General features: G+C 72.2%; 92 protein-coding genes, 2 tRNA genes and 1 riboswitch (2 of these 95 only partly in view). Of the genes, 34 read left to right on the forward strand and 60 right to left on the reverse strand.

Annotated features, from left to right (window positions below):
• From OG711_RS13070 to OG711_RS13085, 4 genes are all read right to left on the reverse strand, one after another.
• Positions 1-582: the beginning of a glycoside hydrolase family 3 protein gene (locus OG711_RS13070; protein ID WP_329559318.1), read on the reverse strand. The gene continues 900 nt to the left of window position 1, outside the view; the window shows 582 of its 1,482 coding nt (coding positions 1-582); its start codon is at positions 580-582; its stop codon lies beyond the left edge, outside the window.
• Positions 583-589: 7 nt separating this feature from the next.
• Complete coding sequence (locus OG711_RS13075) at positions 590-1,420, reverse strand: carbohydrate ABC transporter permease (RefSeq protein ID WP_073784800.1); 831 nt, start codon at positions 1,418-1,420, stop codon at positions 590-592.
• Positions 1,417-2,430, reverse strand: a complete 1,014-nt coding sequence (locus OG711_RS13080; RefSeq protein ID WP_073784798.1) for a carbohydrate ABC transporter permease — start codon at positions 2,428-2,430, stop codon at positions 1,417-1,419. The genes OG711_RS13075 and OG711_RS13080 overlap by 4 nt, the downstream gene beginning before the upstream one ends.
• A gap of 168 nt (positions 2,431-2,598) precedes the next feature.
• Positions 2,599-3,879 (reverse strand): extracellular solute-binding protein, encoded by a 1,281-nt coding sequence (locus OG711_RS13085; RefSeq protein ID WP_073784796.1) that lies wholly within the window; start codon positions 3,877-3,879, stop codon positions 2,599-2,601.
• Between the two features lie 286 nt (positions 3,880-4,165).
• Here OG711_RS13085 and OG711_RS13090 point away from each other — a divergent pair, with 286 nt between their 5' ends.
• The 3 genes from OG711_RS13090 (at position 4,166) to OG711_RS13100 (ending at position 9,213) form a co-directional block, all read left to right on the forward strand.
• Positions 4,166-4,942, forward strand: a complete 777-nt coding sequence (locus tag OG711_RS13090; RefSeq protein WP_073784794.1) for a GntR family transcriptional regulator — start codon at positions 4,166-4,168, stop codon at positions 4,940-4,942.
• A gap of 562 nt (positions 4,943-5,504) precedes the next feature.
• Positions 5,505-5,582, forward strand: a riboswitch (cobalamin riboswitch).
• A gap of 158 nt (positions 5,583-5,740) precedes the next feature.
• A complete protein-coding gene (locus OG711_RS13095; protein WP_073784792.1) occupies positions 5,741-8,170 on the forward strand; it encodes a ribonucleoside-diphosphate reductase subunit alpha in 2,430 nt (809 codons plus the stop codon).
• A complete protein-coding gene (locus OG711_RS13100; RefSeq protein ID WP_073784790.1) occupies positions 8,161-9,213 on the forward strand; it encodes a ribonucleotide-diphosphate reductase subunit beta in 1,053 nt (350 codons plus the stop codon). The genes OG711_RS13095 and OG711_RS13100 overlap by 10 nt, the downstream gene beginning before the upstream one ends.
• 21 nt (positions 9,214-9,234) lie before the next feature.
• On the opposite strand, the gene OG711_RS13105 is transcribed toward OG711_RS13100, so the two are convergent.
• On the reverse strand, positions 9,235-9,411 hold the full coding sequence (locus OG711_RS13105) for a hypothetical protein (protein WP_178390948.1): 177 nt from the start codon (positions 9,409-9,411) through the stop codon (positions 9,235-9,237).
• Between the two features lie 93 nt (positions 9,412-9,504).
• On the opposite strand from OG711_RS13105, the gene OG711_RS13110 reads away from it, so the two are divergent.
• Positions 9,505-10,479: a helix-turn-helix domain-containing protein gene (locus OG711_RS13110; RefSeq protein WP_073784788.1), complete on the forward strand. Its 975-nt coding sequence runs from the start codon at positions 9,505-9,507 to the stop codon at positions 10,477-10,479.
• Positions 10,480-10,542: 63 nt separating this feature from the next.
• Here the strand turns inward: OG711_RS13110 and OG711_RS13115 are convergent, their stop codons facing one another.
• The 10 genes from OG711_RS13115 to OG711_RS13160 form a co-directional block, all read right to left on the reverse strand.
• Entirely contained in the window at positions 10,543-11,916 is a 1,374-nt protein-coding gene (locus OG711_RS13115) for a bifunctional albaflavenone monooxygenase/terpene synthase (RefSeq protein ID WP_329559319.1), read from the reverse strand.
• A complete protein-coding gene (gene cyc1, locus OG711_RS13120; RefSeq protein ID WP_329559320.1) occupies positions 11,913-13,007 on the reverse strand; it encodes an epi-isozizaene synthase in 1,095 nt (364 codons plus the stop codon). Before cyc1 ends, OG711_RS13115 begins: the two co-directional genes overlap by 4 nt.
• Positions 13,008-13,448: 441 nt before the next feature.
• Positions 13,449-14,099: a peptide deformylase gene (gene def / locus OG711_RS13125; RefSeq protein WP_073784782.1), complete on the reverse strand. Its 651-nt coding sequence runs from the start codon at positions 14,097-14,099 to the stop codon at positions 13,449-13,451.
• A gap of 227 nt (positions 14,100-14,326) precedes the next feature.
• Positions 14,327-15,316 carry a tetratricopeptide repeat protein gene (locus OG711_RS13130; protein ID WP_073784780.1) on the reverse strand — a complete coding sequence of 330 codons (990 nt, stop codon included), beginning with the start codon at positions 15,314-15,316 and terminating at the stop codon, positions 14,327-14,329.
• A gap of 199 nt (positions 15,317-15,515) precedes the next feature.
• Entirely contained in the window at positions 15,516-16,790 is a 1,275-nt protein-coding gene (locus OG711_RS13135; RefSeq protein ID WP_405674850.1) for an HD-GYP domain-containing protein, read from the reverse strand.
• Positions 16,791-17,061: 271 nt separating this feature from the next.
• Positions 17,062-18,432: an HD-GYP domain-containing protein gene (locus OG711_RS13140; protein ID WP_329559321.1), complete on the reverse strand. Its 1,371-nt coding sequence runs from the start codon at positions 18,430-18,432 to the stop codon at positions 17,062-17,064.
• Between the two features lie 246 nt (positions 18,433-18,678).
• Positions 18,679-19,023, reverse strand: coding sequence for a mycothiol system anti-sigma-R factor (rsrA, locus tag OG711_RS13145; RefSeq protein WP_073784775.1), 345 nt, complete (start codon positions 19,021-19,023; stop codon positions 18,679-18,681).
• Complete coding sequence (gene sigR, locus OG711_RS13150) at positions 19,020-19,685, reverse strand: RNA polymerase sigma factor SigR (RefSeq protein ID WP_178390947.1); 666 nt, start codon at positions 19,683-19,685, stop codon at positions 19,020-19,022. The genes rsrA and sigR overlap by 4 nt, the downstream gene beginning before the upstream one ends.
• 374 nt (positions 19,686-20,059) lie before the next feature.
• Positions 20,060-20,734 carry an alpha/beta hydrolase family protein gene (locus OG711_RS13155; RefSeq protein ID WP_329559322.1) on the reverse strand — a complete coding sequence of 225 codons (675 nt, stop codon included), beginning with the start codon at positions 20,732-20,734 and terminating at the stop codon, positions 20,060-20,062.
• A 625-nt stretch (positions 20,735-21,359) separates the two neighbouring features.
• Entirely contained in the window at positions 21,360-22,082 is a 723-nt protein-coding gene (locus OG711_RS13160) for a M50 family metallopeptidase (protein WP_073784770.1), read from the reverse strand.
• Positions 22,083-22,131: 49 nt separating this feature from the next.
• Here OG711_RS13160 and OG711_RS13165 point away from each other — a divergent pair, with 49 nt between their 5' ends.
• The 4 genes from OG711_RS13165 to OG711_RS13180 all read left to right on the forward strand — a co-directional run bounded on the left by OG711_RS13165 (position 22,132) and on the right by OG711_RS13180 (position 25,947).
• On the forward strand, positions 22,132-22,953 hold the full coding sequence (locus OG711_RS13165) for an SOS response-associated peptidase (protein WP_329559323.1): 822 nt from the start codon (positions 22,132-22,134) through the stop codon (positions 22,951-22,953).
• 153 nt (positions 22,954-23,106) lie between these two features.
• Positions 23,107-24,447, forward strand: a complete 1,341-nt coding sequence (gene aroA, locus OG711_RS13170; protein WP_329559324.1) for a 3-phosphoshikimate 1-carboxyvinyltransferase — start codon at positions 23,107-23,109, stop codon at positions 24,445-24,447.
• 12 nt (positions 24,448-24,459) lie between these two features.
• Positions 24,460-25,473, forward strand: coding sequence for a ribosome small subunit-dependent GTPase A (rsgA, locus tag OG711_RS13175; protein WP_266508049.1), 1,014 nt, complete (start codon positions 24,460-24,462; stop codon positions 25,471-25,473).
• Between the two features lie 150 nt (positions 25,474-25,623).
• The gene (locus OG711_RS13180; protein ID WP_329559325.1) at positions 25,624-25,947 is read left to right on the forward strand and encodes a DMT family transporter; all 324 of its coding nucleotides are present in this window, start codon (positions 25,624-25,626) and stop codon (positions 25,945-25,947) included.
• Here the strand turns inward: OG711_RS13180 and OG711_RS13185 are convergent.
• Complete coding sequence (locus tag OG711_RS13185) at positions 25,904-26,539, reverse strand: TetR/AcrR family transcriptional regulator (RefSeq protein ID WP_329559326.1); 636 nt, start codon at positions 26,537-26,539, stop codon at positions 25,904-25,906. The genes OG711_RS13180 and OG711_RS13185 overlap by 44 nt on opposite strands.
• A 219-nt stretch (positions 26,540-26,758) precedes the next feature.
• Between OG711_RS13185 and hisN the strand changes: the two genes are divergently transcribed.
• Both hisN and OG711_RS13195 read left to right on the forward strand, forming a co-directional pair.
• The gene (hisN, locus tag OG711_RS13190) at positions 26,759-27,559 is read left to right on the forward strand and encodes a histidinol-phosphatase (RefSeq protein WP_073784758.1); all 801 of its coding nucleotides are present in this window, start codon (positions 26,759-26,761) and stop codon (positions 27,557-27,559) included.
• A gap of 252 nt (positions 27,560-27,811) precedes the next feature.
• The gene (locus OG711_RS13195) at positions 27,812-28,213 is read left to right on the forward strand and encodes a CBS domain-containing protein (protein WP_073784756.1); all 402 of its coding nucleotides are present in this window, start codon (positions 27,812-27,814) and stop codon (positions 28,211-28,213) included.
• Between the two features lie 183 nt (positions 28,214-28,396).
• Here OG711_RS13195 and OG711_RS13200 read toward each other — a convergent pair whose 3' ends face one another.
• Entirely contained in the window at positions 28,397-29,869 is a 1,473-nt protein-coding gene (locus OG711_RS13200) for a catalase (RefSeq protein WP_073784754.1), read from the reverse strand.
• A gap of 127 nt (positions 29,870-29,996) precedes the next feature.
• On the opposite strand from OG711_RS13200, the gene OG711_RS13205 reads away from it, so the two are divergent.
• Positions 29,997-30,413: a Fur family transcriptional regulator gene (locus tag OG711_RS13205; RefSeq protein WP_073784752.1), complete on the forward strand. Its 417-nt coding sequence runs from the start codon at positions 29,997-29,999 to the stop codon at positions 30,411-30,413.
• Between the two features lie 137 nt (positions 30,414-30,550).
• On the opposite strand, the gene OG711_RS13210 is transcribed toward OG711_RS13205, so the two are convergent.
• From OG711_RS13210 to OG711_RS13230, 5 genes are all read right to left on the reverse strand, one after another.
• Positions 30,551-30,624, reverse strand: a tRNA-Met gene (locus OG711_RS13210).
• A 123-nt stretch (positions 30,625-30,747) separates the two neighbouring features.
• Positions 30,748-31,533, reverse strand: coding sequence for an SAM-dependent methyltransferase (locus OG711_RS13215; protein ID WP_245876632.1), 786 nt, complete (start codon positions 31,531-31,533; stop codon positions 30,748-30,750).
• A 416-nt stretch (positions 31,534-31,949) separates the two neighbouring features.
• Positions 31,950-33,878: a tetratricopeptide repeat protein gene (locus OG711_RS13220; RefSeq protein WP_329559327.1), complete on the reverse strand. Its 1,929-nt coding sequence runs from the start codon at positions 33,876-33,878 to the stop codon at positions 31,950-31,952.
• Between the two features lie 228 nt (positions 33,879-34,106).
• A tRNA-Met gene (locus OG711_RS13225) sits at positions 34,107-34,180 on the reverse strand.
• Positions 34,181-34,295: 115 nt separating this feature from the next.
• On the reverse strand, positions 34,296-37,295 hold the full coding sequence (locus tag OG711_RS13230; RefSeq protein ID WP_266510381.1) for a UPF0182 family membrane protein: 3,000 nt from the start codon (positions 37,293-37,295) through the stop codon (positions 34,296-34,298).
• A 138-nt stretch (positions 37,296-37,433) separates the two neighbouring features.
• Here OG711_RS13230 and OG711_RS13235 point away from each other — a divergent pair, with 138 nt between their 5' ends.
• Complete coding sequence (locus OG711_RS13235) at positions 37,434-38,000, forward strand: PPA1309 family protein (RefSeq protein ID WP_073784744.1); 567 nt, start codon at positions 37,434-37,436, stop codon at positions 37,998-38,000.
• A 53-nt stretch (positions 38,001-38,053) separates the two neighbouring features.
• Here the strand turns inward: OG711_RS13235 and OG711_RS13240 are convergent, their stop codons facing one another.
• The 4 genes from OG711_RS13240 to OG711_RS13255 form a co-directional block, all read right to left on the reverse strand.
• A complete protein-coding gene (locus tag OG711_RS13240) occupies positions 38,054-39,142 on the reverse strand; it encodes a YlbL family protein (RefSeq protein WP_073784742.1) in 1,089 nt (362 codons plus the stop codon).
• A gap of 74 nt (positions 39,143-39,216) precedes the next feature.
• Positions 39,217-39,381, reverse strand: coding sequence for a hypothetical protein (locus tag OG711_RS13245; RefSeq protein WP_178390946.1), 165 nt, complete (start codon positions 39,379-39,381; stop codon positions 39,217-39,219).
• Between the two features lie 126 nt (positions 39,382-39,507).
• Positions 39,508-39,954: a molybdenum cofactor biosynthesis protein MoaE gene (locus OG711_RS13250; RefSeq protein ID WP_073784740.1), complete on the reverse strand. Its 447-nt coding sequence runs from the start codon at positions 39,952-39,954 to the stop codon at positions 39,508-39,510.
• Between the two features lie 801 nt (positions 39,955-40,755).
• Positions 40,756-41,868, reverse strand: a complete 1,113-nt coding sequence (locus OG711_RS13255) for an SDR family oxidoreductase (protein WP_073784738.1) — start codon at positions 41,866-41,868, stop codon at positions 40,756-40,758.
• A gap of 193 nt (positions 41,869-42,061) precedes the next feature.
• Between OG711_RS13255 and OG711_RS13260 the strand changes: the two genes are divergently transcribed.
• Together OG711_RS13260 and OG711_RS13265 are read left to right on the forward strand one after the other, a co-directional pair.
• Positions 42,062-43,561: a zinc-dependent metalloprotease gene (locus tag OG711_RS13260; RefSeq protein WP_266508062.1), complete on the forward strand. Its 1,500-nt coding sequence runs from the start codon at positions 42,062-42,064 to the stop codon at positions 43,559-43,561.
• Entirely contained in the window at positions 43,558-44,073 is a 516-nt protein-coding gene (locus tag OG711_RS13265; RefSeq protein WP_266508063.1) for an NUDIX hydrolase, read from the forward strand. The genes OG711_RS13260 and OG711_RS13265 overlap by 4 nt, the downstream gene beginning before the upstream one ends.
• 268 nt (positions 44,074-44,341) lie before the next feature.
• Here the strand turns inward: OG711_RS13265 and OG711_RS13270 are convergent, their stop codons facing one another.
• The 9 genes from OG711_RS13270 to OG711_RS13310 all read right to left on the reverse strand — a co-directional run bounded on the left by OG711_RS13270 (position 44,342) and on the right by OG711_RS13310 (position 55,343).
• Positions 44,342-45,109, reverse strand: coding sequence for a hypothetical protein (locus OG711_RS13270; RefSeq protein ID WP_266508064.1), 768 nt, complete (start codon positions 45,107-45,109; stop codon positions 44,342-44,344).
• Positions 45,106-46,752, reverse strand: coding sequence for an ATP-binding protein (locus OG711_RS13275; protein WP_405673387.1), 1,647 nt, complete (start codon positions 46,750-46,752; stop codon positions 45,106-45,108). Before OG711_RS13275 ends, OG711_RS13270 begins: the two co-directional genes overlap by 4 nt.
• 287 nt (positions 46,753-47,039) lie before the next feature.
• Positions 47,040-47,723: a response regulator transcription factor gene (locus OG711_RS13280; protein WP_073784729.1), complete on the reverse strand. Its 684-nt coding sequence runs from the start codon at positions 47,721-47,723 to the stop codon at positions 47,040-47,042.
• Positions 47,724-47,730: 7 nt separating this feature from the next.
• Entirely contained in the window at positions 47,731-49,536 is a 1,806-nt protein-coding gene (gene murJ / locus OG711_RS13285; protein ID WP_329563790.1) for a murein biosynthesis integral membrane protein MurJ, read from the reverse strand.
• A 317-nt stretch (positions 49,537-49,853) separates the two neighbouring features.
• A complete protein-coding gene (locus tag OG711_RS13290) occupies positions 49,854-51,095 on the reverse strand; it encodes a lipid II:glycine glycyltransferase FemX (protein WP_329559328.1) in 1,242 nt (413 codons plus the stop codon).
• Positions 51,096-51,364: 269 nt separating this feature from the next.
• Complete coding sequence (locus OG711_RS13295; RefSeq protein WP_329559329.1) at positions 51,365-52,123, reverse strand: AIM24 family protein; 759 nt, start codon at positions 52,121-52,123, stop codon at positions 51,365-51,367.
• A 17-nt stretch (positions 52,124-52,140) separates the two neighbouring features.
• Complete coding sequence (locus OG711_RS13300; protein WP_073785602.1) at positions 52,141-52,824, reverse strand: AIM24 family protein; 684 nt, start codon at positions 52,822-52,824, stop codon at positions 52,141-52,143.
• Between the two features lie 14 nt (positions 52,825-52,838).
• A complete protein-coding gene (locus tag OG711_RS13305; RefSeq protein WP_329559330.1) occupies positions 52,839-54,530 on the reverse strand; it encodes a TerD family protein in 1,692 nt (563 codons plus the stop codon).
• A gap of 222 nt (positions 54,531-54,752) precedes the next feature.
• Positions 54,753-55,343, reverse strand: a complete 591-nt coding sequence (locus tag OG711_RS13310) for a M48 metallopeptidase family protein (protein ID WP_073784723.1) — start codon at positions 55,341-55,343, stop codon at positions 54,753-54,755.
• Between the two features lie 252 nt (positions 55,344-55,595).
• Between OG711_RS13310 and OG711_RS13315 the strand changes: the two genes are divergently transcribed.
• Positions 55,596-56,774 carry a ThiF family adenylyltransferase gene (locus OG711_RS13315; protein WP_329559331.1) on the forward strand — a complete coding sequence of 393 codons (1,179 nt, stop codon included), beginning with the start codon at positions 55,596-55,598 and terminating at the stop codon, positions 56,772-56,774.
• 41 nt (positions 56,775-56,815) lie between these two features.
• A complete protein-coding gene (locus tag OG711_RS13320) occupies positions 56,816-58,273 on the forward strand; it encodes an ABC1 kinase family protein (RefSeq protein ID WP_073784719.1) in 1,458 nt (485 codons plus the stop codon).
• A gap of 72 nt (positions 58,274-58,345) precedes the next feature.
• Here the strand turns inward: OG711_RS13320 and OG711_RS13325 are convergent, their stop codons facing one another.
• The 5 genes from OG711_RS13325 to OG711_RS13345 form a co-directional block, all read right to left on the reverse strand.
• The gene (locus OG711_RS13325) at positions 58,346-58,624 is read right to left on the reverse strand and encodes a hypothetical protein (protein WP_245876631.1); all 279 of its coding nucleotides are present in this window, start codon (positions 58,622-58,624) and stop codon (positions 58,346-58,348) included.
• A 251-nt stretch (positions 58,625-58,875) separates the two neighbouring features.
• Positions 58,876-59,199 (reverse strand): hypothetical protein, encoded by a 324-nt coding sequence (locus tag OG711_RS13330; protein ID WP_073784717.1) that lies wholly within the window; start codon positions 59,197-59,199, stop codon positions 58,876-58,878.
• Positions 59,196-59,564 carry a WhiB family transcriptional regulator gene (locus OG711_RS13335; protein WP_073784715.1) on the reverse strand — a complete coding sequence of 123 codons (369 nt, stop codon included), beginning with the start codon at positions 59,562-59,564 and terminating at the stop codon, positions 59,196-59,198. The genes OG711_RS13330 and OG711_RS13335 overlap by 4 nt, the downstream gene beginning before the upstream one ends.
• A 187-nt stretch (positions 59,565-59,751) precedes the next feature.
• Entirely contained in the window at positions 59,752-60,084 is a 333-nt protein-coding gene (locus tag OG711_RS13340; protein WP_073784713.1) for a hypothetical protein, read from the reverse strand.
• 165 nt (positions 60,085-60,249) lie between these two features.
• Positions 60,250-62,481 carry an ATP-dependent DNA helicase UvrD2 gene (locus tag OG711_RS13345; RefSeq protein WP_073784711.1) on the reverse strand — a complete coding sequence of 744 codons (2,232 nt, stop codon included), beginning with the start codon at positions 62,479-62,481 and terminating at the stop codon, positions 60,250-60,252.
• A gap of 550 nt (positions 62,482-63,031) precedes the next feature.
• On the opposite strand from OG711_RS13345, the gene OG711_RS13350 reads away from it, so the two are divergent.
• The gene (locus OG711_RS13350; protein ID WP_073784709.1) at positions 63,032-63,289 is read left to right on the forward strand and encodes a glutaredoxin family protein; all 258 of its coding nucleotides are present in this window, start codon (positions 63,032-63,034) and stop codon (positions 63,287-63,289) included.
• A 257-nt stretch (positions 63,290-63,546) separates the two neighbouring features.
• On the opposite strand, the gene OG711_RS13355 is transcribed toward OG711_RS13350, so the two are convergent.
• A complete protein-coding gene (locus OG711_RS13355; RefSeq protein ID WP_073784707.1) occupies positions 63,547-66,480 on the reverse strand; it encodes an FAD-binding and (Fe-S)-binding domain-containing protein in 2,934 nt (977 codons plus the stop codon).
• 361 nt (positions 66,481-66,841) lie between these two features.
• The gene (locus OG711_RS13360) at positions 66,842-68,008 is read right to left on the reverse strand and encodes a pyridoxal-phosphate-dependent aminotransferase family protein (RefSeq protein ID WP_329559332.1); all 1,167 of its coding nucleotides are present in this window, start codon (positions 68,006-68,008) and stop codon (positions 66,842-66,844) included.
• Between the two features lie 97 nt (positions 68,009-68,105).
• Here OG711_RS13360 and OG711_RS13365 point away from each other — a divergent pair, with 97 nt between their 5' ends.
• Positions 68,106-68,858 (forward strand): IclR family transcriptional regulator, encoded by a 753-nt coding sequence (locus OG711_RS13365; RefSeq protein ID WP_329559333.1) that lies wholly within the window; start codon positions 68,106-68,108, stop codon positions 68,856-68,858.
• Between the two features lie 246 nt (positions 68,859-69,104).
• Positions 69,105-70,517 (forward strand): SLC13 family permease, encoded by a 1,413-nt coding sequence (locus tag OG711_RS13370; RefSeq protein ID WP_329559334.1) that lies wholly within the window; start codon positions 69,105-69,107, stop codon positions 70,515-70,517.
• 346 nt (positions 70,518-70,863) lie between these two features.
• On the opposite strand, the gene nudC is transcribed toward OG711_RS13370, so the two are convergent.
• The 5 genes from nudC to OG711_RS13395 form a co-directional block, all read right to left on the reverse strand.
• Positions 70,864-71,823, reverse strand: coding sequence for an NAD(+) diphosphatase (gene nudC / locus OG711_RS13375; RefSeq protein ID WP_178390945.1), 960 nt, complete (start codon positions 71,821-71,823; stop codon positions 70,864-70,866).
• A gap of 167 nt (positions 71,824-71,990) precedes the next feature.
• Entirely contained in the window at positions 71,991-73,403 is a 1,413-nt protein-coding gene (locus OG711_RS13380) for a dipeptidase (RefSeq protein WP_073784697.1), read from the reverse strand.
• Positions 73,404-73,413: 10 nt separating this feature from the next.
• Positions 73,414-77,166 (reverse strand): UvrD-helicase domain-containing protein, encoded by a 3,753-nt coding sequence (locus tag OG711_RS13385; protein ID WP_329559335.1) that lies wholly within the window; start codon positions 77,164-77,166, stop codon positions 73,414-73,416.
• A gap of 201 nt (positions 77,167-77,367) precedes the next feature.
• Complete coding sequence (locus OG711_RS13390; protein ID WP_329559336.1) at positions 77,368-80,952, reverse strand: ATP-dependent helicase; 3,585 nt, start codon at positions 80,950-80,952, stop codon at positions 77,368-77,370.
• Positions 80,953-81,299: 347 nt separating this feature from the next.
• Entirely contained in the window at positions 81,300-81,662 is a 363-nt protein-coding gene (locus tag OG711_RS13395; RefSeq protein WP_073784691.1) for an MGMT family protein, read from the reverse strand.
• Positions 81,663-82,111: 449 nt separating this feature from the next.
• Between OG711_RS13395 and OG711_RS13400 the strand changes: the two genes are divergently transcribed.
• The 3 genes from OG711_RS13400 to OG711_RS13410 all read left to right on the forward strand — a co-directional run bounded on the left by OG711_RS13400 (position 82,112) and on the right by OG711_RS13410 (position 88,281).
• Positions 82,112-84,904 carry a lysylphosphatidylglycerol synthase transmembrane domain-containing protein gene (locus tag OG711_RS13400; RefSeq protein ID WP_405674854.1) on the forward strand — a complete coding sequence of 931 codons (2,793 nt, stop codon included), beginning with the start codon at positions 82,112-82,114 and terminating at the stop codon, positions 84,902-84,904.
• A gap of 107 nt (positions 84,905-85,011) precedes the next feature.
• On the forward strand, positions 85,012-86,577 hold the full coding sequence (locus OG711_RS13405) for an alpha/beta hydrolase (protein ID WP_073784687.1): 1,566 nt from the start codon (positions 85,012-85,014) through the stop codon (positions 86,575-86,577).
• A gap of 150 nt (positions 86,578-86,727) precedes the next feature.
• Entirely contained in the window at positions 86,728-88,281 is a 1,554-nt protein-coding gene (locus OG711_RS13410) for an alpha/beta hydrolase (protein WP_329559337.1), read from the forward strand.
• Positions 88,282-88,428: 147 nt separating this feature from the next.
• Here the strand turns inward: OG711_RS13410 and moeZ are convergent, their stop codons facing one another.
• The 6 genes from moeZ to OG711_RS13440 form a co-directional block, all read right to left on the reverse strand.
• A complete protein-coding gene (gene moeZ / locus OG711_RS13415; protein WP_073784683.1) occupies positions 88,429-89,607 on the reverse strand; it encodes an adenylyltransferase/sulfurtransferase MoeZ in 1,179 nt (392 codons plus the stop codon).
• 62 nt (positions 89,608-89,669) lie between these two features.
• Positions 89,670-90,422 carry a spherulation-specific family 4 protein gene (locus OG711_RS13420; RefSeq protein WP_073784681.1) on the reverse strand — a complete coding sequence of 251 codons (753 nt, stop codon included), beginning with the start codon at positions 90,420-90,422 and terminating at the stop codon, positions 89,670-89,672.
• Complete coding sequence (locus OG711_RS13425) at positions 90,410-91,378, reverse strand: NAD-dependent epimerase/dehydratase family protein (protein ID WP_073784679.1); 969 nt, start codon at positions 91,376-91,378, stop codon at positions 90,410-90,412. Before OG711_RS13425 ends, OG711_RS13420 begins: the two co-directional genes overlap by 13 nt.
• 369 nt (positions 91,379-91,747) lie before the next feature.
• Positions 91,748-92,227 (reverse strand): hypothetical protein, encoded by a 480-nt coding sequence (locus OG711_RS39115; RefSeq protein WP_405673403.1) that lies wholly within the window; start codon positions 92,225-92,227, stop codon positions 91,748-91,750.
• Positions 92,228-92,921: 694 nt separating this feature from the next.
• On the reverse strand, positions 92,922-94,481 hold the full coding sequence (locus OG711_RS13435; protein ID WP_329559338.1) for a DUF3152 domain-containing protein: 1,560 nt from the start codon (positions 94,479-94,481) through the stop codon (positions 92,922-92,924).
• Between the two features lie 8 nt (positions 94,482-94,489).
• Positions 94,490-95,554 carry an alpha/beta fold hydrolase gene (locus OG711_RS13440; RefSeq protein WP_073784673.1) on the reverse strand — a complete coding sequence of 355 codons (1,065 nt, stop codon included), beginning with the start codon at positions 95,552-95,554 and terminating at the stop codon, positions 94,490-94,492.
• Between the two features lie 131 nt (positions 95,555-95,685).
• Here OG711_RS13440 and OG711_RS13445 point away from each other — a divergent pair, with 131 nt between their 5' ends.
• The 4 genes from OG711_RS13445 (at position 95,686) to OG711_RS13460 (ending at position 97,683) form a co-directional block, all read left to right on the forward strand.
• Positions 95,686-95,916 carry a hypothetical protein gene (locus OG711_RS13445; protein WP_329559339.1) on the forward strand — a complete coding sequence of 77 codons (231 nt, stop codon included), beginning with the start codon at positions 95,686-95,688 and terminating at the stop codon, positions 95,914-95,916.
• Between the two features lie 197 nt (positions 95,917-96,113).
• Complete coding sequence (locus tag OG711_RS13450) at positions 96,114-96,752, forward strand: TetR/AcrR family transcriptional regulator (RefSeq protein ID WP_073784669.1); 639 nt, start codon at positions 96,114-96,116, stop codon at positions 96,750-96,752.
• 196 nt (positions 96,753-96,948) lie between these two features.
• Positions 96,949-97,176, forward strand: coding sequence for a DUF3107 domain-containing protein (locus OG711_RS13455; protein WP_178390944.1), 228 nt, complete (start codon positions 96,949-96,951; stop codon positions 97,174-97,176).
• 219 nt (positions 97,177-97,395) lie between these two features.
• Positions 97,396-97,683, forward strand: coding sequence for a hypothetical protein (locus OG711_RS13460; RefSeq protein WP_073785598.1), 288 nt, complete (start codon positions 97,396-97,398; stop codon positions 97,681-97,683).
• A gap of 734 nt (positions 97,684-98,417) precedes the next feature.
• Here the strand turns inward: OG711_RS13460 and OG711_RS13465 are convergent.
• On the reverse strand, positions 98,418-99,155 hold the full coding sequence (locus tag OG711_RS13465) for a ferritin-like fold-containing protein (protein ID WP_385923455.1): 738 nt from the start codon (positions 99,153-99,155) through the stop codon (positions 98,418-98,420).
• A gap of 479 nt (positions 99,156-99,634) precedes the next feature.
• Between OG711_RS13465 and OG711_RS13470 the strand changes: the two genes are divergently transcribed.
• Positions 99,635-102,052, forward strand: coding sequence for a DEAD/DEAH box helicase (locus tag OG711_RS13470; protein ID WP_329559340.1), 2,418 nt, complete (start codon positions 99,635-99,637; stop codon positions 102,050-102,052).
• 122 nt (positions 102,053-102,174) lie between these two features.
• Positions 102,175-103,071, forward strand: a complete 897-nt coding sequence (locus OG711_RS13475) for an alpha/beta fold hydrolase (protein WP_329559341.1) — start codon at positions 102,175-102,177, stop codon at positions 103,069-103,071.
• A 137-nt stretch (positions 103,072-103,208) separates the two neighbouring features.
• On the opposite strand, the gene OG711_RS13480 is transcribed toward OG711_RS13475, so the two are convergent.
• Entirely contained in the window at positions 103,209-104,189 is a 981-nt protein-coding gene (locus OG711_RS13480; RefSeq protein ID WP_079184420.1) for an NYN domain-containing protein, read from the reverse strand.
• A gap of 268 nt (positions 104,190-104,457) precedes the next feature.
• On the opposite strand from OG711_RS13480, the gene OG711_RS13485 reads away from it, so the two are divergent.
• Positions 104,458-104,610, forward strand: a complete 153-nt coding sequence (locus OG711_RS13485) for a hypothetical protein (RefSeq protein ID WP_099284740.1) — start codon at positions 104,458-104,460, stop codon at positions 104,608-104,610.
• A 107-nt stretch (positions 104,611-104,717) separates the two neighbouring features.
• On the opposite strand, the gene OG711_RS13490 is transcribed toward OG711_RS13485, so the two are convergent.
• The 4 genes from OG711_RS13490 to OG711_RS13505 all read right to left on the reverse strand — a co-directional run bounded on the left by OG711_RS13490 (position 104,718) and on the right by OG711_RS13505 (position 108,649).
• Positions 104,718-105,323: a MarC family protein gene (locus OG711_RS13490; RefSeq protein WP_073785594.1), complete on the reverse strand. Its 606-nt coding sequence runs from the start codon at positions 105,321-105,323 to the stop codon at positions 104,718-104,720.
• 303 nt (positions 105,324-105,626) lie between these two features.
• Positions 105,627-106,511, reverse strand: a complete 885-nt coding sequence (locus OG711_RS13495) for a PHP domain-containing protein (protein ID WP_073784658.1) — start codon at positions 106,509-106,511, stop codon at positions 105,627-105,629.
• Between the two features lie 788 nt (positions 106,512-107,299).
• On the reverse strand, positions 107,300-107,941 hold the full coding sequence (locus OG711_RS13500; RefSeq protein ID WP_073784656.1) for a DUF6758 family protein: 642 nt from the start codon (positions 107,939-107,941) through the stop codon (positions 107,300-107,302).
• An 81-nt stretch (positions 107,942-108,022) separates the two neighbouring features.
• Positions 108,023-108,649, reverse strand: a complete 627-nt coding sequence (locus OG711_RS13505; protein WP_329559342.1) for a suppressor of fused domain protein — start codon at positions 108,647-108,649, stop codon at positions 108,023-108,025.
• Between the two features lie 844 nt (positions 108,650-109,493).
• Between OG711_RS13505 and OG711_RS13510 the strand changes: the two genes are divergently transcribed.
• Together OG711_RS13510 and OG711_RS13515 are read left to right on the forward strand one after the other, a co-directional pair.
• A complete protein-coding gene (locus OG711_RS13510) occupies positions 109,494-110,600 on the forward strand; it encodes a magnesium and cobalt transport protein CorA (protein ID WP_073784654.1) in 1,107 nt (368 codons plus the stop codon).
• 45 nt (positions 110,601-110,645) lie between these two features.
• A complete protein-coding gene (locus OG711_RS13515) occupies positions 110,646-111,164 on the forward strand; it encodes a hypothetical protein (protein ID WP_073784652.1) in 519 nt (172 codons plus the stop codon).
• A gap of 109 nt (positions 111,165-111,273) precedes the next feature.
• Here OG711_RS13515 and OG711_RS13520 read toward each other — a convergent pair whose 3' ends face one another.
• Positions 111,274-112,002 (reverse strand): hypothetical protein, encoded by a 729-nt coding sequence (locus OG711_RS13520; protein ID WP_073784650.1) that lies wholly within the window; start codon positions 112,000-112,002, stop codon positions 111,274-111,276.
• Between the two features lie 292 nt (positions 112,003-112,294).
• Between OG711_RS13520 and OG711_RS13525 the strand changes: the two genes are divergently transcribed.
• The 3 genes from OG711_RS13525 to OG711_RS13535 all read left to right on the forward strand — a co-directional run.
• The gene (locus tag OG711_RS13525; protein WP_073785590.1) at positions 112,295-113,608 is read left to right on the forward strand and encodes a magnesium transporter MgtE N-terminal domain-containing protein; all 1,314 of its coding nucleotides are present in this window, start codon (positions 112,295-112,297) and stop codon (positions 113,606-113,608) included.
• Positions 113,598-114,107: a DUF1003 domain-containing protein gene (locus OG711_RS13530; protein WP_073784648.1), complete on the forward strand. Its 510-nt coding sequence runs from the start codon at positions 113,598-113,600 to the stop codon at positions 114,105-114,107. The genes OG711_RS13525 and OG711_RS13530 overlap by 11 nt, the downstream gene beginning before the upstream one ends.
• A 524-nt stretch (positions 114,108-114,631) precedes the next feature.
• Positions 114,632-115,343: the 5' portion of an Mrp/NBP35 family ATP-binding protein gene (locus OG711_RS13535; protein ID WP_073785588.1), read on the forward strand. The gene runs 422 nt beyond the window's last position; 712 of the gene's 1,134 nt are visible here — the first part of the coding sequence; the start codon lies at positions 114,632-114,634; its stop codon lies beyond the right edge, outside the window.

Here is a 115,343-nt window from a genome sequence, read left to right on the forward strand (position 1 = left end):
GTCGATGCGCGGCAGCGCGTGGTGCGAGTCGACCGCGGTGTCCCCGTGACCGGGGAAGTGCTTGGTGCACGCGGCGACCCCGGCGGCCTGGAGCCCCTCGACGTACGCGGCGGTGTGCCGCGAGACCAGGTCGGTGCCGGACCCGAAGGCCCGTACCCCGATGACCGGGTTGTCGGGGTTGGAGTTGACGTCGGCCGACGGCGCCCAGTTGAGGTTGACCCCGCACTCGGCGAGCCGGCGGCCCAGCTCATGGGCGACCGCGCGGGTCAACTCGGTGTCGTCGACCGAGCCGAGCGCGAGGTTGCCCGGGAAGGAGGAGCCCTCGACCACTTCGAGGCGGGTGACGTCCCCGCCCTCCTCGTCGATGGCGACCAGGACGTCGTCCCGCTCGGCGCGCAGTTGCGCGGTGAGCGCGGCGAGCTGTCCCGGCGTCTGGATGTTGCGGCCGAACAGGCCGACGGAGGCGAGTCCTTCGCCCAGTCGGCGCAGCAGCCAGTCGGGTGCGCTGGTGCCGGTGAACCCTGGCTGGAGGACGGTCAGTGCGTCCTTGGTGAGGGTGTCGGTGGTGGCGAGCGTGGTCATCTGTCGGCTATCCCTTCACTGCGCCTTCGGTGAGGCCGCTGACGGCCCTGCGCTGGAGGAAGACAAAGAGGACGAGGACCGGGATGGCGAAGATGCTGGATGCCGCCATGGTGGCGCCCCAGTCGTCCCCGAAGACGGTCCGGAAGCTGGAGAGCCAGATCGGGAGCGTCTGCGATTCGAGGTCCTTGTTCAGGATCAGGACCATCGAGAACTCGTTCCAGGCGGTGATGAACCCGAACAGCGAGGTGGCCATCAGACCCGGCGCCAGCAGCGGGAAGATGACCTTCACGAACGCCTGCGGGCGGGTGCAGCCGTCCACCATCGCGGACTCCTCCAGTTCCTTCGGCACGGCGGCGACGTAGCCGCGCAGCGTCAGGATCGTGAAGGGCAGCACCATGACCATGTAGAAGACGGTCAGCGGAACGAGACTGTTCAGCATCTCCGCGTCACGCACGATCATGTAGACCGCGATGACCATGACCTCCCAGGGCGCCATCTGCGCGATCATGACCGCGACGATGAAGCTGCGCCGCCCCTTGAACCGCATCCGGGCCAGGGCGAAGGAGGCGAAGAGCGCGATGAGCAGGGAGAGCGTGACCGCGAGCACGGTGACCGTGAGGGAGTTGCGGACCAGTGTCCAGAACCCCTCGGCGTTCGAGGCGGTCGTGAAGTGCTCGAACGTCGGGCTGGTCGGGAACCAGACCGGCGTGTCGACGACGATGTCACTGGGCTGCTTGAACGCCGTGGCGAACATCCAGTAGACGGGGAAGACGAAGACGACGAAGAGGAAGATCGACGTCGCGTTGGGCCAGAGCTTGCCCAGGAAGGAGCGCTTCACAGCTCGTCCTCCTCTTGCTTGATCACTGTGCGCAGGTAATAGGCGGTCAACAGGAGCAGGATCAGGATCGTCAGGATCGAGATCGCCGCGCCCATACCGAAGTGCTGGTTGCCGAAGCCCTCGATGTACGCGTACACCGGCAGGGTCTCGGTCAGCCGGTCGGGCTTGCCCTGGTTGATCGCGAAGACCTGGGCGAAGGACTTGAAGACCCAGATGACTTCGAGGAAGAGCGTGGCCCACAGGAAGGGCTTCAGGAACGGGAAGGTCACCGTCCGGAAGATCTTCCAGGAGTCGGCACCGTCCAGCGCCGCGGCTTCGTACAGCTCGCGGGGGATGGTGGTGCTGGCCGCGTAGAGGTTGATGGCCACGAACGGGATCGACTGCCAGACGATCACCAGGGTCACCACCGCGAAGGTGGAGAACTGGGTGCCGAGCCAGTTGTGGTCGGCCATGCCCTCGAAGCCCAGCTGGACGAAGAGGTAGTTGACGACGCCGAACCGCTGGGCGAACAGCCACTGGAAGACCGTGGTGGCCGCGATGATCGGCATGGCCCAGGCGAGCACGAGGCCGATCAGCAGGGTGACCCGCATCCGCTGGCCGAGGCGCGCGAGCAGCAGACCGATCAGGGTGCCGAGCACCATGATCAGGACGACGTTGACCGTGGTGAAGAGGAACGAGCGGAGTACGACCCGCCAGAAGTCCTCGTTGGTCAGCGTCTCCTTGTAGTTCTCGACCCCGTTCCACTCGGTGAGGTGGAGGATCAGCTGCTTGGGGTTCAGGTTCTGGAACGACAGCATGCCGTTCTTCACCAGGGGCCAGCCGAGCAGCACGATGGTGACGATCGTCGCCGGCAGCAGCAGTGCGTACGGGGCGAACGAGCCACGGGCCCGTGGCGATCTGCGACCGCCTCCGCCGTTCTTGGTGGCGCTCCCCGCGCCGCGAGGCGGTGGCGCCTCGCCCTTCCGGACGGACACCCCGTCCGCATCCGCTTGTTCGGTCTGCACTGACATCGTCGCCGTCTCTTCCGTGGCCGTACGTTTCGATGCGCGGGTGGGCGCCCCCGAGGCGCACACCGGTGCGCCCCGGGGGCGGCGGACCGGTCTTTCCTCAGGTCACCCCGGCTGGGGTGCCTGTGTGAAGGTCCGGCCCGCCGCCCCCCGGGCGCGGGGGTACTCGGGTCAGCTGCCCTGTGCGAGGCGCTTGTTGATCTCCGCGTCCGCGTCCTTGGCCGCGTCGGCGTGCGACTTACCGTTCAGGACCGCCGTCATGTAGTCCTTGATCGGGTTCGGGACGTTCTCGACCGCGGCCCACTCGGGGATCAGCGGGGTGGTGCCACCGAACGCGGCGGCCGGGGCGGCGGCGTCGAGGCCGGCGTTGCTGCCCGCGACCTTGGGCAGGAGCGACGCCTTGTTCGGGGTGAAGCCCATCAGCTTGGAGAACTCGATCTGGTGCTCGTCGGCGAGCGCGATCTTCAGGAACTCCTTGGCGAGCTCCTGGTTCTTGCTGCGCAGCGGCACGGCGAGGTTGGAGCCGCCCAGGAAGACGCTCTCGGGCTTCTCGGCCGACTCACCCGGGATGGTGAAGTAGCCGATGTCCTTCTCGATCTTGGCGTTGGCCTTGACCGCGATGGTGGCCTCGGAAGCGTTGCCGATGAACATGGCGGTCTTGCCGTTCGCGAAGACGTCGGCCTGCTGCGGGGTGGCCTCGTCCTTGTCCTTGGGGGCCGAGGAGTAGGAGGCGTACTTCTTGTACAGCTCCATCGCCTCGCCGACCTTCGGGTCGGACAGGTTGGAGACGTACTTGTCGCCTTCCTTCTTCACCAGGTCGGCGCCCTTGCCGATGATCAGGCCATCGAGGAAGTACCAGTTCTGACCGGCCATGTACAGCGGCTCGGCCTTGGTCTTCTCCTTGATGGTGTCGAGCGCCTTGAAGAAGTCGTCACGCGTCTTGGGCGTGTCCTTCAGACCGGCCTCGGCCCAGATCTTCTTGTTGTAAAGGACGACACGGTTGGCGAAGTACCACGGCACCGCGTACTGCTTGTCGTTGTAGATCGAGGACTTGTTCAGCGCCTCGGTCCACTCGCCGCCGATCTCGGTCTTGAGGTCGCCGAGCTCCGCGAGACCCTCGGTCGCCGCGTAGGCGGGGGTCTGGGTGTTGCCGATCTCGATGACGTCCGGCGGGCTGGACTCGGAGAGAGCGGTGGTGATCTTCTGCTGGATACCGTTCCAGACCTGGGACTCCCACTTGATCTTCGAGCCGGTCTTCTTCTCGAAGTCGGCCGCCACGGCCTTCTTCCAGGGGTCCGGCGTGGAGCCGTCCATGGACCAGACGACCAGGGTCTTCCCCTTGGTGTCCGTACCCTTGGACTCCTTCTTGTCCCCGCTGTCGCTGTCGCCGCACGCAGCGACAGAGAACAACATGCCCGCGACACCAATGGCCGCAATGAGCTTCCGCTTCACGTCACCCTCCTCAGGATGCCTACCCCCCACACCCACAGCGAATGACTACAGCGCGAAACTGCTCGTGGGAACTGGGACCTGGCCTTTAATGGTGTAGACCAGTAGCTGGAGCTTGGCCTAGACCTTTAGGGGTGTCAAGGGTGTATAAGAAGGGCTGTCACGTCCGTTATCGGACCGACACCTGAGGGGGCACGGCTCACGCCGGGCACACCGTGCCACGATGTGTGAGCCGCTACAGACGGAGGAGCCGGTGGCGGCAACAGCACCAGAGCCGGGAAGGCGGACGATGGCGAGCGAGGTGAGCCGGGCGGGTACTTCCGCCACGGCGGAGACGGCCACAACAGGCCGCACCGCACGCGTACCGAAGTACTACCGGCTGAAGAAGCATCTGCTCGACATGACCGAGACGCTGACACCGGGAACACCGGTGCCACCGGAACGGACCCTGGCGGCAGAGTTCGACACCTCGCGGACCACGGTACGCCAGGCACTCCAGGAACTGGTGGTCGAGGGGCGCCTCGAACGCATCCAGGGCAAGGGGACCTTCGTCGCGAAGCCGAAGGTCTCCCAGGCGCTCCAGCTCACCTCGTACACCGAGGACATGCGCGCGCAGGGCCTGGAGCCGACCTCGCAGCTTCTCGACATCGGGTACATCACCGCAGATGACACGCTTGCGGGGCTGCTCGACATAGCGACCGGGGGGCGGGTCCTCAGAATCGAGCGGCTGCGGCTGGCGAGCGGCGAGCCGATGGCGATCGAGACCACGCACCTGTCCGCCAAGCGCTTCCCGGCGCTGCGGCGTTCCCTGGTCAAGTACACCTCTCTCTACACCGCGCTGGGCGAGGTGTACGACGTGCATCTGGCCGAGGCCGAGGAGACCATCGAGACCTCACTGGCCACCCCGCGCGAGGCCGGACTGCTCGGCACCGACGTGGGACTGCCGATGCTGATGCTCTCGCGCCATTCCCTGGACGGCGGCGGCCGGCCGGTGGAGTGGGTGCGCTCGGTCTACCGGGGCGACCGGTACAAGTTCGTGGCCCGTCTGAAGCGGCCGACGGACTGAGCGTCCCCTCCTTTCCCCGGCGGGCCCCGAAACGGGCCCGCCGGGGGAAACCACCCCACTTCGCGGGGGGAACCAGCCGTCCCGGTACGGACGCGACACCGATCCCCCTCCTGCCCCAGGAACCTCACCCAGCCACGTGGACGGGGCACCGACGAAAGTCGTAGAACGCCTCCGCAGGGCCGGACAAGGCGAGTTGTCTGGACCAATGGCATTTTTCCGGGCTCCGCTCCATGGATCATCTTCAGCCACCACGGAGCGTGACGACGGACACGCCCCGGGCGTCCGCGCCCCGCTTCGCCGCCGACGCCGCGCACGGCCCTTCGCACCGCGCCGCGCGACACCTCCGCCGCCGGATGCCCGGCCGTCCCCGACGGCCCCTCCAGACGCCTTCCACGCCCCCGGGACGCCCCGAATTCACGCCTCCCACGTCGCCGTTCCGCGCCCCGCCAAGGCCCCTCCCGGCGCCACCCGGCAACGTGCCCCGCGCCACACAGACACAACATGTGGGCCTCCCTCTCGCACGGCAACACAAGATGTATGCTCATGCTCGCCGCCACCTCAGGGGAATCCGGTGCGAATCCGGAACTGTCCCGCAACGGTGTACTTGGTGCGCTTTCGCGCACCCGTGAGTCCGATGACCTGACAGTGGCGCACCCGTTCCGACCGGTCCGGGTGGAGATGAGACGTCCGGGCTTCGAGGACTGGGCCGGTGGACGCGGCGTACCGCCTTCGGGGCGGCGCGCCCGCGTGCCCGCCCGCCCCCTCGCCAGTCCCGTGCCGAGCGAGGGAGAGCTTCACGTGACCATCGCGCCAGCCGATCCGGCATCAGTTGTCGGCCAGGCTCCTGCGACGACCGCCCAGGACCAGCAGACCCGACCGAGCGACGGCCCCGGGGCCGCGCTGCTGCGGACGCTGACCGACCTGACGGCCGACCTCCCCGACGCCGACCCCGGCCGGGTCGCCGCCGCGGCGCTGCGCGGCCGGTCCGCCCGCGCCGACGAGAGCGAGCTGCGTGAACTCGCCACCGAGGCCGCCGCCGGACTCATCTCCGAGGACCCCGCCTACTCCCGGCTCGCCGCCCGGCTGCTGACCGTCAGCATCGCCGCCGAGGCCGCCTCCCAGGGGGTGCTCGCCTTCTCCGGGTCCGTCGCCACCGGGCACCGCGAGGGCCTGATCGCGGACCGCACCGCCGCGTTCGTGACGAAGTACTCCGACCGTCTCGACGCGCTCATCGACACCACCGCCGACGACCGCTTCGGCTACTTCGGGCTGCGCACCCTGCACAGCCGCTATCTGCTGCGCCACCCGATCACCCGCAAGGTCGTCGAGACCCCGCAGCACTTCCTGCTCCGGGTCGCCTCCGGTCTCGCCGAGGACGACTCCGTACGCGCGCTCGACGAGGTCGCGGCGCTCTACCGGCTGATGAGCCGGCTCGACTACCTGCCCTCGTCGCCCACCCTGTTCAACTCGGGCACCCGCCACCCGCAGATGTCGTCCTGCTACCTCCTCGACTCCCCGCAGGACGAGCTGGACTCCATCTACGACCGCTACCACCAGGTCGCCCGGCTCTCCAAGCACGCCGGCGGCATCGGCCTGTCCTACTCCCGCATCCGTTCGCGCGGCTCGCTGATCCGGGGCACCAACGGCCACTCCAACGGCATCGTCCCGTTCCTGAAGACGCTCGACGCCTCCGTCGCGGCGGTCAACCAGGGCGGCCGGCGCAAGGGCGCCGCCGCGGTCTACCTGGAGACCTGGCACTCCGACATCGAGGAGTTCCTGGAGCTGCGGGACAACACCGGCGAGGACGCGCGGCGCACCCACAACCTGAACCTCGCGCACTGGATCCCCGACGAGTTCATGCGCCGGGTCGACCAGGACGGCACCTGGTCGCTGTTCTCCCCCTCGGACGTGCCCGAGCTGGTGGACCTGTGGGGCGACGAGTTCGACGCCGCGTACCGCCGGGCCGAGGCCGCCGGGCTGGCCCGCAAGACGATCCCCGCGCGGGACCTGTACGGGCGGATGATGCGGACCCTCGCCCAGACCGGCAACGGCTGGATGACCTTCAAGGACGCCGCGAACCGCACCGCCAACCAGACCGCCGAGCCCGGTCACACCGTCCACTCCTCGAATCTCTGCACCGAGATCCTGGAGGTCACCGACGACGGCGAGACGGCCGTGTGCAACCTCGGCTCGGTCAACCTCGGCGCGTTCGTCACCGGTGAGGGCGACGACGGCATCGACTGGGAGCGGCTGGACTCCACCGTCCGCACGGCCGTGACCTTCCTCGACCGGGTCGTGGACATCAACTTCTACCCGACCGAGCAGGCGGGCCGCTCCAACTCCCGCTGGCGGCCGGTGGGCCTGGGCGCGATGGGCCTCCAGGACGTCTTCTTCAAGCTGCGGCTGCCCTTCGACTCCCCCGAGGCGCGCGCCCTGTCCACCCGGATCGCCGAGCGGATCATGCTCGCCGCGTACGAGGCGTCCGCCTCGCTCGCCGAGCGCAACGGCCCGCTCCCCGCCTGGGACAAGACCCGTACCGCCCGCGGGGTGCTGCACCCCGACCACTACGGGGTCGAGCCGCACTGGCCCGAGCGCTGGGACGCGCTGCGTGCCCGGATCGCCGTCACGGGGCTGCGCAACTCGCTGCTGCTGGCCATCGCGCCGACCGCGACCATCGCGTCGATCGCCGGGGTCTACGAGTGCATCGAGCCGCAGGTGTCCAACCTGTTCAAGCGCGAGACGCTGAGCGGTGAGTTCCTCCAGGTCAACTCGTACCTGGTGAACGAGCTCAAGGAGCTGGGCGTCTGGGACGCGCGCACCCGTGAGGCGCTGCGTGAGTCCAGCGGTTCGGTGCAGGACTTCCGCTGGATTCCCGAGGAGGTCCGGGCGCTGTACCGCACGGCGTGGGAGATCCCGCAGCGCGGTCTGATCGACATGGCCGCCGCGCGGACCCCGTTCCTCGACCAGTCGCAGTCGCTGAACCTGTTCCTGGAGACGCCGACCATCGGCAAGCTCAGCTCGATGTACGCGTACGCCTGGAAGTCGGGCCTGAAGACCACGTACTACCTGCGGTCGCGTCCGGCGACCCGGATCGCCCGCGCGGCCGGTTCGTCCGCCGCCGCCGAGCGGCCCGCCCCCACCACCATCCCCGTGCAGCAGGCCGCGCCCGACGCGGACGCGATCGCCTGCTCCCTGGAGAACCCCGAGTCCTGCGAGGCATGCCAGTAATGACGACCACCCCCACCGAACCCGCCGCCGCGGCCCCGCGGGAGCGCAATCTGCTGGACCCGGGCTTCGAGCTGACCCTGCGCCCGATGCGCTACCCCGACTTCTACGAGCGCTACCGGGACGCGATCAAGAACACCTGGACCGTCGAGGAGGTCGACCTCCACTCGGACGTCGCGGACCTCGCGAAGCTGTCGCCCGCCGAGCAGCATCTGATCGGCCGGCTGGTGGCGTTCTTCGCGACGGGCGACTCGATCGTCGCGAACAACCTGGTCCTGACGCTGTACAAGCACATCAACTCCCCCGAGGCACGGCTGTACCTGTCGCGTCAGCTGTTCGAGGAGGCCGTGCACGTCCAGTTCTATCTGACGCTGCTGGACACGTATCTGCCCGACCCGGAGGACCGCACCGCCGCGTTCGCCGCGGTGGAGAACATCCCCTCCATCCGGGAGAAGGCCGAATTCTGCTTCAAGTGGATGGACTCGGTCGAGAAGCTCGACCAGCTGGAGACACAGGCCGACCGGCGTCGGTTCGTGCTGAACCTGATCTGCTTCGCCGCCTGTATCGAGGGCCTGTTCTTCTACGGGGCGTTCGCCTATGTGTACTGGCTGCGCTCGCGCGGTCTGCTGCACGGTCTCGCGACGGGCACCAACTGGGTGTTCCGTGACGAGACGATGCATATGAGCTTCGCCTTCGAGGTCGTCGACACGGTCCGCAAGGAGGAGCCGGAGCTGTTCGACGACAAGCTCCAGGAGCAGGTCACCGACATGCTCCGGGAGGCCGTCGAGGCGGAGCTCCAGTTCGCCCGTGACCTGTGCGGCGAGGGGCTGCCGGGGATGAACACCGAGTCGATGCGCCAGTACCTGGAGTGCGTGGCCGACCAGCGGCTGGAGCGGCTGGGCTTCGCCCCGGTGTACGGCTCGCAGAACCCGTTCGCGTTCATGGAGCTCCAGGGTGTCCAGGAGCTGACGAACTTCTTCGAGCGCCGTCCGTCCGCGTACCAGGTGGCGGTGGAGGGCAAGGTCGGCTTCGACGACGAGTTCTAGGCCCGCCGAAGCCGGCCGGCTTCACGCGGCGAGGTCCAAGGACCGGCCCGGTCGCCCCTCGGGGTGGCCGGGCCGGCCGCGTCCGGCGTCTCTCAGTTCCCGGTCGATACGGCGTTCCCGCAGGTAGCCGGGGGTGACGGGGCCCAGCAGCAGGGCGAGGACGAGGGTGACGACCGAGTAGTCCAGGAGTGTGTTCATGTCCTCCACTGTGGCCTTCGCGCCCGCCGCGCGGCAGTGGCAGAAGTGTCATGCACCCTCGACTTCCTGCCATCACGGCCGCACACTGACGGCATGCTGAACAACGTCGCGGTGGTGCTGCTGGACGGGGTGCATCCCTTCGAACTGGGCGTCGTCTGCGAGGTCTTCGGGCTGGACCGCAGCGAACAGGGCCTGCCGGTCTACGATTTCGCGGTGGTCTCGGCGGAGGGTCCCGAGCTGTCCACCCACGCGGGCTTCTCGGTGCGGCTGGAGCACGGTCTGGAGCGGCTGGAGGAGGCCGATCTGATCGCGATCCCCGCGGGTGAGGACTACGGCAGCCGGGAGTTCCCCGAGCCGCTGCTCGACGCCCTGCGCCGCGCCACCGCCCGGGGGACCCGGGTGCTCTCCGTCTGTTCGGGTGTCTTCGTGCTGGGCGCGGCCGGGCTGCTCGACGGCCGCCGCTGCGCGGGCCACTGGCGGCACGCGGACGAGCTCGCGATCCGCTTCCCCCGGGCCCGGGTGGAGCGCGACATGCTGTACGTGGACGAGCACCCGGTGATCACCTCGGCGGGGTCGGCCGCCGGTATCGACTCCTGTCTGCACATCATCCGCCAGGAGCACGGCTCGGAGGTCGCCAACGCGCTCGCCCGCCGGATGGTGGTGCCCCCGCACCGGGACGGCGGCCAGGCGCAGTACGTCGAGCGCCCGGTGCCGACGACCCGGTGCGACACGGTCGGTGAGGTGCTGGTGTGGATGGAGCGCCACCTCGACCGCGCGGTCACGGTCGAGGAGCTGGCGGACCGGGCGCATATGTCGCCCCGGACGTTCGCCAGGCGGTTCCAGCAGGAGACGGGGACTACCCCGTACCGCTGGCTGCTGCGCCAGCGGGTGCTGCTGGCGCAGCAGCTCCTGGAGGGGACGGACGAGACGGTCGACTCCGTCGCGGGCCGCACCGGTTTCGGCAACGGCGCGACCCTGCGCCACCACTTCCTGCGGGTCCTCGGCACCACCCCGAACGCGTACCGCAGGACGTTCAGGGGCCCGCGCCCCCTGGAGACGGCTCCCTGATCACGCGCCCCGCCTCCCGGGACCGCCCGGAACGGGGGGCGCGTACAGGAACGAGCATCCGGACTATGCCACCGGCACGGCCCGGAGCCTGGGCCGGCGCGGCTTGAGCGTGATCCCGATCCGCGGGGCGGTGTCGGTCTCCCGCAGCCGGGACAGGCTCCACCGGGGCACGACGGTGGCCAGCACGATCGCCATCTCGACGATGCTGAAGTGGTCCCCGGGGCATTTGCGGTTGCCGGTGCCGAACGGCATCATCGCCGGTCCGCCCCGGTCCGCCTGCGTTCCGGGCTGCCAGCGGTCGGGGTCGAACTCCAGATGCCGGGCGAACGCCCGGGGGTCCCGCTGCATCGCGTACGGGCTGTAGACGATGTCCGCACCGGCCGGAATGCGATATCCGCCCAGTACGGAATCGGCCACCGCCCGGCGGGTAAGAATCCATACGGCGGGCCGAACCCGCATCGCCTCGGTGATGACATTCCGGGTGTGCCCGAGCTTCGGCAGGTCACCGAATGTCACCGGCCGGCCACCTGTCACGGACAGTACCTCCGCGCGGAGCCGCTTTTCCTCCTCCGGGTGCTCCGCGAGCAACTGGAACGTCCACGTCAGCGTCGAGGCAACGTTTTCCGCGCCCGCCACGAGGAGGGAGACCGTCTGGTCGTGTACCTCTTGTTCGTTGAGCGTTTCACCATTGTCGTCCTTTGCCCGGAGCAATGCCGAGAGCAGGTCCCCGCGGTCCGTTCCGGACATACGGCGTTCCCTGACGATCTCGTCCACCAACCGATGCAGATCGGCCAATGCGACCTCGAATCGACGGTGCGCCGGGAGGGGCAGTTTCCAGAACGGTCCGGCGGAGAGGATCATCCGCCGGTACAGGCCCCCGAAGACGGTGTGCAGCGAGCCGCCGAGCCGGTCCACCCGCTCGTCGATCGAGTCGACGTGGAGCAGCGAGCGGGTGACGATCCGGACGGCCGTGCGGAACACCTCGTCGCCGATGTCGACGGTGGCGCCGGGGCTCCACCGGTCGGCCATCGCGGCGGCCTCCTCCGCCATGACGGGCGCGTGGGCGGCGATCCGCTCGGGCCGGAACGCGGGCTGGATCATGCGCCGCTGGCGCCGGTGCAGCGGGCCGTTGCTGGTGGCGACGCCCTTGCCGATGAGGAGTTCCATGGTGTCCCAGAGCGGTCCGCCGACCTCGTAGTCCGGGCTCTTGAGGAGCGCGGCCACGAGTTCCGGGGCGCACACGGCGTACGCCGTCCCGGGGCCGAGCCGCAGCCGCACCACGTCCCCGCTGTCGCGCAGTCCGGCGACGAAGCGGAGCGGGTCGCGCACCAGGTTCCAGGCGTGTCCCAGCAGGGGGGCGCCGCCCTTGGCGTACGGCGGCGGGGGCGCGTTCCGGCCGTCGGTCCCCGCTGTTCGGGGGGTCGGTCCACCGGTCATCGGATTCCCGCCGATCCGGGCCGTTCGCCCTGGTCGCTGATGTAGGGGGGCGTGGACCGGTCGGCCCAGCTGTCGACCTGGTAGCGACCGGACTCGTGGTGGAACCAGTACACGGAACTGAACCAGTTCCGCATATTGGAGATGTTGAGCGCCACGGCGTCCGCGAGTGGTTCGCCGCGCCATGTGCCGTCCCGGAGTTCACCGATGAGAACGGCTACTTCCTGCTCGGCGGCCAGGAATTCGGATATGCATCCGTTTACCCTTCGGCGTACTTCCGTGACCGCGTCCTCCAGGGTCATTCCCTCATGTTTGATGAGGCTGATCCCGAGGTTGTGGTATTCATCGCCCGCGAGTTCCTTGGGCAATGAGCAGAGGTCGTTGTACCAGGCGGCGAAATCCTGGCAGGCGAGCCCGGCCTTGCGGTAGGCGGGATTCTCCAGTACCGACCGGGGTATTTCATGGTGGGCGGCGGGCTCCAGGAGATCGAGCCAGATCCAGTGGGCGAAGGTGAGGCGGCGCAGTTCCAGGTACTCGGTGACCGCCGGAATGCGGCCCGTGGTCCGGTTGCGGTACTCGTTGTCGTACGCCTCGATCACTTCGTGGAAGTGTGCGGCGAAGCGGGCGTTCCAGCTCTCGCCCAGGAACGAGTAAAGCCGGATCATGCTGTCCGCGAAGGCCGCTACCAGGGCGTCCTCGTGTTGCAGATGGCGCCACGGGGCGTCGAGCGCCGCGTGGAGGCAGTCCCGCAGCCGTGCCCACGCCGCGTCCCTGCGGTGCACGACGTCACGGTCGTGGCGGTCGTCCCAGACGAAGAACCACGCGCTGTAGTCGGCAATTGCCTGGAGCACTTCCACCGGGGCGCCGAGGTAGTACCCGGCCATCAGATCGGTGTAGCACAGCCCGTCGGCGTACCGTTCGACCTTGTCGGCCGGCATCAGCCCCATTTTCAGGAGCCATGCACGTGTCGTCTCCTGGAGTGTCGGCCAATAGGGATGGAGTTGCCGAGGAAACTCCTTCTCGATCACCGGAAGTGCGAGTGCCGGCGGAACTGCTGTCTGTGTCGCTGCGGTGCTGTAGGAGAAAGCAGGCACGAGTGTCCCCTCTCAGTCGGCCCTGCTGTTGCCGCGGTACGGCGCACATACCCGCTCCGGACCACGCCGTCGCGCATCCCCGCGCACATTCCATTCAGCACCACAAGTGCCCGATGAGGGAACAGATTTGCTCCATTCACTACCCCGAGCTGCCGAGAACATCCCCTTACGTGACTGATTTCGGATCACACATGGCGGAAGGCGCGACCGGCGCACGCCGGCGCACAAGAGGGGCGCCCGGCGGGAAATCATCCCGGCCGGGCGCCATAGCTCTGGGGCGGAAGGGAACACCCTCCGTCACGGGCACACCGTGCGCACCCACCCACCTCAGGGGTCACCGCCCCCTCCCCGGCCCGTCCCGATCACCCGCAGGGGGTCGCGGTCGGTCCGACGTGCCGGGGTTTATCACCCCCCGTCCGGGGGAGAACATCCCTCGGACGGTCAGTCGTTGGCCACCACGGGGTAGCGCGGAGTGCCCTCTTCCATCTGGCGCAGAGCATCCTTGCGGTCCCGCTTGGACAGACGGTCGATATAGAGACGACCGTAGAGATGATCCGTCTCATGCTGTAGACAGCGCGCGAAGTAACCGCGGCCGCGTACTTTGATGGGGTTGCCCTTCTCGTCCTGACCTGTCACGACGGCGAAATCCGGACGCGCCAGCTCCGCATAGGCGGTGGGCACCGACAGGCAGCCCTCGTTGGAGTCGTCCAGGCTGCGCTGGTCGGCCGGGAGATCCTGGAGCACCGGGTTGCACACCACACCCACGTGCCGGTCGCCGGAGTCGTCCACGCAGTCGTACACGAAGACCTTCCGGCCCACCCCGATCTGGTTCGCGGCCAGGCCCACGCCCTCGGCGGTGCGCTGGCTGGCGAACATGTCGTCCACGAGCCCGGCCAGCTCGTCGTCGAAGGTGGTGATGTCCTCGCACTCCGTGTGCAGCACCGGGTTGCCCACGACGGTGATCGGACGGGACGTGCCGCGCGCGCGGTACGCCTCCTCACGCGCCTCGCAGTCCTCCGTGTCGATGACGAAACCCTCGTCGTCCACGGGGAGCACCCCACTGTGCTGCTGATCGGTGTCCTGCTGCGCCATGTCCGACGTACGCCTTCCTCAACCGTGTCGTGCCCCGGACCGTTCCTCCCGGGGGGAGCCCCCGGTCCGCGATGCGCGGGTGCCGGGCGACTGCCGCCACACAGCCTACGGCGCCCCGGAGCACCGCCGAGCGGGATACGGCCGGATACACCGGGAGGAGGCGGGGCACGGCCGGACACGGGTACCGGCCCGGACCGGACACCGGCCGCAGGCCCGTCCGGGAGGCGTCAGCAGACCTCTTCGAGGTCGCGCCAGTCCCGGGTGTCGGGGCTGTCCGACACCCATCCGTCGAGCAGCCCGCGCACCAGGGACGCGGGCGCGGCGATCCCGCACTCCCGCTCCGGCACCCACTGGTGGCCGTCGGTGACATGGCCGAGCGGACCGGGCTGGCCCGGCTCGCTGTGGTCGTGCGGGTCGAGGTGCTCGCCGTCGCCCTCGTCGCTGGGCATCCGGCTCTCCGAGCACATCCGGCACAGCAGCCGCACCGACGACGACCAGTCCTCGGCGGCGAAGCCCGCGTCGGCCGCGAGACGCTCCAGGGCGTCGCGGTCCTCCTCGTCGTCCGCCTCCAGCAGCACCACCCAGGTCGGCACCGGGGAGGGCGCCCACAGCTCGATCTCGTCGAAGACCGGGTACACGTGTCCGGCGGCGGTGGTCCGCTCGCCGTGCGGGACACCGTCGTGCAGGACGACCTCGCCCCAGCGGCGGCCCGAGGACGGCAGCGGGATGGACAGCACCTCGATACGGGCGGGGTCCAGCCGCCGCCCCCACACCACCTCGGCCTCGCCCTCCGGCGACAGCCGTACCGCCGCGCTGCCCAGCTCCATCCCGACCGGCTCGCCCGCGGCCCCGCCGGACCCGGGCCGGCCTGGCACCTTCAGCCCGTACGCCTGCCAGGCGCGACGGGCCAGCGGCCAGTCCTGGAGGGCGGTCGCCGCGATCCCGACGTTCCACCAGTCGGGGGCGCCCGTCTCGCGGTCCAGCAGCGCCACGGCCCGCAGCCCGGCGGCGCGGGCCTGCTCCCAGTCGTGCCGGAACTTGTGCAGCAGCGCGAGATTGAACCAGGACTCCGACAGCCAGGGCTCCAGGTCGGCGGCGCGGGTCAGCAGCGCCCCCGCGTCCTCGTAGCGGCCGTCGCCGATCAGTGTGAACGCCCGGTCGGTGGCCTGCCGCCAGGACGCGGAGGGCCGGTGCCGTCCCTTGCCGAAGATCCTCACGATTCCCGCCTGCCGTCCTCACCGGGGGGCGCGGGTTCCTGCCCCGCCCCGACACAGCCAGGGTTCACGCCCCCGGACACCCTTCTCGTAGCGTCTTTCCTTCGCATCCAACCATGGACGGTCGGACGGCCGCTCATTACCCATGGGTTACCCAGGGACGGGCGACGTATGGCCCCCCGGGGCCCCGGGTCTGGCGGGCTCATGTCACGGCCCCGGCACCCGCGGCGCCCCCGGGCGGCCGGGCCGTGTCCCACGGCAGCAGCGCCCCGCTCCCCCGCTGGGCCAGCGCCCTGGCCAGCGCCTCCACCACTTCCGGCTGATGGTCGTGCCCGGTCGCCAGCCGCAGCCGCTCCAGCGCGGCCAGCGGGCCACCGGGGCCCTGCGCCCGGACCAGCTCGTCGTACGCGTTCGCCGTCCGTACGATCCGGGCGGCCAGCGGCTGCTCGCACCGGGGGTCCGCCTGCCGTTCCACGATGAGCGCCACCTCGGGGTCCACCCCGGTCTGGCGCACCACGGCACCGCCGAGCCGGGCGATCCGCCGCTGCGCCTCGGCGGGGAGGGACGCGGTGGCCCCGGCCGGTACCGGGTCGACCAGGGACAGCTGCCCGATGTCGTGCATCAGCGCCGCGTGCTCCAGGACGGTGAGCGCGGACCGCGACAGTCCCAGCTCCCGGCCGACGGCCCGGCTGAGCGCGGCGACCGCCCGTGCGTGGCCGTGCGGGGTGTACCCGGCGATCTCCGTGGACCGGGCCAGGGACGCGATGGTCTGCCGGTAGGTCTGGCGGACCGCCGCGTACCGGCGCAGCGAGAGCTGGGTGAGCAGCAGCGGCAGCGAGAACACCGGCAGGGCCCACAGTCCGGCGACGGCGACGGTGAGCGCCATGACCGCGCCGGTCGCGCAGACCGCCGAGCCGATCCCGATCATCGCGCGCAGCTCGTCGCGCAGCAGCGGTGCGAACGGCCAGCCGGTACGGGCCCGGGCCAGGGCCGCGGCGAGGACCGCGTCGCACAGCGCGGTGACCGCCAGGACCCCGGTCATCCACAGCGCGTAGACGGGTCCGGGGTGGACCAGGTCCGCGAGGGCGCCGGTGTTGTACAGGGGCTGGAAGCAGACCGCGGCGAACGCGACGCTCAGGGTGCGGCGGGCGAGCTGTTCGGGCGCGGGGCCGCGGCCGGCCGCGAGGTGCGGAAGTCCGCCGAGGAGTCCGGCGGCCACGGTCACGGTGACCACCTGGGCGACGCCGTGATGGGTGGCGCCGCCCCCGTTCTCCCCGAGCAGGGCGTAAGCGAGGGCCCCGGCCGCGGCCAGCGGGGCGGTGTCCCGTTCGCCCTCGGAGGTACCGCCGGTCCGGGCGAGCTCACCGACCGCGATGAGCAGCCCGAAGGCGAGCGCGGTGCCCCGCTCGTGCACACCCGCCCAGACGGTCACTCCGATCGCCCAGACGGTCAGCGACCCGGCGGAGCCGAGCACCAGCACGACGGTGAGCCTGCCCAGCAGCGACCCCCGCGCGCGGGCGGCCGGGGCGGGGCGGGGGTCCCGGGCGTTGCCGGAGGGCGGGCCGGGCGGGGGCGGGGCCTGGGGTGGCCCGCCGGGGAGGTCCCCGTGGGCCGGTGGTGGCACGCCGGGGAGATCCCCTGGTCCGGTCCGGCGGCCGGGCCCGGTCCCGGGGCGGCCGTGCCGCGGACCGTCCGGCCCGGGGCCTTCCCGGCGGCCCGGCCCGGCACCTCCGGGGGCCTGCCGGGGGTCACGACGGGCTCCCGGCGGGCGAGCCGGTGGCGCGGGGGGCGGGCAGATCGGGGCCGTCGGCGGTGACCGACGGATGCCAGCCGTGCCGGTCGAGGGCCCGGACCAGCGCACCGACCATCCGGGGGTCGAAGTGCGCGCCCGCGCAGCGTTCCAGCTCGGCCACCGCCTTCGGCACCGAACGGGCCCTGCTGTACGAGCGGGTCGAGGTCATCGCGTCGAACGCGTCCGCGACGGCGACCACCCGGGCGCACTCGGGGATACGGTCCCCGGCCAGCCCGTACGGGTAGCCGCTGCCGTCGACGCGTTCATGGTGGTGGAGGATCGCCGCGCGGGCCTCCCCGAGGAAGCCGATGCCCCGGGTGATCTCGTGCCCGTACTCCGGGTGCAGCTCGATCACCCGCCGTTCCTGCGGGGTGAGGGGACCGTCCTTGCGCAGCAGCCGGGTGGGCACCCCCAGCTTGCCGACGTCGTGCAGGATGCCCGCGAACCGCAGGGTCTCCACCCGGCTGTCGTCCATCCCCAGCTCCTGGGCGATCATCACCGACGCCTGCCCGACGCGTTCGCTGTGGCCCCGGGTGTATCCGTCCTTGAGGTCGACGGCCTGGACCAGGGCCCGGATGGTCGACTGATGGGCGGCCCGCTCACGGTGGTACTGGGCGAACAGCCAGCAGGAGATGTACATCGGCAGCAGCACGAGCAGCGCGGCCCCGGGACCGTACGGGCTGCGCCACAGCACCGTCATCATCAGCCCGACCAGACCGTGCACACTGACGGGCGCCAGCACCGGCCAGAACCGGCCGCGCCAGGCCCGGCGGGCCGGTACCCGCTCGGCGAGGACGAGGATTCCGCCGTCGAGGACCGTGAGCACGGCGCAGAACACCACCACCGCGGCGGCGGCGGGCGCCAGCGCGTACGGGAAGTCGGGTCCGGCGGGGCCGCCGACCGCGCCGGGACCGCCGAGCGCCTGATGGGCGAGGGCCGCCGCCCAGCAGGCGAGGGCGAGCTGGGCCGCGTGCCAGATCCGGCGGGGACCGGCGGGCCGCCGCTCCACCCGCGCCAGCAGCGCGCCGGGCACACCGACGAGCGCGGCGGCGGCCGGTGGCAGCAGAAACGCTCCGGCGAGCAGGACCGGGAAGAACATGCCCATGCCCCGGGGGGCGTGGCGGCCCATGAAACGGCAGCGCGGCAGCTGCTCGCACCCCGCGTACAGGGCGGCGAGCAGGGCGACGGCGAGCCACGGCACCGAAGGGGCGTCCGGGGAGCCGGCCGCCCGGGGAACGGCGGCGGCCAGCGCGGGCGCCGCGCAGAGCAGCGCCGCCAGCGCGGCGCCGAGGATGTACGCACGGGCCAAGGCGGGTACCGACCGCATCCACCGCTCCTCCCCCGGGCCCGGCCGCCCGAAAGGGGCCGGGCGCGCCCGTCACAGGCTCCGGAGAATAGGGGTCGCCGGGTGGCGTTCGGGCGGCATCAGCGGATTCGCCCGGCCTCCCCCACGGGGATTAGCACATTCGGGTGATTTTCCCGTCGCACCCATTCCCCACGGCGCGGCGGCTTGACCCCAGGCGTGCCGCTCCCCCTCGGCGGGGGTGGAGCGGCAGCGGGAGGAAGGCGCGGCTCAGGCGCCTTCGGCGGAGGCGGTGACGTCCTTCTCCGCGGACTTCGTGTACGGGCCGGGCAGCGGGTCGGTCACGCTGTCCCCGGACTCACCGGAACGGATCAGATCGATCCGGCCCATGACCTTGGCCCGCAGATCGGTGGGTACGTCGTCATGACCGCAGCACCGTTTCACCAGCTTCTTCACGGCCTGTTCGAGACCGTACTTCTCCAGGCACGGGGAGCACTCCTCGAAGTGCGTCTCGAACTTCGTGCAGTCGCCCTCGGGCATCTCACGGTCGAGGTACTCGTAGAGGTGGTCGAGTACTTCGGTGCAGTCCGTCTCGTGCGGCTCTCCGCAGCTCATGAGCCCGAGCCTTTCGCTTCGTTCGCCTCTCCGGCGCCGGCCGGGACGAGACCGCGATCACGCGCGTAGTCCTCCAGCATGCCGCGGAGTTGGCGGCGGCCCCGGTGCAGCCGGGACATCACCGTGCCGATGGGTGTACCCATGATGTCCGCGATCTCCTTGTACGCAAAGCCTTCGACGTCCGCGAGGTAGACCGCGATGCGGAACTCCTCGGGGATCGCCTGGAGGGCTTCCTTCACATCCGAGTCCGGCAGATGGTCCAGCGCCTGCGACTCGGCGGAGCGCAGCCCGGTGGACATATGGGACTCGGCACGCGCGAGCTGCCAGTCCTCGATCTCCTCGGCGGCGCTGCGCTGCGGCTCGCGCTGCTTCTTGCGGTACGAGTTGATGAAGGTGTTCGTCAGGATGCGGTACAGCCACGCCTTGAGGTTGGTGCCCTCACGGAACTGGTGGAACGACGCGTACGCCTTGGCGTACGTCTCCTGCACCAGATCCTCGGCGTCGGCCGGGTTGCGCGTCATGCGCAGGGCCGCGGAGTACATCTGGTCGAGAAATTCGAGGGCGTCCCGCTCGAAACGGGCGTTGCGCTCGGCGGTCGACTCCTCGGGCCGTTCCGCCTGGCCGTGCTCGGTCCCCGCGTCGGTCCCAGTGACCGGACCCACCTCCTCAGGCGCTGTCGTGGAACCGGGACCGGTCCCACCCGCTTCGGAGAATAGTCGACCACGGGTCGACGGGGCGGTCGGGCCGTACGGGGCCGGGGTCGCGGGAAGGGCGGGTGCCGACAGGTCCGGACCGCCGGGCGCCCGGGTGGGGGCACCGATCGCCGAGGGCAGGACGGACCAGTTCAGACCCGTGGTGCCACTGCGGCTCGGGCAGGTGATCGAACCCATGCGGTGTTCTCCCTCTCGATCGGTCGGACCGGGCGGGCACCGGCTTCGGCGGTCCTACTGGACGGAGCCGTGTGCACGCCTTCTGTTCGCCACAACAGCACCCGGGGGCCCGGCATTCCCCGCCGGTGGGCGGGTCGGCCGGGCGGTCAGCGGAGCCGCGCGGTCCACTCCACGACGGCGTCCGTGAGGGTGAGCAAGGTCTCGTCCTGGGTGACCGGCGCGCGCTTGGGCACGGCGAAGGAGTGGTCGGCGGACGGGACCGGTACGAGTTCGTGGGCGCCGTCGGGGAACTCCTCCGGGTGCCCGAAGGGGTCGTTCCCGCCCTGGACGACCAGGGTCGGGACCCGGGCGCCGAGGAGTTCCCCGGCCCGTGAGCGGTCCGGGCGGCCGGGCGGGTGCAGCGGGAAGGCCAGCGCGAGGACGGCGTGGGCGCCGAGGTCGTGGGCGGTGCGGCACGCGACCCGGGCGCCGGCGCTGCGGCCTCCCGCGATGACCGGGAGGCCGGGGGTGGTGAGGGCGGGCCACAGGTCCCGCCAGCCCGCATCGAGGGTCTTCGGGGCGGGGGCCAGCTTCTTCCCGGCGACACGCCAGGGCTGCTCCACGAGGGCTACCGTCACGCCGTTCGGGGGGAGGGTGGCGGCCAGCGCCTGGAGGTCGCGGGCGCCGATGCCGCCGCCCGCGCCGTGGCTCACCGCGAGGGTGAGGGCGGGGTGGGGGGCGTGGTACCACGTGATCCGGGCGTCCCCCGGTCCGGTGGGGACGGTCTCCGGGGCCCCGGGGCCGGGGGCGCCTGTTCTTGCGTTGCTGTCGTTGGAGGTCACGGGGGCATCCTGCCCCTTGGGTACGCGGGGCTGGGCGTACTTCGTTCCTGTGCCGTCGCTCGGTGGTTCGCGCAGTTCCCCGCGGGTCGCCTTCGCTTGCGCTTCCCAGGTCTGTCCGGGTGGGCGCGCTTGTTCCTGTGCCGTCGCTCGTCGTTTCTGCGCAGTTCCCCGCGCCCCTTTGGGGCGCGTTCTGTTTGTTCTTCGGGTCGGTGCCGGTCGGGATTCTCCGTCCTCGCTCCAACGCGCTCGGTCGGACATCCCCCTTGCCCTGCTGAAGAGCATCGGAGTCTGCGGGCAGAGATTCCCGCCCACCCCCTCCCGCAGCAGCGCGCCCGCACGAGGAGGATGGTTCAGCCCCGGCCCCGCAGACTGACGACAGCCCCAGATGGGCGCCCCCAAAGGGGCGCGGGGAACTGCGCAAAAGACGAGGGCCGACCCGCACCCGGCGAACGACCTCAAGGGGCAGCATCCAGGGGCGCGGGGAACTGCGCACCCACGAAGTACCTGCACGGGGACAAGTACGCCCAGGTGTGGAACCCCAGGGGCGCGAGGAACCGCGCACCCTCCGAACGACGGCACCGGAAACAAGTGCGCCCAGCCGGACAGACCTCGGAAGCGCCGGAGGTCATACCCGGAGGAGCCACCTCGTGGTTCCTATGAGGGAGCACAGCGACACCGCGTGGAAGAGGAAGAACCACAGGCCCGCCGGGACATTGGTGAGCCGTGAGAGCTGATCCGCGTCGGAGTCACCCGCCCCGCCGCGCCGCCGCTTCGCCTGGAGCTCGAACGCGGGCCGTACCCCGCCCAGCACCAGGAACCACACCACGGCGTACGCGAACGCGGCCTGCACCTGGGGGCCCGCCAGCCAGGAGACGAGCAGGAACGTCCCCCCGGACAGGATCACGGTGAGCACCCCGTACGCGTTGCGGATCATGACGAGCATCACCAGCAGCAGCCCGGTGGCCAGCCACAGCAGCAGCGTGATGTACCCCGCCCCGAGCAGCGCGGCCCCGCCGAGACCCAGCAGCGGGGGCGCGGTGTACCCGGCGGCGGCGGTGAGGATCATGCCGATGCCGGTGGGCTTGCCGCGGCTGACGGTGAGTCCGGAGGTGTCGGAGTGCAGCCGGATGCCGTCCAGCCTGCGCCCGGTGGCGAGGGCGACGAGACCGTGCCCGCCCTCGTGGGCGATGGTGATCGCGTTGCGGGACAGCCGCCACAGCGGATGCGGCACGACCACGAGCAGCGCGGCGACGGCGGTGGCGACCACCACCCAGAGGTCCGGGTCGGGCTGCGTGGAGAAGACGCGGTCCCACAGGTCGGTCAGGCCGTCGATGGCGAGAGTGTTCATTTTCCGGGCGGCTCCCTCAACGGTGCGGGGGTCTGGCAGTGTGACATGTATGTGTGGACGTTATGCGTCGAGCCGTCGGCCGGAGGACCTCGCGGGGATCTTCGGGATCACCGCGTGGGAGCCGACGGAGACCCTGGCCCCGGACTGGAACGTCGCGCCGACCAAGGAGGTCTTCGCCGTACTGGACCGTCCTGTGAAGGACGCCGAGGACCCCCGTCCGGTTCGCCAGTTGCGCACCCTCAGGTGGGGACTCGTCCCGTCGTGGGCGAAGACCCCCGAGGGCGCGGCCCGGATGATCAACGCGCGCGCCGAGACGGTGCACGAGAAGCCCTCGTTCCGCCGTCCCTTCACGGCGCGCCGCTGTCTGCTGCCCGCCGACGGCTACTACGAGTGGGTGACCGCGGCGGCGGAGCGGGAGCTGGAGGTCGAGGGGCGTAAGAAGCGGCCGCGCAAGCAGCCGTACTTCGTGACCCCGGCCGACGGTTCGGTGTTCGCGATGGCCGGGCTGTACGAGTTCTGGCGGGACCGTACGCTGCCCGACGAGCATCCGCTGGCGTGGTGGGTGACGTGCACGGTCATCACCACGGAGGCGGAGACCACGCCGCTCGCGGGCGCGGACGGGGACGGGGACGGGCCGGGCACCCTCGCGGAGATCCATCCGCGGATGCCGCTGATGCTCACGCCGGACCGCTGGGACGCGTGGCTCGACCCGGCGCGTACCGACCCCGGCGAGGTGCGTGCGCTGCTGGAGCCGCCGCCGACCGGGCTGCTGCGGGCGTATCCCGTGGGCACGGCGGTCAGCAACGTCCGCAACAACGGCCCCGAGCTGCTCACGGAACTGGACGGTCCGGAGGAGGCCACCCTGTTCTGACCGGTGCCAGGGCCTTGAAAGGGGTGCGGGCGGACGTGCGGCGGGGGCCCGTGGTGACCCCGGACGCGGTGCGCTGCCGGAGGGCTGTTTCCGGGGCGTTTCCCGGGCCGTCGCCGGGAAACGCCGTCGTGGCCAGCCACTAAGCTGAAGACCATGACCGAGAACCCCGCGCCTCCCGCCCTCTGGCCCGCCCCGCTCGCGAGCGGAGCCGTCACCGCGACGGTCCAGGTGCCCGGTTCCAAATCGGTGACCAATCGGGCGCTGGTCCTCTCCTCCATCGCCGCCGAGCCGGGCTGGCTGCGCCGCCCGCTGCGTTCGCGCGACACCCTGCTGATGGCGTCCGCGCTGCGGGCGATGGGCGTGGGTATCGAGGAGACCGTCTCGTCCAGTTCCACGGGCGCGCCCGTGGAGGGCGGCGAGGGCGAGGCATGGCGGATCATCCCCTCGGGTCTGCACGGTCCCGCGACGGTCGACGTGGGCAACGCGGGCACCGTGATGCGGTTCCTGCCGCCGGTCGCGGCCCTCGCGGACGGCCCGATCCGCTTCGACGGCGACCCCCGCTCGTACGAGCGCCCGCTGCACGGGGTGATCGACGGGCTGCGCGCGCTGGGTGCCCGGATCGACGACGAGGAGCGCGGCGCGCTCCCGCTGACCGTGCACGGCGGCGGGGCGCTGGAGGGTGGCCGGGTCGAGATCGACGCGTCGTCGTCGTCGCAGTTCGTGAGCGCGCTGCTGCTGTCGGGCCCGCGGTTCAACCAGGGCGTGGAGGTACGGCACGTGGGCGGCACGCTGCCGTCGATGCCGCACATCCGGATGACGGTGGACATGCTGCGCCGGGCGGGTGCCCAGGTGGACACCCCCGAGTCGGGCGGCGAGCCGAATGTCTGGCGGGTCACCGCGGGCGCGCTGCGCGGGGTGGACCTCACGGTGGAGCCGGACCTGTCGAACGCGCAGCCGTTCCTCGCCGCCGCGCTGGTCACGGGCGGCCGGGTCGTCGTCCCGGACTGGCCGGAGCACACCACGCAGCCCGGTGACCGGCTGCGGGAGATCTTCACCGCCATGGGCGGTTCCTGCGAGCTGACGGAGCAGGGGCTGGTGTTCACCGGTTCGGGGAGGATCCACGGGATCGATGTGGACCTCGGCGAGGTCGGTGAGCTGACCCCGGGCATCGCGGCGGTGGCGGCGCTGGCCGACTCCCCGTCGACCCTGCGCGGGGTGGCGCATCTGCGGCTGCACGAGACGGACCGGCTGGCCGCGCTGACCAAGGAGATCAACGAGCTGGGCGGCGATGTCACGGAGACCGCCGACGGCCTCACGATCCGCCCCCGTCCGCTGCGCGGCGGGACGTTCCACACCTACGACGACCACCGGATGGCCACGGCCGGCGCGATCATCGGCCTGGCGGTGGAGGGTGTGCTGATCGAGAACGTCGCGACGACCGCGAAGACCCTGCCGGACTTCCCGGATCTGTGGACCGGGATGCTCGGGAACTGACGGACGATCGACATGCGCCGCTACGGCAAGCACACCGACGAGGACGACATCCCGCTGCGGCCCAACCGCAAGGGCAACCGGCCCCGGAGCACCATCCGGCCCAAGCACGAGGACGCGTCGGACGGCATGGTCCTGACGGTGGACCGGGGGCGGCTGACGTGTCTGGTCGGGGACCAGGTCGTGCACGCGATGAAGGCCCGGGAGCTGGGGCGCAAGGCCGCGGTGGTCGGGGACCGGGTGTCGCTGGTCGGTGATCTGTCGGGCAAGAAGGACACCCTCGCGCGGATCGTGCGGATCGCGGCGCGCACCTCCGTGCTGCGGCGCACCGCGGACGACGACGACCCGTACGAGCGGGTGGTCGTCGCCAACGCCGACCAGCTGGCGATCGTGACCGCGCTGGCGGACCCGGAGCCCCGGCCCCGGCTGATCGACCGCTGTCTGGTCGCCGCGTACGACGGCGGGCTGTCGCCGCTGCTGGTGCTGACCAAGTCGGACCTGGCATCGCCGGACGGGCTGCTGGAGACGTACGACACCCTGGGTGTCCCGTATGTCGTGACCTCGCGGGACGAGCTGGCGAACGGCGACGCGGCGGACCGGGTGCGGGAGCTGCTGGCGGGTCAGATCACGGCGTTCGTGGGCCATTCGGGTGTCGGCAAGACGACTCTGGTCAACGCGCTCGTTCCCGGGGACCGGCGGCGGACCACGGGTCATGTCAACGCGGTGACGGGCCGGGGCCGGCACACCACGACATCCGCGCTGGCGCTGCCGCTGGCCGGTGCCGCCGGGGGCTGGGTCGTCGACACGCCCGGTATCCGCTCGTTCGGGCTCAACCACGTCGATCCGTCCCGGGTGATCCTCGCGTTCCCCGATCTGGAGCCGGGCACGGTGAACTGTCCGCGCGCGTGCAGCCATGACGAGCCGGACTGCGCGCTGGACGCCTGGGTCGCCGAGGGGCACGCGGACCCGGCGCGGCTGTACTCGCTGCGGCGACTGCTGGCGGTCCGGGAACGCCACGACGGCGACTGATCCGCCGCGGCGGGGCGTGCGGACGGGGGGCTCTCGGGGACGCTGTCGCGTGTTTGCGTGACGGCCGCTCAGGTAAGGGCATAATCGCACCGAGCCTGACCCAAGCCGGACGAAACGGCCACGAGCGTGGGTACCCCGGGAGGCAATCGCATGGCGTGGCTGTTGGTGATCGTGGCGGGGCTGCTCGAAACCGGCTTCGCGGTCTCTCTGAAGCTGTCGCACGGTTTCACCCGGTTGTGGCCCACGGTCGCGTTCGCCGCCTTCGCGCTGGGCAGCTTCGGTCTGCTGACCCTCGCACTGCGCAAACTGGACGTGGGTCCGGCGTACGCGGTGTGGACGGGTATCGGGGCGGCGGGGACCGCGATCTACGGGATGGTGTTCCTCGGCGATCTGGTCTCCACGCTGAAGATCGTGTCGATCTCGCTGGTGGTCATCGGGGTGATCGGGCTCCAGCTGTCGGGGTCGTCGCACTGACCGCGCCGAGCGTGTCCCGTACCAGCGCCCCCACTCCCCCGTCCGGCGCGGGCGCCTGCATCCACGACAGGGCCAGGCGCAGGGCGAGTTCGGTGAGCCGGGCCAGTTCGGCGGTGTCCGCCGGGTCGGCCCGGGGCGGGGACAGCGCGACGACGGTGCGGTCGCGGAGCAGGCCGAGGAGTTCGCCGGGGGACGGCAGCGGTCCGTCGGCGCCGCGCTGGGCGGCCGTGGACTGCGCCGGGACCCGGGCCGGGGCGGGGACGGGGAGCCGGGGGGTCCAGAGGCCGGTGAGCGCGGCCCGGACGAGGGAGTTGCCGCGGGCGGCCCGTACCAGCCACTCGGCGAGCGCGGGCAGCCGTTCACCGGCCTCGTGGTAACCGGCCAGCGCGTGGTCGGCGCCCGTGAGGACGGCGTCGATCTCCCGGCGGACCAGGGCCCGGCCGAGACCGTCCTTGCCGCCGAACTCGTTGTACAGCGTCTGCCGTGACACCCCGGCGGCGGCGGCCACGTCGACCATCCGCACCGCGCTCCACGGGCGGCAGACGAGGGCGGTGCGGGCCGCGTCGAGCAACGACTCCCGCGCTGCGGGCATACGCGCCTCCCTGCGGCCGACATCGATGTCGGCCCCCGTCACCGAAACCGGACCTCGTTGTCAGAGTTGACGCACCTCAGGGGGCTGTCAAGGGTATTGTCCGGACCTTTCCGGACCGCTGATCCGGCCCGCTGATCCGGCCCGGCGGGGGCCGCGGCCGGTCCGCCTCGGTTCCGGGGGGTGTGGCCGGATTCCGGGCCCGGTGGATACTGTTCGGCCATGCCCGACTATCACGATGACCTGCGGCTGGCCCATGTGCTCGCCGACGCCGCGGACGCCGCGACCATGGACCGGTTCAAGGCCCTCGACCTCAAGGTGGAGACCAAGCCGGACCTGACCCCGGTGAGCGAGGCGGACAAGGCCGCCGAGGAGCTGATCCGGGGTCAGTTGCAGCGGGCACGGCCCCGGGACGCGGTGCTGGGCGAGGAGTACGGCGTCGAGGGGACCGGGCCGCGCCGCTGGGTGATCGACCCGATCGACGGCACCAAGAACTATGTGCGCGGGGTCCCGGTGTGGGCCACGCTGATCTCGCTGACGGAGGCGGCCGAGGGCGGCTACCAGCCGGTGGTGGGCCTGGTGTCGGCCCCGGCGCTGGGCCGCCGCTGGTGGGCCGCGAAGGGGCACGGCGCGTTCACCGGCCGCAGCCTGACCTCGGCCTCGCGGATGCGGGTCTCCCAGGTGTCCCGGATCGCCGACGCCTCGTTCGCGTACTCGTCGCTGACCGGCTGGGAGGAGCGCGGACGCCTCGACGGCTTCCTCGATCTGACCCGCGCGGTGTGGCGCACCCGGGGATACGGGGACTTCTGGCCGTACATGATGGTGGCCGAGGGCTCGGTGGACATCTGCGCCGAGCCGGAGCTGTCGCTGTGGGACATGGCGGCGACCGCGGTCATCGTGACGGAGGCCGGCGGGGTCTTCACCGGCCTCGACGGCCGCCCGGGACCGCACAGCGGGAACGCCGCCGCGTCGAACGGCCATCTCCACGACGAGCTGCTGGGCTATCTGAACCAGAAGTACTGAGCCGGGTACGCGGGACCGGGCGGGGCCGGCCGGGGTGTTCCGGAGCCGACCGTCCGGTCCGGTGATCCGGTCACCTTCCGTCACCCGTGGTGCCGGGCCGTCACCCGGGGTGGGGAAAATCGGCTTCTGTCCCGCCCGTTCGACCCCTTGTTGACCCGCCGGAGGGCTGCCACTCTGAGAATCCCCCCACTTGTGAACTTGTGAATCGATTCGCAAGGGGGGTCCTCACGAAGCAGGAGGTGGCTTTCGATCATGCTCGTCCGCGACGCCATGAGCACGGTGGTCCTCACCATCGGCCCGGCCCACACGCTTCGCCAGGCCGCGTCCCTGATGTCGGCCCGCCGTGTCGGCGCGGCCGTCGTCCTCGACCCCGACACCAGCGGACTCGGCATCCTGACCGAGCGCGACATCCTCGTCTCCCTCGGCCTCGGGCAGAACCCCGACCGGGAGACGGCCGGCACCCACACCACGACCGACGTGGTCTTCGCCACTCCGGCGTGGACCCTCAAGGACGCAGCGCGGGCCATGACGCAGGGCGGCTTCCGCCATCTGATCGTGCTCGGCGACAGCGAACCGATCGGTGTCGTCTCGGTCCGCGACATCCTGCGCTGCTGGGCGCCGGTGGAACGGCGGACGGCCACGCTCGCGGGCTGACCCCCGCCGGGCGACACGTGTACCCGTATCCGTCGGGACACCCGTACCCGTACCGACGGGGTCGCCGGGAATGACGGCGGCGGCCGGGCGGATGATCTCCGCCCGGCCGCCGGGCCGTGACCGGGCCGTGGCACACCGCGCGGGCGACGGCCGGTCACCCGGCGCGCCGCCCACGCGACGCCGTCAGCCGCGCAGGGCCTGGACCGCGGCCTCCAGACGCTTGCCGAAGTCGCCGTCCGCCTGGCGGAAGTTGTTGATCGCGCGCTCGGCGATGCCGTCGCTCGACACCTTGGCGATGAACCCCGAGAGGTTCTCGATCAACCGCGACTTCTCGTCCTCGGACATCAGCCGGTAGAGGTCACCGGCCTGGACGAAGTCGTTGTCCTCGGCGTGGTTCGGCGCCTCGTGGTTGCCGGTGACCCCGGCGACCGAGGTGGCCGACCACAGCGGCTTGTCCGTCTGGAACGGGCCGCCGAAGCTGTTGGGCTCGTAGTTCTTCGCGCCCTTGTGGCGGCCGTCGTACAGGAAGCCGTCCCGGCTGTTGGTACGCGCCTCGGTGGCGTGCGGACGGTTCACCGGCAGATGGTCGGCGTTGATGCCGACGCGGTAGCGGTGGGCGTCGCCGTACGCGAAGAGACGGCCCTGGAGCATCTTGTCCGGGGAGGGACCGATACCCGGCACGAAGTGGGCGGGGCTGAAGATGGACTGCTCGACCTCGGCGAAGACGTTCTCCGGGTTGCGGTTCAGCTCCAGCTTGCCGATGTCGATCGGCGGGTAGTCCGCGTGCGGCCACACCTTGGTGAGGTCGAACGGGTTGAAGCGGTAGCCCGTCGCGTCGGCCGCGGGCATGATCTGCGCCTGGACCGTCCAGGACGGGAACTCGCCGCGCTCGATGGACTCGCGCAGATCCCGCTGGTGGCTGTCCGGGTCCTCACCGGCGAGGAGGTTGGCCTCGGCCTGGGTGAGGGTCTTGATGCCCTGGTCGGTCTTGAAGTGGTACTTGACCCAGAAGACCTCGCCGGCCTCGTTCGTCCACTGGTAGGTGTGCGAGCCGTAGCCGTTCATGTGCCGGTACGAGGCGGGGATGCCGCGGTCGCCGAAGAGCCACGTCACCTGGTGGGTCGACTCGGGGCTGAGCCCCCAGAAGTCCCAGACGTTGTCCGCCTCCTGCGAGCCCGAGTACGGGTCGCGCTTCTGGGTGTGGATGAAGTCGGGGAACTTGATGGCGTCCTTGATGAAGAACACCGGGGTGTTGTTCCCGACGAGGTCGTAGTTGCCGTCCTCGGTGTAGAACTTCAGCGCGAAGCCGCGCGGGTCCCGCACCGCGTCGGCCGCACCGAGGTTCCCGGCCACCGTGGAGAAGCGCAGGAACGTCTCGGTCTGCTTGCCGACCTCGGAGAGGAACCGGGCCCGCGTCCACTGCGACACGTCGCGGGTCAGCGTGAAGGTGCCGTAGGCGCCCGCCCCACGCGCGTGGACGACGCGCTCCGGGATGCGCTCGCGGTTGAAGTGCGCGAGCTTCTCCAGCAGCGACTGGTCCTGGAGCAGTACGGGACCGCCGACGCCCGCGGTCTCGCTGTTCTGGTTGTCGGCGACCGGAGCCCCGGCCTCCGTGGTGAGCGGTCCCTGTGACGTCACGTGCGCCTCCTGCGTCATTTTCTGCAAGTCCTGTCCCTTGGCCAATGCCGTAGCCGATCCTACAATGGACAATGTCTAAGTCAAGCAAACTTCCAAAGTCACACCCGTTCGGGATCAAGGTCCCCCTGCTGTTAGGCTGGTGCCCATGAGTGACCTGTTGGGACGACTGCGCGAACGCGGCTGGCGGATGACCGCACAGCGCCGTGTGGTGGCCGAGGTCCTCGACGGCGAACACGTCCATCTGACGGCCGACGAGGTGCACGCGCGGGCCGTGGTGAGGCTCCCCGAGATCTCCCGCGCCACCGTGTACAACACCCTCGGCGAGCTGGTCACCCTGGGCGAGGTCCTGGAAGTCGCCACCGACAAACGCGCCAAGCGCTACGACCCGAACGCGCATCACCCGCATCACCATCTGGTGTGCGCGTCCTGCGGCGCGATCCGCGATGTGCACCCCCTGGGCAATCCGCTGGCGGACCTCCCCGACTCGGAGCGCTTCGGCTTCACCGTCTCGGACGTGGAGATGACCTTCAAGGGCATCTGTCCGAACTGCGTCACCGCCTGACCCGGAACATACGAGGAGGGCCCGCGCCGGTCGGCGCGGGCCCTCCTCGTTTCTGCCTTCGCTTCCCCGTACACGAAGATGACGTTCCGTATACGACGAAGACCCGGAAGCCAGGCTTCCGGGTCTTCGTCTTCGAGTAGCGGGGACAGGATTTGAACCTGCGACCTCTGGGTTATGAGCCCAGCGAGCTACCGAGCTGCTCCACCCCGCGTCGTTGAACACAACCTTACGTGACCATCGGGGTGGGAGCAAATCCCCGACCGGCCGGGGTCCCCGGCCCCGAGGGCGCCGTGGCGGACCGGCTCCCCCGGGGCGGGGACAGGGACGGCGACCGTCAGTTCTTGCGGGCCAGCCCGCCCGCCATCAGCCGCTGCGCGACCGACAGCGGGGGCTCCACCGGCTCGTCCGGGCGCCAGAGCGGCAGGGACACCACACCCGGCTCCAGCAGCTCGTACCCGTCGAAGTACGCGGTGAGCTCCTCCGTGGTGCGGAAGCGGCCGGTGCCGAGCAGGTCCAGCATGGTCTCCTGGACGGCCTGGGCCTCGGCCCCCGTGTCGCAGAACGCGGTGATCACGAGGTGGCTGCCCGCGGGGACGGCGTCCATGTACGCGTCGACGATGCCCTTGGGGTCCTCGTCGTCGTGCAGGTGGTGGAGGATGCCGATGAGCAGCACGCCGACCGGCTCGTCGAAGTTGATCAGGCGCTTGATCGCGGGCTCCGCGAGAACGGCCTTCGGGTCGCGCAGATCGGCGCTGGAGACGCCCGTGTTCTCGTTCTCCTCCAGCAGGGCCCGGCCGTGGGCCAGCACGATGGGGTCGTTGTCGACGTACACGACCCGGGCCTCGGGGTTGACCCGCTGGGCGACGTGGTGCGTGTTCTCCAGGGTCGGCAGGCCGGCCCCGAGGTCGATGAACTGCTTGATACCGACGTCCGCGGCGAGATAGCGGACCGCGCGGCCGAGCAGGGCGCGGTTGAACCAGCCGACGTCACCGATGTGCGGAACGGTGCGCTTCACCTCGTCGGCGACCACGCGGTCGACCTCGTAATTGTCCTTGCCCCCGAGAACCGCGTCGTAGACACGCGCGATGCTGGGCCTGCTCGTGTCGATTTCCTCCGCCACCACATTCTCCGTCCCTGTGCCACCCAAACGGGCTGTTTTCAAGCCGCCAGACTAACCCGCCCTGGACAACCCAGAGTTGTCCTGCACCAAGGTTTTTTCCCCCGAAATCCCCCGCTCCCCACCGCCCCCGGTAAGTGGCCCGCCACGGAGGGGAGTTACCCCCGCACCCGAACAACACCGCCGAGTGGCCGATGTCCAGGAGTGCGGGGAACGGTGCAAAAGACGAGGGCAGACCCGCACCCGACGAACAAGCCCGAAGGGGCAGCATCCAGGGGCGCGGGGAACTGCGCACCCCACGAGCGACGGCACAGGGACAAGCACGCCCAGCACAGGAAACCCAGCGGCGCGAGCGAAGGCGACCCGCACAGGAAACCCAGGGCGCCGGACACCGGATCAGGCGGGGGTCGGACGGCGGGTCAGGCCGACAACTCCTCCCGCAGCGCGTCCCGCAACCGCGCCGCGCGCCCCGCGACCTCCTCGGGCCCCAGCGACACCGCGAGATCGGCCCACCGCTGCCCCTCCGACAACTCCCCCCGCCGCGCGTGCAGCAGTGCGAGGCGCAACGCGGCCCGCCCGTGCCCCGCGCGGGCGGCACGGCTCCACCACAGCGCCGCCTCCGGCTCACTGCCCTCCCGGGCGAGCAGCAGCCCGAGGTTGAAGGCTCCGTTGCGGCTCCCCGCCTCCGCGGCCTTGCGGTACCACCCGGCGGCCTCGACGACGTCCCCGCGCGCGGACGCGAACATCCCGACCCGCACCTGGGCCCGCCGGTGCCCCAGCTGCGCGGCCCGCTCGTACCACTCCTCGCACTCGGTGCGCTCGGTCGCGGGCTCGCCCAGCTCGTGCGCGTTGGTCCGGGGGCGCCGCGCGTCGAGCACGGCGGCCAGCCGGTACGCGGCCTCCGCGCTGCCGCCGCCGGCCGCGCACCGCAGATACCGCTCGGCGGTCCGCTCGTCGCCGTCGCGCAGTTCGGCGATGCCGACCTGGAGCGCGGCCTCCGTGTGCCCGGCGGCGGCGGCCCGTCCGTACCAGCGCAGCGCGCCCTCGTCGTCGCCCCGGCCCTGGCAGAGGATGCCGAGGTTGAACGCGGCGTCGACACTGCCCGCCTCGGCGGCCTTGGAGAACCAGGGTTCGGCGCCCGCCGCGTCCCCGCCCTGGAGCAGCAGCACGGCGAGCGCGTTGGCGGCCTCGCGGTGCCCGGCGTAGGCGGCGCGGCGGTACCACTGCTCGGCCTGCGGGGTGCGGTCCTGCTGGGCGCAGAGCAGCCCGAGGTTGTAGGAGCCGTTGACGTCGCCCGCGTCCATCGCGGCCCGGTACCAGCGCTCGGCGGTCTGCGGCTCGCCGCGCTCGGCGTGCAGGGCGCCCAGCGCGTTGGCGGCGTTGCCGTCGCCGTCCTGGGCGGCCCGCAGCCACCACACGGCGGCGCTCTCGATGTCGTCGGCGTCCCGCAGCAGGAAGCCGAGGGCGCAGGCGGCCCGTGCCTCGCCGTCCTTGGCGGAGGTGAGGTACCAGCGGCCGGCCTCCTTGAGGTCGCCGCGCTTCTCCAGGATCGCGCCGAGATGCAGCGCGGCCCGCCGGTGGCCGCGCGCGGCGGCCTGCCGGTACCACAGCTCGGCCTCGTCGGCGGCGTCGTCGGCGGGCGGGGGCGTGGTGCCGCCCTGGCCGCCGGTCCGGCGTGCGCCCGTGCGGGCGGAGCCGCGGGTGTCCGGCGGGGCGGCGGGGGCCGGCCTGCGGGAGCCGGGGCCCGGGAGGGCGTCGGCGTCGTCGCCGAGGGGGTCGCCCAGCTCATCGAGGAGGGCGTTCTTGTCGAGGGTGCGGGCGAGCCGGTAGGCCGCCTCGCGGTGGCCCCGTTCGGCGGCGGCCCGCATCCACTGGGCCGCGCCGGGGTCGACGCGGTGCTCCAGCAGGTCCGCGAGGGCGTAGGCGCCGAGCGCGTGGCCCTGCTCGGCGGACTGGCGCAGCCAGTACTCGGCGGCGGGCTCGTCGCCGCGCTCCCGGTGGTGGCGGCCCAGGGCGTGGGCGGCGGCGGCGGACCCGGCGACGGCGGCGATCCGCCACCATCCGGCGGCCTCGTCCCCGTAGCCGCGCTGGTGGAGCAGGACGCCCAGGTTGTTGGCGGCGGCGCGGTCACCGGCGGCGGTGGCGGCGCGCAGCCGGGGTTCGGCCGCGTCGAGGTCGCCGCGGCGCAGGAGCAGCGCGCCGAGCACGCTCATCGCCTCGGCATCACCGGCGTCGGCGGCGATCCGGTGGCGTTCCTCCTCGGCCGCCGCACCGGTCTCGTCCCGGTCGACGGGCTGCGCAAATCGCCCTGTCTCCCACAGAGTTGCCTTGTCCCCCATAACGTCCATCGTCGCACCACCCGCAACCTGGGCCCACCTGGCACACCGCAGTCAGTAAGGTCACTACAGCGTTTTGTCGACATGCCCACACAGAGACAAGTCAAACGCGCTTGCCCGTACTCTCCACGTATGACGCGCCCTTGGCGTTCAGCCGTTGATCGCATCGGCTCGTCGCATCGGTACGCACGCGCACATGGCGAAGGCCCGGAAGCTTGGCTTCCGGGCCTTCGCCTTCAGTAGCGGGGACAGGATTTGAACCTGCGACCTCTGGGTTATGAGCCCAGCGAGCTACCGAGCTGCTCCACCCCGCGTCGTTGTGTTGTAACAGTACCACGGTGCGGAGGGGGTCCCGTCCCTCCCCTGAGGCTCAGCCGTCACAGGAGGGGCGGGTCCCGGGGGCGCCGGCGCGGCGCCCCCGGGACGGGCTCAGCCGCTGCCCGTTCTCAGGCCCGCCTGCTCGGCGTCACCTGAGGGCTCTCCCGACTTCTCCGGCCCGGCGGGCTTGTCACCCGACTTGTCGGAGGGCTTCTCGGACGGCTTGCCGGACGGACCGCCGGTGCCCTGCTTCTCGGCGTCCTCGGCGCGCTTCAGCGCGTCCTGGAGCTTCTGCTGGGCCTCGCCGTACGCCTTCCAGTCGCCGTCCTTCATGGCCGTCTGACCCTCGTCGAAGGCCTTCTGGGCCTCCTGGAGCGCCTCCTGGACCGTCGGGTTGTCGCTCGGCGGCGGGGTCGTGCCCTCGTCGGGCTTCTCCGGCTCCTCCGGCTCGACCGGGGTCTCCTTCGCGGTGCCGAAGATGACGTTGAGCGCCTTCTCCAGCGTCGGCTCGAAGGCCGTACGGCCGTCGTAGGTGACCAGCACCCGGCGCAGCAGCGGATACCTCAGCCCGCCACCGCGCACGTAGACGGGCTCCGCGTAGAGGAGACCGCCGTCCAGCGGGACGGTCAGGAGGTTGCCGTACTCGACTTCCGAGTCACCACCACGCAGCAGCCTGATCTTCTCGGCGATGTCCGTGTCCGAGTTGAACTTGCTCTGCACCTGCTTGGGGCCGTCCACGGTCTCCGACGACGGCATCTTCAGGATGTCGATCTTGCCGTAGTCGCCTGTGCCGGCTTCGGCGTTGACCGCCATGAAGGCGCTGAGGTTGTCACGGCCGTTCGGGGTGAACGTCGTGGTCAGGGAGAACGCCTGGTCCGACTGGTCCGGCATCCGCATGCTGAGGTAGTACGGCGGGACGGCGCTGCCCGACTTGTTCGTCGGGTCGTCCGGCACCTGCCACACCTCGCTGCCGCTGAGGAACGTCTCGGCGTCCTTCACGTGGTAGCGGGTCAGCAGCTCGCGCTGGACCTTGAAGAGGTCCTGCGGGTAGCGCAGGTGGTCCATCAGGGGCTGGGAGATCTCCCCCTTGGGCTGCACGGTGTCCGGGAACGCCTTCATCCAGGTCTTGAGGACCGGGTCCTTGGTGTCCCACTGGTAGAGCTTGACCTCACCCGTGTACGCGTCGACCGTGGCCTTGACCGAGTTGCGGATGTAGTTGACCTGGTTCTGCTGGGCCACCACCGCCCGCTGGCTGTTGGCCGCGGTCAGGGAGTCGGCGGTCGTGTCCCCGAGCGTGGTGCGCGAGGCGTACGGGTAGCCGTTGGTGGTGGTGTACGCGTCGACGATCCACTGGATCTTGTCGCCGACGACCGCCGGGTAGGCGTCGCCGTCGATGGTCAGCCAGGGGGCGACCGCCTCGACGCGCTCCTTGGGCACCCGGTTGTACAGGATGCGGGAGCCGTCCCCGATCGCGCCCGAGTACAGGATCTGCGGCTCACCGAAGGCGACCGCGTACGCGGCGCGGTTCAGCGGGTTGGAGAGGTTGACCCCGCTCTTGCCCTTGTAGCTGGTGGTCTTCTCGCCGCTGTCGTCGGAGTAGTCGATCTCCTTCTGCGGGCCGCCGACGATCGAGTACTGCGAGGTCTTCTCGCCGTAGTAGATCCGCTGCTCGTAGTCACCGAGGGAGCCCTTGGAGGGCAGGTCCGACTCGGTGAAGACCGGACGGCCCTGGTTGTCGGCGTCGGTCCCCTTGGCCGCGACCGCGCCGTACCCGTGGGTGTAGCGGAAGTGGTCGTTGATCCAGTTGTTCTTGGGGATGCCGTTCAGATCCAGCTCACGCAGACCGATGACCGTGTCCTGCTCCTTGCCGTCGGTGCCCTTGTAGCGGTCGACGTCCAGGTTCTGCGGGAACGCGTAGTAGTTCTTCATCTGCTGGAGCTGCTGGAACGTGGGCGAGACGACGTTCGGGTCGATCATGCGCATGCTGGCGGCCTTGTCGGCGTCGTCGCGCAGCTGCTTCTTGTCGTCCGTGCTGCTCTTGCCCGGGTACTCCGTGACCTCGGTGTCCCCGATCCCGTACGCCTCACGGGTGGCCTTGAGGTTCTTCTCGACGTACGGGGCTTCCTTGGCCTGCTCGTTCGGCTGGACCTGGAACTTCTGCACGATCGCCGGGTACAGCCCGCCGATCAGCACCGCCGACAGGACCATCAGGCCGAAGCCGATGACGGGGAGCTGCCAGGTGCGGCGCCAGAGCGTCGCGAAGAACAGGACCGCGCAGATGACCGCGATGCAGAACAGGATCGTCTTCGCGGGCAGGTACGCGTTCGCGTCGACGTAGCGCAGGCCCGTCCAGCTGTCGGTGGCCTTGAAGTCGCTGGACTTCACCGCCAGGCCGTACCGGTCGAGCCAGTAGGCCACGGCCTTCAGCGAGACGAAGAGTCCGAGGAGCACCGACAGATGCCCGGTGGCCGCCGCGGTCGCCCGCGCGCCGGGGCTGGTGACCCGCAGGCCGCCGTACAGGTAGTGGGTGAGCGCGGCGGCGATCAGGCCGAGCACCGTCGCGGCGAAGCCGAAGCCCAGCAGGAAGCGGTACCACGGCAGGTCGAAGGCGTAGAAGGACACGTCCAGGTTGAACTGGGGGTCCTTCTGGCCGAACGCGACGCCGTTCACCCACATCAGCCAGGTGCGCCACTGGCCCGAGGCGGACGCCCCGGCGATCAGGCCGACGATCGCGGTGATCCCGAGAAGGATCCACTTCTTGTAGGGGGCCACGCCCATGCGGTACCGGTCGAGGTTCTGCTGCTCCATCGACATGGCGCTGAGCGGCGGGCGCAGCCGGTGCGCCAGCCAGATGTTCACCCCTACGGAGACCGCCATGAGCAGTCCGAAGACCAGGAACAGCCCGATCTTGGTCCACAGGGTGGTGGTGAACACCGATGAGTAGTCGACCGACCGGTACCAGAGCCAGTCCGTCCAGAACCCCGCGAACATGACGAACACCATGGCCAGGACGGCCAGGATGCCCAGTGTCATGAGCAGGGTGCGGACCCGCCGGGACGGTCGGCCCACTCTGATCCGTGGCCCGGTCGGGCCTCCGCCGCGGTCCGGCATCTGGAAAGCCAAGGTGCGCACCTCGAAGTCGCTGTAGTTCTGCCCTCGGGCCTCGCGAACGCAAGGCCACACCTATGCAACTTACTGATGCTTTACTCGGTTCCCGTTTCCGGGGGTGAACGAGGCAGGATTGTGACCATGTCCAACACCGCCACTTCAGGCACCCCGATGGCCGCCGGTCCGCTGACGCGGGCCGTGCTGGAGATCGACGAGTACGTCTCCGGGCTCGGCTGGGACCAGCCCGCCCGGCTCTTCGCTCTGGTCGACACCGATCAACTGCGCTCCCAGGAGCCCACCCTCGCCCGGCGTCTGGGCCTGGCCGACGACACCGAGGGACCGGGCGCAGGCGCCCTCACCCCGATCGAGCAGGACGAGGTCCCGGCGGGCACCCCGCTGGACGAGTTCCTCGCCACGATCGCCTGGCCGGACGCGGTCGTGGGCTGCGCGCTGGCCGTGGAGCGGCTGATGCTGCCGCCGTCCGCCGAGGCGGCCGTCCCGAAGGACCTGGACGGGGCCCGGCTCGCCAAGTGGGTCGCCGAGCACCCGGACCGCCAGGAGGTCCGGATGACCGTCGCGGTGCTGCGCGGCGGGCGCCGTGAGTCGGCGCTGCGGCTGCGGGAGAAGGACAGCGCCACGGACGTCCTGACCGGCGCGGACCTGGTGCCGGGGCTGGCCGACGCGCTGACGGCCACGTTCGCGGAGTAACGCGTCCCGTGTCCCCGGTGGGCGGCCCGCGGGCCGCCCACCGGGGCCGGATCTCACTTCTTGGCGCAGACCGGGAGCCGGTCGGTACGGCCCTCCCGGATGCTCTTCATGGAGCTCATCGCGTCGTCCATGGTGTCGACCCTGACCAGGGTCAGCCCGTCGGGGACGTCCTCGGCGGCGGACGCGCAGTTGTCCTTCGGGGTGAGGAAGTACTCGGCGCCCTTCTCCCGCGCGCCGACGGTCTTCATCTCGATACCGCCGATGGGCCCGACCTTGCCCTCGTCGTCGATGGTGCCGGTACCGGCGACGAACTTGCCGCCGGTGATGTTCTCGGGTGTGAGTTTGTCCACGATGCCGAGAGCGAACATCAGTCCGGCGCTCGGTCCGCCGACATCCGCGAGCTTGATGTCGATCGTGAACGGGAAGGTGTGGTCGGTCCCGGCCTGGATGCCGACGATCGCGCGCTCACCGTCCTCGGACTCGGCGGTCGTGACCGTCACGTCCTCGGTCCGGGTGGCCTCCTTGCCGGTCTTCTCGGCCTCGGCGGCGTCCTTCGCCGGGACGACGGTGAAGACGACCTTCTCGCCCGGCTTGTGCTTGGTGACCAGGTCCGCGACATCGGAGGGCTGCTTGACGGGCTCGCCGTCGACGCTCTTGATGACGTCCCCGGCGTGCAGCCGCCCTTGCGCCGGGCTGCCCTTGACCACGGTGGAGACGATCACCCAGGACTTGACCGGCACGTCCAGCTGCTCCAGGGCGGCGACCTTGGCGCTCTCCTGGGACTGGCTGAACTCCTCGGCGTTCTCCTGGTTGGACTGCTGCTCGGTCTTGCCGTCCGGGTAGAGGGTCTCGTGCGGGACGACGATGTTGTCGTGGGCCAGCCAGCCGTACACGGCCTCGACGAGGTTCATCCGGAAGTCCGCGCTGGTGACCCGGACCGTCGTCATGTTGAGATGCCCGGTCGTCGGATACGTCTTCCGGCCGGAGATCTGGAGCACCGGCTCGCCGTCGTGCTCACCCAGCGTGTTCACCGTCGGCCCCGGGGACATCTCCGAGTACGGGGTCTTGATGAACACTCCCGCGCACAGCAGCGCGATCAGCAACAAGGTCGAAGCGAGCATCGTCGCGGTGCGGCGTGGCATGGAACGACAGTACGGGACACACCAGTGTTCGCACCGCCGGGTGGTCCGTACGGGCCGGGGGCGCGCGCCCCCGGTCAGAGCACGTCGGAGCGGGACTTCTCCATCGCCGCGCGGAACCGCGCGTAGCCCGCGAGCTCGGGGCCGTCGCCGGTCCTGCGGTTCCTCGTGGCCCAACTGCCCCACAGACCCGCGCCGAGCGCGGCGAAGAGCGGAATCAGCAACCAGGCGAGAGCTGCCATGCCGACCTCCCAAACCCGGTGTACGAGCGCGACTGACTGATCAGCAGATTAACCATCGGTACGGACAACGCTCACGGCAGGGGGCCGGTTACGCAAGCGGAGCCGTTCCGGGGGGCCGGACGGGGCTCAGCAGGCGCCGACCCACTCCTCCGTGCCGTCCGTGAAGCTCTGCCGCTTCCAGATGGGGACCTCGCGCTTGAGGTCGTCGATCAGGGCCCGGCACGCCGCGAACGCTTCCGCGCGGTGAGGGCAGGAGACCGCGACGATCACGGCGATGTCGCCTACGCGGAGGTCGCCTACGCGGTGCACGGCGGCGAGGGCGCGTACCGGGTGGTTCGCGATGATCTTCTCCGTGACGCGGCGGAGCTCGGCTTCCGCGGTGGGGTGGGCCGTGTAGCCGAGGGCCGTCACGCCCGCGCCGTTGTCGTGGTCGCGTACGGTGCCGACGAAGAGGGCGGTGCCGCCGGAGGCGGGGTCGCCCACCGCGCGGAACACCTCGTCCAGTGAGAGTTCGTCCGCTCGTACCGCCACGAGGCGCTGCGCGCCGCCATCCAGGTCACCCATACGCCCCATTCTCCCCTAGGCCCCGCCTTGGCCGGCGCCTTCGGGTTCGTCCGGCTGGACGCGCTTCGTTCCTGTGCCGTCGCTCGGTGGGTTTGCGCAGTTCCCCGCGCCCCTGTCGGGGCGCCTTCTGCTTGTTCTTCGGGTCGGTGCCGGTCGGGATTCTCCGTCCTCGATCCGACACGCTCGGTACGACGTGACCTTGCCCGACTGAAGAGCATCGGAGTCTGCGAGCAGAGATTCCCGCCCACCCCCTCCCGCAGCCATGCGACTGCACGAGGAGGAGGGTGAAAAGCAACCCCAGGTGGGCGCCCCTTCAGCGGCGCGGGGAACTGCGCGAAGACGAGGACCGACCCGCACCCGAAGAGCGACCGCAACAGGGCAGCACCTCAGGGGCGCGGGGAACTGCGCACCCACGAACGACCCCCACAGGGACACGTACGCCCACCCGGACAGACCTCGGGAGCGCAAGCGAAGGCGACCCGCGGGGAACTGCGCAAAAGACGAGGCCCGACCCGCACCCGAAGAGCGACCGCAACAGGGCAGCACCTCAGGGGCGCGGGGAACTGCGCACCCACGAACGACCCGCACAGGGACACGCACGCCCACCCGGACAGACCTCGGGAGCGCAAGCGAAGGCGACCCGCGGGGAACTGCGCAAAAGACGAGGCCCGACCCGCACCCGAAGAGCCACCGCAACAGGGCAGCACCTCAGGGGCGCGGGGAACTGCGCACCCACGAACGACCCGCACAGGGACAAGTACGCCCACCCCGGACAGACCTCGGGCGCGAGGGGAGGCTGACCGGGGGGGGTCAGATTCGGCGGCGGGCTTTTCGGGCTCGGCGGACGAGGGCCGCCGTACCGAGGAGCGCGACCGTGGCCCCCGCCGCCCCCGCGGCCGTCGCGTCCTTGCGTCCCAGCCGCCGCCCCGCCAGCGTATGGCGCCCCGCGACCTCGTCGAGCAGCTCCGCGAGGACCTCCTCGTTGCTCCACCGGGGCCGCCACCCCGCGTCGTGCAGCCTGCTCCCGCTCACCACCCAGGGGTACATCGTGTACGCGAGATCCCCCGCGGGGGACGGCGTGAGCCCGATCCGGTGCAGCCGCGCCGCCGCGCCCAGCGCGACCGCCGACGGCAGTTCCATCCGCCGGATTCCGCTGAGCTCCTCGACCTGTTCCTGCTCCAGCCACCCCTCGCAGCCGACCGCCAGCTCGCCCTCGACCTTCTCCAGGACGGCGTACTCCAGCGCCCCGCACAGGTCCTCGACGTGGCAGAACTGCCACGCGGGCCGCGACCCGGCGACCACCAGCAGCCGGGGCGACTCGAAGTAGCGGGTCAGGGCGGTGTCCGTGCCGCCGACGAGGATCGCGGGCCGCACCACCGTGACGTTGAGCCCGGGGTGCGCGCGGGGTGCCCGGCGGGCGAGCCGTTCGATCTCCAGCAGGTCACCGACCCCGGTGGCCTCCGCGGTGGCCCGCAGCTCCGCGTCCTCGGCGAGCGGGAGCTCGTTGTCCGCGAGGGCCCCGTAGACCATCGCGGAGGTGCACAGCACGACCCGCCGCACCCCGGCCGCCGCGGCGGCCGTGAGCACGGTCTGGGTGCCGCGTACGTTGAAGGCGGTACGGGCCGCCGCGTCGCTCTCCAGGTCGAGGTCGAGCGCGAGGTGCACGACGACGTCGACACCCCGCAGCTTCTCCGCGATCGCGGGGTCACGGACGTCGAGGACGTGCCACTGCGCGTCCGCGCACTCGCCGCGCCGCTCGTCGATCGCGACGACCCGCCTGATGTCCTCGCTCGCGGCGAGCCGCTCGACCAGCAGCGCCCCCACACCGGACGCCGCGCCGGTCACGGCGACGACGGGTCCGCGGTGCGGGGAGCCGGTTGTGCGGTTTCGCGCTGCGCGAACCTGTGGATCTGGGGAACTCACCGGGCGTCTCCAGCGGTTGTCTTCAGTACGTACGGCTTGTGACTGCGTACGTACCAGGTGGCATCCATCCTGCCGCAGGCCAGGAGTCGGCGGAGCACCGAGGCCCGATCGGGCCGGGGTGTCTACGCTGGGTGGTGACGCAGGGAAGCCGCCGTCGGGACAGATCCGGCGGCCAGACGAGCCGAGGAATCCCGTGAGTGACACCCCATTCGGATTCGGCCTTCCGCCGGAGGAGCCGGAGAACGGCGACGAGGGCAAGAAGAAGGACCAGAGCGGTGGTGGTCAGGGACCTGCCACGCCGTTCGGTTTCGGGCTGCCCGGTTTCGGCGGGCCGCCAGGGCCCGGCGGGGGCGACAATCCGTTCGCCGCGATGTTCGGGTCGATGAACCCGAACGACCTGGGCGCGGCCTTCCAGCAGCTCGGCCAGATGCTCTCGTACGAGGGCGGCCCGGTGAACTGGGACATGGCCAAGCAGATCGCCCGCCAGGCGGTCTCCCAGGGCACCTCCGACGGCACGAAGGACGCCAGCGTGGGCCCCGCGGACCGGGCCTGGGTCGAGGAGACGGTCCGGCTGGCCGATCTCTGGCTGGACGGGGTGACCTCGCTGCCGTCCGGTTCCGGCTCGGCCGTGGCGTGGAGCCGCGCCGAGTGGGTCGAGGCGACCCTGCCGGTCTGGCAGGAGCTGGTGGACCCGGTGGCGGAGCGGGTCGGCGCGGCCATGGGCCAGGTGCTGCCCGAGGAGATGCAGGCCATGGCGGGCCCGCTGATCGGCATGATGCGCTCGATGGGCGGCGCCATGTTCGGCACCCAGATCGGGCAGGCCGTGGGTGTCCTCGCGGGTGAGGTGGTCGGTTCCACCGACATCGGGCTCCCCCTCGGCCCGGCGGGCAAGGCCGCGCTGCTCCCGTTGAACGTCGCGGCCTTCGGCAAGGACCTCAGCGTCCCCGAGGAGGAGGTGCGGCTGTATCTCGCCCTGCGGGAGGCCGCCCACCAGCGGCTCTTCGCGCATGTGCCGTGGCTGCGCTCGCATCTGTTCGGCGCGGTCGAGGGCTACGCGCGCGGGATCAAGGTCGACACCGCGAAGCTGGAGGACGCGGTCGGCCAGCTCGACCCGTCGAATCCGGAGCAGTTGCAGGAGGCCCTTCAGCAGGGCATGTTCCAGCCCGAGGACACCCCCGAGCAGAAGACCGCCCTGGCCCGGCTGGAGACGGCTCTCGCGCTGGTCGAGGGCTGGGTCGACGCCGTGGTCCACGAGGCGGCCAAGCCCCGGCTGTCCTCGGCGGACGCGCTGCGGGAGACCCTGCGCCGCCGCCGCGCCTCGGGCGGTCCGGCGGAGCAGACGTTCGCCACGCTGATCGGTCTGGAGCTGCGTCCGCGCCGGCTGCGGGACGCCTCGCGGCTGTGGGCGTCGCTCACCGACGCGCGCGGGGTGGACGGCCGGGACGGGCTGTGGGCCCACCCCGACATGCTGCCGACCGCCTCCGACCTGGACGATCCGGACGGCTTCGTGCACCGCGAGCACCTGGACTTCTCCGAGCTGGACAAGCTCCTCGGCGACGCCGCGAGCGGGAAGGGCCCGGACCTGACCAAGCGCCCCGGGAGCGATTCCGGCGGCTCCGGCGGCTCCGGTGCGGACACCCCCGACAGCGCCGACGGCACGTCCACCGACGAGGACGGTGACGACAGCAAGTGAGCCTGCACGACGACGCGGTCGCCGTCCTCTCCGGGTACGGCGACCAGGACGAGCTGCGTGAGCTGTATCTCGCGCATCTGTCGGCACACCCCGACGGGGTATGGAAGTCCTGCGGGGACGGCCATGTCACGGCCAGTGCGCTGGTCGTGGACCCGGAGCGGGACCGGGTGCTGCTGACCCTGCACGGCAAGATCCACAAGTGGCTCCAGATGGGCGGCCACTGCGAGCCGTCCGACGCCACCCTCGCGGACGCGGCGCTGCGCGAGGCCGCCGAGGAGTCCGGGGTCGAGGGGCTGCGGCTGCTGCGCGGCGGCCCGGTGCGGCTGGACCGGCATGCCACGCCGTGTGCGTGGCACCTCGATGTGCAGTACGCGGCGATCGCCCCCGCCGGAGCCGTCGAGTCGATCAGCGACGAGTCGCTCGATCTGCGCTGGTTCGGCTACGACGAGGTGGCGAAGGTCGCCGACGAGTCGGTCGTCCGGCTGATGGAGGGCACCCGGGCCCTGCTGTGACGGGACGGCATCCTGCGCTCTTCTGTGACCGGAGGGCGTCGCCCGGGGCCTGCTGTGACACGGGCCGGCGTCACCCTGGGCCCCCACCGCGGGGGTGCCTGAGCGGGGGAGGCCGGAGCGCGGGCGCGTGGGGCCGGGCCGGGGTGCGGGTGTCCGGTCGGGAGCTCCTCGGGCCGGCCCGGGGCAGGGGCTCTCCGGGGTCGCCGGGGCAAGGGATCCTCCAGGCCGCCGGGGCAAGGGCCGGTGGGCGCGCCGGGGCGGCCCGGGGTCAGGGGCCGGTCGGTAACGTGGGTGTCGGGCCCGGGGATGCCTGCGTCCAGTCGCGGTCCGTGGGGGCCGGTGGCGAGGTCGAAGGCGTCGCCGTCTCCGGTGGCGGCATCAGTTCCTCCTTGGGCCGCGCCGAGCTCTCGGGCCTGGGGACGTCGTCCCAGTTGACGTCGACCCCGCAGCCCGCGGGCTCCATCACGGCGTCCGTGCCCCGCAGCGCCACCCGCCGCGAGCCGTCGATGCTGTCCGCGTACGCGACGGTGCAGATCACCTGCTGGACGGCCGTGTCGTCGAGGGCGCTCAGCCTCACCGACAGGAACACCTCGGTGGTGTCGGCCTTCGACCGCGTGTTCGCGCCGTCGCCCTCGGTCGGCTCCTGCGCCGGACCGCTCTGGGCCCAGCCTGTCACCTTGGGCAACGCGGTGCTCAGCCCGAGGTCGCGGTCCTCGGGCTGGGGTCCCATGAAGAGGGCGCCCAGTGCCTTGGGCGAGTACGGGGGCGGGGACTGGTCGCCCGCGACGCCCGTCCTGCTCCGCGCCACGGGCAGCAGCCGGCCGTCCGGGGCGCGGAAGAAGAGCAGCATCCAGTTCTCGTACCCCGAGGGCACATAGAGGGTCGGGGGCCTCCCGGCCTCGATGACATCGGTGGACTGGACGCCGCATCCCGCCAGCGGTACCGCGCCGAGCGCCATCGCCAGGGCCAGTACGCCCGCCCGGTTCGGTGCCGCGTCGGCCCGGGCGGAGCGGACGGTCCTCCCCCCGCCGGTCATGCCAGGTCCTCCATCGGGTCCGGCGGTGTCTCCGCGTCCAGGGGTATCTCCACGGTGAACACGGCCCCCGTGCTCCCGGCCGCGTACGGCTCCGGGAAACCGTACGGGTCGTGGGGGACGTGGGGGACGTCCTGGCGGTTGGCCGCGCGGATGGTGCCGCCGTGCAGATGGACGTTCTCCAGGGTGATCGCCAGTCCCAGACCGCTGCCCACCGAGCGGGTGCGGGCCGCGTCCGCCTTGTAGAAGCGGTCGAAGATGTGCGGCAGCACATCGGGACGGATACCCGGGCCGCTGTCGGTGACCTCCGTGACCACCAGCGGGGTACCGTCCACGGCGGTCGCCCGGCGCAGCCGGACGGTGACGGGGGCGGCGCCGTGGCGCAGGGCGTTGCCGACGAGATTGGCGACGACGACGTCGAAACGGCGCGGGTCCAGCCGGGCGCGGATGCCGTCGGGCAGATCGGTGCGGACCTGCTCTGGGTGCCCACCCGTCCAGTGCCGGTTCTGGAGGGTGCGGCGGATGGTCTCGGCGACGTCGATCTCGTCGGTGTGGAGTTCGGCGGCGCGGGCGTCGAAGCGGGAGATCTCCATCAGGTCCTCGATGAGTACGGCGAGCTTGCCGGTCTCGGCGCTGATCAGCCGGACCGCCCGCGCGGTGTCGGGCGGCAGCCGCTCGGCGTCCTCGTCCAGCACCTCGGTGACGGCGAGCATCCCGGCGAGCGGGGTCCGCAGCTCATGGGAGACGTCGGAGGCGAACCGGCGGGCGCGTTCCTCGGCGCGCCGGAGTTCGGTCACCGACCGTTCCAGCTCCCCGGCGGACTCGTTGAACGTGCGCGCGAGATCGGCGAGTTCGTCCCGGCCACGGACCGGGATACGGGTGTCGAGCTTACCGCTGCCCATGTTGCGGGCGGCGCGCCGCAGTCCGCGGACCGGACGCAGCACGCTGCTGGCGGCGAGCAGGGCCGGCAGCAGGGCGATGACGAGGCCGGGCATCGCCCCGGCCCGGGCGGCGCTGACCAGGGCCTCCGTCTGGGTCTGTTCCTCGGTCATCGGCATCACGGCGTACAGGGCGAGTCCGGTGGGCAGCACCCCGGCGCCGCCCGCGCGGAAGACGACGGGCATACCGATGGTGAGGTACGGGACCCCGTCCTTGACGACCCGTTCGAAGCTGCCGTGGAGCCGTCCCCGGCTGTTGGTGGCGCGCCGCAGTTCCGGGGTGATGACCGAGGACTCCGGGTTGGTTCCGGAGGAGATCCGCAGGGTGCCGTACTCGGCGTAGACGTACCAGGGGCGGGGTTTGCCCTTGCGGGCGATCCTCTGGAGATCCTCCTTCAGCCTGTCGGGGAGCACCGGCAGGGAGGTGCTCCCCATCTGTTCGACCTCGTCGCGGAAGGAGGCGACGGCGGTGTCCTGGGCGGCGCTGACGACGGAGTTGCGGGCCTCGCGGTAGGTGAGGGTCGCGGTGGTGCCCGCGCTGACCGCGGCGACCAGCAGGAACGCGAGGATCAGCCGGGTGCGCAGCCCGAAGGGGACGATCCGGCGGCGCCGTTCGGGTCGGAACTCGGTGGTCTCCTGGGACCCACTCGTTCTACGGGGACCCCGGGGCGTACGGGACTCGTGGGGCGTACGGGACTCGGCAGGCACCCCAGGTGTACCGCGCGTACCTGCCTCGCGGGTCTCGCCAGACGCACCAGGCGTACCGGCCTCACCGGCCTCACCGCCCTCGCGGGGCTCACGTCGGCGGCGGAAGCGGGAGGTGCGGCCCGGTGCCGGGTCCCGGTCGGTGCCGGGGTACGGAGCTGCGCCGGGATGCGGGGCCGCACCGGGATACGGGTTCGCGCCGGAGTACGGGGCCGGGGCGGAGGGGCGGGCGGCGGCGGGGCCGGGGCCCGGGGCGGAGTACAGGGCGGGGCCGTCCGGGGCGGGGGCGGTCACAGGGGGCCGAAGCGGTAGCCGAAGCCGCGCAGGGTCTGGATGTAGCGGGGGGTGCCGGGGACGTCCTCGATCTTGTTGCGCAGCCGCCGTACACAGGCGTCGACCAGCCGGGCGTCACCGTGGTAGCTGTGCTCCCAGACGTGTTCGAGGAGCTGCTGACGGCTGAAGACCTGCTCGGGAGCGGCGCTGAGATGCAGCAGCAGCCGCAGTTCGGAGGGGGCGAGGTCGAGGCGCAGACCGTCCTTGGTGACGGTGAGTCCGGCGCGGTCGAGGGTGAGTCCGCCGTGCTGTTCGACGGCGGGCCGCTGGCCGCCGGGTGCCTCCATCCGTCGCAGCACGGCGCGGATACGGGCTTCGATGACCTCGGTACGGGCGGGTTTGACGATGTAGTCGTCGGCGCCCGCCTCCAGTCCGATGACGACGTCGAAGTCGTCACCCCGGGCGGTGAGCATGATGATCGGGAGCTGGCTGTCCTCCCTGACCCGGCGGCACACCTCGACGCCGTTGACCCCGGGCAGCATCAGGTCCAGCAGGAGCAGATCGGGCTGGAACTCCGCGAGGGCGGCGAGCCCGGCCTCACCGGTGGCGGCCGTACGCACCTCGTGGCCGCGGCGGCGCAGCCCGAGTTCGACCCCTTCGCGGACGGAGGGGTCGTCTTCTATGAGCAGCACGCGTGGCATTTGCGGATTATCCCAAGGGTGGTGACCGGCGTGGTCGGCGGCGCCGGGAGAGGCGTGCGGTGACCTTGCCGAGCAGGGTGTCGAGTTCGGTGAGACGCAGGGGCCGGGCCAGTATCGCGAAGACCAGGGCGATCACGGCGCCGCCCGCGAGTCCGGCGGTCAGGGGGCCGAGCGGGGCGAGCCGGTCGGCGGTGAGCTGCCCGAGGGCGGCGGCGGGCACGGCGGCGGCCAGCAGCCGGGCGTGCGCCCACAGCGCGGGTGAGCGCCACAGGGCGGCGGGCCGGGTGCGCGTACCGGCGCCGGTACGGTGGCGGCCGCCCGTACCGGTGGACCGGCCCGCGCGTCTGCTGCGGCGGCGGGGGCCGAGCCTGCGGCGCAGGACGTACGCGGTGAGCGCCCAGCCGATGAGCAGGGCGACGGAGTAACCGCCCGCCATCCCGGTCACGGCGTCCCGGGCGGGCAGCAGGGTGTACGCGGTGACCGAAAGGCCCGCGTGCAGACCCGAGATCACCAGGTTGAGGAGGAACGGGGTGCGGGTGTCGGACAGCGCGTAGAAGGCGCGGGCCAGGACGTACTGTCCGGAGAAGGCGACGAGCCCGGGGGCGAACGCCATCAGGGTGGCCGCCATCTCGGCGGTGTCGTCGGCGTCGGTCCTGCCGTACTGGAAGACGACCGTCATCAGCGGGTGCGCGAGCGCGAACAGGGCGCACGCGGCGGGGACGATCGCGGCGGCGGAGTTGCGCAGCGCGGAGGACACATCGCGGCGTACGGCGTCGGGGTCGCCGTCGGCGGCGGCCCGGCTCATCCTCGGCATCAGGGCCGTGACCAGGGACACCGTGACGATGCCGTGCGGGACGGCCCAGAGCAGATAGGCGTTGTTGTAGGCGCTGAAGCCGACGCCGCCGTCGGTGCCGAGCGCGGCGGCGCGCTCCCCGGCGGCGGTGGCGAGCCGGGTGACCACCCAGTAGGCGGCCTGGTTGGTGAGGACCAGCAGCACCAGCCAGCCCGCCGAGCGCAGTGGCCTCATCAGCCCGCCGCCGCGCCAGTCGAAGCGGGGCCGCCAGCGGAACCGGGCGCCGCGCAGGGCGGGCACCAGGGCCAGGGCCTGGAGGGCGATGCCCGCGGTGGTGCCCCAGCCGAGGAGCGCGGTCTCCGCGCCGGTGAGGGTGCCGCCGTCGCCGGTGACGAGGTAGAGCCCGAACACGGCGATGACGACGAGGTTGTTGAGGACGGGCGTCCACATCATGGCGCCGAACCGGCCGCGCGCGTTGAGGACCTGCCCGAGCAGGGTGAACACCCCGAGGAACAGGATCTGCGGCAGGCAGTAGCGGGCGAAGGCGACGGTGAGACCGGCCTGTTCCCCGGTGTAGCCGGTGTACGCCTCGACGATCACCGGCGCCGCCCACACGGCACCGGCGGTGAGCACGAGGAGAGCGGTGACGCAGACGGTGAGCAGCCGGTCCGTCCAGGCGGCCCCGCCGTCGGCGTGCTCCTTGGCGGCGCGGACGAGTTCGGGGACGAAGACGGCGTTGAGGGCGCCGCCGATCAGCAGCGTGTAGACGATCACGGGGACGGCGTTGGCGACGGCGTACCCGTCGGCGGCGAGTCCGACGCCGAGCGCCGCCGCGACGACGGCGGAACGGACGAAGCCGGTGGCCCGGGAGACCACGGACCCGGCGGCCATGATCGCCCCGCTGCGGGCGACGGAGGGCGTGGCCCGGCGGTCCCGGCGGGCGCCCGCGCGGGTGACGGGACGGGGTACGGGGCTGGGGACGGGACCGGTGACCGGACGGCCGTCCGGGCGGCCGTCCATGCGGTCGCCGGAGCCTTCGGGGCGGTCGGGGTTGCCGTGGGTGCCGTGGGTGCCTTCGTGGTGGTGGGTGCCGTGGGTGCCGTGGGTGACGTAGGTGTCTTCGGTGAAGCCGCTGGTGGGGCCGTCGGCGGAGCCGTCGGTGGCGGGCCCGGGTTCAGGGAGCGGCCGCCGATCCTCCCGGCGGCCGCTCCCCCGGTCGGCGCGGCGTCCGCCGTCCGGGACCGGGCCACGACGGGCCGCGCGGCCCTGTCCATTGGCGGGCGCGGCACCGGCCGGGGCTCCCGCCGGACGGCCGTCGCCGACGGTGGTCAGGTCGGTCACCGGCGGGCCAGATACGTCTGGAAGGCGCGGTACAGGGTGTGGTTGGTGGTGCCGGGCAGCGGCCGTTCCCACTCCCCCAGCGTCTCGACGGCCTCGCCGCCCGTGCCGAGCTTCCAGCGCAGCAGTCCGTACGAGCGGTCCGCCGGGTCGAGGGTCGCGGGCACGCCGCGCATGTCGTACACCTCCGCGCCGAGGGCGTGGGCGTCGAGGAGCATCGCCCACTGGAGCGCGTTCGAGGGGCGGACCTCGCGCCGGTGGTCGGCGGAGGCGCCGGTCTGGTACCAGACCCTGCGGCCGACGGTGACCATGGTGTGCGCGGCCAGGATCTCGCCCTGGTGCCGGGCCAGGTACAGCCTCATCCGGCCGGATTCCTCGGCGTTGAGGGCCGCGTACTGCCGCTCGTAGTAGCCGAGGTCCCGGCCGAGACGGAAGCCGTCGCGGCGCTCGGTCAGACAGAGCAGCTGGTAGAACTCGGGGAGATCAGCGGCGCTGCCGACGACGACCTCGACCCCGGACTTCTGGGCGCGGCGGACGTTGCGCCGCCACTCCTGGTTGAGGCCCGCCCACAGTTCGTCGGGGGTGCGTCCGGCGAGCGGGACGCGGAAGACATGGCGCGGCTGGGCGTCGCCGTCGCCGCCCACGGCGCCGCCACCGCCGGCCTTGTGATCGCCGCAGCGGTGCCAGCCCCGGGCCCGGAGCCGTTCGGCGACGGCCGTGCCCAGCGGGTCGACCTCGCAGTCGAGGACATCGGTGACGCGTGCGCCGGGTCCGGTGCGGGCCTTGAGCGTGGCCGCGCTCCAGCGGCGGTACGCGGGGGAGGGGCCGATCCGCACCGCGAAGGCGCCCGCCTGCCGGAGCGAGCCGAGGAGGGGGTCGAGCCAGGCGTCGACACCGGGGTCGGACCAGTCGGCAACGGGCCCTTCCGGCAGATACGCGAAGTACTTGCGGGTCCCGGGGAACTGCCGCAGCAGCGCCAGCGCGACCCCGTGCAGCTGTCCGGCGGAGGGGTTCGGACCCCAGCCGAGCAGCAGCGGGCGCCAGGCGTCCTTGACGTGCGCCCAGGAGGGGCACTGGAGGAAACCGGCGCCCAGCGCGGAGCCCGTGCGGGAGGCGAGGAAGGCACGGTACGTCTCAGGACCGATCGGCTCCAGCCGGATGTCCGGCCGGGAACCACCGCCGGCCCGGCCGTGACCGGGGTCCAGGATGCCGGGGAAAGGGGTGTCCCGACCGGGCGTCATGACGAGCGCTGACACTGTGTGGGCCTCTCTTCCGGCCCCGGCGTTTCCCGGGGACGGCAGGATGCTCACAGTCGTGCGTGACCGCCCCGAGCGGTGTGTGTGACGGGACGATGACCGTTGCCGCAGTGGTCGGCTCCAGGCCGGGACCGGCTTCCGGCGCTGTCGGTTCCAGGCGTCGGGAGCGCCCGGCGCCGCCGGTCCCAGGCGTGTCGGTTCCCGGCGTGTCGGTTCCAGGCGTGTCAGTTCCAGGCGTGTCAGTTCCAGGCGTGTCAGTTCCAGGCGTTGTCGCGGTTCTGGCCGTGCGCCCCGCGTCCGCCCATGCCGTACTGGGCGGCCACTCCCCCGCCGGTCCGCGCGTTCTGCGGGGGCAGCAGTTCGCTGGGCTGGACCAGCACATAGCCCTCGCCCTGGAAGCCCAGTTCCCAGCCCTCCCCGGTGTTGCCCCGGCGGCGCAGCGCGGACGACGACTGGGTCTGGGCCTGCATCTGCACCCGGAGCCCGGCGGACCACGCCACGATCGCGTCGGAGTCGACGTTCACCGAGGTGCTGGCCTGGCCCACCCGCAGCATCAGCGGCTCACCGGAGGTCATCAGCGCGACCTTGCCGCGGCCGGTGATGGTGAGCTGGTACTTGCCGGTGCCGGAGATGCCGTACTGGCTGTCGACGGCGACGACCTGCACGTTGAGCGAGGAGTCGAGGGCGAGCACATAGCCGCTGTCGACCGTGAGCCCGTCCTGATCGACGTCGACGAGATGGATGTACTGCGCGAGGTTCGCCAGATAGAGCGTGCCCTGACCGTGGCAGCGCATCAGGTCGAGTCCCTCGCCGGTGCTGCGGCGGTTACGGCGTTCGTTGGAGCTCTGGTACTCGGCGTCGAACTCGATCATGCCCTGGTAGGCGACCATCGAGCCCTTGCGGGCGAGCACGTCCTCACGGCCCTGGAGGGCCACCCGCAGCAGCTGCGGGTTCTGGAGGGAGTAGCGCTCCTGGACCTGGTTGTCGGCATGGGCGAAAAGCGGGCTCTGCATGGTGTGTTCGCTCCCCCTCAGCCCCGGACCCGGAGCCGGTCGGTACTGTCCTCGCTGGGCTGCACGACGACGATGCCCTGCCCGGAGAACGCCATCTGGAACGCCTCGCCGCTGCCCCGGCCGACGAGCGCGCCCGCCTTGAGGGTGCGCTTCCCCTTGACCTTGAGGTTCGGGGACCAGGCGAGCAGGGCGTCCGGGTCGACATACGTCTCGTCCTCGCCCTTGCCGCACTCCACGACGATCGGGGTGCCGCGGGAGGTCAGGGCGACCCAGCCCTGACCGCCGACCTGGACGTTCCACAGGCCCTGACCGGCGAGCCGGGTGAGGCCCTTGACCTTCTCGACGCCCCACTGGAGATGGGCGTCGAACGCGAGGAGGTTGGAGCCGTTCACGGAGATCGCCTCGCCGCCGAGGTCGAGGACGACGACATCGGCACCGTAGTCGGCGAGGTACAGCAGACCGTCACCGAAGCACCGCATCAGCGGGGCGCCCTCACCGGTCGTCCACTCACGCGCCTGCTGGCGCAGCGCGGGCGGGCTGCCGTCGTACTGGACGTATCCGTCGTACGCGATCATGGAACCCGCGCGCGCGTAGAGGTCCTGTCCGCTCCGGAGAGCGACCTTCACCATGTGCTTGCCGTGGTTCTCCATACGGACGCCCACGGGGGCGGCCGGGACCTGGCCCGGGAATGGCTGGTTCATCATGACGGGCTCCCTCAGACCTCGTAGGGCTGGACGACGATGAAGTTGCCGGGGGCTCCCCGGAACTGGAGGTTCACGCCCTCACCGGTGGAGCCCGCCGAGCGGTTCGACCGCAGCCGGACCTGACTGGTGACGATCACCTGGGCCCCCGACGACCAGGCGACGAGCGCGTTGCAGTCGGCGAAGGTGCTCTGGGTGACCGGCATGACGACCGGTACGCCGTGCGTCTTGACGACGAGGGTCCCGGTGCCCTGGAACTGCATGGTGAACAGCGCGCCGCCGGGGATGCCGTGTCCCTCGATACGGCGTACCTCGTACTGAAGGGACTCGTCGAAGGCCATGACGTTCTCCGCGGAGACGCAGACGCCGTCGCCCTGGAGCTCGATGGTGTGCAGATGGGAGGCCTCCTCGGCGAGGAAGACCTGCCCCTTGCCGGTGCAGCGCATGAGCTGCATCTCCTGGCCGGTCCCCCCGCCGACGACGCGTCCGGCGAACCCGGCGCTCTTGTGGCTGAAGTCGACCTTGCCCTGGTAGAGGACCATGCTGCCCTGCCGCGCGAGCACGGGGCCGCCCCCGGTGCCGAGGTCCACGCGCGCGAGCTTCTCGCTCTGGAGGGTCCATCGCTGACCGGTCGCCAGCTCGTTGAACCGCTGGAGCCCGGCGGCGAGCCCGGCGACGACGGGAGCCTGCGGGGTGCCCTGGCCGGGGAACGGCGCCGGGCCGGTGTGCTGCGGCTGCGCGGGGACCTGTGGCTGCGCGGGTGCCTGCGGCTGTCCGAAGGGCGCGGCACCGCCCTGCTGACCCGGCACCCCGGGAGCCGGTACGCCGGGAACCGGTACCCCGGGAGCCGGTGCCTGCTGGCCGTAGCCGGGCTGCGCGTAGCCCTGCGGCGGGGTGGGTGTACCGGGCTGCTGACCGTATCCCGGCGGTGGAGTGGGTGGGGCCTGGCCGTAGCCGGGCGGCGGGGTGGGCTGTCCGTACCCCGGCGGTGGGGTCGGTGCGCCGGGCTGCTGGCCGTAGCCGGGCGGCGGGGGCGCGGACGGGGGTGCCTGCGCGGGCGCGGGGGGCGCGGCGAAGGCCGGGGGCGCGGTGGCCTGGGCGGGCGGCGCGAAGCCGGGCGCGGCCTGCGCGGGGGGCGCGAAACCGGGCACGGGCTCCGGGGCCGCGGGCTCCTCCTCCGCGGCGACCTCACCGCCGAAGTTCCTCAGCAGCGCCTCCAGCCCGCCGTCGAACCCCTGGCCGACGGCGGCGAACCGCCAGACGTCCTTGAGGTACAGATCGCCGAGCATCACGGCGCGCTCGGTCGTGAACTCCGAGCCGTCGAACGCGTACCGGGCGACCTCCTCGCCACCCGCGACGATCCGGAGGTACCCGGGCGCGACCTGGGACATCTGGCCGTCACCGTCGATGGTGGCGGTGAACGTCAGCCGCTGGACGGCCGCCGGGATCTTCTCCAGCGTGACCCGGAAGGACTCGGTGTCCCCGGCCTGGGCCCCGAGGAGCTGAATGGCCTCCTCCGGACTCTTCGGCTGGTTGAAGAAGATGAAGTACTGGTCGTCCGACAACTGGTCGGCCGCGTCCAGCCCGAAGCAACTGATGTCGAAACTCAACCCGGGACCGGCGATCTGTACACCTATGTACAGATCCGTCCCTGCGGTGAGATCACTGATCCTGGCCTTGTGGCCCCGCTGAAATTCCCTCGCCATGCGTAACGACCGTCCCCCATCCCGACACGAGCACGTCGCGACAGGCTAACCGCAAGCACCGACATCCGACGATGTCGGTACAGACCCGGTACACAAGTCTTCCTGTGCGACCTGTGTGACCCATGCGACCTGTGGCCGCGCCGACGCCACGGTCCGTACGGCCTCCCGGCCCCTACGGCTGCCCACCGCGGGTGGCGAGGCCGGTGGACCGAACGGCTCCCGCTAGGTGTCCGTGGCCGGTGGGCGGAACGGCAGCCGTTCGGCGGCCACGACCCCTTCGAGATAGCCGCGGGCCCGCTCCGTCCTCGGGTACGCCTCCAGCAGCCGCCAGAAGTCCGGCCCGTGCCCCGGCACCAGCAGATGGGCGAGCTCGTGCAGCAGGACGTAGTCGACGACGTACTCGGGCATCCCCTGGAGCCGGTGCGAGAGGCGGATGCTCCCCTCCGAGGGGGTGCACGACCCCCAGCGGGTGTTCTGGTTGGTGACCCAGCGCACGGTCAGCGGCAGCGCACGCCCGTCGAAGTACTGCGCCGACAGACGCCGCGCCCGCTCGGCCAGCTCCGTGTCGCCCAGCAGCCGCTTGCTCTCCTGGGCGGCGAGCTTGTCGAGCATCACCCCGACCCAGCGCTGCTCCTCCGCCTCGGACATCCGGGCGGGGATCAGCACGACCGTCCGGTCGCCCTCCCGGTACGCGGAGACCGTCCGGCGCCGCCGCGCGCTCCTGCGCACCTCGACCGCGCTCGCCCGTGAGCCGCCGGGCGGCGGACTCGTCGTGCTGCGCGGCGGGCTCGCGGCGCGTGGGTCGGCGGACACGCTTTGACGGTACCCGCTGGGCCGGGGAGAAGTCCCGACCCCGCCCCGCGTCCCCGCATCGATCCGCCCACCCGGAGGCGCACCGGTATGAAGAAAGCCGGGGCCTGTGGACAACTTTCCGCACGGCGCGCCGCAGGCGCGGATCATCGAAGGAGTCGGGCCGCGCCGGGGCCCGCCGGTGGGGGACGGGGGTCCGCACCGCCGGGCCCGGCGGCCCGAGCCGGTCACCCGTCCGTCCCGAGGAGCCCGCCCATGCCGACCCACCCACTGCTGAAGCCCGCGCTGCGGCGCGGCTGGCGCGATCTGGACACCGTGCAGTTCGGCGTGGCCGAGGCGCACGCCGTCGTGCTCGGCCCGGTCAGCAGCGCGACGGCCGCCTTCCTGACCCTGCTCGACGGCACCCGCGGCCGGGAGCTGCTGCGCCATGAGGCCCGCCGGATCGGTCTGCCCGAAGGCAGGGCCGACACATTCATCGAGCGCCTGGCCGCCGCGGGCCTCCTCGACACCTCGACGGGCGGCGGGCCGGGCTGCGAGGAGTTACGGCGCCGGGGCCCCGCGCTGGAGCGGCTGCGCTCCGACCACGCCACGCTCAGCGTGATCGAGCGGCGGCCGGGCGGGGCGCTGCGGCGGCTCGCGGCCCGCCGCGGCTGCCGGGTCCAGGTGCGGGGCGCGGGCCGGACCGGCGCGATGATCGCCGCGCTTCTCGCGGGCGCCGGGGTGGGCCGGGTCGATGTGCTGGACGGCGGCCGGGTCGAGCCCTGGGAGGTGGCCCCGGGCGGGCACCCGCCGGAGGCGGTCGGTGAGCGGCGGGCGGATTCGGCGCGCCGGGTGGCCCGCCGCGCCGCCCCGGGCCGTCCGCCCCGCCCCCGCCGGAGGGCCGCGTCCGAGGCCGCGGAGCCGGAGGCGGAGGAGCTCGGCCCCGAGCCCCCGCTGGCTCTGGTGATCGGCGCGCCACGGGACGGTCTCGCCGTACACGCGCCCGATCCGGCCGCCTGGGCCGACCTGGTCATGGCGGGTGTCCCCCATCTCTACGCGGGGGTGGTCGAGGGCACGGCGGTGGTCGGCCCGCTGGTCCTGCCAGGTCTGACGGCCTGCGCGGGCTGTGCCGAGCGGGGCCGGGCGGTGCGCGATCCGGCGTGGCCCCGGCTGCTCGCGCAGTGGCGCTCGGGGACCCCGCGTCAGGTCCCGTCCTGCGATCTGGGGCTGGCCGCCACCGTCGCCGGGCTGGCCACCGCACATGCCCTGGCCCTGCTGGACGGGGCGGTACCGGCGAGCGCGGGCACCCGCTGGGAGGCGTCGCTGCCGTATCTGGAGTGGCGCTCCAGGGCGTCGCGTCCGCATCCCGACTGCCCGTGCGGAGCGGCGCCCGCGCACACCGGGACGGCACACCCCTCGGAGGATTCGCCGGCGCACGACACAATGACTGCGTAGCCGCCGCATGTGGCACGGGTGGCTGGGACCTGGAGGGGCGAATGTCGGATCTTCCGCGGAAGGCGGTCACCCGGACGGCCAAGCTGGCCGCTCTGCCGCTCGGCATCGCCGGACGGGCGACCTGGGGGCTGGGCAAGCGCATCGGCGGCAAGTCCGCGGAGCTCGTGGGCCGTGAACTGCAACAGCGCACCGCCGACCAGCTGTTCAAGGTCCTCGGTGAACTGAAGGGCGGCGCCATGAAGTTCGGGCAGGCGCTGTCCGTCTTCGAGTCCGCGCTGCCGGAGGAGATCGCGGGGCCGTACCGGGCGGCTCTGACCAAACTCCAGGACGCCGCGCCCCCGATGCCGACCCGCACGGTGCACGCGGTGCTGGCGGAACGGCTGGGTGAGGACTGGCGCGAGCTGTTCGCGGAGTTCGCGGACAAGCCCTCGGCCGCCGCGTCGATAGGGCAGGTGCACCGGGCCGTGTGGCACGACGGCCGGGAGGTCGCGGTCAAGGTCCAGTACCCGGGCGCGGGTGAGGCGCTGCTGTCGGATCTGACCCAACTGGGCCGGTTCGCCCGGCTGCTGGGCCCGCTGGTCCCCGGGATGGACGTCAAGCCGCTCATCGCGGAGCTGCGGGACCGGGTCGCGGAGGAGCTGGACTACGACCTGGAGGCCCAGGCGCAGCGGGTGCACGCGGAGGAGTTCCTGGACGATCCCGATGTGCTGGTGCCCGCGGTGGTGCATCAGTGCGATCAGGTGCTCGTCACGGAGTGGATCGACGGGGTGCCCCTGTCCGAGGTGATCACGGACGGTACACCGGAGCAGCGGGACCGGGCCGGGCAGTTGCTGGCGCGCTTCCTGTTCTCGGGTCCCGCCAGGACGGGTCTGCTGCACGCCGATCCGCATCCGGGCAACTTCCGGCTGCTGCCCGACGGTGACGGATGGCGGCTGGGTGTCCTGGACTTCGGTACGGTCGACCGGCTGCCGGGCGGACTGCCCGAGGTCATCGGTGACTCGCTGCGGATGACCATCGACGGCGAGGCGGACGCGGTGTACGGCCTGCTGTGCGAGGAGGGGTTCGTCAAGGCGGAGATCGATCTCGACCCGCAGGCCGTGGTCGACTATCTGCTGCCGATCATCGAACCGGCCCAGGCCGAGGAGTTCACGTTCACCCGGGGGTGGATGCGTGACCAGGCGGCCCGCATCGGCGACCCCCGTTCCCCCGCCTACCAACTGGCCAAGCGGCTGAACCTCCCGCCCTCGTATCTGCTGATCCACCGGGTGACGCTCAGCACGATCGGCGTGCTCTGCCAGCTCGGCGCGACCGTCCGCCTCCGCGAGGAACTGGAGTCCTGGGTACCGGGGTTCCTCCCCGAGGAGGAGTACGTGGAGTACGAGGAGGACGTGGAGGAGTACGTGTACGAGGAGAACGGAGAGGTCGGGGACGCGGCGGGGCCGGATCTCGTGAAGCCGTCGTCCGGCACGGAGGCGGCCCGGCCGGACACGGAGGCCTGACCCGGCGAGCGCGGGTCCCGACAGACGCGGGTCCCGGCGAGCGGATGTCCGGACGGGCGGGTGTCCCGGGGTTCACCACCAGGGAGAGTCCAGGCGTCCTTCGATCGCTCTGAGGTTCTCCCGGGCGCACCGGTCGCAGAAGTAGCGGTGGACCCGGTTCTCGACGGAGCACGTCCAGGTGAGCGGAACGCCCTCGGCACCGGCACTGGACTCGGCACCCGCCTCGGCACCGCATCGGGCGCAGCGGGCCGGGGTACCGGGTTCCGCCAGTGCGCGGCCGGTGCCGTCGTTGCGGCCGATGTTGTCGGTGCTGTCGGTGCTGCGGGGACTGCCGGTGTTCTGACGTTCCACCAGGTGACGATATCGCCGCGTCCGGTGGCCTGACGTGTGCAACACGGGGCGGACGGCCGGGAACGAAGGCCGGCCGGGCCCGGACTCGTCGCGGGGTGCGGGGGCTCGGGAGCGTAACGCGGCGCGGGGGGCGGTCCGTTCGGGACCGGCCCCCACGGGAGCTTTCGAACTGTCGTCGGCACCGGGCGGCGGCCACGGTGCGGTGGCCGCCGAAGTGCCGGCGGAGGTGGTGGCCCTGGCCGTGCGGCGTATTACTGCATCACGGCGAGCGCCAGCGCGCGGCGGGCACGCATCGACGCGCGCTCGGCGCGCCGCTGCATCCGCCGGGCGGTGATCAGCCGCTCGGCCGGTCGGGCCGCCTCGGCCTCTCGCAGCCGCTCGCGCATATGCGCGCGTGCCATGGCTTCTGGAATGAGTTGCATCTCGCGGGTCCTGTTCCGGCGTGACTCGTCGAGCACGCCCGTGGTGGTGAAGTCTGTGGTGGTGAAGCCGGTGGGTTCGTCGGTGGAGGTCATCGGGGCCTGTTTCCGGGGGTCGTGCGTGAAGGGGCGATCGATCGTTCCGAGGATTTTCATGCTGAGACCGGGTTCTTGCGCGGACGGCCACGGGGCCGCTTCCGGGCGACGACGACACCCTGGACGAACAGCTCGCCGCCCCAGACGCCCCACGGCTCACGCCGCTCCTTGGCCCCGGCGAGACAGGCCTCGACCAGCGGGCAGGTCCGGCAGAGGGACTTGGCGTACTCGACATCGGCCGGGGACTCCGCGAAGAAGACCTCCGGGTCGTACGAACGGCAGGGGACGGGCACGCCGAGGTTCTCGATGGCGTCGTCGAGCGCGGTGAGCGCGGTGAGGGGGGTCACGGTGGAGTCCTTCGTGGGGCCGGGCGGGGAGGTCGTGTCCGAGGGCGGAGCTGACGGAGCGTGCGCGTCGAGTTGCACGGTGGTGTCTACCTCGTTGTTTCGGTCCGGCCGGTCGGCCGGTGGCTGTCTCTCCAGCGGTGGCTGGGGAGGCTGGTACCGGGTTGTTCTGTTGTCCCGAGACCCCTTCGCTCTGTTTTTGGGAAAACAGAAGGGCCGCGGTTCCCGGGTGGGATTCCGCGGCCCTGAGGCGCCGACCTGATCGAGATCAGGCTGGATCGCTCCAGGGTTCGAGCCCACGGAAGGCCCACATCGTGTGGTGCTGCTTGGTCTGACGCTTGCCGAGTCCGGCACCGGTCGCCGCAAAGCCATAGGCCAGTGCCTTGGCTGCCGCTTCTGCTTCCAGTGCCTCGGTCGGTCGGCTGCCGCGCTCTCGGATCACCAGGCCGGTGAGGGCCAGGGAAGGCTCGGGGCGGACAGCGGCGACGCCGGACACACCGGTGCCCAGGTTCGAGAAACCGGACGGGCATGCGGAGACGACGACCGAGTGATCGGTCAGGGTGACGGTGCTGACGGACTTGCTGTTCTTGATGCTGATCACTGGAAATCGCCTCCTCTCGGCGTCTTGGGGGACCTGGACGAGCCTGGTCCGACGGATATTAAGTACAGCACGGATCGGGCGCTTCGGAGAAGCTGCCGTCGCCGTGCTTAAGAACCTATGGTGATTGCCTGGGCATGTGCAAACTATTTTTCCGACGAGTTTGCCTCAGCGGTCACCCACCCCTGGTTCGCCCTCCTCACCTGCGCAGATGGCCAGGACATCGGCTCCGAAGCCCCGTACCTTGCGCATCCCGACGCCCGGGATACGGGCCAGGCTTCCCTCGTCGCGGGGGGCCGTCTCGGCGATGGCGACCAGGGTCCGGTCGGTGAAGACGCAGAACTCGGGCTGACCGCTCTCCTTGGCCTGCGCGGCGCGCCAGTCGTGCAGGCGGGTGTAGAGACCCTCGTTCATGTCGGACGGGCAGTCGTCGCAGCGCATCAGCTTCATCTCGCCCGCGTCGGTCAGCGTGCGTCCGCAGACCCGGCATCGGGCGGGGGTACGCACCCGGCGCCGGGCGGCGGGGGCGGCGGTGGCCGGGGCCCGTCCGCTGCCGGGCTCGACTCCCCCGTGGCCGAGGGGGCCGACCCGGGTGGCGGAGCCGGTGGAGCCGGGGCGCAGCCCGTCGAGGAAGCGGCTGGGGCGGCGGCCCGCCCGGCCGCCGGGCGAGCGGGACAGCGCCCAGGAGACATGGAGGTGGCGGCGGGCGCGGGTGACCCCGACGTAGAGCAGCCGGCGCTCCTCCTCGATCTGCTCGTCGGTGCGGGCGTAGGTGATGGGCATCATGCCCTCGGCGACCCCGACGACGAAGACGGCGTCCCACTCCAGGCCCTTGGCGGCGTGCAGGGAGGCGAGGGTGACGCCTTCGACGGTGGGGGCGTGCTGGGCTCCGGCGCGTTCGTCCAGCTCGGCCACGAGGTCCCCGAGAGTGGCGGCGTCCCGCGCGCGGGAGAAGTCCTCCGCGAGGCGGACGAGGGCGGCGAGGGATTCCCAGCGTTCGCGGACCACGCCGGAACCGGCGGGGGGCTGCGGGGTCCAGCCCTTGGTGGACAGTACGGCGCGGACCTGGGACGGCAGGTCGACGGCGTCGTCGAGGAGGGAGTCGTTGCCCCCGAAGCGGGCGGCGCCGCGCAGGGCCGCGCCCGCCTCGCGGACCTCGGGCCGCTCGAAGAAGCGTTCAGCGCCACGCAGCTGGTAGGGGATCGCCGCGTCCGCCAAGGCCTGCTCGTAGGTCTCGGACTGGCTGTTGGTGCGGAACAGGACGGCGATCTCGCTGGCGGGGACCCCGGAGGCGATGAGGTCGCGGATACGGCGGGCGGCGCCCTCGGCCTCGGCGGGCTCGTCGGTGTACTCGCTGTAGTGGGGTTCGGGACCGGCCTCGCGCTGGGAGACCAGTTCGAGGCGGTGGTCGGCGGCGCGTCCGCTGGCCTGGGCGAGGAGGCCGTTGGCGAGGTGCACCACCTGGGGGGTGGAGCGGTAGTCGCGGACGAGCTTGACGACGGTGGCCCCCGGGTGGCGGGTGCGGAAGTCGAGGAGGTGGTCGGGGGTGGCGCCGGTGAAGGAGTAGATGGTCTGGCTGGCGTCCCCGACGACACAGAGGCTGTCGCGCTCGCCGAGCCACAGGTCGAGCAGGCGCTGCTGGAGGGGGCTGACGTCCTGGTACTCGTCCACGACGAAGTGCTGGTACTGGCCGCGGACCTGCTCCGCGATGTCGTGCCGGTCCTGGAGGATCGCGACGGCGAGCAGCAGGACGTCCTCGAAGTCGATGACGGAGCGGTGCCGCTTGAGGTCCTCGTAGGTGCCGTAGAGCTGGCTGATCTCGGCGGCGTCGCGGGGGGTCTCGCGACCGGCGGCGCGGGCCGCCGCCGCGTAGTCGGCGGGGACGGTCTGGGTGACCTTGGACCACTCGATCTCGGCGGTGACATCACGCAGCTCGCCCCGGTCCAGGCGGACCCGGCAGGCGGCGGCGGCCTCGGCCACGAGCTGGACCTTGCGGTCGATGATCCGGGGCAGGCCGCCGCCGACGGCCTTGGGCCAGAAGTACTGGAGCTGGCGCAGGGCGGCGGAGTGGAAGGTGCGGGCCTGGACACCGGCGACGCCGAGCTGGCGCAGCCGGCCGCGCATCTCGCCCGCCGCGCGGTTGGTGAAGGTGACGGCGAGGACGCTGCCGGGCTGGAGGACCCCGGCGTGCACCCCGTAGGCGATGCGGTGGGTGATGGCCCTGGTCTTGCCGGTGCCCGCGCCGGCCAGTACGCACACCGGACCGCGCAGGGAGGTCGCGACCGCGCGCTGTTCGGGGTCGAGCCCCTCCAGCACGGAGTCCGCGCCCTGCGGCGGCGCCGGGAACTGGCCGGGGCCTGATTCCCGTGGGAAGAGTGTGGAGTGCGTTGCTGATGTCACCCCGCCATGCTGCCAGGTCCGTGGAGCGGACCGCGCGAGTTGTCCACAGGGTCGGGCACGCGGTCGTATTAATGCCGCTCCAGAGAAGGGGAGTACCGGGCGGACGCGCTCACGCGAGCCCCCGGACGACCCGTCCGGCGGCTCGCGCCGGGTCTCCGGCGGTGCCTGGTGGGCGGATCCGCGGGACCCGCTGTCCGGTGGGAGCCGTCCGTGACCGCCCGCCGGATGTTCTCCCCCGACCGGCGGAATCGCTGTCCCACCGATCGGCGGGGTCGAGCTCGTGCGACGACGGCCGGGCACGGGGTCCCCCGGCCGGGCACGGGCCGACGTGCGCCGGTCCCGACACGGGTGTTTCCACGGGTCCGCCGCGCGCCGTCCCGCCGCAGGTGTCCACGGGTCCGCCGCGCGCCACGCACCGCTCCCGCTCCCGGACGGGCCTGCGCCCGGGGTCCTGACCCGGGTGCCGGGAATGGTCGCCCGGTCACGTACGTTCACGGAGTGCGAGCAGGTATTCCCGCTCGTCCCGTAGGCACGAAGGAGCGCGAGAGACATGCCGGGCACTGTGACGATGTACAGCACCACGTGGTGCGGCTACTGCCAGCGGCTGAAGAGCCAGTTGACGCGTGAGGGCATCGGCTACGACGAGATCAACATCGAGCAGGACCCGCAGTCGGCGAAGTTCGTGGAGGAGGCGAACGGCGGCAATCAGACGGTGCCGACGCTCATCGTTCGGCCCACCGGCGGTGGCGCCGATGTGGTCATGACGAACCCGAGTCTCGCCCAGGTGAAGCAGGCCCTCGCGAGCTGACCGGGGTCCGCGTACGGGCGGCGCCCCCGTCCAGTGGTGCGGCGCTCTCCAGGACGTACGACCCGGCTCCCCGTACGTACGGCGCCCCCGTGACCGGATGGTCACGGGGGCGCCGCCCTGTCCGGCCTTCCGTCACGCGGCCCACGTGGCGGACGGCCGTCGGACGCTCGCCCGAGGGCTGCCGCCTCGGGCTCCCGTCCGTGCCCCGGGGTCCCTTGGTCCCGGGGCACAGGTCTTGGGGGCGGGAAACGCCCTGGTCAGACGATGAGCGCCTCCCGGATCAGCTGGACCGGGTGCCACGCGTCGCGTTCCGTGCCGTGGAAGATCTGCTGACGGCAGGAGACACCGGTGGCGACGATGACGGTCTCGTCCGGTTCGGCCCTGACCGCGGGGAAGAGCCGGTCCTCGCCCACGGTCATCGACACGTCGTAGTGCTCGGCCTCGAAGCCGAACGACCCGGCCATCCCGCAGCAGCCCGCGTCCAGCTCCTCGACCTCCACACCGGGGATGCGCTTGAGCAGTGCGACGGTCGCCGCGGTGCCGACCTCGGCCTTCTGGTGGCAGTGGCCGTGGTACAGCAGTCGCTTCCCGGCGGGCCAGGCGGTTTCGCTGAGCTTGAGGCGTCCTTCGTCGATGGCCTCCACCAGCAGTTCCTCCACCTGCCGGACCCGTCCGGAGACGTCCTTGACCGCGGTGTCGTCGGGGAGCATCGCCTTGTGCTCGTCCCGCAGCGTCATCAGGCAGGACGGTTCGCAGCCGACGATCGGGGAGCCGGGCGGGGTGGTCTCGGCGAGCAGATGGGCGAGCTTGAACGCCTTCTCGTTGGCGTCGTCCAGGAGGCCCTTGGAGAGACTGGAGCGACCGCAGCAGCCGCCGCTCTCCAGCCGCACGTCCCAGCCCGCGACTTCGAGCAGTTCGATCGCGGCGGCACCGATCCCGGGTTCGGTGTAGGTGGTGAAGGAGTCCGCGAGATAGGTGACCGTCCCCTGCGGGGCGACCAGCCGGGGGCTCTGTTCGCGGCCCTTGAACCAGCGCACCAGATTGCGCCGGGTGAAGGTGGGCAGGGGGCGTTCCCTGGCGATGCCCGGCCAGCGGGCCAGGAACCGGCGCAGCGGTCCCACCCGTCCCGGCAGATTGGACAGCGGGGCGGTGGCGGAGCCGAGCCGGTTGAGGAAGCGGATGGACCCGAAGATCCGTGAGCGCAGCGGGATGCCGTGCTCGTCGTGGTGGTGGGACAGCGCCTCGGCCTTGAGGGTGGCCATGTCGACGCCGAGCGGGCACTCGCTCTTGCACGCCTTGCACATCAGGCACAGGTCCAGCACCTCATGGAGGCGTTCGTCGCCGAGCGCCTTCTTGGGGTCGGGTTCCGAGAGTGCCTTGACCAGGGCGTTGGCGCGGCCCCGGGTGGAGTCCTGTTCGTTGCGGGTGGCCATGTAGGACGGGCACATCGCGCCCGTGCCGCTCTTGCGGCAGAGGCCGATGTTCATACAGCGGTCGGCGGCGCCGCGCATCCCGCCGACGATGTCGAAGTCGAGCCGGGTGCGCAGTTCCACGGCGGGTGGCAGGGCCGGGTCGCGCAGGTTCTCCGTCATGGCGGGCGCGTCCACGATCTTGCCCGGGTTCATGCGGTCCTGCGGGTCGAAGACGCCCTTGACGGCGCGCATCGCCTCGTAGAGTTCGTCGCCGAAGATCTCGCGGTTGAACTCGCTGCGGGCGAGACCGTCGCCGTGCTCGCTGGAGTTCACCCCGCCGTACTCGGTGACCAGGTCCTTGATCAGTTCGGCGACGGTCCGCATGGTGATGACCTGCTGCGGGTCCGCGAGGTCCACGAAGGGCCGGATGTGCAGACAGCCGACGGAGCAGTGGCCGTAGAAGCCGGCGCTGAGGCCGTGGTCGTCGAGGATGCCCTTGAAGCGTCGGGTGTACTCGGCGAGGTGGACGGGGTCGACCGCGGTGTCCTCGACGAACGCGAGCGGCCTTCGGGTGCCCTCGCCCGCCGCCATCAGCAGCCCGAGGCTGGACTTGCGGACCTTCATCAGGGCGCCCTGCTGCTGGGGGGTGACCGCGCGCAGGGTGTGGTAGCCGTGGCCGTAGCGCTCCCAGAGGGTGGTGAGCTGGCGGAGCTGGTCGAGCAGTTCGGTCTCGTCGTCGCCGGTGAAGCTGACGAACAGCAGGGCGTCCGGGTCGCCCTCCAGGATCTCGCCCAGGGACGCGTACTCGATCTTCTGCCGGGACAGGTCGAGGATCGTGCGGTCCATCAGCTCGACGGCCGCCGGGTGGCAGGACAGCGCGGTCTCGGTGGCCTCGATGGCGGCGACGACCGAGGTGAAGTGGCCGACGGCGATCACCGTACGGGGCGGCTTGGGGACGAGGTCGACCTCGGCCTCGGTGGCGATGCACAGGGTGCCCTCGGAGCCGACGACGAACTTCGCCAGGTCGAAGGGGGTGTCGTCGCGGGAGAGCCGGTCGAGCCGGTATCCGCAGGCCCGCCGCCAGAACTCGGGGAAGCCCTCCGCGATGGCGGCGGCGTTGGAGCGGATGATCACCGGCAGATCGCGGTAGAGGCGGCCTTCCAGGGTGGGCAGGTCCGCGCGGCGCTTGCGTTCGGCCTCGTCCACCGGCTCCAGCCGTGCGGTGCTGCCGTCGGACAGGACCACGTCGAGGGCGCGCACATGGTCGATCGTCATCCCGTAGCGCAGTGAGCCGCTGCCCGCGGAGTTGTTGCCGATCATCCCGCCGATGGTGGCGCGGTTGCTGGTGGAGGTGTCGGGGCCGAACATCAGCCCGTGCGCCGCCGCCGCCTTGTTGAGCTGGTCCTGGACGACCCCCGGTTCCACGCGTGCGACACGGCGTTCGGGGTCCAGTTCCAGGATGCGGTTCATATGGCGGGAGAAGTCGAGGACCAGACCGGGGCCGACGGTCTGTCCGGCGAGGCTGGTACCGGCGCCGCGCGGCAGCACCGGGATGCCGTACTCGGCGGCGACCCGGACGGTGGCCTGCACATCGGCGGTGTGCTTGGGGAAGACGACACCGCGCGGGGTGATGGAGTACATGCTGGCGTCGCGGGAGAACAGATGCCGGGTGTAGTCGTCGAAGGCCACCTCACCGTCGAGGTCGCGGCGGAGCCGCCGCTCCAGATCGCGGTCGGCCGATGCTGCTGCCGTCGGGGCTTCGTCGCCGATCAGTGTCATGTGCGGGGACTCCAAGGGTGGTCGGGCGGTTGCTCCCAGGGGGGCGGGCTGCCGGGACGTACGGGGTGCGGGGGTACGGGGCCGGGGGGTACGGGGCTGCGGGGCACGCGTACGTGCGGGTGCGTGGGTGCGGGTGCGTGGTGGTCGTGGTCTCGGTCGGTCGTGCGGCACGCGCGTGGGGCCTGGATGGGGCATACGCGCGTGGGGGCTGGTGCGGCACGCGCGCGTGGGAGGTGCCGCACGCGCGCGTGGAGGGCGGTTGCCGCGCCGGAGGAAGGGCGGGTGCGGGCGGCGGGGCGTCCCGGGCCTGGGCACAGGTACCGGGAGCCCTTCGCGTGGGGGGACCGCACCCGCCCTGGTCTCACGGGGTGCGCAGCACGTCGAGGGCCTTGCCCAGTCCGGCGGGGTCGACGGGCACTCCCGAGAGTTCGAGGCCCATCTGGACACCGGCGAGCGTCCCGGCGAGGGTGAGGTCGTTGAAGTGGCCGAGGTGGCCGATACGGAAGATCTTCCCGGCGAGCCGGCCGAGGCCGGCGCCGAGGGACATGTCGAAGCGCTCCAGGATGATCCTGCGGACCTTGTCGGCGTCATGGCCGTCCGGGAGCAGCACCGCGGTCAGTGAGCCGGAGTACTCGCGCTCGTCGGCGCAGAGCACATCCAGGCCCCAGCCGTGCACGGCCGCGCGGGTGGCGGCGGCGTGCCGGGCGTGGCGGGCGTACACCTGGGGCAGTCCCTCGGCGTCGAGCATGCCCAGCGCCTCGGAGAGCCCGTACAGCAGATTGGTGGCCGGGGTGTACGGGAAGAAGCCGCAGCGGTTGGCCTCGATGATCGGTTCCCAGTTCCAGAACGACCTCTTCAGCCGCGCGGTCTTCGCGGCGGCCAGCGCCTTCTCGCTGACGGCGTTGAAGCTGAGGCCCGGCGGGAGCATGAGGCCCTTCTGCGAGCCCGCGACGGTGACGTCGACGCCCCACTCGTCGTGCCGGTAGTCGATGGAGCCGAGCGAGGAGATCGTGTCGACGAGGAGCAGCGCGGGGTGTCCGGCCGCGTCGAGGGCCGCGCGGAGGTCGGCGATCCGGCTGGTCACACCGGTGGAGGTCTCGTTGTGGACGACACAGACGGCCTTGATCGCGTTCTTGGTGTCGGCGGTGAGGCGGCGGGCGAGTTCCTCGGGGTCGGCGCCGTGGCGCCAGTCGCCGGGCACGAAGTCGACCTTGAGGCCGAGCGAGGTGGCCATCTCCTGCCAGAGGGTGGCGAAGTGCCCGGTCTCGAAGCAGAGCACCCGGTCGCCCGGGCTGAGGGTGTTGACGAGGGCGGCTTCCCAGGCGCCGGTTCCGGAGGCGGGGTAGATCACGACGGGGCCGGAGGTGCCGAAGACGGGCTTGACGATGTCGAGGAGCCGGACGGTGAGGGCGGCGAACTCGGGGCCCCGGTGGTCGATGGTGGGCGCCGACATGGCACGCAGCACCTGGTCGGGGGTGTTGGTGGGGCCGGGGATCTGGAGGAAGTGGCGGCCGGTGCGCGAAGTCATGAGAGGACCCCTCCGAGGAGTTGTGCCGTAAGGCGGCACGCTGTACCGTAGGATGGCACGGCGGAGCATAAGCGTCACCGTTCGAGGGAGTCAATGGATGCAGAACGTCCTGAATGCGCTGCGCGCCCTGGAGGAGGTCGCCGAGCGGCAGCCGATCGGCGTCGCGGAGCTGGCCCGGGCCATGGACCTGCCGAAGAGTTCGGTGCAGCGCGCCCTGGTCACGCTGCACACCGCGGGCTGGATCAGACCGGCGTCGGGGACCACGACGCGGTGGATGGTCACCACCAAGGCCCTGCATGTCGGCAGACACGCCACCGGCGAACTCCCGCTGCGCGACATCGCCGTACCCGTGATGGAGGAACTGCGCCGCCGCACCGACGAGACGGTGCATCTGGCGGTGCCCGAGGGCGGCAAGATCGTGCTGATCGAGCGGCTGGAGACCACCAAACCGGTACGGATCATCCTGCCCCTCGGGCAGAATCTGCCGGTGCACGCCTCCGCGAACGGCAAGGCGGTGCTCGCGGCGAGCCCCGTCGAGACCGTGGAGCGGCTGATCACCGAGGGGCTGTCCCGCTTCACCGACGCCTCGATCACCGAACCGCAGCGGCTGCGCGCCGAGCTGGCCGAGATCCGCGCGCGGGGCTACGCCACCAACTCCGGGGAGTGGCGCACCGATGTGTCCGCCGTCGCCAGCGCGGTGATCGGGGCGAACGGGACACCGGTCGCCAGCATCAGCATCAACGTCCCGACGAGCCGGCTGACCGAGGCCTCACGGGCGGCGTTCGGGGCGGCGGTCCACGAGGCGGCACAGGCGGTCGGCGAATCCCTGGGACGACGGCGCGGCGACTGACGTCCGACCGGGGCGCGGCGGAAGAAGTTCCGGTCGCACCTCTTGACGCGCCTCCGTCGGCACGGATTCCATACTCCTCATCGCGGAACCCGTATTCCACATAACGGAATTTCGCACGGCGAGGTCTTCGGTCCCCTCGCCGTGCCGGACTGCGGCACCACCCTCTGTCGAAGCCGTCCACCCCCCACAGGAGGACGGCTTCGCCACGCCCGCAGCACGACCGTCGACCGAAGGCGAGGAAGCCTCGTGTCAGATCACGTCATATCCATCATCGCGCTAGCGCTGGTCTTCACCATTGCCACATTCACGTCCGTGCACATGGGAGCGCTGGCGATCGTCGCCGCCTTTCTGGTCGGCAGCCTGTTCGTCGGACAGACCTCCGACGACATCTTCGGCGGCTTCCCCGGCGATCTGTTCGTGGTGCTCGTCGGTGTCACGTTCCTGTTCGCCATCGCCAAGAACAACGGGACCGTCGACTGGCTGGTCCATGCCTCGACCCGCGCCGTACGCGGCCGGATCGCCCTGATCCCCTGGGCGATGTTCCTGGTCACCGCGGTGCTCACCGCCGTCGGGGCGGTCGTCCCCGCGGCCGTCGCCATCATCGCGCCGATCGGCATGGGATTCGCCGCCCGTTACCGGATCAATCCCGTCCTGCTCGGTCTCTTCATCATCAACGGAGCCAGTGCCGGGGGATTCTCCCCGATCAGCATCTTCGGCAGCATCACCAACGGGGTCGTCGAGCGGAACGGCCTGCCGGGGAATCCGACGCTGCTCTTCGTCAGTTCCTTCCTCTTCAATGTGCTGCTCAGCCTGGTCGTCTTCTTCATGTTCGGCGGCAGGTCGCTCATCGGCCGCCGGGCGGGCGCCCCCGGCGACCTCCCCCAGGACGGCGGCGAGCCCACCGGCCCGCCGCCGCACGGGGACGGCGTACCGGAGACCCGCCCGTCCGGCGGCACCCCCGTACCCGCCGGGGTGGGCACGGGCCCCAAGGGCGGCACCGCGACCCTGCGGAGCCCGGCGCCCGTCACGCCCCTGCCGGACCCCGCCGCGGACGAGGCCCGGCTCGACCGGGTCAAGGTCCTCACGCTGCTCGGGCTGCTCAGCCTGGTCGTCGGCGCCCTGTTCTTCGACCTGAACGTCGGACTGCTCTCGCTCACCGTCACCGTCGTGCTGTCCCTGCTGTCCCCCGCCTCCGCCAAGGGCGCGGTGGACCGCTGCGCGTGGTCCACCGTCCTGCTGGTCTGCGGGATCGTCACCTTCGTCAGCATGATGGAACGCATCGGCACCATCGACTGGCTCGGGGAGAGCGTCGCCGGGATCGGCGCGCCGCTCATCGGGGCGCTGCTGATCTGCTTCATCGGCTCGGTGGTGTCCGCGTTCGCCTCGACCACCGGCATCCTCGGCGCGCTCATCCCGCTCGCCGTACCGTTCCTGCTGGCCGGGGAGGTGGGCGCGGTCGGCATGGTGATCGCGCTGGCCATCTCCTCGTCGGTGGTGGACTCCTCGCCCGTGTCCACCTCGGGCGCCCTGGTCACCGCCAACGCCCCGGAGGGCCGCCGCGACGAGGTGTTCAAGCGGCTGATGGTCTGGGGGATGAGCATGGCCGCGGTGGCGCCCCCGGTGACGTGGCTGCTGTTCGTGGTACCCGGCTGGCTGTGAACCGGCCCCGGCCGCTCCCCGGACGTCCGTGCCGGGACGCCCGGGGAGCGGCCGGGACACCCTGCCCGAACGGGTGGCCGTGACCCACACGATCCAGGTGGATAGCCCTGGCCGACGATCTGGACGGGATCCCGTGGCCCACCGGTCCGGTCGGGTGGCCGTGGCCGACGATCCGGACGGAGGACCGTGCAGCCCCGGCCCGGACGGGTACCCGTGACCCACGGCACCGGACGGCCGGCCGTGGCCCGCCCCAGGGGCACACCGGCTGCCCCGGAAGCACATCGGCCGCACCGACCGCCCCGCGAGGCACCGAGCGCCCCTCGGCGTCTCGCGGGGCTCCCGTCCGTCAGCTCCCGGGGCCCTGCTTCGGCAGCGGCTTGCCGTACCACAGCTCGATCAGCCGGGCCGCGATCGAGATCCCGTACGGCGGCAGCACCTCGCCGGAGTCGAACGCGGCGCTCAGCTCGTCCCGCGAGAACCAGCGGGCCTCCGAGATCTCGTCCCCGTCCACGACGATGCCCGTCGAGGTCGCGCGCGCGATGAACCCCAGCATCAGGCTCGACGGGAACGGCCACGGCTGGCTGGCGACGTACTCGACCTCGCCCACCGTGATCCCCGACTCCTCGCGCACCTCGCGGCGCACCGACTGCTCGATGGACTCGCCCGGCTCGACGAACCCGGCGAGCGTCGAGAAACGGCCCTCCGGCCAGTGCATCTGGCGGCCCAGCAGCGCCCGGTCCTCGTCGTCCGTGACCAGCATGATCACGGCCGGGTCGGTACGCGGGTAGTGCTCGGCGCCGCAGGCCGGGCAGCGGCGGATATGGCCCGCGGCGGCGATGACGGTGCGTTCGCCGCAGCGCGAGCAGAAACGGTGCATCCGCTGCCAGTTCTCCAGCGCGACGGCGTGCACCATCAGGCCCGCGTCCCGGGGCCCCAGCAGATGACCGGCCTCCCGCAGCCCCGCCGGCCGCGCGGACTGGTCCATCCGGCCCGGCAGGCTGTCCTTCTGGAGCGCGAAGTAGCTGACCCCGTCCTCGTCCGTGCCCAGGAAGTAGCGGTGGGCCTCGGTCAGCGGCGCCTCGAAGGACGGCGTCGTCACCAGCTCGGTACGGCCGTCCGGGGTCTCGTCGATGAGGACCTGGCCGCCGCAGACCACGAAGACCCTGGTCGACGGGTGGCTCCAGGCGGCGGCCAGCGACGCCTCGTCAAGGCGCAGATGGGCGGCTCGGTCGATACCGCTGGGCGCGGTCAGCGGCAGCGGATGATCGGCGCAGCGATCGGTCCAGGTGGTCACAGGTGCTTCCATCTCCCCCGGTGGAACGGATGGGTCGGCGGGCGGTTCAGCGGGACGTACGGCGGGACCCGGCGGCGCGCGGCAGGACCCGGCGGTGGGGAGCGGACCCTTCGGTGTGCCCCCGGACGGCCCCGTGGGGTGCGGCCGCCCGCGCGCGGGGGGCGCCTGCGCGGGGGGCGTCAGCGCGCATCACGCCAGTTCTCCGCGAGGTCGCCCCACAGATGGGCGGCCGTCTCGACCCCCTTGAACAGCAGGTCCAGCTCCACCTTCTCGTCGGGCGCGTGCCAGCCGTCGGAGGGGATGGAGATGCCGAGGAACAGTACGGGCGCCCCGAGCACGTCCTGGAGGTCGGCCGCGGGTCCCGAACCGCCCTCACGTGTGTAGCGGATCTCCCGCTCGAACGCCAGACCCATCGCCCGCACCACGGAGCGCAGCGCCGGGTGGTCCAGCGGCGTCAGACAGGGGCGGGTGGCGGCGCCGAAGACGATCTCGTGCCGGATGCCGGCGGGCAGGGTCGCGGCCACCCACGCGCGGACGGCGTCCTCGACGCGGTCCGGGTCCTGCCCGGCGACCAGCCGGAACGACAGCTTCAGCATGGCCCGCGCGGGGATGATCGTCTTGCCGCCGGGGCCCTGGTAACCGCCGCCGATGCCGTTGACCTCGGCGGTGGGCCGCGCCCAGAGGCGTTCCAGGGTGGTGTGCCCGGCCTCCCCCAGGGTGGCGTGCGACTTCGCGGTACGCAGCCACCGCTCCTCGTCGAAGGGCAGCTCGGCGAAGAGCCGCCGCTCACGGTCGGTCAGCTCCACGATGCCGTCGTAGAAGCCGGGCACCGTCACGCGCGCGTGCTCGTCGTGCAGGGCGGCGACCAGCCGCGCGGCCTCGGTCGCGGGATTGGGCACCGCGCCGCCGAAGGAACCGGAGTGGATGTCCTGGTCGGGGCCGAACAGCTCGATCTCGCAGTCGGCCAGACCCCGCATCCCCGTGCACACGGTGGGGGTGTCGGCGGCCCACATACCGGTGTCGGAGACGATCACGGCGTCCGCGGCGAGCCGCTCCGCACGCTCCTCGACCAGCGCCCGGAAGTGCGGCGAGCCCGACTCCTCCTCGCCCTCGACCAGCAGCTTCAGATGGACGGCCGGCGCGGTGCGTCCGGTGGCGGCCAGATGTGCGCGCACCCCCAGGGTGTGGAAGAACACCTGCCCCTTGTCGTCGGCGGCCCCGCGCGCGTACAGGCGGCCGTCCTGGAACACCGGCTCGAAGGGGTCGGTGGCCCAGCCGTCCGCGCGGTCGGCGGGCTGCACGTCGTGGTGGCCGTAGACCAGGACCGTGGGGGCCCGCGGGTCGTCGGACGGCCAGTGGGCGAAGACGGCCGGGGCACCGGGGGTCTCCCAGACCTCGACGGCCGGGAACCCGGTGTCCTTCAGTGCGGCGGCGAGCCAGTCGGCGCTGCGCCGCACGTCCCCGGCGTGCTCGGGCTGCGCCGAGACGGAAGGGATGCGCAGCCAGTCGCCCAGATCGGCGAGGAAGGCGTCGCGGTGGCGGTCGATGTACGTACGGACGGCGCTGACGGCACTGTCAACGGGCTTGCTCATGATGTCGAGCCTATCCGCCCACCGGGGCGGACTCGTCCGGTGGTTCCGTGAGCACGGGCGGGGGGCCACTGTCGCCGCTCAGCAGCCGCTCCAGCTCCGCCCGCCCCGGCAGCCTCCCGGGCCGTACGGTCTCCCCGCTGCGCACATGGAGGAACACCGCCGTGACCGACTCCAGGGGCACCCCCCGCTGCTCGGCCCAGGCCAGCCGGTACACCGCGAGCTGAAGCGGATCGGCGTCGCGCCCCCGGCCCGTCTTCCAGTCGACGATCTCGTACGTGGTGTCCGCGCCCTCGCCCTCGCGGTACACGGCGTCGATGCGGCCCCGTACGACCCGGCCCGCGAGGTCCAGCTGGAAGGGGGCCTCGACCCGGTAGGGGGTGCGCCGGGCGTACGGGGTGCGCTCGAAGGACGCCTTCAGCGCCTCCAGGTCGCGTTCGTCGGCGATCTCCGCCTGTCCGCCCGGGAGGTCGTCCGGCTCCAGCAGGGGCAGCCGCAGCTCCTCGTAGCGGGCCTCGACCCACGCGTGGAAGCGGGTGCCCTGGCGGGCGGCGGGCTGCGGCGGGCGCGGCATCGGGCGGGCCAGCTCCTGGGCGAAGCCGTCGGGGTCCGCCGCGAGGTGCATCAGCTGGGAGGCGGTCAGGGACGGCGGGACGGCCACCTCGGTGACGCCCTGCCGGGCCCGCAGCAGCTCACCCGTGAGGGCGTCCAGATCACGGTCCCAGGAGGCGATCGACCGGGCTTCCTCGGGGGTGAGCCCGGGGGCGCCGGTCCGGTCGTCGGTGGCGGGGGCGTCCGTGGCGGGGCCGGCGGGGGTGTCCGTGGCGGGGGTCGGGGCGTCCGTGCGGCCAGGGTTGCCGGGGGCGGTGTGGCCGTGGTCGGCGGGGGCGGTCTGCTGGGCGGGCACGCGCGCGTGGGGGGCGTCGGGCAGGGGCCGCCCGGCGGTCGGACTCCCGGCGGTCGCGGGGCGTTCCGTGGACCAGGAGTCCCAGTCGGCGGTGTCCTCGGGGAGGCCCTCCGGGTGGGGCGCGTGGGCGTCGTCCGGGGGGACCTCCTCGGGACCGTACGGGTCGTGCGGCTCGTGGGTCTCGTAGGTCTCGTGGGGGTCTTGCGGCTCGTACGGGTCGTCCGGTTCCGCCGGGGGCGGGGGGGCCGCCGGGTCGTCGGGATAGGTGGCCGCGGACGGGTCCCGGGGGCCGGTGGGGGTGCCGGGGGCGGGGCCGCGCGCGGGAGGGCCGCCGGGGGCGCCGGACGGGGTGTCCGTGAGGCGGGCGAGGTGGGCGAGGACCGTGTCCGCGGCGGCACGGCGGCGGGCCAGCGACACCGGGTCCAGGGGCAGCGGCCACGCCTGGTCCGCGGAGGCGGCGGCCAGGGCCGGGTTCTCGTCGTCCTCGCCGGGCTCGTCCGCCCATGCCTCGATCTCGCCCTGACCGGCGGCACAGTGGCCGTACAGGGCCCGCAGGAAGTCCGAGGGGCCCCGGGTGCGCTTCTGGGAGGGGCCCCACCAGTGCCCCGAGCCGAGCAGCAGGGAACGGGGACGGGTGAAGGTGACGTACCCGAGGCGCAGTTCCTCGGTGTGCTGGTGGGCCTTCATGTCCTCGTGGAACGCCTTGAGGCCACGCGCGTCCCACTCGGTGACATCGGGCAGGGTGTCGGCGTCCCCGCGCAGGGAGTGCGGCAGGACCTTGCCCTGCGCGGTCCACTTCTCACGGCCCTGGGCGCTGGGGAAGGTGCCCTTGACCAGGCCGGGTACGGCGACGACATCCCATTCCAGGCCCTTGGACTTGTGGGCGGTGAGCACCTTGACGGTGTTCTCACCGCCGGGCAGGGAGTTGTCCAGGCCCTTCTCGTACTGGACGGCCGTACGCAGGAACCCGAGGAACGCGAGCAGGCCCGCCTCGCTGTCGTGCGACGCGAAGGAGGCCGCGACATCGAGGAAATTGGCGAGGGTCTCCCGGCGGCGGGCGGCCAGCGCGTGCGGTGAGGCGGACAGCTCGACCTCCAGACCGGTGACCGTGAGGACACGGTGCAGCACGTCCATCAGGGGGTCGGCCAGGGAGCGGCGCAGATCGCGCAGTTCGGCGGCGAGCCGCGCGAAGCGCACCCGCGCGGCGGACGAGAACGGCAGTCCGTCGTCACCGGTGTCCGTGGGGTGTTCCAGGAAGGTGTCCAGGGCGTCGGCGAGGGACACCACCTCGGAGGGGTCGACACCTTCGACCGCCTCGGCGAGACGGCGTCCCAGGTCGGCCGCGTCGTCGTCGGCCACGCGCGCGTGGCGTACGAGCAGCCGGGCCCGCCGCCCCAGCAGGGCGAGGTCGCGGGCGCCGATCCGCCAGCGGGGGCCGATGAGCAGGCGCACCAGGGACGCGTTGGCGCCGGGGTCCTGGAGCACCTCGCAGACGGCGATCAGGTCCGCGATCTCCGGCAGATGCACCAGCCCGGACAGGCCCACGACCTCGACGGGCACGTCCCGGGCGACCAGCGCGCCCTGGATGCGCGCGAAGTCGGCGGCGGTGCGGCACAGGACGGCGATCTCCCCGGGCGGGGTGCCCGTGCGCACCAGGTGGGCGAGGGAGTCGGCGATCCAGTCGATCTCCTCGGCGTGGGTGTTCAGCAGGGCGCAGCGGACCATGCCGTCGTGTTCGGCGCCGGGGGCGGGCCGCAGGGCCTCCACGCCCGCGTGCCGGGCCCGCAGGGGCTCCGCCAGACCGTTGGCGAGGTCGAGGAGGCGTCCGCCGCTGCGGCGGTTCTCGCTGAGCGACTGGCGGGCGGCGGGGCTGCCGTCGGCGTGGGCGAAGTGTTCGGGGAAGTCGTCCAGGTTGGCGACGGACGCCCCGCGCCAGCCGTAGATCGCCTGGCAGGGGTCCCCGACGGCGGTGACGGGGTGGCCGGTGCCCTCGCCGAAGAGGCCGGACAGCAGGATGCGCTGGGCGACGGAGGTGTCCTGGTACTCGTCGAGGAGCACCACCCGGAACTCGTCGCGCAGGATCGTGCCGACCTCCGGCCGGGTCCGCGCGAGGGTCGCGGACAGCGCGATCTGGTCACCGAAGTCGAGGAGGTCCTTCGCGCGCTTGGCCGCGCGGTAGTGACCGACCAGCTCGGTCAGCTCACGCCGGGCGGCGGCGGCCTCGGGGACCTTGCGCAGATCGGCGTTGGAGAGCTTCGCGCCCTCCAGCGCGCGCAGCAGCTCGGCGTCGTGCGCGCGCAGCGCGTCGGGCCGTACGAGGTGCTCCGCGAGGTCGGCGTCGAGGGCGAGGAGATCGCTGACGAGGTCGGGGAAGGAGCGGGTCAGCGACGGGTAGGGGCCCGGCGCCTCGCGCAGGACCCGGGCGGCGAGCTGGAAGCGGGTGGCGTCGGCGAGCAGCCGCGCGGTGGGCTCCAGGCCGATGCGCAGCCCGTGGTCGGTCAGCAGCCGCCCGGCGAAGGCGTGGTACGTGGAGATCACGGGCTCGCCCGGCGGATTGTCCGGGTCGTGCCCGTCGGGGTCGGTGACACCGGCCCTGACCAGGGCCTTGCGGACGCGCTCCGCGAGTTCCCCCGCGGCCTTGTTGGTGAACGTCAGCCCGAGGACCTGCTCCGGCGCGACCTGCCCCGTACCCACGAGCCACACCACACGGGCGGCCATCACGGTCGTCTTGCCGGACCCGGCTCCGGCCACGATGACCTGCGGCGCGGGCGGCGCGACGACGCACGCCATCTGCTCCGGGGTGAAGGGGATGCCGAGGAGCTGCTTGAGCTGCTCGGGGTCGCTGATACGGGCGGACACACCCAAAAGGCTAACGGCGCCCACCGACAGCCCCGACCGATCGGGTACGGCACACGGCCGGGACCCGGCTCCACGCGCGATGGCCCACCGGCGGCGCGGTACCGATCGCGTCCGACGCCCCCGCACGGCCGGTGGACCGGGGCAGGACCGCAACCGGGGGGTTGGGCGCCGGGGGCGCCGGGAACCGGGCCCCGGGCGCCGTCACTCCACCACGTGCCGCCCCTCCGGCCGGGCGCTGCACGAGGCGCGGAACGCGCAGTGACCGCAGTGCTGCCCGGGGCGGGGCGAGAAGCGCTCGTCCAGGACCTTGCCCGCGGCCGTGGCGAGCAGGTCCCCGATCCACTCCCCGGACAGCGGTTCCTGGGCCTGCACCTTGGGCGCGCTCTCGCCGCCGTCCTTGCGGGCGGCGGGCTGCCGCAGCTGGACGAGTTCCGCGCCGCCCGTCGGCGGGGCCGTACCGCCGAAGGCGTCGTCCACGGCTCCCTCGGTGACGGCGAGCTGGTAGACGGCGAGCTGGGGGTGCTGGGCGACCTCCGCCGCGGAAGGGGCGTGCTTGCCGGTCTTGAAGTCGACGACATACGCGCGTCCCTCGCCGTCGCGTTCCACGCGGTCCATGGAGCCGCGGATGCGTACCTCGAAGGACCCCGCCTCCAGGGTGACGTCGAAGTCGTGCTCACTGGCGACGGGGGTGCGGCCCGCGCGGTCGGTGACATGCCACTGGAGGAAGCGTTCGAGCGCCACGCGCGCGTGCTCCTTCTCCTGGGCCGACTTCCAGGGCGCGTCGAAGGCGAGCGCGTCCCACACCGAGTCGAGGCGTTCCATGAGGACGGCGAGATCGGCGGGGGTGCGTCCGGAGGCCACCTCGTCGGCCAGCACATGCACGACGTTGCCGAAGCCCTGCGCGGCGGTCGCGGGCTCGTCGGCCTTCACCTCACGGCCGAGGAACCACTGAAGCGCACAGGTGTTGGCGAGCTGGTCGAGGGCGCTGCCCGACAGGGCCACCGGCTTGGCGCGGTCCCGCAGCGGGACCACGCTGTCGGTCGGCTCGTCCATGCCCCACCAGCGGTACGGGTGGGCGGCGGGCACCAAGGGGCGGCCCTCACCGTCGTCCAGGGCGGCCAGCCTGGCCAGCCGACGGGCGGCGGCCTCCCGCAGCGCGGCCGAGACCCGGGGGTCGACGGTGGTGGCGCGCAGCTCCGCGACGAGCGCGGGCACCGACAGCGGACGGCGCGGGCGGCCCGACACGTCCCTGGGCTCGACCCCGAGTTCGGTGAGGAACCGGGACGGCTGGTCGCCGTCGTCGGCGGGCGCCTTCACCGCGGTGACGACGAGGCGTTCCCTCGCGCGCGTGGCGGCCACGTAGAACAGCCTGCGTTCCTCGGCGAGCAGGGCGCCCGGGGTGAGCGGTTCGGCGAGACCGTCCCGGCCGATGCGGTCGGCCTCCAGCAGCGAGCCGCGGCGCCGCAGGTCGGGCCACAACCCCTCCTGCACCCCGGCGACGACGACGAGCCGCCATTCCAGGCCCTTGGCCCGGTGCGCGGTCATCAGCCGGACCGCGTCGGGGCGCACCGCGCGCCGGGTGAGGGTGTCGGCGGCGATGTCGGCGGCCTCGGTCTCCACGAGGAAGTTCAGGGCGCCCCGGCCACCGGTGCGCTCCTCCGCGCGGGACGCGGCGGCGAAGAGCGCGCAGACGGCGTCGAGGTCCCGGTCGGCGTTGCGCCCTGAGGCCCCGCCCCGGCGGGCGGCCCGCTCCAGGCGCTGCGGCCACGAGGTGCCCTCCCAGAGGTCCCACAGGGCCTCCTCGGCGGTACCGCCGCCCGCGAGACGTTCACGGGCCTTGCGCAGCAGCGCGCCCAGCCGCTGCGCCCCGCGCGCGTAGGCGGGGTCGTGGACGGCGAGGCGCTCCGGCTCGGCGAGCGCACGGGCCAGCAGCACATCGGAGGGCGGCGGGACCGGGCGGCCCCCGGCCCGCTCCTCGTCGCGCAGGGCGCGCCCGAGCCGCCGCAGATCGGCGGCGTCCATACCGCCGAGCGGTGAGGCGAGGAGGGTGAGCGCGGTCTCGGTGTCGAGCCAGCCGCCGTCCGCCACGGGGCCGCTCCCCGGCACGGACATCCCACCGGAAGGCACCGGCACCTCGCCCGCGGTCGCCTCGCTCCCGGGTACGTCGTCGGCAGGCGACTCGTCCACAGACATCTCGTCCGCAAGCGGCTCACCCACAGGCGCCTCGTCCACGGATGCGTCGCCCGGGGGCACATCGCCCGCAGCCGCCTCGCCCGGGGGCACCGGTTCGGCAGGCACCGCTTCGGCAGGCACCGCTTCGGCGGGTGCCCCTTCGGCGGGTGCCCCTTCGGTGGTCGCCCCGGACGCCGAGGGGTCGGCCGTGGGCGCCCCGACGGTCGCCTCCGCGACCGCGCGCAGGGCCAGCAGCAGCGGCGCCACCGCGGGCTCGTGCCGCAGCGCCAGATCGTCACCGTCGATGTCGAGCGGTACCCCGGCCGAGGTCAGGGCGCGCCGTACGGCGGGGATGCTGCGGGAGCCCGCGCGGACCAGGACGGCCATGTCCCGCCAGGGCACCCCGTCCTCCAGATGGGCGCGGCGCAGGATGTCGGCGACATTGTCGAGTTCCGTACCGGGCGTCGGGTACGTGTACACCTCCACCCGGCCGCCGCCGCGTACCGGTGTCAGCTCGCGGTGGGCGCGGACCCGGTCGGCGGGGAGCCGGGTGAGCGGCATGCGCTGGGTGAGGAGCCGGGTGGCGTCGAGCAGGGCGGCCCCGGAGCGGCGGGACGTCCGCAGCACCTCCACGCGCGCGGGGGTGCCGTCCGGCTGCCGGAAGGCGTCCGGGAAGCCGAGGATGCCGTTCACATCGGCGCCCCGGAACGCGTAGATCGACTGGTCGGGGTCACCGAACGCGAGCAGGGTGCGTCCGCCGCCCGCGAGCGCGTCCAGCAGCCGGACCTGCGCGGGGTCGGTGTCCTGGTACTCGTCGACGAACACGGCGTCGTACTGCGTGGCCAGCGCCGCCGCGATCGGGGGCCGGCGGGCGAGCAGGACCGCGCGGTGCACCAGTTCGGCGTAGTCGATGACGCCGTGGAGGTCGAGCACATCGAGGTAGTCGGCGAGGAATGCCGCCGCGGCGCCCCAGTCGGGCCGCCCGGTGCGGGCCGCGAAGGCGCCCAGGGCCTCGGGCGCGAGGCCCAGCTCACGGGTCCGGGCGAGGACCGCGCGCACCTCGTCGGCGAAGCCCCGGGTGGTCAGACAGGCGCGCAGCTCGTCGGGCCAGCGCACATGGCGCAGCCCCGCGCGTTCGAGGTCGATCTGTCCGGCGAGGAGCTCACGCACCGTGACGTCCTGCTCGGGCCCTGACAGCAGCCGCAGGGGCTCCGCGAACAGCTCGCTGTCCTGATGGGCACGGACGAGGGCGTAGCAGAACGAGTGGAACGTCGTGGCCCGGGGGGCGCGGGCGGCGCCGATCCGCAGGGCCATCCGGTCCCGGAGTTCGACGGCGGCCTTGCGGCTGAAGGTGAGCACCAGCATGCGCGCGGGGTCGTCGCCACGGGCCACGCGCGCGGCGACCGTCTCCACGAGGGTCGTCGTCTTGCCGGTGCCGGGACCGGCAAGGACGAGGAGCGGTCCGCGCCCGTGGTCAACCACCGCGCGCTGCCCCGCGTCCAGACGAGGGGGGTCCACCGGTACCGGCGGGGTACGCACCAGCCGGTACGCGCCCGGGCTCCCCTGCCGCGCACGGGGGTGCGGCAGGCGCCTGGTGGTGGAGGAGGAGCTCACGTGGTTCGCCGGTCCTGGTGGTCGTGCTGATGGGCGTGCCGCCACGCGCGCGGGGCGGTGGCCCTGGTGGGTGGGGGACGCTGCTGACGGATGACGACGCTACGCCCCCCGGTGCGCGGACGGGTCCGCCGCCGGAATCCGGGGGCGGGGCCCCGCCGCGTGGCCGACGGGCGAGGCGCGGGCGCGCGGGGCCGCGTGGGCACCCCGGAAAGCCCTTGCGTCACGCACGGTGTCCACGAACCGAACGCGCCCGCGCGGCGGAACGTGCCCCGGCACCCCCGTACGGACCCGCTGTCGCCCGTACGGGGGAGTCAGGGCGGAAGCCGGCAGGTGTGCGTCCGACGGCGTCATTCCCGTGGGTGTCCGTCCCAGCGTGCCTGGCGCATGTCCAGGCGCGGCAGATGCCCCTGGGCCGCGCGGCTCACCACGCGCAGCGGGGTGCCCTCGGCGCGGTACCGCTCCAGGGCCTGAAGTTCATGGCCGGGCAGCAGCGTGCCGTCGGAGCGCACGACGCGCCACCAGGGCACCGCGCCGCCGTACAGGGCCAGCACCCGGCCGACCTGTCGGGGTCCGCCCTCCTCCAGCCACTCCGCGACATCGCCGTATGTCATCACCCGGCCCGCCGGGATCAGCTCGGCGACATCGAGGACCCGCTCCGCGTACGGCGGGTACTGCGGTGGTTGGTCCGCCGAACGGCTCTCCTCGCTCATCCGTCCTATCCTGCCCCACACCACCGACAGTGCGCCGGAGCGGGAACGGAAGGCGCACCACACCGACGGAAAGCGGGTGAGAAGGGCCCTCGGTCGCCGTATTGCACCCTGATGCCCCCCTCTGTCGGAGAGGCATGCCAGGATCGTGCGGGCGGTGACTGGTGATACGAGAAGAAGAAGACGCGGCGGAACGGCAGGGCGCGCACCCCGAAGGCGCGGGCACCCCTGTCGGGTCGGCGCGCCCTGACACCGGAGAACGGCCCCTGAAGGCGCACAAGGATTCCGACGAGACCCCGACCACCGACGCAGGGACACCCGCGCCGGGCACGTCGTCGGTCCCCGAGCCGGGCGAGGCGCCGAAGGACCCGGCGGACGGCGGGGGCACACCGGTGCGCTCCCCCGGCGATCCGGCGCGGCTCACCCCGGAGGGCCCCGCCGACCCCGACGACCTGCTGGAGGCCGCGGCCGACACCTATGCCGACGAGGTCGAGGGCGACGAACCGCTGCTCCCCGCGCGCGTGCACCGCCCGTCGGACCTGATGCGGCTGCTCGTCGGGGCGCTGGCCATCGCGGTCGTGCTGTCGATCGCCGCGTTCGCGCACGGCACGACGTCCGGGCTCGAACAGGACATCAGCAAGGGCACCGACGAGGCGCCGGACCTGCTGATCAAGTTCGCGGGTCTGGCGTCGAGCATCGCGGTGCTGCTGGTGCCGGTCGCCTTCGCCGTCGAGCGGCTCATCAAACGTGACGGTCTGCGGATCGCCGACGGCGTCCTCGCGGCCGTCCTCGCGCACGGTGTGACACTCGCCACGGATCTGTGGGTCGCCCAGTCGGCGCCGACGTCCATCCAGGAGGCGCTGACCCAGCCCTCGCCCGCCGACATCCACGCCCTCACGGACCCGGTGCACGGCTATCTGGCACCGGTGATCGCCTATATGACGGCCGTGGGGATGTCCCGCAGGCCGCGGTGGCGGGTCGTGCTGTGGGTGGTGCTGCTGCTCGACGCGTTCGCGATGCTCGTCACCGGCTACACGACCCCGTTCTCGATCATCCTGACGATCCTGATCGGCTGGACGGTCGCCTACGGCACGCTCTACGCCGTCGGGTCGCCCAATGTGCGTCCCACCGGCCAGACGCTGCTGGCGGGCCTGCGCAGGGTCGGGTTCCACCCGGTGGGCGCCGCGCGCGAGGAGGCCGGTGGCGACACCGACAGCGTGGACCGGGGCAGACGGTACTTCGTCACCCTGGAGGACGGTCCACCGCTGGACATCACCGTCGTCGACCGGGAGCAGCAGGCACAGGGGTTCTTCTACCGGGTGTGGCGGCGGATGACGCTGCGCGGGATCACCACCCGCCGCAGCCTCCAGTCGCTGCGCCAGGCGCTGGAGCAGGAGGCGCTGCTCGCGTACGCGGCGATCGCCGCGGGCGCCAACGCGCCGAAGCTGATCGCCACGTCCGAGCTGGGCCCGGACGCGGTGATGCTCGTGTACGAGCACACGGGCGGACGTTCCCTGGACTCGCTGCCCGACGACGACATCACCGACGCCCTGCTGCACGACACCTGGTGCCAGGTGCAGGCCCTCCAGTCACGCCGGATCGCGCACCGCAGACTCGCGGGCGACGCCATCCTGGTGGATCGTTCCGGCACGGTGATCCTGTCCGATCTGCGCGGTGGTGAGATCGCCGCGGGTGACGTGGTGCTGCGGATGGACATCGCGCAGCTGCTGACGACGCTGGGGCTGCGGGTGGGCGCCGAGCGTTCCGTGCGGTCCGCGGTGGCGGTCCTCGGGCCGGACGTGATCGCCGACTGTCTGCCGCTGCTCCAGCCGATCGCGTTGACGCGCACCACGCGCGGGACGCTGCGCAGGCTCGCGCGCGAGCGTGCCGAACGTGAGCGCGAGGCCGTACTCGAAGCGTCCAGGGCGGCCAAGCAGGAGCGTCTGGAGGCCGCGGCGGCCGATTCCCGGCCCCCGGAGGCCACCGCGCCCGCCGCGCCGCCCACAGCGGCGTCCGAGCCCACCGGCACGGACCACACGCCCACCGGGCCGGAGCACACGCCGGACGGCACGGACCACGCGCCGGAGCGCGCCTCGGACGGGCCGCGCACGGTGCTCGACAAGCTCGCCGCGCACGAGAGGGCCGAGCGCGACGAGAAGGCCGCGAAGAAGGCCGTACGGGCGGAGCGGCAGGCCGAGAAGCGCGCGCTGGACGACGCGATGGAGGAGGCGCGCGAGGAGGACCTGCTGACCCAGATCCGCCACCAGGTGCTGCGTATCCGTCCGCAGGCCCCGGTGGAACCGGCGCGGCTGGAGCGCATCAGGCCGCGCACCCTGATCAGCTTCATCGCGGGTGCCATCGCCGCGTACTTCCTGCTGTCGCAGCTCACCCACTTCGAGTTCGCGACGCTCATCGAGGACCCGCAGTGGGGCTGGGTCGCCGCCGCGGTGCTGTTCTCCGCCCTGAGCTACTTCGCCGCCGCGATGAGCCTGCTGGGCTTCGTACCGGAGCGGGTGCCGTTCCTGCGGACGGTCGGCGCGCAGGTCGCCGGGTCGTTCGTGAAGCTGGTGGCGCCCGCGGCCGTCGGCGGGGTCGCCCTCAACACCCGCTTCCTCCAGCGGGCCGGGGTGCGTCCGGGGCTCGCGGTCGCGAGTGTGGGGGCCTCGCAGCTCTTCGGGCTCGGCGCGCACATCCTGCTGCTGCTGTCGTTCGGCTATCTGACGGGCACGGAGAAGACGCCGTCCCTGTCGCCGTCCAGGACGGTCATCGCGGGGCTGCTGACCGTCGCCGTGCTGGTCCTCGTGGTGACGTCGATCCCGTTCCTGCGGAAGTTCGTCGTCACGCGCGTGCGGTCGCTGTTCGCCGGGGTGGTCCCGCGCATGCTGGACGTGCTCCAGCGTCCGCAGAAGCTGGTCACCGGCATCGGCGGGATGCTGCTGCTGACGGCGTGCTTCGTGATGTGTCTGGACGCCTCGATCCGGGCGTTCGGCGACGAGACCACGTCACTGAGCCTCGCCAGTGTCGCGGTGGTGTTCCTCGCGGGCAACGCGCTGGGATCGGCGGCACCGACCCCGGGCGGCGTGGGCGCGGTCGAGGCGACCTTGACGTTCGGTCTGATCGCCGTGGGCCTGCCCAAGGAGGTCGCCGCCCCCGCGGTCCTCCTGTACCGGCTGCTGACCTTCTGGCTGCCGGTCCTGCCGGGCTGGCTGTTCTTCAACCACCTCACCCGCAAGGGCGCCCTGTAGGCCGTTTCCGAGCCCGTGCCGGTGCGCGCACCCCGCCCACCGGCACGGGGTCACCCGCACGGCCCCCGTCCCGCGCGCCACACGCGCGGGAACCACAGGATGGGAGCATGCCCAAGCCTCTGCCTGTGCGTGCCGCAGCGCTCGCCGCGACCGCCGTCCTGCTGTCCGCGTCGACCGCCGGATGCGGTGGCGACGACACCAAGGACCGCAAGGACCCCAAGGCCGACGATCTGACGGCACAGCGACTGACGTGGAAGGACTGTCCCGCCCCGGCCCAGTCGGAGGGCGGCGGACCCGCGCCGTCCCCGCTGCCGGACGGCGAACTGTGGGAGTGCGCCACCCTGAAGGCACCCCTCGACTGGGGCGACCCGGACGGCGACACCATCGGCATCGCCCTGATCCGCGCCCGCACCAGCGGCACGGACGGTGAGCGCATCGGCTCGCTGATCTTCAACTTCGGTGGCCCCGGCGGCTCCGGCGTCACCACCCTGCCCGCCTTCGCCGGCGAGTACGAGAAGCTGCGCACCCGCTACGACCTGGTCAGCTTCGACCCGCGCGGGGTGGGCCGCAGCGCGGGCGTGAAGTGCGAGGACGACGAACAGCTCGACGAGTACTTCCAACAGGACGCCACCCCGGACGACACGGCGGAGCAGCGCAAGCTCGTCGACAACACCCGGGCCTTCAACGCGGCCTGCGAGGACAACTCCGCGCGCGTGCTCCCCCGGGTGCGCACCACGGACGCCGCCCGGGACCTGGACCTGATGCGCCAGGTGCTCGGCGACGACGAGCTCCACTACTTCGGCATCTCCTACGGCACCGAGCTGGGCGGCGTCTACGCGCATCTGTTCCCGAAGAACGTCGGCCGCGCGGTGTTCGACGCGGTGGTCGATCCGACGCAGGACCCGGAGCAGGGCGCGCTCGGCCAGGCGCGGGGCTTCCAACTGGCGCTCGACAACTACGCGAAGGACTGCACCTCCCAGGTGGAGGACTGTCCCGTCGGGGACACCGCGCAGGACGTGAAGGACCGGATCGCGAAGCTGCTCGCGGACCTGGAGAAGAAGCCGCTGCCGGGGGTGTTCCCGCGTGATCTGACCCAGACCGCGGCCACCGGCGGCATCGCGCAGTCGCTGTACTCCAAGGACTTCTGGGAGTACCTGACGGAGGGTCTCCAGCAGGCGTACGACGGCGACGGGAAGATCCTGATGACGCTGTCCGACTCCATGAACGGCCGGAACCAGGACGGCCGGTACAGCAATATCCAGGCCGCGAACGTCGCCATCAACTGCGCCGACGACAAGCCGCGCTACACCCCGGACGACGTCGTGTCACGGCTGCCGCGGTTCCGCGCCGCGTCCCCGCTGTTCGGGGACTATCTGGCCTGGTCGATGGTGAGCTGCACGGACTGGGCGGTCGCGGGCGCCGCCGACCATCCCGACGTCAGCGCGCCCGGCGCGGCACCGATCCTGGTCGTGGGCAACACCGGTGACCCGGCCACCCCGTACGAGGGCACCCGCAAGATGGTCGACGCGCTCGGCCCCGGCGTCGGGGTGGAGCTGACGTACAAGGGCCAGGGGCACGGCGCCTACGACAGCGGCGATCCATGCGTCCGCGAGGCGGTGGACGGCTATCTGCTGGACGGGAAGGTCCCGTCGTCGGGCACGGTCTGCCCCTGAACGCCGACCGGTCCGCGGACGGCCGTCCGGCCCCGCCCGGGACCCGGCGGACCGCCCTGACGAGGGCATGATCGGAGTTGTCCACAGGGTCCGACGGGGCCCGGCGAGGTCTGCCTACTATGGCCGGACAGCTCGTGGAGGGGGAAGATCATGGCCCGGTACGTACGGTCGGCGGCGCTGCTCGCCGCCGCCGTGTTGCTCGCGGGATGCGGCGACGGCTCCGGCGGCAAGCCGGACGGTTCGCCGTCCGAGGAGCGGGCCTCGTCCCGGCCCCCCGCGCCGGCCGACACCGCGGGCGGCGAGCTGCCGGCCGCCCTGACCGGTCAGCGGCTCAGCTGGAGTGCCTGCCCGGAGACGGATTCCGAGCCCGCTCCGGACGACTCCTGGCGGTGCGCCGATATGAAGGCCCCGCTGGACTACGGCGATCCCGGCGGCGAGACGGTCGACATCGCGCTCATCCGGACCACCGCGAAGGACGAGGGGGACCGGATCGGTTCCCTGATCTTCAACTTCGGCGGTCCGGGCGGGTCGGGTGTGTCCATGCTCCCCGCGTTCGCCCCCGGCTACGACGAACTCCAGCGGCGGTACGACCTGGTCAGCTTCGATCCGCGCGGGGTCGAGCGCAGCGAGGGGGTGCGCTGCCGGGCGGACCAGGAGATCGAGTCCGCCGAGGCGGTCGACCTCACCCCGGACGACAGCGCCGAGGAGCGGGCGTTCCTCAAGGACGCGGCGGACTTCGCGGCGGGCTGCGAGCGCGCCGCCGGGAAGGTCCTCCCCCATGTGTCGACCGACGACACGGCCCGTGACCTGGATCTGATGCGTCAGGTCCTGGGCGACGAGAAGCTGCACTACTTCGGTATCTCCTACGGCACCCAGCTCGGCGGGGCGTACGCGCATCTCTTCCCGAAGCGGGTGGGGCGCCTGGTGTTCGACGCCGTGGTGGACCCGACGGCCGACGGGATGTCCCAGGCCAAGAACCAGACCCGGGGCTTCCAGCGCGCCCTCGACAACTACTTCAGGGCCCAGGGCACGGACCCGGCCGAGGGCACCGCGGGGATAGTGGATCTGCTGAAGCGGATCGACGCGGAGCCGCTGTCCACGTCCGGCGAGCGTGAGCTGACGCAGACACTCGCGATCACCGGCATCGTGATCACCCTCTACAGCGAGCAGTCGTGGCCCTCGCTCACGGACGCGCTGAAGGCCGCCGAGGACGGTGACGGCACGGAGCTGCTCACCCTCGCGGACGCCTACAACGAGCGGGACGGATCAGGCGGGTACAGCGCGCAGAGCCACGCGCAGCGCGCGATCTCGTGCCGGGACTCCAAGGACCGCGGAACGCTGGAGCAGGCGCGCGCGGCGCTGCCGGAGTTCCGTGAGATCTCCCCCGTGTTCGGGGACTTCCTCGGCTGGGACACCGCGGGCTGGTGCCATCGCTGGCCGGTCCCGGGTCTCCAGGAGACCGCCGAGGTGAGCGCGCCGGGAGCGGCGCCGATCCTGGTCATCGGCAACACCGGTGACCCGGCCACCCCGTACGAGGGCGCGGGCCGGATGGCCGTCGGCCTGGGCGAGGGTGTCGGGGTGCTGATGACCTGGAAGGGCGAGGGCCACGGGGCGTACGGCAACGGAAGCGATTGCGTGGACAGCGCGGTGGACGCCTATCTGCTGGACGGCAGACCGCCCAAGGAAGGCACGTCCTGCTCCTGACCCGGGCGGACCGCTCCGGAGCCGGACATCGCCTTCCCCGTGCCGGACATCGAGTCCCGTGCGGGGGGGGGACCGTTCCCGGGCCGGACGCGGAAGGTCCCCCGCGCCGTTCGGCGCGGGGGACCTGGGAACCCGGTGAGGGAAGGCTCAGTAGACGGGCTTCTGGGGCTCGATCTGGTGCACCCAGCCGATCACTCCGCCGCCGACATGCACGGCGTCCGAGAAACCGGCGGACTTCAGCACGGCGAGGACCTCCGCACTGCGGACACCCGTCTTGCAGTGCAGGACGATCTTGCGGTCCTGCGGCAGGCTCTCCAGGGCGGTGCCCATGAGGAACTCGTTCTTCGGGATCAGCTTGGCGCCCGGGATGGAGACGATCTCGTACTCGTTGGGCTCGCGGACATCGATGATCTCGATGCTCTCGCCGTCGTCGATCCACTCCTTGAGCTGCTTGGGAGTGATCGTCGAACCGGCCGCCGCCTGCTGGGCCTCCTCGGACACGACACCGCAGAAGGCCTCGTAGTCGATGAGCTCGGTGACGGTGGGGTTCTCGCCGCAGACGGCGCAGTTCGGGTCCTTGCGGACCTTGACCTGGCGGTACTGCATCTCCAGGGCGTCGTAGATCATCAGTCGGCCGACCAGCGGCTCACCGATACCGGTGAGGAGCTTGATCGCCTCGGTGACCTGGATGGAACCCACGGACGCGCACAGCACACCGAGTACGCCGCCCTCGGCGCAGGACGGCACCATGCCCGGCGGCGGGGGCTCCGGGTAGAGGCAGCGGTAGCAGGGGCCGTGCTCGCTCCAGAACACGGACGCCTGACCGTCGAAGCGGTAGATGGAGCCCCAGACGTACGGCTTGTCGAGCAGCACACACGCGTCGTTGACGAGATAGCGGGTGGCGAAGTTGTCCGTGCCGTCCACGATCAGGTCGTACTGGCTGAAGATGTCCATCACGTTGTCGGCTTCGAGCCGCTCCTGGTGCAGGACGACGTTCACGTACGGGTTGATGCCCTTGACGCTGTCCCGGGCCGACTCCGCCTTGGAACGGCCGATGTCCGCCTGGCTGTGGATGATCTGCCGCTGGAGGTTCGACTCGTCGACCTCGTCGAACTCCACGATGCCGAGTGTTCCGACGCCCGCCGCGGCCAGGTACATCAGCGCGGGCGATCCGAGTCCGCCGGCGCCGACCGCCAGCACCTTGGCGTTCTTCAGCCGCTTCTGCCCGTCCATCCCGACGTCGGGGATGATCAGGTGGCGGGAGTACCTGCGAACCTCGTCGACGGTGAGCTCAGAAGCTGGCTCTACCAGGGGTGGCAGCGACACGGGGACTCCGTTGGTCGGTATTTCGGAAGGTTGTTCTGCGTGCAACACTGCCACGCGTTTCTTCATTCCGAGACACCCGTCCCGACTCGCGAGACGAAATCGTCCCAGTACCCGGGCATGCCCTCCCAGGGGTCCACGCGGCCGCCCAGATCGGTGCGGTCGGTGAACCAGACCGTCGCGGCGCCCTGCCAGCGGGCGATGCGCAGCGCCTCGTCCAGATGACCGCGCGGCACCCCGTGCACGAAGTGGCAGAAGCGTTCAGGCGGGTGCTCCGCGGTCCATGCCGCGGCCTGCGACCAACGGTAGTCGTGCCAGGCGCCGGCGAAGGTGACGAGCTGGTCGGCGGCCTCCACGTACCCCGGGCAGGGGTGGGTGCCCTGACCGAGGACGACATGGGGGTCGTCGACGAGCGCCCGCAGGCTGCTCACCGTGCGGCGGACCGCCGGGAGGGAGGAGGGGTCGGTGGGGCACCGGTCGAGCAGGAAGCCGCCGACCCGGTACCAGTCGCGGTAGCGGCGGGCCTCGGCGAGCAGTTCCAGCAGGTCCCGGGCGCCCCGGGCGAGGTCGAGACGCCCGAGCACCCGGACACCCGCGTTGGTCAGCCGTCCGGCGGCCTCCAGACAGTGCGGGTCGGGCCGGTCGCCGGGACCGCGCGCGACATCGAGGACGACCCAGTGCAGCGGCGGTGCGGTCCGGCGGGTGAGCGCGTCCCACTCGGTGGCGGCGACCAGCGGGTGCGCATAGCCGGGCACCCCCACCCGCGGCCCGGTACCGGTCTGCGCCGTGCCCTTGAGCGCACTGGTCAGATGCGGCATGCCGCCTCCATCCAGATATCGGCGAGGGACTCCTCCAGATTGATCCGGGGCCGCCAGCCGAGCCGGTCGCGCGCGGTACGGACATCGGCCTGCTGCCAGCTTCCGCAGCCGTCGGGGTAGGGATAGGCGGACGGCCCCGCGTGATCGGGGTCGCTACGAGGGTGCCCGAGGGTGGCGCGCAACGCCACCGGGGGCGCCTGGGGCGCGTCGAGTTCATGGAGCGCCCCCCCGTATCCGGCGACCCTGGCGAGGACGGCGGCGGCGTCCCGCAGCCGCACAGCCCGGCCGGAGCCGATGTTGACCACGCCCTGCGCGGCGGACAGGGAGGCCGCGTGCACGGCCCGCGCCACATCGCGCACGTCCACGAAGTCCCGCTGGGCGCCGAGCCCGCCGAGCTTCAGCTCACCGTCGCCGGACTGCATGGCGCGGCGCATGGCCTCGGCGAGCCGTCCCAGCGGCGACCCGGCGGGGGTGCCGGGGCCGGCGGGCGAGAACACCCGCAGCACGACGGCGTCGAGACCGGAGCCGAGGACGAGTTCGGTGGCGGCGAGCTTGCTGACGCCGTACGGGCCACCGGGGCGCGGTACGGCGTCCTCGGCGGTCGAGGAGCCGGGCTGGCTGGGACCGTACTCGGCGCCGCACCCGATCTGCACCAGCCGTGCGCCGCAGCTGCTGCGGCGCAGGGCCTCGCAGATGGTGGCGACGGCGACGGTGTTGTGCCGGGTCAGCTCGCGGGCGCCGCCCCGGGTGGCGCCCGCGCAGTTGACGACGACCCCGGGGTGCACGGCGTCCAGGAAGCGGGTGAGCGCGCCGGGACTGCCGGTGGCGAGGTCGAAGCGGACATCGGCGTCGTCGCCGCGGCCGAGGGCGGTGAGCTGGACGGCCGGATCGGCGATGAGCCGGTCGGCGACGAAACGGCCGATGTACCCGCCGGCTCCGATCAACAGCACTCTCATCGGGCGCCTCCAGGAACGCGGTCTCCGGATCGGAGGGTGGTCATCTCGCTTTCTCCTTCAGGGGTGTTGCGGAACAGAGGACGCCCGCGGTGTCGGCCACGCGGGAGACGGTTGTGGGGGGTGGGGCCCGCGGGGCGCCGATGGCGCGCCGGTCAGGGACCACCGGTACGGGTCATGCCGCGCCTGGGGTACCTCCGGGGTCTCCCGCGCCGTCGTACGCCCCCGCGCCCGGCGCGCACGCGGTGTGCGCGGCGTCGGTGCGGACAGGGGCGGAGGCGTGGGTGAGGGTGCGCGTCCCATGGACGAGGGGATGGGGGCCGCAGGACGGCGGGCTGAGCGGGGCGCGGTCCCGTCGGGCGCCGGCGGGCGTCATCGCGCGCCCTCCCCCGCCGAGGCGGTGACCGGCAGCGCGATGACCGGCAGCGCGATGACCGGCAGCGCGATGACCGGGGATACGGGGACCACCGTCATGGGAACCGTCGGCGCGGCGGCAGCCGACGCGGTGACCGGCGGCGCGGGAACCGTACGCGTCCCGAACGGCGAGGGCCGCCCGTACGTGTCCCACACACGGCGCCGGACCGGGGACCGCGACACGCTCTCCAGGTAAATGCCGTGAAATGCCGTGGCGTTCCGCTCGACGCGGAACAGGCCGCGGACCGGTTCGAGCGCCCGCGCGCGGGCCACCGTACCCGGGCGCGCACGGCGCTCGGGGTCGCACAGCACCACCCCGCACGCCCGTGCGAGCACCCGCGTCGATACGACGCCCCCGCCCCCACCGCGCACCCCGCCCACGGAAGCCGAGCCCGCAGCCCCCGAGCCCACGACGCACGCGACACCTATGACGCGCATGCCACACCTGATGTCCAAGACGCCCACGTCACCCGGCGCGGCACTCACGCCCGTCGGGACAGCGGCCCGCGCACCGGACCCGGCATCCGCCTCCACCTCGCCGAGCGGAGGTATGCCGTCGAGGTCCCGGGCGACCGGCTCCGCCGCCCGCGGGGGGGAACGGCGCGGCGCGGAGGCGAAACGGTACTCCTGAAGTGTGGGGCGCTGATGCCGGACACGGGAACCGACGACGACGGCACCGGAAGCGAGGTCTCCGCAAGCGGCAAGCCCAGGCGCGGCCGCCCCGGAAGCGGACGGGCCGGAAGCGGACGGCCCGGAAGCGAAACCGGAGCCTGAGCCTGAGCCGGAGGCGTAACCCGGGCCGGGAACGCCGGACGGCGCGACCGGCCGTGCGGCGGCACCGCCACGCCCGTCCGGCGGACCGCCAGGACCCGGCATCCCGATCCGCATACGCGTCACACCCCCGCTCTCCCGTCCGGGAGCCACCACTCGTCGGCGGCCCGCAGCGGGATGAACGTATGCGGACATGCCCGTGGCGCGGCGGACGGTTGTCCGTCGCACCACCGGAAGGGGTGAAGAGACGTGACTTTCGACCACGCACGGCGTTCCGTCGCGCTATGGATCGTTTCGCCTACGCGGTGTCATACCCAGGGATGAGGTGTGGCGCGGCCGAGTTGACCGTGCGCGCGCACACTCAACTCTTCGGGAACGCCCAGGGGTTGGCCTTGCAGGTGATCCCGTCGTGTTCGAGGAACTTCGTCTGCTGCTGCATCACGGGGGCGAGCGCGCCGTCCGTCTGGCAGCTCACATGGCCGAAGCCGAGCCGGTGGCCCACCTCATGGTTGATGAGCATCTGCCGGTAGGCGTGGATGCGGTCACCGTAGGTCTCGGAACCCTGCGCCCAGCGGTACGCGTTGACCATCACACGTTCCGTGGACGCCGAGTCGCAGGAGACGATGTCGATGGAGGTGTTGAGGCCGGACTTCGCGCACCACTCGTCGGTCGTGCCGGGGCTCGCCAGGGTGATGACGAAGTCGGCCTGTCCGGAGGAGACCCGCTCGAAGGAACGGGCGCCGCCGTGCGCCCAGCTCCGGTCGTCGTTGAGGGTCTTCTGCACGGCGTCCGCGAACAGCGCGCCGTCCAGCCCGAGCCCCTTCTCGACATCCACCCGATAGCGGACCACTTGTCCCTTGCCGGGCGCCTTCACGAAGCCCGGGATCGCCTCGAACTCCCCCGAGGCCGCGAGCTTCGGGTCCAGCGGATAGGTCCGGGCCATCTTCTGCGCGTAGGTCGGCGGAGCCGCGGCGGGCCGCTCCCCGGCCGGGCGTTCGGGGGTGGGGCGGTTGTCGGAGCGGGACGGGGGATCGCCGTCGGACCGGTCGGTCCCCTCCGTCGCGCTGGTCCGCGACTGCGCGCCCGTGCCACGGTCGGCGACCTGTCCGGCGACGACGACGGCGAGCACGGTGGTGACCGCCGCCGCGGCGATCCCGGTGAAGGTGCGCCCCTTGCCGCCCTTGCCCGCGGGCCCGTCACCGGGGGGCGGTCCGTCGCCGGGGTGGCGGGGCGGCGGTACGGCGACCCGGGGGTCGGCGGGATCGGCGGGCCCGTCATCGGTGGCGGGAGGGGCCGGATCGGTGTCCCATTCGGTGACGGAGGCGTAGGGGTCGGCGGCGGGAGCGCCACCGGGTCCGCCCGGCGGACGCGGGCCACCCCGACGGGCGTACGGGCCGGACGGCGAGGCCGCGGGCGAGGTCGGGCCCGCGGCGGCGTACGGACCGGACGTGTAGCGGCCCTGGACGGCCGCCTGCGGGCCGGGGGCGGGCTCCCTGGGGCCGGGGGTCCGGGCGCCCGCCGCGTGGCCCGTGGTGACCGGGACGGGGTTCCCGTCGGGGAAGGCGTCGACGTACTCCCGTCGTGGGCCGGGGACTTGGCGGCGGCCGGGTGCCGGGGAGCCGTACCCGGCGGGCGCCGGACCGGACGCGGGGACCGTGCCCCAGCCTCCCCCGGCCTCCCGCTGTTCGGGGTGGCCGCCGCGTACCCGGGGCACCCCCTGGGCGGGGGTGCCGTCGGCGTACCGGGGCACCCCGCGCGGGGGCGGTCCCTGCGCGACGCGCGGCACGCCCGCGGCGGGAGTGGCGTCGTTCCGGTCGGGCACACCGCGTGCGGCTGTGCTGTCGGCCCTGGGTTCCTCCGGAGGCGGTGCGGCGACCTTGTCGCCCTGCCTCGCCGGGCCCTTGCGGCTATGGCGTCCCACGCGGCGTCTCAGCTCCCCGTCTGCGCGTCGGCGGACTCGTCCGTATCGGAGGGTCCCACAACGGCCTGTCCGATGTCCCGTCCACTGTCGCCCCCCACGCTGTCATGCCCGCCCCCGGAGGGCGGGTCCAGGTCCCTCAACAGGCCCCGGAAGGCACCCGCCACCAGATCGGGGTACTCCATCATCGCGACATGCCCGGCGTCGGGCAGGGTCAGCAGCCGCGAGTCGCGGAACGCGCGCGAGGCACGCTGCGCCATGCGGTACGACACCAGCTGGTCGCGTCCGCCGTAGACGAGCAGGGTCGGGGCCAGCACCCGCTCGGCCTGCCGCCACAGACCGTGCTGCCCGCCGAGGGTGTACGCGTCGACGATCCCGCGCGCGGAGCGTGCCATCGCCTGCCAGAAGTACGGCAGCGCCATCCGGCGCTCCATCTCCTCCACCGCGGCCCGGAAACCGTCCGGCGTCACCCGTCCGGGGTCGCCGTAACAGAGGGCCGTCACCCCGCGCACACGCTGTTCCGGGGACCAGTCGCGGGTCAGCCGCGTGAACAGGGCCGCGACCCCCGGTACGGCCAGCAGCGCGGTCGGCACGGCCGTGCGCTGCACCCGGAGCTCCGGGAGCGCGGGCGAGACCAGGGTCAGGGACCGTACGAGATCCGGCCGGACGGCGGCCACGCGCGTGGTGACCGCGCCGCCCAGGGAGTTGCCGAAGAGATGCGCCGGACCACGACCGGTCGAGTCGAGGTAGCGGATCACCGCGCGCGCGTGGGCGGTGACCGAGTAGCCGCCGTCGTCCGGGGGCGGTGAGTCGCCGAAGCCCGGCAGGTCGAGCGCCTCGCTCTCCATCACGTCGTCGAGCAGGGGCATCAGCGCCGACCAGTTCTGGGAGGAGCCGCCGAGCCCGTGGACCAGCAGCGCGGGCGGCAGACCCGGACGGGCGGGCGGACGGGAACGCACCGTGAGCGACAGACCGGGAAGTCCGACGGACCTCAACCGCTCCCCTGCCGCGACCTTGACGACACCGACCCTGGGCGTGACCGCTGCGGACAGATGCGGTGACTCCGTCGAAGACATGCGGCAATGTTACGAGGTGATCACGCGCGGGTTCGTGTGTTCGGCGTCACAGATCGGCGTAGCGTGGTGGTACCGGCTCTCCTACGCCGCGAGAGGGACACCATCCCGTAACCGCCCGGGAAGAGGGACTCATGGCCGTCGACCCCACCGACCCCGAGACGTTCGAGGACACCCAGGAATCCGAGCAGGACCCCCGGGGCGCCGCCGATGCCGAGGCACCCGAGGCGGACACGGAACAGCACACGGAGCTCGCCCCTGAGCAGGACGACGCCCTGCCGGGCTCCGATCCCGCCAGCGCGGCCGAGGGCGACCGCGCGGAGCAGGCCCGCGTGGTGGCCCTGGACGAGGACGACTACCGCTAGTGCCTGAGCGTGCTCCCGCGCGCGGGAGCACGTTCGGCCCCGGCGACCACGCGCTGTGTACGGTTCGCGTGCGCCCGGAGCGTTCCCCGCCCGGTCGGTACGTGAAATCCTGCGCCCGCGCCGCGCACACCCGGGTTACCGAAAAGTACGATGGCCACGCGGCGCACACCCGCACATGGACGATCTTGGGAGGCGGCGTGACAGCCATCGAGCAGACAGACGCGGCCCGCCCGCGGGGCACCCGCCTGCCGCGGCGTGCCCGCCGGAACCAACTGCTGGGCGCCGCCCAGGAGGTCTTCGTCGCACAGGGTTACCACGCGGCCGCGATGGATGACATCGCCGAGCGCGCGGGCGTCAGCAAGCCGGTCCTGTACCAGCACTTCCCCGGCAAACTGGACCTCTACCTGGCCCTTCTCGACCAGCACTGCGAATCGCTGCTCCAGTCGGTGCGCGGGGCCCTGGCCTCGACGTCGGACAACAAGCAGCGGGTGGCGGCCACCATGGACGCCTACTTCGCCTATGTGGAGGACGAGGGCGGCGCGTTCCGGCTGGTCTTCGAGTCGGACCTGACCAATGAGCCCGCCGTACGCGAGCGGGTGGACCGGGTCGGTCTCCAGTGCGCCGAGGCGATCTCCGACGTGATCGCGGAGGACACGGGACTGTCCAAGGACGAGTCGATGCTCCTCGCGGTGGGCCTCGGCGGTGTCTCCCAGGTGGTCGCCCGCTACTGGCTGTCCAGCGGCAGCGCCATCCCCCGGGACACGGCCGTCCAGCTGGTCACGTCACTCACCTGGCGCGGTATCGCGGGCTTCCCGCTGCACGGCACGGAGCAGTGACGGCCACGGCCCGCCGCCCCTGACCGTCCGCCACGGGTCACCGGTCCACGCCACCGGTGACCCGCTTGTTTGTTCCCGTCCCCTGTTCGCTACCGGCGTGCTCCGCCGGAGCCGTCACCTCCCCGCACCGGGCTAGTGTGTGCGGGGTACGGCGCGGAGGGCCGCGCACTTCAATGACCGTCGGAGGGACAAAGCCGTGGAGGTCAAGATCGGCGTGCAGCACGCGCCCCGCGAGATCGTTCTGGAGAGCGGTCAGACGGCCGAGGAGGTCGAGAGCGCGGTGGCCGCGGCGCTGTCCGGCAAGGCGCAGTTGCTGAGCCTCGTGGACGACCACGGCCGCAAGGTGCTTGTGCCGGCCGAGCGGCTGGCGTACGTGGAGATCGGCGAGCCGAGCCGCGGCAAGGTGGGCTTCAGCGCGCTGTAGTACCCGCGCGGCCGTCCCTGGGACGCGGCGCGGAACGAACGGGGCGGGCCCGGTGGTACGACCACCGGGCCCGCCCCGTTCGCGTGTGCCCCCCGCGCGGGCGTCCCGCCGGGGCCGGGGTGTCCGCCGCCCGTGGCGTGGAGGGTTGCGTTCGCGCGGCCGGGGGTAATGACCGGCTACGACGATATGACGGACCGTCCGACGCGGGAGGGATCACGGATGTTGTGGCTGATGGTGGTGGGCTCCGCGGTCATCGGGCTCGTACTCGCGGGAGCGGCACTGCGGACCCAGGCGCATCGGTTGCCGATGGCGCGGCTGGTGTTCACGACCGGGGTGAGCGGGGCGCTGCTGGGGGTGTTCGTCACCCGGACCGCGCTGGGTGATCCCGGGGTCGCCACGACGCTGGTCGGTGCGGTCGCGGTCTCGGTCGCACTCCTGTCCCTCCTCCTGCGCCCCGAACGCCGCCGCGGGTCGGCTCCGCTCGCGCCCCTGGGTACCCGCCCCTGACGGGTCGCCTTCGCTTGCGCTTCCGAGGTCCGTCCGGGTGGGCGCACTTCTCCCTGTGCCGTCGCTCGTGGGGTGCGCAGTTCCCCGCGGGTCGCCTTCGCTTGCGCTTCCGAGGTCCGTCCGGCCGGGCGCACTTGTCCCTGTGCCGTCGCTCGGAGGGTGCGCAGTTCCCCGCGCCCCTGAATGCTGCCCCGATCGGTTGTTCCCCGGGTACGGGTCCGCCCTCGTCTTTTGCGCAGTTCCCCGCGCCCCTGGGGTTCCACACCTGGGCGTACTTGTTCCTGTACCGGTTCCCCGTGGGTGCGCAGTTCCCCGCGCCCCTGGATGCTGCCCCCTTGCGGTCGCGCTTCGGGTGCGGGTGCGCCCTCGTCTTTTGCGCAGTTCCCCGCGCCCCTGAAGGGGCGCCCCTCAATGTTGTCCGTCGGGTGCGGAAGCCCTCTCCTCGTGCAGTCGCGCTGCTGCGGGAGGGGGTGGGCGGGAATCTCTGCTCGCAGACTCCGATGCTCTTCAGTAGCTCCGCTGGACGTCGTACCGAGCGTGTCGGATCGAGGACGGAGAATCCCGACCGGCACCGACCCGAAGAACAAGCAGAACGCGCCCCAAAGGGGCGCGGGGAACTGCGCAAAACCCGACGAACGACGGCACAGGAACGAAGTGCGCCCAGCACAAGGAACCCCGGGGGGCGCCACAAGCAGGGGCACCCCCGAGTACCCGAGGACCACGCCCGGAGGGTGTTACGCCGCGAGCCCCAGCGCAGCCATCCGCTTGGTGTGCGCCTCGGTGATCCGCGAGAACATCCGCCCGACCTCCGCGAGGTCGAACCCGTCCGCGACCCCCCCGACCAGCATGGTCGACAACGCGTCGCGCTCGGCCACCACCCGCTGCGACTGCGACAGCGCCTCCCCCATCAGCCGCCGCGCCCACAACGCGAGCCGCCCCCCGACCCGGGGATCCGCGTCGATCGCGGCCCGCACCTTCTCGATGGCGAACCCGGCGTGCCCCGTGTCGTCGAGGACCGCGAGCACCAGCGCGCGGGTGTCCCGGTCCAGCCGCGCCGCGACCTCACGGTAGAAGTCGCTCGCGATGGAGTCACCGACGTACGCCTTGACGAGCCCCTCCAGCCAGTCGGACGGCGCCGTCTGCCGGTGAAAACCGTCCAGCGCGGCCACGAAGGGCTGCATGGACTCCGTGGGCTCCGCACCGATCGCGGCGAGCCGGTCCCGGAGCCGCTCGAAGTGATGGAACTCCGCCGACGCCATCTTCGCCAGCGCGGCCTTGTCCGCGAGCGTCGGCGCCAGCTTCGCGTCCTCCGCGAGCCGCTCGAACGCGGCCAGCTCGCCGTACGCGAGCGCGCCGAGCAGATCGACGACGGCGGCCCGGTACTGCGGGTCTGCGGATGCCCGGTCCCAGTCCTGGGCGGCGACCCCGGTCGATTCGGCGGGCGTTTCAGCGGCGTGGTCAGGCGTCGTCATGAAGCGCACAATAGCCCGCCCGACCGGCCCGGGAAGTCGCTGGTCAAACACTGTGACCACGACTACGTGATCATTGCTCGGACAATGCGGCGGGGACGACGTGATGAATTCGGCCATCGCGCCTGCGCGATTCCGGGGTATGGTGGTAAAGCGCCCGCTGAGTGCGTCGACGCAGCGTGATGGTCAAGGTGAATCGGTGACCGTCCGAGCGAGATGTCGACGCCCCCGACGGGCACAGGAATGAGGATGCCCGGTCGTTGGCCCGATCGGCTCCGACGACAGCCCTCCATGCGGTACGGCACTGTGCGTACCGGCAGGGGAGGGGCCCTCACCAGCGGTACGAGAGTTCGAGCGTCGGCTGTGGTCCCGCGCCACCCGGCCCGCGCAGGCGGCCGGCGGTTCACCGGCACGGTCAAGACCCCCAGCGCTCACTCCGCGTCGCGTCTCACAGAAGAGGCAGCACCCTGACTACTCAGCCCATGACTTTTCGAGATCTCGGAATCCTTCCCGAGACCGCCGAGGCCCTTGAGGCCGTCGGCATCGTCACCCCTTTCCCCATCCAGGAGATGACGCTCCCCGTAGCGCTCTCCGGTACCGATGTGATCGGCCAGGCCAAGACCGGTACGGGCAAGACCCTCGGTTTCGGTCTGCCGCTGGTGGAGCGGGTCACCGTACCCGTCGACGTCGAGGCGGGCCGGGCCCGTCCCGACCAGCTGACCGACGCGCCCCAGGCCCTCGTCGTCGTCCCGACGCGCGAGCTGTGCACCCAGGTCACCAACGACCTGCTGACCGCCGGCAAGGTCCGTAACGTCCGCGTCCTCGCGATCTACGGCGGCCGGGCCTACGAGCCGCAGGTCGAGGCGCTCCGCAAGGGTGTCGACATCATCGTCGGCACGCCCGGACGACTGCTCGACCTCGCCGGACAGAAGAAGCTCGACCTCAACCACATCAGGAGCCTCGTCCTGGACGAGGCCGACGAGATGCTGGACCTCGGCTTCCTGCCTGACGTCGAGAAGATCATCAACATGCTGCCGCCGAAGCGGCAGACGATGCTCTTCTCCGCGACGATGCCGGGCGCCGTCATCGGCCTCGCCCGCCGCTACATGACGCAGCCCACGCACATCAGCGCCACCTCGCCGGACGACGAGAACGCGACCGTCGCGAACACCTCGCAGCATGTGTACCGCGCGCACTCCATGGACAAGCCGGAGCTGCTCTCGCGCATCCTCCAGGCCGACAGCAGGGCCCTGGCCATGGTCTTCTGCCGGACGAAGCGGACCGCCGCCGATATCGCGGAGCAGCTCCAGCGGCGCGGCTTCGCGTCCGGCGCGGTCCACGGCGACCTCGGCCAGGGCGCCCGTGAGCAGGCGCTGCGCGCCTTCCGCAACGGCAAGGTCGACGTCCTGGTGTGCACGGATGTCGCCGCGCGCGGCATCGACGTCGAGAACGTCACGCACGTGATCAACTACCAGTCCCCCGAGGACGAGAAGACGTATCTGCACCGCATCGGCCGTACCGGCCGCGCGGGCGCGTCGGGTACGGCGATCACCCTGGTCGACTGGGACGACATCCCGCGCTGGCAGCTGATCAACAAGGCGCTGGACCTGCCCTTCCCGAACCCGCCGGAGACGTACTCCACGTCGGAGCACCTTTTCGCGGAGCTCGGCATCCCGGCGGGCACCAAGGGTGTGCTGCCGCGTTCCGAGCGCACCCGCGCCGGGCTCGCCGCCGAAGAGGTCGAGGACCTGGGCGAGACCGGTGGCCGTGGCGCTCCGCGTGGCCGTGGTGGCCGTGGCGCTCCCGTCGCCGTGGCTCCCGAGCCGGAGCGCGAGCGCGCCCCCCGTACCCCCCGGCGCCGCCGCCGGACCCGGGCGGGTTCCCCGATGGAGGCCGGCGCGGCCTCCGTGGTGGAGACCGTGGTGGAGCAGCCGTCCGCCCCCGAGGCCGTCGGTGACGAGCACCGTACGCCCCGGCGCCGCCGCCGGACGCGTGCCGGAGCGGCGGGCGCCGCGGTGACGGAGCCGGGCACCGCCGAGCAGGCCGTGGCCGTGGTCGAGGCACCCGCGGAAGCGGTGGCCGAGACGGTCGTCGAGGACAAGCCTCGTCGCCGCCGGACCCGCAAGAACGCCGAGCCGGTGGCCGAGGTGGCGACGGAGACGTCCGCCGCCCCGGAGACCGCGGAGCCCGTCGAGGCCGCTGAGCCCGTCGAGGCCAAGCCCCGGCGCCGCACCCGCAAGGCCACGCAGGCGCCCGTGGCGGACGACACCGCCGAGGCCGCCGTGGCGGTCGAGGCACCGGTCGCCCCGGTGACCCCGGCCGACGACGAGCCGGTCGTGACGAAGCCCCGCCGCCGTACCCGCAAGGCCGCTGTGGCCGCGGTGACGGGCGAGGCCGTCGAGCTCCCGGTGGCCCCCGTGGCCCCTGTCGCCGTCGTGACGGAGACCGTTGCCGTCGGCGACGAGCCGGTCGTGACCAAGCCGCGCCGCCGTACCCGCAAGGCCGTCGTCGCCGCCGACTCCGTCCCGGCCCCCGTGGTCGAGGCGCCGGTCAGCCCGGTCGCGGACGAGGCCGCCGAGGTCACCCCCCGGCGCCGGACCCGCAAGAAGGCCGTCGCGGAGCCCGTGGCCCCGGCCGACGGCACCATGGCGGACGCCGAGGCCGCCGCGGAGACGGCACCCAAGCGGCGTACCCGTAAGAAGGCCGTCGCGGCCGTGGAGAGCACGGACGGCACCCCGGTGACCGCGGAGGCCGCCGAGGCGCCCGCGAAGCCGCGTCGCACCCGTGCCGCCAAGGCGGTCAAGGCGGCTGCCGCCGAGCCCGCCGCGTCGCAGCCCGCGGACCCCGAGGCCAAGCCCCGGCGCCGCACCCGCAAGGTGGCCGAGGCCCCCGAGGGCTGAGGTAGCGCGCTGTTCGTCCGCCGGTGGCCCGGCATCCCTTGAACGGGGTGCCGGGCCACCGGCATGACGGCCCGCACACCCGTGGGGCGCGCCCGCCGACGGGGGCGGTTAGCCTGACCGGCATGAGCAGGCCATCGACCTTCGTACCGCCGCCGGGAGTCCGGACCCGGGTGATCAGCACGCCCCGGGGCGGGTTCGCCGCGCTCGACGCGACCGCGTCCACGGCGCCCGTACGGGGTACGGCGCTGCTGCTGCCCGGGTTCACGGGCAGCAAGGAGGACTTCCTCGACCTCCAGCCGCCGCTCGCCGCCCGCGGCTATCGCACGGTGGCCGTCGACGGCCGGGGCCAGTACGAGTCGGACGGCCCCCGGGACGACGAATCGGCTTACGCGCGGGCCGAGTTGGTGCGGGATGTGCTCGCCCAGCGGGACGCCCTGGCCGACGCGGGCGTCCTGACCGCGCCCGTCCATCTGCTGGGGCACTCGCTCGGCGGACAGATAGCCCGCGCGGCCGTCCTGGATTCACCGGAGGCGTTCGCGTCGCTCACCCTGATGGCCTCAGGACCCGCGGAGGTCTCCGCGCACCAGCGGGAACGCGTGAAGATGCTGCGGGACGCCCTGGCCGTCCTCGACCTGACCCAGGTGTGGGAGGCGATGCGGTCGATGGAGGCACCCGAGGACGCCGTCACCGGAGCGCGTGCCGGCGGCCCCGAGGACGAGAGCGCCAAGGCCCTGCGCAACCGCTGGCTGCGCACCAGCCCCGCCCAGCTCGTCGCCACCGGGCGGCAGCTGTGCACCGAACCGGACCGGGTGGCCGAGCTGGCCGCGCTCGACCTGCCGCGGCACGTCATATCCGGTGAGCGGGACGACACCTGGCCTATACCCCTGCTGGACGACATGGCGATACGTCTGGCCGCGCACCGCACGGTCGTCCGGGGCGCCGAGCACTCCCCCAACACCGACCGGCCCCATGAGACGGCGACCGCCCTCGCCGACTTCTGGGACACGGTTCCGGCCTGACCCCCACGGGCCGACGAGCGACGAGCACCCACGTACCGCGGGGCACTCATGCCCCGCGGGCACCCACGTACCGCAGGCGCTCATGCACCGCAGGGACTCATGCACCGCGGGCACTCATGCCCCGCGGGCGCCCGCGCTCAGTACAGCGTCCGCAGATGGTCCCAGAAGCCGTCGCGCAGGGCGCGGCGCAGATCGGACTGGCCCCGCAGCGAGTACTGGAGCAGCCCCTCCGCCTCGACCAGCAGATCCTGGTCCACCGATCCCGGCAGATACGGATGCCCCGGCAGCAGCTCGCCCAGCGCTTCGGGTCCCCGCGACGAGAGCCACTTCGCGGCGATCTGCGCGCCCACGAAACGCACGTTCTCCCGGGTGGGCCGGGGGGTGTCCCGGCCGTCGAGCGACGCGACGGTCCGCCGGGAGACATACGGCTTGAAGAACTCCAGGTCGAAGACGCGCTGCGAGTCGACCTCCCACAGCAGCGGCTCCGCCTGGTTGCGCCCCTCGGGGGCCTCGACACCCCACAGATGCACCCGCGCCCCGTACCCCTGCGCCGCCTCGACCGCCGAGACGAGGTCCTCGTCCCCGCCGATCAGGGCCGCGTCGCTGATCGCGCGATGGCGGGCCAGGGACTCCAGATCGCTGCGGATGAGGGAGTCGACGCCCTTCTGCTGGTTGTTGGCGTTGAGGTTGCCGAGCCGCACCTTGACGTCGGGGAGCTCCGCGATGGACTGCTGCTCACCGGTGTGGATACGGCGCCGGGCCCCGTCGTACCAGTAGACGCGCAGCAGACGGCTGTCCGCGAAGATGGTGCGGGCCTTGTCGATCAGGGCCTCGATCAGCCCTTCGGCGTCGAGGTCGAACGCCCGCCGGTCCTCGGTCCCGGCGACCAGCCGGCCCGCCGCGGCGTAGACGTATCCGGCGTCCACGAAGATCGCGTGGGTCGCGGGGGTCTTCGCGACCTCGGCGACCATCCGCAGCAGCAGTTCGTTGGTGAGGTCGAGCCGGGCCAGCAGTGCCGCCGCGGTCTCCTCGCCCGATACCGCGGGCGGTGCCGCGGACCTGGTGGCAGGTGTTCGGCCCGGGGTGTACCGGGACGGGCCCGGCGGTTCCTCACTCATCACGCCCATTGTCCGGGTCGTCACGGAGCGGGCACAACCCCTGCCGTTACCTGGCGGTAATCGGGGCGACCGACGGGCGTTCCTTAGCCGTGCGAAAGTTTTCCTTAGTGTAGGGAATATTTGCCCTGAGCAAGCCGTTGTACGGAGCGTGACCGTCCGGCCCCTGGCCGTACGCCGCACTCTTGGGCGCGTCCCGTGGAAGCGGGACGCGCTCGGCACGACCCCAGTTCTCCTGACCGGAGGATCACGCAGACGAAGGGAGAAGCCAGTGCGCTTCGAGATCATGCGCCTGAACGACACCGACGGCAGCGCCGTCGAATCGACCGTCGTGGACGCCGCCTCCGTCAACCGGATCGTTCAGCAGGCCGCCGCCACCGGGCAGCGCCTGTACATCCGCCCGGCCGAACCCTCGGCCTCATGACGGTGTCCCGCCCCGGACGCGTCTGAGGCAGTTGGTGGACAGGAGCCCCGTACGGAAACGCCGTACGGGGCTCTCTCGCGTCCGGACGGGCCCGCCGGCCGGGACGGTCAGGCCGCCTGGATCACCTGGGTGACCCCGTTGATGATCTGCTGCACCGCGATGGCGGACAGCATCATGCCCGCGAGCCGGGTCACCAGGACCACTCCGCCGTCCTTGATCACACGGATGATCAGCAGCGAGTACCGCATCACCACCCACAGCACCACATGGATCGCGACGATCGCGGTCCACACGGATATCTGCGCGCCCACGGTGCCCGCCTTCTGCACCGCGAGGATCACCGAGACGATCGCGCCGGGCCCGGCCAGCAGCGGCATGCCCAGCGGGACGAGGGCGACATTGACGTCCTTCGTCTGCTTCGGCTCGTCGGTCTTGCCGGTGAGCAGGTCGAGCGCGATCAGCAGGAGCAGCAGTCCGCCCGCGATCATCAGCGCGGGGACGGAGACATGCAGATAGTTCAGGATCTCGTTGCCGAACAGCCCGAAGAGGGCGATGACGCCGAACGCCACACAGACCGCCTGGAAGGCCATCCGCCGCTGGACCCGGGCGGGGCGTCCGGAGGTGAGCGCGAGGAAGATCGGGGTGATCCCCGGGGGGTCCATGATCACGAAGAGGGTGAGGAACAGGGACCCGAACACAGCGAGGTCGAACACGGTGACGCCTTGCGTGAACTGGAGCGGGCGCCCTTCGGCGGCGCGCTCACGGCGATACGCGCGCCCGGTCGGGCGCGCGGGTGTGAGGAAGGGTGGGGCCGGGCCCGGGGTGCGGGGCCGGGCCCCGGCGGACCGCGTCGGCGGCCCGGGTGGGCCGGCGGGGGTCACAGCCGGTGGACGGTCTCAGCCGACCGACGGTCACGACAGCCGACCGCCGGTCACGGGCGGCGGGCTGTCGCGGGTGGGGAGGTGTCGCGGGTGGTGGGGTGTCGCAGGTGGTGACTGGTCACAGCCGGTGAACGGTCACAGGCGGTGAGCGGTGCGCTCTCCCCCGGCACCGGGCACCGGGAACGCGCCGGTCGCGCGGCGGGTGATCTCCCCGTAGATCTCGGGGTCGGTGGTGAAGTCGCCGAGCGCGACGGTCTTACGGGTGCCGTGGTAGTCGCTGGAGCCCGTGGTCAGCAGGCCGAGCTCCGCGGCGAGACCGCGCAGCCGGGCGCGGGTGGCGGGCTCGTGGTCCATGTGGTCGACCTCGATACCGTCGAGCCCGGCGGCGGCCAGCTCGGCGATCACGGACTCGGGCACGGTCCGCCCGCGGCGCGCGGCACCGGGGTGCGCGAAGACGGTGACCCCTCCGGCGGCCTTGACCAGGCGGACCGCGTCGAACGGGTTCAGCTCGTGCTTGGGCGCGTACGCGCGGGCGCCGTCCCCGATCCACTCCGGGGTGAACGCCTCGGACACGGTGGCCACGACGCCCAGTTCGATCAGCGCCTCCGCGATGTGCGGGCGGCCCACCGAGCCGTCACCGGCGATCCGGGCGACCTGCTCCCAGGTGACCGGCACCCCGAGGTCCCGCAGCTTGGTGACCATGCTCCGGGCGCGCGGGACACGGTCGTCACGGACCAGTTCGCGCTGGGCGAGCAGCTCGGGCTCTTCCGGGTCGAAGAGGTACGCGAGCATGTGCAGCCCGATGCCGTCGAGGGAGCACGAGAGTTCCGCGCCGGGGACGAGGGTGAGCCCGGTGTCCAGGGCGGTGAGCGCGGCGACGGCCTCGGCGTGGCCACGGGTGGTGTCGTGGTCGGTGAGCGCGATGACGTCGAGGCCCGCGGTGATGGCTGCGGCCATCAGTTCGGCGGGGGTGTCCGTGCCGTCGGACGCGGTGGAGTGGGTGTGCAGGTCTACGCGCACGACGGACTCCTCACCGCGGGGGTCCCTGGGGCCGGGACATCGGCACGGGGACACCACTGGACACATGGAACGAACGCCCTAGGGTAACCGGCCCCCGGGCCACCCCGTCCCGCCTGGCAAGGGTGTCCTTCCCCACCCGGTCGCCTTCGCTTGCGCTTCTCAGGTCTGTCCGGCCTTGCGTACTTGTTCTTGTGCCGTCGCTCGGTGGGTGCGCAGTTCCCCGCGGGTCGCCTTCGCTTGCGCTTCCGAGGTCTGTCCGGCCTTGCGTACTTGTTCCAGTGCCGTCGCTCGGTGGGTGCGCAGTTCCCCGCGGGACGCCTTCGCTTGCGCTTCCCAGGTCTGTCCGGGTGGGCGCACTTCGTTCCTGTGCCGTCGCTCGGTGGTTTCGCGCAGTTCCCCGCGCCCCTGGGTGCTGCCCCTTCGGGTTTGTTCGTCGGGTGCGGGTCGGCCCTCGCTTTTGCGCAGTTCCCCGCGCCCCTTTGGGGCGCGTTCTGCTTGTTCTTCGGGGCGGGGCCGGTCGGGATTCTCCGTCCTCGCTCCAACGCGCTCGGTCGGACGTTCACTGGTCGTGCTGAAGAGCATCGGAGTCTGCGGGCAGAGATTCCCGCCCACCCCCTCCCGCAGCCGAGCGCCTGCGGGAGGAGGGGGGTTCCGCAAGCGAAGGGCCCGCGGCCGGGGGACAGCCTGAAGGGGCGCCCCTTCAGGGGCGCGGGGAACTGCGCGGAAGACGAGGGCGACCCGCAGGCTCAGAACAGCGGCGAGAGGCAACACCCCCCGCTACGGCGTAGCTAGCTGGACAGTAGCCGGGGGGACAGCGCGCCGCAGGGCAGGAGGTCCATCTCCGCGCCCGCGTCGCGCAGGTCGGTCAGGACCAGCTCGTCGTACATCAGCAGGCCGGACTGTTCCGGCCAGACGACCGCCCACACCCACAGGCCCATCGCCTCGCCCGCGAAGACCGCGCGGTCGCCGGGGGCGCCGGAGACATGCCACAGCGGGGTCGGCCGGCCGGCCGCGAGGACCTTGGCCTGGGGTGGTTTCCCGACATCGATGAACGGCGCGGGATCGGGTCCGTCGACCCCCGCGTACCGGGCGCCGAGCCCGACCCCGAGCTCCTCCGCGACGAGCAGCAGCTCACCGGGTCCGCCGAGCGGCCCCGGGCCGGAGCAGGCCACCACGGTCGCCCGGCCCCCGCTGCGGTCGTCGCCCGCGTAGCCGACGCCGCTGAAGAGCCAGCCGACGGGCAGCGGCCACGGCATCCACACGGGGACCCGGGCCTGCCGCACCACCACGCCGAGGCCCTCGACGCTGGGCGGGATCACGGGCTGGAGCGGCTGCACCGCGCCGTGCGTGGCACATTGCCAGACATCGGCGAAGAGTCCGGGAGCCCTGACCCGGCCACCGCACTTCGGGCAACTGGGTTCGCCCCTCATAGCTGTCAAAGGTCCCCTGTGGCCGTCCTCGCGTCAAGGACGATCAAACGATGATCACCCGACTGCACGCATCCCGTGCGGTCAGTCCAGCGCCACGCCCGCGCGCAGCGGGTCCCGCAGGTCGGTGCCCCGGGACAGCCACCGCTCCCGCAGGGCGGCGGCCCCGTGCACCCGCTTCCACGCGGCCTCGTTGGGCGTCATCGGCAGCAGCGGCAGGAACCGTACGGGTTCCAGCGGCGGATCGAGTTCCAGGTCCGGCACCAGGCCGCCGGGTTCGGCGACGAGGACCGAGGTGAACGGGGCGCCCGGCCACAGCGGCGCACCGGTGTCCAGGGAGGCGCCGGGGGCCACCACCAGCCCCTCGACCTGGGGGCTCGCGGCGAGGACGGCCAGCGGGCGCAGGGCCTGGTCGGTGTCGGCGCGGCCCCGGCGGACGCTGAGGATCAGTTCGGCGCGCGGACCGCGTTCGGGGTCTGCGAGCACGGCCGTGGGGTCGGTCATGGGACGGGCGGACATCCCGAGGGTGGCGTAGCGGACGAGGTCCCGCCCGGCCGGGCCGCCTGCGGGTCCGTCGTCCCCGGGCTCGTCGCCGGTGAAGCGCAGGACCTCGATCCGGTCCGTGCCGAGGAAGGTGACGGCCGCGCGGGCGTCCGGCTCCCCCAGAGCCGTCCGCAATCGGGCCTCGACCAGCGCGAGAACATCTGCCATGCCCGCGAGCATAGAACGCCGCCCACGGCGTACGGCGTGGCGGCCGTCCGGTGGGACCAGCCGCACGTCACGGCCCGTCAGGGCGGGCCGGCGGCCGGGGTCGCACCACGTGCCGCCGCGCCGGGAAGCCGTACGGGACACGGGAGGCGGGCACTTGACACGTCAACCGGCTGCTAGTCTGGGCCGCTGTTCGGGGCAGCACATCACAGCGGACGCATCGGCGTCCCGCTCGCGCCCCGACATCTGGGACATCCCCTACGGGGGACCGGCCGGAGGAGGTGGGGCTGTCATGGATCGAAGTCGACCGTGCAGTACCACCCGCTCTTCCGGTCGCTGAATCCGTCGTGACGCCGGCGCTGCTCCCGCACCGCACGGCCGTCCGCCGCTTCGCGTAAGCACCCCGTTCCCCCGGGGTCCCGCCGTCGTCGACCCGCCGTTCCTGGCCGGTCGCCGGGTGACCGAAGAGCTCGCCTTCCCGGTCCTTCACCGGTTCTCCGCAGATCCGATTCCCGCAGATCCGTTTCCGCCAGGCCCGTTCCGCACGGTCCGCCGGACTCCGTCGTCGTCGCCCCACGTGTGACCGTCCGCCGGTCGCGCCGCCCGGTGCCGTACGGCTGGTCCGTCGGCGCTTCGCCGTTCCGCGTCAATACCGCGTCAATACCGCAGTCCCGCAGTTCCCGAACCATTAGCGAAAGCCGCCACCGTGACGGTGCGGTGCTCCCCGCTTTGTGGACGTGCCAAACATCGTCCCCGCCGAACCGGCCGGGACAGCCGAGCAGGACGTCCTCATTCCGGGCAGTTCCACCCCTCGCCCCCGCGGCCCGCGTTGCGAAGGAGTCCGCCCATGTCGATGATCCGTGATCTGCGCGCAGCAGTCCGGCCCGCCGTCCGCAAGGACGACAGCGTCTACGACACCACGCGTGACCCCGGCAGTCCGTCGGCGATCGTCGACTGCGCCGTCTACCGGGACGGCAGCCGGGTGGACTCGGCGGAGTGCCTGACCCCGCACGGCGCCATGCTCCAGGTGCGGCGGGACGGCGGCTTCGCCTGGATCGGGCTGCACGAGCCCACCGAGGCCGAGTTCTCCGGGATCGCGGCCGAGTTCGGGCTGCACCCGCTCGCCGTCGAGGACGCCGTCCACGCCCATCAGCGGCCCAAGCTGGAGCGCTACGACGACACCCTCTTCACCGTCTTCAAGACCATCCACTACCTGGAGCACGACGAGCTCACCGCGACCAGCGAGATCGTGGAGAGCGGCGAGGTGATGTGCTTCACCGGGGAGAACTTCTTCATCACCGTCCGGCACGGCGGCCAGGGCTCGCTGCGGGCGCTGCGCAGCCGGCTCCAGGGTGAGCCGGAGCTGCTGGCCAAGGGTCCCTCGGCGGTGCTGCACGCGATCGCCGACCATGTCGTGGACGGCTATCTCGCGGTCGCCGACGCGATGCAGGACGACATCGACGAGGTGGAGACCGAGGTCTTCACCCCCGGCCGGGGCGGGGTGGCGCGCGGCTCGGACGCGGGCCGGATCTACCAGCTGAAGCGTGAGGTGCTGGAGTTCAAGCGGGCGGTGGCCCCGCTCGCGCGGCCGATGCAGCTGCTGAGCGAGCGGCCGATGCGGCTGGTCGACCCCGACATCCAGAAGTACTTCCGGGATGTCGCCGATCATCTCGCCCGGGTCCAGGAGCAGGTGGTGGGCTTCGACGAGCTGCTGAACTCGATCCTCCAGGCCAATCTCGCGCAGGCGTCGGTCGCCCAGAACGAGGACATGCGGAAGATCACCTCATGGGCCGCGATCATCGCCGTGCCGACCATGGTGTGCGGGGTGTACGGCATGAACTTCGACCATATGCCGGAGCTGCGCTGGCAGTACGGGTACCCGATGGTGCTCGGGGTGACGGTCGCGATCTGCTTCACGATCCACCGCACGCTCAAGCGCAACGGCTGGCTGTGACCCGGTCGGTCGGGGCCCCGGGGGCGCGCTGACTACTCTTGGCCCATGACGGAGACACCTCTCGACCCGGCCCGGCGCGCTCTCGTGGAGGAGGCCACCAAGAAGTCCGGACTCATCTGGGTCCAGGGCTCCGGCCCCGACCGCGCGCTGTGGCACGTATGGCACGAGGGCGCCGCGTACCTCGTGGGCGACGGCCCCGGTGAGCAGCCGTTCCCGGGGCTCGCCGACGGGGGCGCGGCGGCCGTCACGGTCCGCAGCAAGGACAAGGGCGGACGGCTCGTCGCGTGGACGGCGCGGGTGACGGAGCTGGCGCCGCGTTCCGAGGGCTGGGAGAGCGCGGTCGCCGAGCTGAAGGGCAAACGGCTCAACGCGCCCGACGGCGAGGCGATGACCGAGCGCTGGGCGGGTGAGTGCCGGGTGGTGCGGCTGACACCCGTCGCGGTGGACGGCGAGATGCCGACGGAGTCGCTGGCGGCCGTACCGCTGGACTCACCCGTGACGACCCGCCGCCCGGCGCCCGCCGCGCTGCCCCGGCTGCTGATGCGGCGCCGCAAGAAGCGCTGAGCGGTAGGCGCATGTCCGTGAGCGCCGGTCCGTCAGCGCGGGCCCGCTGCGTGGGTCTTGTACGTGGCCTTGTACGTGAGCCCTGTGCGTGGGCCGGCCGGGGGCGTGGTCACGAGGACGGCAGCGCCCGGCCGTAGTCCACGACCTCCGTGTCCTTGGGCTTGCGGAGCTGGACGTCCCGGCCCCAGTCGCTGAGCTTGATCGTGCCCGCGCCCCCGCCCCGCACCAGGCGCAGCGGGTACGGAACGCCCTCCAGCGCCACGTCGAGGGTGCCGCCGGCGCCCTGGTCACCGGTCAGCCGGATCGACTTGACCCCGCCCGCGGTGCCCCACTCGCCCTTGTCGACCTTGCCGTGCAGGGTCAGCAGCCCGTCGAGCAGCAGATCCATGTCGGTGAAGCCGCTGAGCTGCTGGTACGAGGGGTCGCCCTCGGGGACCTTCACGAACTTGCCGGTGAGCTTCTCGGCGGCGGCGACATCGGAGGGCGCGGCCTCGACTCCGTCCTTGCCGTGGGTCCAGAAGGACGAGTCGGCCTCCAGATAGAGCTGCTCACCGATCCGCAGCAGCCGGAACGTGCTGTTCTTCGAGGTGACGGACCCGGTGCCGCCCTCGTCGGAGAGCCGCATGTCCAGCCGGTACGACTGGCCCTTGACCACCAGGGTGCCGGAGAGCCGGACCCCCGGTGCGGACCGCGCGGCGGCCCGGGACTTCAGCTGGATCTGCGGGGCGGTCAGTTTGGCGACGCCGTTGGTGCCCTCGTGCGGGTCCTTCTCGTCACCGCCGCAGCCCGTGAGCCCCGCACCCGCCAGGGTCACACCGACGCACACCATGCTCACCATCGCCGCGCGCCAGGGCCGGCGCAGGGGAACCGCAGACACGGAACAGGGCTGCCTCTCGTACGGGGACACCGCCTCGGTCTACGGCGGTGGACCGCAGCGTACCGGTGCCGTGCCCACCGACCGGAACCAGTCCTGGCCCGCTCACCCCGGAGCGCGTGCCGGGACGGTACCGACCCGGACGGGCTAGCCTGAAGCACGAATTACCGGACAAAGACCAAGAAGGACCGCTTCGGGCATGAGCGCCGCGAACGCGGTGACAGTGGTGGACGTCGCGGCGGAAGGAGACACGGCCATGGCCTCGGGAGCTCCCCGGATCTTCGTCTCGCATCTGTCCGGTGTCACGGTGTTCGACCCCGGCGGGGACCATGTGGGCCGGGTCCGCGACCTGGTCGCGATGCTCCGTGTCTCGCACCGGCCGCCCCGGCTGCTCGGCCTGGTGGTGGAGCTGCCGTCCCGGCGGCGGATCTTCCTGCCGATGACCCGGGTGACGGGCATCCAGGCCGGTCAGGTGATCACCACCGGCGTGCTGAACGTCCGGCGCTTCGAACAGCGGCCCACCGAGCGGCTGGTCTTCGGGGAACTGCTGGACCGGCGGGTGAGGCTGGTGGACAGCGACGAGGAGGTCACCGTCCTGGACCTCTCGGTACGGCTGCTGCCGACCCGCCGCGACTGGGAGATCGACAAGGTCTTCGTCCGCAAGCTCCCCGAGCCGAGGGCCGCGGGCACCTTCCGGCGCGGCAAGGGCGAGACGCTGACGGTCGACTGGACGGCCGTCACCGGCTTCTCGCTGGAGGAGCACGGCCAGGGCGCGGAGAACCTGCTCGCGACCTTCGAGCAGCTGCGCCCGGCCGACCTGGCGAACGTCCTGCACCATCTGTCCGCGAAGCGGCGTGCCGAGGTGGCCGCCGCGCTGGACGACGACCGGCTCGCCGACGTCCTGGAGGAACTGCCCGAGGACGACCAGATCGAGATCCTCGGCAAGCTCCAGGAGGAACGCGCGGCGGACGTCCTGGAGGCGATGGACCCGGACGACGCGGCCGACCTGCTGTCCGAGCTGCCCGAGGAGGACAAGGAGCGACTGCTGAGCCTGATGGAGCCCGACGACGCGGCGGACATGCGGCGGCTGATGTCCTACGAGGAACGGACGGCGGGCGGGCTGATGACCACCGAGCCGATCGTGCTGCGCCCCGACGCGACGGTGGCCGACGCCCTCGCCCGGGTCCGCAACCCCGATCTGTCCCCCGCGCTGGCCGCGCAGGTGTACGTGTGCCGTCCCCCCGACGAGACGCCCACCGGCAAGTACCTGGGGACCGTGCACTTCCAGCGGCTCCTCCGGGACCCCCCGTACACCCTGGTCAGCGCGATGCTGGACGACGACCTCCAGACGCTGTCCCCGGACGCCCCGCTGCCCGCGGTGGCCGGGTTCTTCGCCACGTACGACATGGTGGCCGCCCCTGTCGTCGACGACAGCGGGTCCCTGCTCGGGGCGGTGACCGTGGACGACGTCCTGGACCATCTGCTGCCCGAGGACTGGCGCGAGCACGAGTTCCACGAGCTCGCCGACGGGACCGGCGTGACGGAAGGTGCGCGTGAGCATGACCAGTGACCGGGAACAGCCGCGGCCCGCCCGGGTCCGCCTCGATCTGCCGCTGGCCCCGCGCCGACGGCTGCTGCCCGACTGGGACCCGGACGCCTTCGGGCGGCTCACCGAGCGGATCGCGCGGTTCCTGGGCACCGGACGGTTCATCGTCTGGATGACGTTCACGATCATCTGCTGGCTGCTGTGGAACATCTTCGCGCCGGTCACCGTCCGGTTCGACGAGTACCCGTTCATCCTGCTGACGCTCGCCCTGTCGCTCCAGGCGTCGTACGCGGCCCCGCTGATCCTGCTCGCGCAGAACCGGCAGGACGACCGGGACCGGGTCAACCTCGCGCAGGACCGCAAGCAGAACGAACGCTCGATCGCGGACACGGAGTACCTCAGCCGCGAGGTGGCGGCCCTGCGGATGGGGCTGGGGGAGGTGGCGACCCGGGACTGGATGCGGTCCGAGCTGGAGGGTTTGCTGCGGGACCTCGAAGAACGCAGTCCCGCCAGGGAGCCGTGACGGTGGGTGCCGCCTTCGCTTGCGCTTGCGCGGTCTGTCCGGGTGGGCGGACTCCGTTCCTGTGCCGTCGCTCGGTGGTTTCGCGCAGTTCCCCGCGCCCCTTTGGGGCGCGTCCGGCTGGTTCTTCGGGTCGGTGCCGGTCGGGATTCTCCGTCCTCGATCCGACACGCTCGGTACGACGCCCAGCGGAGCTACTGAAGAGCATCGGAGTCTGCGAGCAGAGATTCCCGCCCACCCCCTCCCGTAGCAGCGCGAGTGCACGAGGAGGAGGGTGAAGAACAACCTCAGGGGGCGCCCCCAAAGGGGCGCGGGGAACTGCGCACCCCCGTCCGACCCGCACGGGAACAAGTACGTCCAGGTGGGGAACCCCAGGGGCGCGGGGAACTGCGCACCCGACGAGCGACGGCACAGGGACAAGTCGGCCCAGCACAAGAAACCCCGGGGGCGACAGGCCCGGGTACGTGATGCAACCGACCCCCCACGGGCCGCCCGGCGTCCGGGCCCCGCGCCGTACCATCGTCCGTATGGCTACGGAAGACGCGGTGCGTGAAGCACTGGCGACGGTGAACGACCCGGAGATCCAGCGACCCATCACCGAACTGGGGATGGTCAAATCGGTCGAGATCGGTACGGACGGCTCGGTCGCGGTGGCGGTCTACCTGACGGTCTCCGGCTGCCCGATGCGGGAGACGATCACCAACAACGTGACCGAGGCGGTGGCGCGGGTCGAGGGGGTCACCCGCGTCGACGTCACGCTCGACGTCATGAGCGACGAACAGCGCAAGGATCTGGCGTCCGCGCTCCGCGGCGGCCAGGGCGAGCGCGAGGTGCCGTTCGCCAAGCCCGGCTCGCTGACGCGGGTGTACGCGGTCGCCTCGGGCAAGGGCGGCGTCGGCAAGTCGTCCGTGACCGTGAACCTCGCGGCGGCGATGGCCGCCGACGGGCTGAAGGTGGGCGTCGTGGACGCCGACATCTACGGCCACTCGATCCCCCGGATGCTGGGCGCCGACGGACGTCCCACCCAGGTCGAGAACATGATCATGCCGCCGTCGGCGCACGGCGTGAAGGTCATCTCCATCGGGATGTTCACCCCCGGCAACGCCCCCGTCGTCTGGCGCGGGCCCATGCTCCACCGAGCCCTCCAGCAGTTCCTCGCGGATGTCTTCTGGGGCGATCTGGACGTACTGCTCCTCGATCTGCCGCCGGGCACCGGTGACATCGCGATCTCGGTGGCGC

This window comes from Streptomyces uncialis (assembly GCF_036250755.1).
GTDB classification, from domain to species: domain Bacteria; phylum Actinomycetota; class Actinomycetes; order Streptomycetales; family Streptomycetaceae; genus Streptomyces; species Streptomyces uncialis.

Coding starts and splice junctions, on each gene's coding strand:
- OG711_RS13080 (WP_073784798.1), bottom strand. CDS start 2,430: ATGTCAGTGCAGACCGAACAAGCGGATGCGGACGGGGTGTCCGTCCGG.
- OG711_RS13090 (WP_073784794.1), top strand. CDS start 4,166: ATGGCGAGCGAGGTGAGCCGGGCGGGTACTTCCGCCACGGCGGAGACG.
- OG711_RS13100 (WP_073784790.1), top strand. CDS start 8,161: ATGCCAGTAATGACGACCACCCCCACCGAACCCGCCGCCGCGGCCCCG.
- OG711_RS13105 (WP_178390948.1), bottom strand. CDS start 9,411: ATGAACACACTCCTGGACTACTCGGTCGTCACCCTCGTCCTCGCCCTG.
- OG711_RS13110 (WP_073784788.1), top strand. CDS start 9,505: ATGCTGAACAACGTCGCGGTGGTGCTGCTGGACGGGGTGCATCCCTTC.
- OG711_RS13115 (WP_329559319.1), bottom strand. CDS start 11,916: ATGACCGGTGGACCGACCCCCCGAACAGCGGGGACCGACGGCCGGAAC.
- def (WP_073784782.1), bottom strand. CDS start 14,099: ATGGCGCAGCAGGACACCGATCAGCAGCACAGTGGGGTGCTCCCCGTG.
- OG711_RS13140 (WP_329559321.1), bottom strand. CDS start 18,432: ATGCGGTCGGTACCCGCCTTGGCCCGTGCGTACATCCTCGGCGCCGCG.
- rsrA (WP_073784775.1), bottom strand. CDS start 19,023: ATGAGCTGCGGAGAGCCGCACGAGACGGACTGCACCGAAGTACTCGAC.
- OG711_RS13160 (WP_073784770.1), bottom strand. CDS start 22,082: ATGAACACTCTCGCCATCGACGGCCTGACCGACCTGTGGGACCGCGTC.
- OG711_RS13165 (WP_329559323.1), top strand. CDS start 22,132: ATGTGTGGACGTTATGCGTCGAGCCGTCGGCCGGAGGACCTCGCGGGG.
- aroA (WP_329559324.1), top strand. CDS start 23,107: ATGACCGAGAACCCCGCGCCTCCCGCCCTCTGGCCCGCCCCGCTCGCG.
- rsgA (WP_266508049.1), top strand. CDS start 24,460: ATGCGCCGCTACGGCAAGCACACCGACGAGGACGACATCCCGCTGCGG.
- OG711_RS13180 (WP_329559325.1), top strand. CDS start 25,624: ATGGCGTGGCTGTTGGTGATCGTGGCGGGGCTGCTCGAAACCGGCTTC.
- OG711_RS13185 (WP_329559326.1), bottom strand. CDS start 26,539: ATGCCCGCAGCGCGGGAGTCGTTGCTCGACGCGGCCCGCACCGCCCTC.
- hisN (WP_073784758.1), top strand. CDS start 26,759: ATGCCCGACTATCACGATGACCTGCGGCTGGCCCATGTGCTCGCCGAC.
- OG711_RS13195 (WP_073784756.1), top strand. CDS start 27,812: ATGCTCGTCCGCGACGCCATGAGCACGGTGGTCCTCACCATCGGCCCG.
- OG711_RS13200 (WP_073784754.1), bottom strand. CDS start 29,869: ATGACGCAGGAGGCGCACGTGACGTCACAGGGACCGCTCACCACGGAG.
- OG711_RS13205 (WP_073784752.1), top strand. CDS start 29,997: ATGAGTGACCTGTTGGGACGACTGCGCGAACGCGGCTGGCGGATGACC.
- OG711_RS13220 (WP_329559327.1), bottom strand. CDS start 33,878: ATGGACGTTATGGGGGACAAGGCAACTCTGTGGGAGACAGGGCGATTT.
- OG711_RS13230 (WP_266510381.1), bottom strand. CDS start 37,295: ATGCCGGACCGCGGCGGAGGCCCGACCGGGCCACGGATCAGAGTGGGC.
- OG711_RS13235 (WP_073784744.1), top strand. CDS start 37,434: ATGTCCAACACCGCCACTTCAGGCACCCCGATGGCCGCCGGTCCGCTG.
- OG711_RS13240 (WP_073784742.1), bottom strand. CDS start 39,142: ATGCCACGCCGCACCGCGACGATGCTCGCTTCGACCTTGTTGCTGATC.
- OG711_RS13245 (WP_178390946.1), bottom strand. CDS start 39,381: ATGGCAGCTCTCGCCTGGTTGCTGATTCCGCTCTTCGCCGCGCTCGGC.
- OG711_RS13250 (WP_073784740.1), bottom strand. CDS start 39,954: ATGGGGCGTATGGGTGACCTGGATGGCGGCGCGCAGCGCCTCGTGGCG.
- OG711_RS13270 (WP_266508064.1), bottom strand. CDS start 45,109: ATGACCGGCGGGGGGAGGACCGTCCGCTCCGCCCGGGCCGACGCGGCA.
- OG711_RS13280 (WP_073784729.1), bottom strand. CDS start 47,723: ATGCCACGCGTGCTGCTCATAGAAGACGACCCCTCCGTCCGCGAAGGG.
- murJ (WP_329563790.1), bottom strand. CDS start 49,536: ATGGACGGCCGCCCGGACGGCCGTCCGGTCACCGGTCCCGTCCCCAGC.
- OG711_RS13290 (WP_329559328.1), bottom strand. CDS start 51,095: ATGACGCCCGGTCGGGACACCCCTTTCCCCGGCATCCTGGACCCCGGT.
- OG711_RS13295 (WP_329559329.1), bottom strand. CDS start 52,123: ATGCAGAGCCCGCTTTTCGCCCATGCCGACAACCAGGTCCAGGAGCGC.
- OG711_RS13300 (WP_073785602.1), bottom strand. CDS start 52,824: ATGAACCAGCCATTCCCGGGCCAGGTCCCGGCCGCCCCCGTGGGCGTC.
- OG711_RS13305 (WP_329559330.1), bottom strand. CDS start 54,530: ATGGCGAGGGAATTTCAGCGGGGCCACAAGGCCAGGATCAGTGATCTC.
- OG711_RS13315 (WP_329559331.1), top strand. CDS start 55,596: ATGCCGACCCACCCACTGCTGAAGCCCGCGCTGCGGCGCGGCTGGCGC.
- OG711_RS13320 (WP_073784719.1), top strand. CDS start 56,816: ATGTCGGATCTTCCGCGGAAGGCGGTCACCCGGACGGCCAAGCTGGCC.
- OG711_RS13330 (WP_073784717.1), bottom strand. CDS start 59,199: ATGAAAATCCTCGGAACGATCGATCGCCCCTTCACGCACGACCCCCGG.
- OG711_RS13350 (WP_073784709.1), top strand. CDS start 63,032: ATGCCGGGCACTGTGACGATGTACAGCACCACGTGGTGCGGCTACTGC.
- OG711_RS13355 (WP_073784707.1), bottom strand. CDS start 66,480: ATGACACTGATCGGCGACGAAGCCCCGACGGCAGCAGCATCGGCCGAC.
- OG711_RS13360 (WP_329559332.1), bottom strand. CDS start 68,008: ATGACTTCGCGCACCGGCCGCCACTTCCTCCAGATCCCCGGCCCCACC.
- OG711_RS13365 (WP_329559333.1), top strand. CDS start 68,106: ATGCAGAACGTCCTGAATGCGCTGCGCGCCCTGGAGGAGGTCGCCGAG.
- nudC (WP_178390945.1), bottom strand. CDS start 71,823: ATGGAAGCACCTGTGACCACCTGGACCGATCGCTGCGCCGATCATCCG.
- OG711_RS13380 (WP_073784697.1), bottom strand. CDS start 73,403: ATGAGCAAGCCCGTTGACAGTGCCGTCAGCGCCGTCCGTACGTACATC.
- OG711_RS13395 (WP_073784691.1), bottom strand. CDS start 81,662: ATGAGCGAGGAGAGCCGTTCGGCGGACCAACCACCGCAGTACCCGCCG.
- OG711_RS13405 (WP_073784687.1), top strand. CDS start 85,012: ATGCCCAAGCCTCTGCCTGTGCGTGCCGCAGCGCTCGCCGCGACCGCC.
- OG711_RS13410 (WP_329559337.1), top strand. CDS start 86,728: ATGGCCCGGTACGTACGGTCGGCGGCGCTGCTCGCCGCCGCCGTGTTG.
- OG711_RS13420 (WP_073784681.1), bottom strand. CDS start 90,422: ATGCCGCATCTGACCAGTGCGCTCAAGGGCACGGCGCAGACCGGTACC.
- OG711_RS13425 (WP_073784679.1), bottom strand. CDS start 91,378: ATGAGAGTGCTGTTGATCGGAGCCGGCGGGTACATCGGCCGTTTCGTC.
- OG711_RS39115 (WP_405673403.1), bottom strand. CDS start 92,227: ATGCGCGTCATAGGTGTCGCGTGCGTCGTGGGCTCGGGGGCTGCGGGC.
- OG711_RS13440 (WP_073784673.1), bottom strand. CDS start 95,554: ATGTCTTCGACGGAGTCACCGCATCTGTCCGCAGCGGTCACGCCCAGG.
- OG711_RS13445 (WP_329559339.1), top strand. CDS start 95,686: ATGGCCGTCGACCCCACCGACCCCGAGACGTTCGAGGACACCCAGGAA.
- OG711_RS13460 (WP_073785598.1), top strand. CDS start 97,396: ATGTTGTGGCTGATGGTGGTGGGCTCCGCGGTCATCGGGCTCGTACTC.
- OG711_RS13465 (WP_385923455.1), bottom strand. CDS start 99,155: ATGACGACGCCTGACCACGCCGCTGAAACGCCCGCCGAATCGACCGGG.
- OG711_RS13470 (WP_329559340.1), top strand. CDS start 99,635: ATGACTTTTCGAGATCTCGGAATCCTTCCCGAGACCGCCGAGGCCCTT.
- OG711_RS13475 (WP_329559341.1), top strand. CDS start 102,175: ATGAGCAGGCCATCGACCTTCGTACCGCCGCCGGGAGTCCGGACCCGG.
- OG711_RS13480 (WP_079184420.1), bottom strand. CDS start 104,189: ATGAGTGAGGAACCGCCGGGCCCGTCCCGGTACACCCCGGGCCGAACA.
- OG711_RS13500 (WP_073784656.1), bottom strand. CDS start 107,941: ATGAGGGGCGAACCCAGTTGCCCGAAGTGCGGTGGCCGGGTCAGGGCT.
- OG711_RS13505 (WP_329559342.1), bottom strand. CDS start 108,649: ATGGCAGATGTTCTCGCGCTGGTCGAGGCCCGATTGCGGACGGCTCTG.
- OG711_RS13510 (WP_073784654.1), top strand. CDS start 109,494: ATGTCGATGATCCGTGATCTGCGCGCAGCAGTCCGGCCCGCCGTCCGC.
- OG711_RS13515 (WP_073784652.1), top strand. CDS start 110,646: ATGACGGAGACACCTCTCGACCCGGCCCGGCGCGCTCTCGTGGAGGAG.
- OG711_RS13520 (WP_073784650.1), bottom strand. CDS start 112,002: ATGGTGAGCATGGTGTGCGTCGGTGTGACCCTGGCGGGTGCGGGGCTC.
- OG711_RS13525 (WP_073785590.1), top strand. CDS start 112,295: ATGGCCTCGGGAGCTCCCCGGATCTTCGTCTCGCATCTGTCCGGTGTC.
- OG711_RS13530 (WP_073784648.1), top strand. CDS start 113,598: ATGACCAGTGACCGGGAACAGCCGCGGCCCGCCCGGGTCCGCCTCGAT.